The 115,343-nt window shown below is 43.8% G+C and carries 81 protein-coding genes (2 of these 81 only partly in view); 16 read left to right on the plus strand and 65 right to left on the minus strand.

All coding sequences use genetic code 11. The annotated features are described in order from the left end of the window. From L6I86_RS01200 to L6I86_RS01240, 9 genes are all read right to left on the minus strand, one after another. Positions 1 to 1,248, minus strand: partial view of an extracellular solute-binding protein gene (locus tag L6I86_RS01200; protein ID WP_236284087.1) — the 5' portion only. The gene continues 366 nt to the left of window position 1, outside the view; only the first 1,248 of its 1,614 coding nucleotides appear in the window; the start codon lies at positions 1,246 to 1,248; its stop codon lies off the left edge, out of view. Between the two features lie 758 nt (positions 1,249 to 2,006). Continuing rightward, complete coding sequence (locus L6I86_RS01205) at positions 2,007 to 2,783, minus strand: Cof-type HAD-IIB family hydrolase (RefSeq protein ID WP_236284088.1); 777 nt, start codon at positions 2,781 to 2,783, stop codon at positions 2,007 to 2,009. 172 nt (positions 2,784 to 2,955) lie between these two features. Beyond that, entirely contained in the window at positions 2,956 to 3,300 is a 345-nt protein-coding gene (locus tag L6I86_RS01210) for a dihydrofolate reductase family protein (protein ID WP_338113348.1), read from the minus strand. 149 nt (positions 3,301 to 3,449) lie between these two features. Further along, entirely contained in the window at positions 3,450 to 4,454 is a 1,005-nt protein-coding gene (locus L6I86_RS01215; protein ID WP_236284090.1) for an asparaginase, read from the minus strand. A gap of 18 nt (positions 4,455 to 4,472) precedes the next feature. After that, positions 4,473 to 5,345, minus strand: coding sequence for a sugar phosphate isomerase/epimerase family protein (locus tag L6I86_RS01220; protein ID WP_236284091.1), 873 nt, complete (start codon positions 5,343 to 5,345; stop codon positions 4,473 to 4,475). A gap of 20 nt (positions 5,346 to 5,365) precedes the next feature. Continuing rightward, positions 5,366 to 6,640, minus strand: coding sequence for an alpha-L-fucosidase (locus L6I86_RS01225; protein ID WP_236284092.1), 1,275 nt, complete (start codon positions 6,638 to 6,640; stop codon positions 5,366 to 5,368). Positions 6,641 to 6,675: 35 nt separating this feature from the next. Next, positions 6,676 to 8,376 carry an ABC transporter substrate-binding protein gene (locus tag L6I86_RS01230; protein WP_236284093.1) on the minus strand — a complete coding sequence of 567 codons (1,701 nt, stop codon included), beginning with the start codon at positions 8,374 to 8,376 and terminating at the stop codon, positions 6,676 to 6,678. 97 nt (positions 8,377 to 8,473) lie between these two features. Beyond that, positions 8,474 to 9,409 carry a carbohydrate ABC transporter permease gene (locus tag L6I86_RS01235; protein ID WP_056619567.1) on the minus strand — a complete coding sequence of 312 codons (936 nt, stop codon included), beginning with the start codon at positions 9,407 to 9,409 and terminating at the stop codon, positions 8,474 to 8,476. A 12-nt stretch (positions 9,410 to 9,421) separates the two neighbouring features. Then, on the minus strand, positions 9,422 to 10,327 hold the full coding sequence (locus L6I86_RS01240) for an ABC transporter permease (RefSeq protein WP_236284094.1): 906 nt from the start codon (positions 10,325 to 10,327) through the stop codon (positions 9,422 to 9,424). A gap of 133 nt (positions 10,328 to 10,460) precedes the next feature. On the opposite strand from L6I86_RS01240, the gene L6I86_RS01245 reads away from it, so the two are divergent. Together L6I86_RS01245 and L6I86_RS01250 are read left to right on the plus strand one after the other, a co-directional pair. Continuing rightward, positions 10,461 to 12,239 carry a sensor histidine kinase gene (locus L6I86_RS01245; protein ID WP_236284095.1) on the plus strand — a complete coding sequence of 593 codons (1,779 nt, stop codon included), beginning with the start codon at positions 10,461 to 10,463 and terminating at the stop codon, positions 12,237 to 12,239. Next, on the plus strand, positions 12,236 to 13,756 hold the full coding sequence (locus L6I86_RS01250) for a response regulator (RefSeq protein ID WP_236284096.1): 1,521 nt from the start codon (positions 12,236 to 12,238) through the stop codon (positions 13,754 to 13,756). The genes L6I86_RS01245 and L6I86_RS01250 overlap by 4 nt, the downstream gene beginning before the upstream one ends. Before the next feature lie 85 nt (positions 13,757 to 13,841). Here the strand turns inward: L6I86_RS01250 and L6I86_RS01255 are convergent, their stop codons facing one another. The 13 genes from L6I86_RS01255 to L6I86_RS01315 all read right to left on the minus strand — a co-directional run bounded on the left by L6I86_RS01255 (position 13,842) and on the right by L6I86_RS01315 (position 27,344). Beyond that, a complete protein-coding gene (locus L6I86_RS01255; RefSeq protein WP_236284097.1) occupies positions 13,842 to 14,327 on the minus strand; it encodes a DinB family protein in 486 nt (161 codons plus the stop codon). A 74-nt stretch (positions 14,328 to 14,401) separates the two neighbouring features. Then, positions 14,402 to 14,722 carry a ribosomal maturation YjgA family protein gene (locus L6I86_RS01260; RefSeq protein WP_236284098.1) on the minus strand — a complete coding sequence of 107 codons (321 nt, stop codon included), beginning with the start codon at positions 14,720 to 14,722 and terminating at the stop codon, positions 14,402 to 14,404. A gap of 367 nt (positions 14,723 to 15,089) precedes the next feature. After that, positions 15,090 to 15,683, minus strand: a complete 594-nt coding sequence (locus L6I86_RS01265) for a DUF1349 domain-containing protein (RefSeq protein ID WP_236284099.1) — start codon at positions 15,681 to 15,683, stop codon at positions 15,090 to 15,092. A 16-nt stretch (positions 15,684 to 15,699) separates the two neighbouring features. Beyond that, positions 15,700 to 17,196 (minus strand): FGGY-family carbohydrate kinase, encoded by a 1,497-nt coding sequence (locus L6I86_RS01270; protein ID WP_276574784.1) that lies wholly within the window; start codon positions 17,194 to 17,196, stop codon positions 15,700 to 15,702. Positions 17,197 to 17,274: 78 nt separating this feature from the next. After that, positions 17,275 to 18,051, minus strand: a complete 777-nt coding sequence (locus L6I86_RS01275; RefSeq protein ID WP_236284100.1) for an SDR family oxidoreductase — start codon at positions 18,049 to 18,051, stop codon at positions 17,275 to 17,277. A gap of 33 nt (positions 18,052 to 18,084) precedes the next feature. Beyond that, the gene (locus L6I86_RS01280) at positions 18,085 to 18,582 is read right to left on the minus strand and encodes a secondary thiamine-phosphate synthase enzyme YjbQ (RefSeq protein WP_236284101.1); all 498 of its coding nucleotides are present in this window, start codon (positions 18,580 to 18,582) and stop codon (positions 18,085 to 18,087) included. 13 nt (positions 18,583 to 18,595) lie between these two features. Next, complete coding sequence (locus L6I86_RS01285; protein ID WP_236284102.1) at positions 18,596 to 19,312, minus strand: triose-phosphate isomerase; 717 nt, start codon at positions 19,310 to 19,312, stop codon at positions 18,596 to 18,598. Positions 19,313 to 19,316: 4 nt separating this feature from the next. After that, positions 19,317 to 20,123: a sugar phosphate isomerase/epimerase family protein gene (locus tag L6I86_RS01290; protein ID WP_236284103.1), complete on the minus strand. Its 807-nt coding sequence runs from the start codon at positions 20,121 to 20,123 to the stop codon at positions 19,317 to 19,319. A 214-nt stretch (positions 20,124 to 20,337) separates the two neighbouring features. Further along, entirely contained in the window at positions 20,338 to 21,693 is a 1,356-nt protein-coding gene (locus L6I86_RS01295; protein WP_236284104.1) for an extracellular solute-binding protein, read from the minus strand. A 45-nt stretch (positions 21,694 to 21,738) separates the two neighbouring features. Continuing rightward, complete coding sequence (locus L6I86_RS01300) at positions 21,739 to 22,353, minus strand: carbohydrate ABC transporter permease (RefSeq protein ID WP_236284105.1); 615 nt, start codon at positions 22,351 to 22,353, stop codon at positions 21,739 to 21,741. A gap of 227 nt (positions 22,354 to 22,580) precedes the next feature. Further along, positions 22,581 to 23,447 (minus strand): carbohydrate ABC transporter permease, encoded by an 867-nt coding sequence (locus tag L6I86_RS01305; RefSeq protein WP_236284106.1) that lies wholly within the window; start codon positions 23,445 to 23,447, stop codon positions 22,581 to 22,583. A gap of 472 nt (positions 23,448 to 23,919) precedes the next feature. Then, a complete protein-coding gene (locus L6I86_RS01310) occupies positions 23,920 to 25,725 on the minus strand; it encodes a sensor histidine kinase (protein WP_236284107.1) in 1,806 nt (601 codons plus the stop codon). 23 nt (positions 25,726 to 25,748) lie between these two features. Continuing rightward, positions 25,749 to 27,344, minus strand: coding sequence for a response regulator (locus L6I86_RS01315; RefSeq protein ID WP_236284362.1), 1,596 nt, complete (start codon positions 27,342 to 27,344; stop codon positions 25,749 to 25,751). A 574-nt stretch (positions 27,345 to 27,918) separates the two neighbouring features. Between L6I86_RS01315 and L6I86_RS01320 the strand changes: the two genes are divergently transcribed. Beyond that, the gene (locus tag L6I86_RS01320) at positions 27,919 to 28,533 is read left to right on the plus strand and encodes a 50S ribosomal protein L25 (protein WP_236284108.1); all 615 of its coding nucleotides are present in this window, start codon (positions 27,919 to 27,921) and stop codon (positions 28,531 to 28,533) included. Positions 28,534 to 28,745: 212 nt separating this feature from the next. Here the strand turns inward: L6I86_RS01320 and L6I86_RS01325 are convergent, their stop codons facing one another. Then, a complete protein-coding gene (locus tag L6I86_RS01325) occupies positions 28,746 to 29,216 on the minus strand; it encodes a pentapeptide repeat-containing protein (protein ID WP_236284109.1) in 471 nt (156 codons plus the stop codon). A 166-nt stretch (positions 29,217 to 29,382) separates the two neighbouring features. After that, the gene (locus L6I86_RS01330) at positions 29,383 to 29,946 is read right to left on the minus strand and encodes an SF0329 family protein (protein ID WP_236284110.1); all 564 of its coding nucleotides are present in this window, start codon (positions 29,944 to 29,946) and stop codon (positions 29,383 to 29,385) included. 546 nt (positions 29,947 to 30,492) lie between these two features. Between L6I86_RS01330 and L6I86_RS01335 the strand changes: the two genes are divergently transcribed. Further along, on the plus strand, positions 30,493 to 32,157 hold the full coding sequence (locus L6I86_RS01335) for a P-loop domain-containing protein (RefSeq protein ID WP_236284111.1): 1,665 nt from the start codon (positions 30,493 to 30,495) through the stop codon (positions 32,155 to 32,157). Between the two features lie 374 nt (positions 32,158 to 32,531). After that, a complete protein-coding gene (locus L6I86_RS01340; RefSeq protein WP_236284112.1) occupies positions 32,532 to 33,335 on the plus strand; it encodes an HAD family hydrolase in 804 nt (267 codons plus the stop codon). Positions 33,336 to 33,468: 133 nt separating this feature from the next. Here L6I86_RS01340 and L6I86_RS01345 read toward each other — a convergent pair whose 3' ends face one another. From L6I86_RS01345 to L6I86_RS01380, 8 genes are all read right to left on the minus strand, one after another. Then, the gene (locus L6I86_RS01345; protein WP_236284113.1) at positions 33,469 to 35,721 is read right to left on the minus strand and encodes a family 43 glycosylhydrolase; all 2,253 of its coding nucleotides are present in this window, start codon (positions 35,719 to 35,721) and stop codon (positions 33,469 to 33,471) included. Between the two features lie 112 nt (positions 35,722 to 35,833). Next, a complete protein-coding gene (locus L6I86_RS01350; protein WP_236284114.1) occupies positions 35,834 to 37,855 on the minus strand; it encodes an alpha-L-arabinofuranosidase C-terminal domain-containing protein in 2,022 nt (673 codons plus the stop codon). A gap of 24 nt (positions 37,856 to 37,879) precedes the next feature. Continuing rightward, the gene (locus tag L6I86_RS01355) at positions 37,880 to 38,773 is read right to left on the minus strand and encodes a carbohydrate ABC transporter permease (protein WP_236284115.1); all 894 of its coding nucleotides are present in this window, start codon (positions 38,771 to 38,773) and stop codon (positions 37,880 to 37,882) included. Between the two features lie 13 nt (positions 38,774 to 38,786). After that, positions 38,787 to 39,743 (minus strand): ABC transporter permease, encoded by a 957-nt coding sequence (locus tag L6I86_RS01360; RefSeq protein WP_236284116.1) that lies wholly within the window; start codon positions 39,741 to 39,743, stop codon positions 38,787 to 38,789. Between the two features lie 27 nt (positions 39,744 to 39,770). Continuing rightward, positions 39,771 to 41,354 (minus strand): extracellular solute-binding protein, encoded by a 1,584-nt coding sequence (locus tag L6I86_RS01365; RefSeq protein ID WP_236284117.1) that lies wholly within the window; start codon positions 41,352 to 41,354, stop codon positions 39,771 to 39,773. Positions 41,355 to 41,472: 118 nt separating this feature from the next. Further along, entirely contained in the window at positions 41,473 to 43,065 is a 1,593-nt protein-coding gene (locus tag L6I86_RS01370; RefSeq protein ID WP_236284118.1) for a response regulator transcription factor, read from the minus strand. 3 nt (positions 43,066 to 43,068) lie between these two features. After that, on the minus strand, positions 43,069 to 44,874 hold the full coding sequence (locus L6I86_RS01375) for a cache domain-containing sensor histidine kinase (RefSeq protein WP_236284119.1): 1,806 nt from the start codon (positions 44,872 to 44,874) through the stop codon (positions 43,069 to 43,071). A 57-nt stretch (positions 44,875 to 44,931) separates the two neighbouring features. Then, positions 44,932 to 46,719 carry a family 43 glycosylhydrolase gene (locus L6I86_RS01380; RefSeq protein WP_236284120.1) on the minus strand — a complete coding sequence of 596 codons (1,788 nt, stop codon included), beginning with the start codon at positions 46,717 to 46,719 and terminating at the stop codon, positions 44,932 to 44,934. A 224-nt stretch (positions 46,720 to 46,943) separates the two neighbouring features. Here L6I86_RS01380 and L6I86_RS01385 point away from each other — a divergent pair, with 224 nt between their 5' ends. Beyond that, on the plus strand, positions 46,944 to 47,783 hold the full coding sequence (locus tag L6I86_RS01385) for a helix-turn-helix domain-containing protein (RefSeq protein ID WP_236284121.1): 840 nt from the start codon (positions 46,944 to 46,946) through the stop codon (positions 47,781 to 47,783). Here the strand turns inward: L6I86_RS01385 and L6I86_RS01390 are convergent. The 5 genes from L6I86_RS01390 to L6I86_RS01410 form a co-directional block, all read right to left on the minus strand. After that, a complete protein-coding gene (locus L6I86_RS01390) occupies positions 47,767 to 48,630 on the minus strand; it encodes a TatD family hydrolase (RefSeq protein WP_236284122.1) in 864 nt (287 codons plus the stop codon). The genes L6I86_RS01385 and L6I86_RS01390 overlap by 17 nt on opposite strands. A gap of 44 nt (positions 48,631 to 48,674) precedes the next feature. Continuing rightward, positions 48,675 to 49,961: an AAA family ATPase gene (locus tag L6I86_RS01395; protein WP_236284123.1), complete on the minus strand. Its 1,287-nt coding sequence runs from the start codon at positions 49,959 to 49,961 to the stop codon at positions 48,675 to 48,677. A gap of 20 nt (positions 49,962 to 49,981) precedes the next feature. Next, on the minus strand, positions 49,982 to 51,403 hold the full coding sequence (locus L6I86_RS01400; RefSeq protein ID WP_236284124.1) for an RtcB family protein: 1,422 nt from the start codon (positions 51,401 to 51,403) through the stop codon (positions 49,982 to 49,984). Positions 51,404 to 51,714: 311 nt separating this feature from the next. Then, complete coding sequence (locus L6I86_RS01405) at positions 51,715 to 52,830, minus strand: slipin family protein (protein ID WP_236284125.1); 1,116 nt, start codon at positions 52,828 to 52,830, stop codon at positions 51,715 to 51,717. Positions 52,831 to 53,390: 560 nt separating this feature from the next. Further along, on the minus strand, positions 53,391 to 55,457 hold the full coding sequence (locus L6I86_RS01410) for a beta-galactosidase (RefSeq protein WP_236284126.1): 2,067 nt from the start codon (positions 55,455 to 55,457) through the stop codon (positions 53,391 to 53,393). A gap of 164 nt (positions 55,458 to 55,621) precedes the next feature. On the opposite strand from L6I86_RS01410, the gene L6I86_RS01415 reads away from it, so the two are divergent. After that, complete coding sequence (locus L6I86_RS01415) at positions 55,622 to 56,428, plus strand: AraC family transcriptional regulator (RefSeq protein ID WP_236284363.1); 807 nt, start codon at positions 55,622 to 55,624, stop codon at positions 56,426 to 56,428. 268 nt (positions 56,429 to 56,696) lie between these two features. On the opposite strand, the gene L6I86_RS01420 is transcribed toward L6I86_RS01415, so the two are convergent. Next, positions 56,697 to 57,545, minus strand: coding sequence for a helix-turn-helix domain-containing protein (locus tag L6I86_RS01420; protein ID WP_236284127.1), 849 nt, complete (start codon positions 57,543 to 57,545; stop codon positions 56,697 to 56,699). Positions 57,546 to 57,726: 181 nt separating this feature from the next. On the opposite strand from L6I86_RS01420, the gene L6I86_RS01425 reads away from it, so the two are divergent. After that, positions 57,727 to 58,794 (plus strand): Gfo/Idh/MocA family protein, encoded by a 1,068-nt coding sequence (locus L6I86_RS01425; protein WP_236284128.1) that lies wholly within the window; start codon positions 57,727 to 57,729, stop codon positions 58,792 to 58,794. A gap of 58 nt (positions 58,795 to 58,852) precedes the next feature. Here L6I86_RS01425 and L6I86_RS01430 read toward each other — a convergent pair whose 3' ends face one another. From L6I86_RS01430 to L6I86_RS01445, 4 genes are all read right to left on the minus strand, one after another. Then, a complete protein-coding gene (locus tag L6I86_RS01430) occupies positions 58,853 to 63,466 on the minus strand; it encodes a 3-keto-alpha-glucoside-1,2-lyase-like domain-containing protein (RefSeq protein ID WP_236284129.1) in 4,614 nt (1,537 codons plus the stop codon). A gap of 213 nt (positions 63,467 to 63,679) precedes the next feature. Then, positions 63,680 to 65,302: an extracellular solute-binding protein gene (locus tag L6I86_RS01435; RefSeq protein ID WP_236284130.1), complete on the minus strand. Its 1,623-nt coding sequence runs from the start codon at positions 65,300 to 65,302 to the stop codon at positions 63,680 to 63,682. 28 nt (positions 65,303 to 65,330) lie between these two features. Then, positions 65,331 to 66,221, minus strand: coding sequence for a carbohydrate ABC transporter permease (locus L6I86_RS01440; RefSeq protein WP_056619464.1), 891 nt, complete (start codon positions 66,219 to 66,221; stop codon positions 65,331 to 65,333). Positions 66,222 to 66,252: 31 nt separating this feature from the next. After that, entirely contained in the window at positions 66,253 to 67,215 is a 963-nt protein-coding gene (locus L6I86_RS01445; protein ID WP_236284131.1) for an ABC transporter permease, read from the minus strand. Positions 67,216 to 67,466: 251 nt separating this feature from the next. Here L6I86_RS01445 and L6I86_RS01450 point away from each other — a divergent pair, with 251 nt between their 5' ends. Together L6I86_RS01450 and L6I86_RS01455 are read left to right on the plus strand one after the other, a co-directional pair. Further along, positions 67,467 to 69,170 (plus strand): sensor histidine kinase, encoded by a 1,704-nt coding sequence (locus tag L6I86_RS01450; protein ID WP_236284132.1) that lies wholly within the window; start codon positions 67,467 to 67,469, stop codon positions 69,168 to 69,170. Continuing rightward, a complete protein-coding gene (locus L6I86_RS01455; RefSeq protein ID WP_236284133.1) occupies positions 69,148 to 70,710 on the plus strand; it encodes a helix-turn-helix domain-containing protein in 1,563 nt (520 codons plus the stop codon). Before L6I86_RS01450 ends, L6I86_RS01455 begins: the two co-directional genes overlap by 23 nt. A 54-nt stretch (positions 70,711 to 70,764) precedes the next feature. Here the strand turns inward: L6I86_RS01455 and L6I86_RS01460 are convergent, their stop codons facing one another. The 12 genes from L6I86_RS01460 to L6I86_RS01515 form a co-directional block, all read right to left on the minus strand. Further along, positions 70,765 to 73,104, minus strand: a complete 2,340-nt coding sequence (locus tag L6I86_RS01460; protein ID WP_236284134.1) for an FAD-dependent oxidoreductase — start codon at positions 73,102 to 73,104, stop codon at positions 70,765 to 70,767. Between the two features lie 142 nt (positions 73,105 to 73,246). Further along, complete coding sequence (locus L6I86_RS01465) at positions 73,247 to 75,139, minus strand: golvesin C-terminal-like domain-containing protein (protein ID WP_236284135.1); 1,893 nt, start codon at positions 75,137 to 75,139, stop codon at positions 73,247 to 73,249. A gap of 333 nt (positions 75,140 to 75,472) precedes the next feature. After that, on the minus strand, positions 75,473 to 77,137 hold the full coding sequence (locus L6I86_RS01470) for a glycoside hydrolase family 3 protein (RefSeq protein WP_236284136.1): 1,665 nt from the start codon (positions 77,135 to 77,137) through the stop codon (positions 75,473 to 75,475). Between the two features lie 18 nt (positions 77,138 to 77,155). Next, entirely contained in the window at positions 77,156 to 78,700 is a 1,545-nt protein-coding gene (locus L6I86_RS01475; RefSeq protein ID WP_236284137.1) for an alpha-L-rhamnosidase-related protein, read from the minus strand. A 36-nt stretch (positions 78,701 to 78,736) separates the two neighbouring features. Next, positions 78,737 to 81,634, minus strand: a complete 2,898-nt coding sequence (locus L6I86_RS01480) for an alpha-L-rhamnosidase (protein WP_236284138.1) — start codon at positions 81,632 to 81,634, stop codon at positions 78,737 to 78,739. 29 nt (positions 81,635 to 81,663) lie between these two features. Beyond that, positions 81,664 to 82,494: a carbohydrate ABC transporter permease gene (locus L6I86_RS01485; protein ID WP_236284139.1), complete on the minus strand. Its 831-nt coding sequence runs from the start codon at positions 82,492 to 82,494 to the stop codon at positions 81,664 to 81,666. Beyond that, positions 82,491 to 83,357 (minus strand): carbohydrate ABC transporter permease, encoded by an 867-nt coding sequence (locus L6I86_RS01490; RefSeq protein WP_236284140.1) that lies wholly within the window; start codon positions 83,355 to 83,357, stop codon positions 82,491 to 82,493. The genes L6I86_RS01485 and L6I86_RS01490 overlap by 4 nt, the downstream gene beginning before the upstream one ends. An 83-nt stretch (positions 83,358 to 83,440) precedes the next feature. Beyond that, positions 83,441 to 84,790: an ABC transporter substrate-binding protein gene (locus tag L6I86_RS01495; RefSeq protein WP_236284141.1), complete on the minus strand. Its 1,350-nt coding sequence runs from the start codon at positions 84,788 to 84,790 to the stop codon at positions 83,441 to 83,443. A 142-nt stretch (positions 84,791 to 84,932) separates the two neighbouring features. Continuing rightward, positions 84,933 to 85,457 carry a helix-turn-helix transcriptional regulator gene (locus L6I86_RS01500; protein WP_236284142.1) on the minus strand — a complete coding sequence of 175 codons (525 nt, stop codon included), beginning with the start codon at positions 85,455 to 85,457 and terminating at the stop codon, positions 84,933 to 84,935. Between the two features lies 1 nt (position 85,458). Beyond that, the gene (locus L6I86_RS01505) at positions 85,459 to 86,433 is read right to left on the minus strand and encodes a response regulator (protein WP_236284143.1); all 975 of its coding nucleotides are present in this window, start codon (positions 86,431 to 86,433) and stop codon (positions 85,459 to 85,461) included. Continuing rightward, positions 86,426 to 88,195 (minus strand): cache domain-containing sensor histidine kinase, encoded by a 1,770-nt coding sequence (locus L6I86_RS01510; protein ID WP_236284144.1) that lies wholly within the window; start codon positions 88,193 to 88,195, stop codon positions 86,426 to 86,428. Before L6I86_RS01510 ends, L6I86_RS01505 begins: the two co-directional genes overlap by 8 nt. A 372-nt stretch (positions 88,196 to 88,567) precedes the next feature. Continuing rightward, the gene (locus L6I86_RS01515; RefSeq protein ID WP_236284145.1) at positions 88,568 to 88,699 is read right to left on the minus strand and encodes an S-layer homology domain-containing protein; all 132 of its coding nucleotides are present in this window, start codon (positions 88,697 to 88,699) and stop codon (positions 88,568 to 88,570) included. A 333-nt stretch (positions 88,700 to 89,032) separates the two neighbouring features. Here L6I86_RS01515 and L6I86_RS01520 point away from each other — a divergent pair, with 333 nt between their 5' ends. The 4 genes from L6I86_RS01520 (at position 89,033) to L6I86_RS01535 (ending at position 93,745) form a co-directional block, all read left to right on the plus strand. Continuing rightward, positions 89,033 to 89,731, plus strand: a complete 699-nt coding sequence (locus L6I86_RS01520) for a GntR family transcriptional regulator (RefSeq protein ID WP_236284146.1) — start codon at positions 89,033 to 89,035, stop codon at positions 89,729 to 89,731. 332 nt (positions 89,732 to 90,063) lie between these two features. Beyond that, positions 90,064 to 91,542: a spore germination protein gene (locus L6I86_RS01525; RefSeq protein WP_236284147.1), complete on the plus strand. Its 1,479-nt coding sequence runs from the start codon at positions 90,064 to 90,066 to the stop codon at positions 91,540 to 91,542. Then, positions 91,539 to 92,624: a GerAB/ArcD/ProY family transporter gene (locus L6I86_RS01530; RefSeq protein WP_236284148.1), complete on the plus strand. Its 1,086-nt coding sequence runs from the start codon at positions 91,539 to 91,541 to the stop codon at positions 92,622 to 92,624. The genes L6I86_RS01525 and L6I86_RS01530 overlap by 4 nt, the downstream gene beginning before the upstream one ends. Further along, the gene (locus L6I86_RS01535) at positions 92,621 to 93,745 is read left to right on the plus strand and encodes a Ger(x)C family spore germination protein (RefSeq protein WP_236284149.1); all 1,125 of its coding nucleotides are present in this window, start codon (positions 92,621 to 92,623) and stop codon (positions 93,743 to 93,745) included. Before L6I86_RS01530 ends, L6I86_RS01535 begins: the two co-directional genes overlap by 4 nt. Before the next feature lie 59 nt (positions 93,746 to 93,804). On the opposite strand, the gene L6I86_RS01540 is transcribed toward L6I86_RS01535, so the two are convergent. The 6 genes from L6I86_RS01540 to L6I86_RS01565 form a co-directional block, all read right to left on the minus strand. After that, positions 93,805 to 95,865, minus strand: coding sequence for a hypothetical protein (locus tag L6I86_RS01540; protein WP_236284150.1), 2,061 nt, complete (start codon positions 95,863 to 95,865; stop codon positions 93,805 to 93,807). A gap of 152 nt (positions 95,866 to 96,017) precedes the next feature. Then, positions 96,018 to 98,876, minus strand: a complete 2,859-nt coding sequence (locus tag L6I86_RS01545; protein ID WP_236284151.1) for a carbohydrate binding domain-containing protein — start codon at positions 98,874 to 98,876, stop codon at positions 96,018 to 96,020. A gap of 181 nt (positions 98,877 to 99,057) precedes the next feature. Next, complete coding sequence (locus tag L6I86_RS01550) at positions 99,058 to 100,908, minus strand: heparinase II/III family protein (RefSeq protein WP_236284152.1); 1,851 nt, start codon at positions 100,906 to 100,908, stop codon at positions 99,058 to 99,060. 79 nt (positions 100,909 to 100,987) lie between these two features. Beyond that, positions 100,988 to 102,469 carry an ABC transporter substrate-binding protein gene (locus L6I86_RS01555; protein WP_236284153.1) on the minus strand — a complete coding sequence of 494 codons (1,482 nt, stop codon included), beginning with the start codon at positions 102,467 to 102,469 and terminating at the stop codon, positions 100,988 to 100,990. Between the two features lie 75 nt (positions 102,470 to 102,544). After that, a complete protein-coding gene (locus L6I86_RS01560) occupies positions 102,545 to 103,438 on the minus strand; it encodes a carbohydrate ABC transporter permease (RefSeq protein WP_236284154.1) in 894 nt (297 codons plus the stop codon). A gap of 25 nt (positions 103,439 to 103,463) precedes the next feature. Next, positions 103,464 to 104,384 (minus strand): ABC transporter permease, encoded by a 921-nt coding sequence (locus tag L6I86_RS01565; protein WP_236284155.1) that lies wholly within the window; start codon positions 104,382 to 104,384, stop codon positions 103,464 to 103,466. 200 nt (positions 104,385 to 104,584) lie between these two features. Here L6I86_RS01565 and L6I86_RS01570 point away from each other — a divergent pair, with 200 nt between their 5' ends. Beyond that, positions 104,585 to 106,966 carry an AraC family transcriptional regulator gene (locus L6I86_RS01570; RefSeq protein ID WP_236284156.1) on the plus strand — a complete coding sequence of 794 codons (2,382 nt, stop codon included), beginning with the start codon at positions 104,585 to 104,587 and terminating at the stop codon, positions 106,964 to 106,966. Positions 106,967 to 107,019: 53 nt separating this feature from the next. Here L6I86_RS01570 and L6I86_RS01575 read toward each other — a convergent pair whose 3' ends face one another. Together L6I86_RS01575 and L6I86_RS01580 are read right to left on the minus strand one after the other, a co-directional pair. Next, positions 107,020 to 108,165, minus strand: a complete 1,146-nt coding sequence (locus L6I86_RS01575) for a glycoside hydrolase family 88 protein (RefSeq protein ID WP_236284157.1) — start codon at positions 108,163 to 108,165, stop codon at positions 107,020 to 107,022. A gap of 18 nt (positions 108,166 to 108,183) precedes the next feature. Then, the gene (locus L6I86_RS01580) at positions 108,184 to 109,089 is read right to left on the minus strand and encodes an aldo/keto reductase (RefSeq protein ID WP_236284158.1); all 906 of its coding nucleotides are present in this window, start codon (positions 109,087 to 109,089) and stop codon (positions 108,184 to 108,186) included. A 179-nt stretch (positions 109,090 to 109,268) separates the two neighbouring features. On the opposite strand from L6I86_RS01580, the gene L6I86_RS01585 reads away from it, so the two are divergent. Continuing rightward, a complete protein-coding gene (locus L6I86_RS01585) occupies positions 109,269 to 110,141 on the plus strand; it encodes a helix-turn-helix transcriptional regulator (RefSeq protein ID WP_236284159.1) in 873 nt (290 codons plus the stop codon). Positions 110,142 to 110,201: 60 nt separating this feature from the next. Here L6I86_RS01585 and L6I86_RS01590 read toward each other — a convergent pair whose 3' ends face one another. The 3 genes in view from L6I86_RS01590 to L6I86_RS01600 are tightly spaced (at most 29 nt apart) and all read right to left on the minus strand, a layout consistent with a single transcriptional unit that may run on beyond the window. Next, positions 110,202 to 112,763, minus strand: a complete 2,562-nt coding sequence (locus tag L6I86_RS01590) for a glycoside hydrolase family 2 protein (protein WP_236284160.1) — start codon at positions 112,761 to 112,763, stop codon at positions 110,202 to 110,204. Between the two features lie 29 nt (positions 112,764 to 112,792). Further along, positions 112,793 to 114,262, minus strand: coding sequence for a sucrose phosphorylase (gene gtfA / locus L6I86_RS01595; protein ID WP_236284161.1), 1,470 nt, complete (start codon positions 114,260 to 114,262; stop codon positions 112,793 to 112,795). 16 nt (positions 114,263 to 114,278) lie between these two features. Beyond that, positions 114,279 to 115,343, minus strand: the 3' portion of a protein-coding gene (locus L6I86_RS01600; protein ID WP_236284162.1) for an FGGY-family carbohydrate kinase. 456 nt of this gene lie beyond the right edge of the window; the window shows 1,065 of its 1,521 coding nt (coding positions 457–1,521); its start codon lies beyond the right edge, outside the window — the gene reads right to left on this strand; the stop codon is at positions 114,279 to 114,281.

A 115,343-nucleotide genomic window follows, 5' to 3' on the forward strand; every position in this document is an offset into this window, starting at 1 on the left:
ATCCACGAGCGGCAGATCCTTTAATTCCGGGTACACAGGAATGCCGTCTTTGCCCCATTCGAAGTTAACCCCTTCCACACCCACCGTCATCAATTCACTGCCGGAAGGGCTGGTCAAATAATCCAGCAGCTTCAAAGCCACTTCTTTGTTCTTGTTATTCGCCACTGTCACGCTGAAATCGGATACCTTCGGCAGCGTTCTGACGTTGCCCGTCGGTCCAATCGGATTCGCATACCGCAGATTGTAGTCAGCATTCTTCGATTTAATTTGGTTATAGAACAAATCCAATCTGCCGATCCAATCCCATGTCACGAACGATTTGTCCGTTGTCATCTTCGTTGTCCAAGAATCCTGCGTATCCGTCAGAAATTCAGGATCGATCAGCCCTTCATTGTAAAGCTTCTTCATGAAATCGAGCATTTCTTTATGTTCTGGTTGAATGCTGGCGTACTTCCAGGTTTTATCCTTCTCATCGTAGTAAGCCGGATAGCTCTCGCTGCCGAGCCCCCAACCATAGGACCAATCTTTAAAAATATTGACAAGTCCTTTAGACGCGTAAGGGTACGAGTTCGGATACGCTTCCTTTAGTTTTTTGAGCGCTTGATAAAACTCATCTGTATTCGTCCACTCTTTTACACCGAGCTTGTCGAAAATATCCTTTCGATACATAAAACCATGATTGACGTCCCGGTTCAAATTATAGATGGGCCATGTGTAGAGCTTTCCGTTTTCATCGCCGTAGGATTTCACAACCCAGCTGTTTTCTTCCAGGTACAGCTTTTTGAAATTCGGCAGCATATCTGCATAATCGTTAATCGCGACTACCCCTTTTTGCTTCCCGATCTTCTTTAACTCTGCCGGTTTCAACCCGTCGAAAATGTCCGGCAGCTTTCCTGACGCAACGATGACTTTCAGCTTATCCTGATACGTTTGAGGTGAATATGTCTGAAATTCTACTTTGATGCCTGTTCGTTTTAAAATTTCCTGGACAACCAACTTATCTTCTTTAATATTGGTGGAATTACTCGGCAGCATCCAGGTTACCGTAGTTGGTTCATTGACGAGGGGTAACTTCAAACCTCCCGTATCGCCATACTGCTTGGTTGCCGCAGCTGGTGTGCCTGTTGGTGTGCTCGATGCCTGGGTTGGACTTGTCTCATTCTTGACGCCTGCATTCCCGCTGCAGGCAGCCAGAACGGAAGTCATCATGGCGATTCCCGCTACTGCGCTGATCAGCTTCTTTGTCATTTTCGTTCCTCCCTTTATAGCTTGCGTGTTCCATTTTTATAATAAAAGCGCTTTCTACATCCGTAAATAACATGATTTCCATACACTTGTTTTTTTCACTTACGCACGTAAAAAATACCGAGAAACCTTGTCAGATCAAGGCTTCTCAGCATGTAGATAATGCTAAAGGAGTAGAAAATCGTAAAAATGCAATGACAGAAATAATAATGTTCCCGGCTGTATAAATAATTATAAACGGCAGTAACATGCACTTTTTGTGGTGAAATTATATCTTTAGGCAAATCACTTAACACTATTGTTAAAATGTGCTAATATTGTTAATAAGGCGGTGGTTAATAAAGTGCAACAAATCTCTGATTATCTTTTTATGAGTTCTATAATTTTGCTTATATTAACTTTACTTTTTAAAGGCGTAGGCTCTAAGGGTTCTTCTAATTCAATTGGAAATATAGATTTAGCCATGCATGAAAACCATGGTAATGATTTAAAAAGTCAGGACTCGATTTTCAAAAGTATATTTAAATCAGTTTTCGTATGGATTTCAATTTTAGGAATACTTGTTTCAATTCTCTTGTCGAAATTATAAATCCCTACCTAAAAACGACAAAAAAGGCGCTGGTAACAGAAGCGTCTTTTTGTTCGTTAATTAGTTTATTTGTAATAGTATTATAAAACTATATACTCCTTTTATAATAATTTTTCAAAAACCGTATTGAGCTATCGCTCTTAGTTAGCATATTGATATCGTTCGTTCAGAATCAAATAACGCCAAATTTAGTTAGGGCATGGTATATGCCATCTTCACTTGCTCTTTTGGTAACGAAATCTGCCTTTTGTTTTAGACGTTCCTCACCATTGCCCATGGCAATACCGAGGCCAACGAACTCTAACATATCTAAATCATTACCACCATCACCGAAAGCGATAGAATTGCTAACGGCAATGTTGTAATAATCTAGTACTTTTTTGATTGCTTCCGATTTAGATACCACTTGTTTTTCAAGAATGTTTATTACATAACTATGGAAACGTACAAACCGCAGTTGCGGGAAATTATCAATAAATTTCTGAGCTTCACTCTCATCAGCGTACAAACACATACAGTAAATCTCTTCTGAAAGTGCGTCTAACTTTTGGGGATAATGCCTAAGACCAAGGGTCTCTAGTAGTGCACTTCTAACACGATTTTCTTCTACTCCAATTCCGTTCATTGAAATCAAATCTGTAAAATACGAAAGACAATGTCCATTAAGCTCGGCAAAACTTGATAGTTCACGAATAGTTTTTACAGAAATCCCTGACTTATAAATAACATTATTTTTTTCTTTAATAAGTGCTCCATTTGCTGATATTAAAGTATCAATGCCGAGTGCAATTAGTTCTTCGCACAAACTGTGTGGTCTCCCCGTTGCAACAACGACCTTAATACCTTTTTCACAAAGCCTTGTTATAGCCAATTTTGTGCTTTCAGGTATGCTTCTATCCACTTCACTTAATATGGTCCCGTCAACATCAAAAAACACTATCTCATACATGGCTAAAATCCCCCTATATTAAAAACATCTAACTCTAATATACGTTAGTAACCCATAGAGTTCCATGCTTAACTGACTTATCTTGCCCGCAAGTAAAGTCAGGCTGCCTATTGCTGCCGGCAGCCTCCTCTAATATCTATTGAGCTTTAGTAGAACACCTTGTACGGCACGGCTATTTCTCCAACTCATAGCGGGCCGCGATAATGCCCGACTTGAGCGTTCGGCTGGACAGCAGCTTGAGCCTGATTTTCTCACCATCGCCGTGGAATGCCGATTTTCCGCCGCCCAAGATGACCGGACAAATCGTCAGTTGGAATTCGTCGATCAGGCCGAGCTCAAGCAACGTCTTCGCCGCCCCCGGACTACCGAAGATAACGAGATTTTTGCCAGGCTGCTCCTTGAGCCGTTGTACGGAATCCAATCGAGTCCTCCGTTCGAATCCGACGCATACCCGTCCATCGACACATGCATGAACAATACGAGTTTTCTCATGTTTGCTTCTCCTCCGATTTCGAATTTAGTTGTTCGATTTTATGGCATTAAGCCCGTATTTCGTTTTGCTCTTAGGTTCACTATAAATCATTACGTTACATAAGGGGCAAGTGGAAGTTTAGTAGTAAAAAAAGAGACCCGCAGCATGGGCTGGGGGTCTAAGGTTTATTTGTTTTATTCCAGTTGAAATCCGATTCGATGCTGACCAACTTCAGCCCCTAAGCTATTGCGAATTTCATCTGGACACAACTTACGGAGACGCGCAATTGTAGTCTCATCCTGATAGCCAATTTGAGTAAGAATGGCGGCCACGACATACGCCCACTTATCTTCACTTCCATCTGCAACCTTTATAGCAAAAGCCAATCTCTCTCGTTTCAGAGCAAAACAATAGATGCCTTTGGCTCCGCCTTTCGCAACAATATTAGCGTCATTCAACAACGCTGGACAGATGAGCCCTGTTCCAGATACCCAATCCGGACAGCCATTCATTGCTGCGGTCAAGTCCCGCACAGCAGCGGATGTGGCTGTATCCTTAATCAGCTCGGGATGTGCGAGCTTCAGAAACGCTTGCGCCGCATGGTACAAGGGCATCGCATAGACAGGAAGTCCGCAGCCGTCTATACCAAGCTGTATGCGATCGTCCTGAAGGCCTGCCATTTCGCCTATGATCGCTCGAATCTCCTGCTGCAGCGGATGGTCATCCTTTTCATATCCATGAAGCGCGTATTCTTCTGCCTGACATACGGCAAGCATGCCTATGTGCTTCCCTGAACAGTTATGATAGAGCTTCCTTTCCAGATGACCATCATGAAGCATTCGATAATGGCTTGCCGTATGCAGGGGAAAGGATGCCCCGCAAACCAATAGCCCTTCATGCAAACCAAGCTTAACGAGCAACTTTTCTAAAGTATTCACATGAAACGACTGACCTCGATGCGAGGCTGTTAGAATAGCCTGTTCCTCCAAGGTTAGATCATATTTCGTATGAAGCTGTCTGCGAAAAAAGGGAATCGCCTGGAAAGGCTTTGCAGCCGATCGTAAATACGTGACATGATGGGGATCGCCTACCTGATATCGGATAATACCCTGCAGGTCGATCCCAACCACATGTCCCCAAAATTCGCATTCCACTAATTGTCCACGCCATTCTTCCACAAGCAATGCTGCATTCGTCATAAGTAGTTTCGTACCTCTCTATGCCTCATGCCATAACCGCCTTGCATTGTCCATCGCGATCTTCGAAGCTGCCCTGCATTCCTCCATACCTTCAAATTCAATGGTAAGAGAACCGTTGTATCCCGAATCCTTAATGAGCTTCATGATTCGACGCATGTCGATATCTCCTTGACCGACGATCGCGCCTCTTAAATAGTTGCCATTCGCGGTTGTAAACCAAGCACCTTCGCCGGGATGCTCATCGTACGGTCTGAAGTAAAAATCCTTTACATGGATCAGTGAAGCATAGGGCAAATTTTTACGCACACCGATAAGCGGCTGTTCATCTACACACATGAAATTGCCGATATCGAGTGTCGTCTTAAAGTTAGGGCGATTAACCTCCGTTAGAACACGTTGTACACGATCACTTGCCTGTACGCTGAAGCCGTGGTTTTCAATGGTCGTGGTGATCCCGTACTGCGCCGCATAATCGGCAATGAGACGACTTCCTCTTACCATCGCGTGTAAATTCGCTTCGAACCATTGAATCGTCATCTTGTCAGTCGGTAAGGTAAAAGCTGTTACATCATGCCGCATATGTGTCATACCTAGCATATTCACCAAATCAACATGTTGCTTGACTCTTACTATCTCTGCTTCGAAAGCCTCTTCCGACTCCTGGACAAAGTTAGCCGGCATCGAATAATTGGATAGTTCAATGCCAACTTCCTTAGCTTTAGATCGGACTGCGGCTGCTAGCTCGGGCTGGTCAATCAGTGTAAAACCGTAGGGGACGATTTCCATATGTTCGCCGCCTTGATCTGAAATCCACTGAATGACGTCTAGGACTGTCATTTCCCCTGTTTTTAATGCACCCAGTAAGCTATATGTGCTAAGACCGATTTTCAACGCTTATTCACCTCTGCCTCTTATTCGATTTCCAGCGCGATCACCGTATCCATATCGTCTGGTAGTTCGGCGCCGGTCAAATGAATGAAAGCCCCGCTTTCAGTATCCGAATAATGTTCTGCCATCCATGGTGTGGAAACCTTTAGTTCTGAGCCGTCTGCGAGGAGCCTCGCCTTCTTGATTTTCCCTTTAAGCCCCTGGAAATAAATCGGTCCGATGCCTCGATCAAATACGTGGGCATATAGCATATTCCCGTTCTGTGTATAGCGTCCCCATTCAGGCTTCGGTAGTGAAGAAGCTCCACAGCCATAAATACTTTCCCCATTACGCCGCATCCATTCACCAACCGAGGACAAAATTCGAGTGGACTCCGCTGGAATTTCTCCTCTTGCATCTGGTCCGACATTTAGAAGCATATTGCCATTCTTACTGACGCATTCGACTAAAGCACGAACGACCTGTTTCGGTGATTTGTAGGCATAATCCTTCGCATGATAGCCCCAATTGTCGTTGAGTGTAATACAGGCCTCCCAGGGTACATGTAATCCGTTTTCGTCAACAATCCCGCCGGGAGGAACGATTTGCTCAGGAGAATAAAAGTCGCCGGCGTAAACTTCCGGTTCCGACTTTTTAATATCTCCACCGAGCCGATTATCAATAATAATGTCTGGTTGCAGCGAGCGAATCAGGTTTACCAGCTCCGTTGCCCTCCACTTCTCACCTGTCATATCATCGTAGGAGAAGTCAAACCACATTATATCTATTTTACCATAATTTGTTATTAACTCTTTCACTTGTGCATGTAAATAATCCACATAACGCTCGAATTGGATGGACCGGTTTGCATAAGCTTCATTGTCTCTCATCGGATGAATGCGATCCCCATAGGCGGGATAATCATCGTGATGCCAATCAATCAGTGAATAATAAAAGCCGACCTTCAATCCTTCATCGCGAAAGGCTTCTACATATTCCTTGATCAAATCTCGCTGCGCAGGTGTGTTCGTCGCTTTGTAGTCCGTAAACTCGCTGTCAAATAAACAGAAGCCATCATGATGCTTCGTCGTTAGGACAGCATATTGCTGCCCTGCCGCTTTCGCTGCCCTGGCCCAAGCCCGCGGGTCATAGCGGTCCGGTCGAAACTCTCGGAAGTACGGTTCGTACGCCTCATTACTCAGTTTCTCGACACTTCGGACCCACTCCCCCCTAGCGGGGATTGCATACAATCCCCAGTGAATAAACATGCCGAACCTTGCTTCTCGGAACCAATCTGTTCGTTCCCAACGCTTGTTCATGTTTTCCCTCCATTTTGGCGAATCGATATCTGCCATCACTTTTTATACACTTTATCGTAAGCATCCTGATAGATTTTGATAAATTGATCCATGCCGGAATCTTTAAGACCTTTCACATAAGCATCCCAATCTTTGTCAATGCTTTTGGCTCCCATGATGAACTGCAGCATAGACTGTTTGACGTAATCGGTAATAATTGGCTTCAATTGCTTCACTTGATTAGCCTGATCGTTCGTTAAGAAAATATCCGTCGGGAACTCTTCTTTCGGTTGGTGTCCCTCATATAATTCTTTGGTAGCCTTGTACAGACGGGTTTCCAAACCATCCATCGTATAGATGTCTTGGCTTGCTGCATAGGCAGTTTCTCGATATTCGGAGGAACGAAGTCCTGGTCCCATTTGATTCCAATGGTCGTTCTGCACCTGACCTACACCATAAGTCGTTTCTTTCACCTTGAACTTAGCAGCGGTTCCGCGTGTGTTCTTATCATTCGCATCCGCTTTCACCCAGTTGCGGCCTTCTTCCCCGAAGTTGGACAATGTCGTGCCCTCATCCGAGTAGAGATAATCCGCTAGACGAATTGCGGCTTCCGGATTTTTATTTTTATTCGTCACGGCAAACACCGAGTTTCCAATGCCAATGTAGTGAGCCGCGAACGATGCACCATCTGGACCCGTAAGTGGCGCAATTGGATCATAGTCTTTGTGGCGCGTTGCCGTTGGTGAGGCATCTGTGAATTCGCCGAACCAGCCTGCAGGAATCGCACCAGCTATCGCAACACCAGGACTATTCCCTTTTTGGGAAAGCGCATCCGATTTCTGCGTAAAGGCTTCCTTATCAATCAAACCTTCCGCATACAGTTTGTTTAAGAATTGCAGACCTTTTTTGAAGCCTGGTTGGTCGACCGAAGTTGCCAACTTGCCGCTATTAATCATGAAATAATTGTTGTCCGCATTGAAATACACGAACGCATTCATGACGAAAGACTCAATATCCGTATGCCAACCCGTTGGTGAGCCCGTGAACGCAATTTCGTCTGCTTTACCATTCCCATTCGGATCCTTTTCCTTAAACGCTTTTAACATGTTATAGAAATCGTCGGTCGTCTTCGGTGCGCTAAGGCCCAGTTTTTGCAACCATTTCGTATTCACCCACATTTTTCCAGAAAACTGACAGTGGTAGCACTCATTCACGGAAGGTATCGCATAAATGTTGCCATCCGGCGCTGTAATCGCCTTCTGTAAGTACGGAATATCTGTGAACGCTTTCTTAATATTCGGCGCGTATTGATCAATCAACTTGTTTAAAGGGAGAAGGACGCCTTGTTGACCGTATAACAACTGCTCCTCTTTCGTTAAATTACCTTGCATGAAAATATCGGGATAGTCGCCACTTGCTAACAACAACTGCTTTTTCTCATTCAATGCCGCTGTTTCTCCAGGCACTAGCTGCCAGTTCAAATGAATATTCGTCTTACCTTCCAAATATTTGGTGAACCAATTCGTATTCAAATCGGCAATATTCGCAGATTGGGGCGCGAAGGCACTCATAGTAATTTTATTTTTAGCAATCGGAAAGCCAGTTGTGCTAACGTCTTTTCCGCCATCGGAGCTTGCAGTCCCTGTTGGACTAGCACTACCTTGTGGATCATCAGACGTGCAGCCCACTACAGGCAAAGTTATAAATAAAATCAGGACCGCCGATAACCAAGTTTTTCTGGTTCCTTTTTTTACCATGCGTAAACCCTCCTTGTTTTTCCTAGCTATTCAAATTCCATGTGGACACAACCTTAACCAGTCTCCCGGCATCCCTCCCCTCATTATGTACCTGATTTCAACCTTTCAGTGAACCAATCAAAAGTCCTTTCACAAAATGCTTTTGTACAAACGGATATAACATGAGAACAGGCGCGCTCGCCACGACGATCAGTGAATATTTAAGCAGTTCTTTTAACCCTTGCCGATCCGCAAGTTCTTTGACATCCTTAATCATCGTTGGATCAATGGAATTCAAGATCAGAATATTTCGTAAAATAAGCTGCAACGGATACAATTTAGCCGATTTCAAGAAAATTAATGCTTCAAAATAAGAGTTCCAATAACCAATGGCATACATAAGCACGAGAACGGCAATGATCGGTTTAGACAACGGAATGACAATGCGGAGTAGAAACTTAAAATCGCTGCATCCATCTAAATGTGCTGCCTCCGTTAATTCCGAAGGAATTGAGGTTTGAAAAAACGTCCTAGCAAGAATGACCTGCCATACCGAAATGGCGCCTGGAATAATCATTGCCCATCTCGTGTCGAGCAACCCCATTCCTTTAACAGTTAAATAGTAGGGAATTAATCCTCCGTTGAACAGCATTGTAAAAATAAACAGTGCGGTGATGACGTTGCGTCCATAAAAATTTTTGCGCGAAAGCGGGTAAGCCGCTGTTATCGTCAACATCACGCTAAGCAGTGTCCCGAAGAATAGATAGAACAAAGAATTCCCGTAGCCCGTCAGGATTTGCGGATTCTGAAATACGGCTTTGTACCCTCGAAGGGTTGGCTCGACTGGGAACAACCACACCTTGCCTGAGATCACAGCTGACGAGGAGCTGAACGATGAACTAACGATATAAATGAGCGGGTATGCCACAATGATTAAGCAAATAATCAGAAATATATAGACAAAGAACAAATACATTCTGTCGACACTATTTTCGAGAATACGTGTAGGTGCCTTTCTCGCTTTGAGCAGCACGGTTTGCTCGGAATTCACCATCTCATTTACCTCCTACCACAAGCTTGTCTCCGAATTTTTCCTTGCCACATAGTTGACCACAATGAGCAGTAATAAATTGACAACCGAATTAAAAAGTCCGACAGCTGCTGAGAAACTGAAGTTCGCTCCAACCAAGCCCATTTTGTAAACATACGTAGATATGACCTCAGACGCTCCAACATTAATTGCATTTTGCATCAAGTACACCTTTTCGAATCCAACGTTCATGATTTGGCCAGCATTCAGAATAAGTAAGATAACCGCCGTTGGCATGAGGCTGGGTAAGTCGATATTTATCATCCGTTGAAACCGTGATGCACCGTCTACTTTCGCCGCCTCATACAAATGCGGGTCTACCCCTGCCAGAGCGGCAATGTAAATGACCGAGGCATATCCTGTAAACTGCCAGACATCGGAAAGAACATAAACGGTTTTGAAATAAGCCGGCTTTGACATGATATTTTCCGCTGGAAATCCGAATTTATCCGCTAATAGATGAACGAAGCCTAACTGAGGAGAAAGGAACAGCATAATGATCGAAACCATGATAACCGTAGAAATAAAATAAGGAGCGAATGTGACTAACTGTACCGTCCTTTTAAAAATCCCGTTTTTTAGTTCATTCAATGCAAGTGCAAGTATGATCGGTGCCGGAAAGCCAACAAGTAGTGAGTAAAGGCTGAGGAGCGCCGTATTTTTGATTACCCTCCAAAAAATGGGTAGATGGAAAAAGTCCACAAAGTGCTTGAAACCAATCCAATCACTACCCCATATGCCTTTCGTGACCATAAAGTTTTTAAACGCGATTTGAACGCCAACCATCGGTATGTATTTAAAAATGATCAAATAAATAAGCGACGGCAGAATAATCAGATAGAGTTGCCAGTTTTTCTTTACCATTTTAAGTGCTATACTCATGGTACTCCCCCTCGATGCAATGACTATCCGCTTGAAATTAAGCGCTTACAAATTCAATAATAACGGAGCACGGCTCAAAATTATAGTGATCATTTTTAAGCAGGTAGTGTCCGTTTATAAGGTGGTGTGATCCGTGAAATTGAAGCCTGCTTTCAGCTATCAGAACTTGTCGATTGTAAAAAAAATGGCAATAGGCTACATCTTCATCATCTTTATTCCGATTATTTCATTCGGTCTGTTCCTTTATAACCAGAACTACAATAGCTTTCTCGAAGAATACGCGCAAGGCAGACAAAAAATTGTCAATCAAGTCCTTAATAACGTCAATGTAAGTACGGTACAGATCGAATCTGCGTATCAGTTATTTCAAAATAATTCGAACACGATTGCCTATTTAAGCGGGAACTACCGGAGCGATTTTGAACAAGTTTCCAATTTTTTAACTTACATCAGACCTTTGTTTTCTTATATTTTGTCATCTAATCAAATGATTGATGGGATGACGATCTACATGGAGCAGCAAAACGGTATGATTTTCCGACCCGAAATGGCAAGGATGGACGAGTTCAAGTTGGATGAGAGCATTAAGAAGCTTCCGCTAGGTATAGGTAAATGGATAACGTTTACGAGTGACTCCAATCAAGACATCAATCTTCATTATTTTCATAAAATTGGAAATCGGAATTTTGAGCAAGACATCGGACTTCTCGATATCAAGGTGACTTCTAATTTCATAAAACCATTATTGGAATCGCTTAATTTAAACAGCAAAAGTAATCTTTATGTACTTGATCAGGATAATCAGATTATTTCTCATATTCAAAAAATTCCCTTATCCAAAGATTCAGAGATGGCCTTATTGGACCAAGCTTTCCAACCTAATGCCAAATACGCGTATCACACGTTTAATGGAAATAAAATGCTGATTGAATCCTTCTATTCTAACAGCTTGAAACTGCAGTTTGTAATGATGGAGCAAGTAGACACCGTCTTTATTGGGATCAAAAAAAATAAGTATATTCTCGTATTGATTGTCGCTCTCCTATTACTGCTTCTTTCCGGTATCTACTATCTGATCGCCAGTTCGATAACGAAGCGCATTTTGAAGCTTTCCAAGCATATGCGGCAAGTTGACGAAAACCATTTCCCTATCTATCGCGGGGAAATTAATAAAGACGAAGTCGGACATCTGACTTCCTCTTATAATGCGATGATCAGGCGCATGGATGAGTTGGTTAATACCGTCCATCGTTCGGAAATGCTGCGAAAGGAATCGGCCTATCTCATGATGCAGGCACAAATCAAGCCTCATTTTCTATACAATACACTGGAATCGATTCGCATGATCGCAGAAGCCAACGATGACCCTGAAGCAGCTGAGATGTCTTATACGCTTGGTAAGCTATTCCGCTACAGTCTATCTGGAACAAAAAATGAGACTTCGCTCCGAGAAGAAGTGGACAATGTCAAAGACTATATTAAAATTCAGCAAATTAGATTGGCTAACCGCCTCAAAGTAACGTTTGAGATCGAAGCTGTTATCGATAATTTTCAATGTCCCCACTATATGCTTCAGCCGATCATTGAAAATAGTATTGTTCACGGGATTGCGAATGTAAGAAAACAAGGATCACTTTCGATCCGGATTTGGGAAGATTCTACTTTCATGTTCATTAGCGTTGTTGATACGGGCATTGGGATTGAGGAAGAACGCCTTATACTCCTCCAAGGCGTGTTAAACGGCACCATGGATGTCCATCGTTTGCAGAAAAGTGGCGGAGGTCTCGGAATTATGAATGTAAACGAACGTGTGAAAATGTTTTTTGGGGATCGTTCCGGTATTCAACTAGAGAGTAAGCTTCATGAAGGGACGGTATGTTTACTTAAGTTAGCTAAGGGGGCAACATCATGAAGCTGATGGTAGTCGATGATGAACCAATCATCTTAAATGGTATTATCCGTATGATTGAGAAAGCGCATACACCATTTATCGAGATCATCGGCGCTAATGACGGCGTTGATGCCATGCATAAACTAGCGACTTTTCAACCTGATTTGATTCTTACGGATATTCATATGCCTGAAATGGATGGACTCACTCTGATAAAGGAAATACTATCTTTGAACCTTTGCAATAAGTTCGTTATCTTAACTGGCTATGGAGATTTTGCTTATGCCAGACAAGCGCTTCGCTATCAAGTCATCGACTATTTGTTGAAACCGATTAATAAGGAAGAACTCATGAACGTACTTGAGCGAATCGGGAGAACCATTCAGAATGAACAAAAGCAAATCATCGAGCATGACCTACTTCTGCTCAAAGAACATATCCTTTTCAATACGCAATTTGATGACTTGCCGTTTAAACCTGAACAGTTGCAATCTCTGATTCCTCATCCTTATACTACGATAATTGTGATCCAAGCAACCGATCATATACCGCTTTTGACAACCGAAAGCCTCTCAAGTATGGGTACCCATCTAGCACGTATTTTCCAGAAATTGTACACATTCCAATCTCGCTTCTTGCAGCAAATTATCATACTTACGAATAGTGTGCACCTCCCCACCAATGAAGATCTACAGCTTGCATGTGGCGAGTTGTTCGCTACCGAGAAAAAGCAAGGCAGCGGATTATGCATTGGGGTTAGCATACGGAAGAATGATAATGAGCGTATACGTGATCTGTATATTGAGGCTATGGCTGCGATGTTATTCAATCGATACTTCTCCTCCAGCACCATAACCCTCTATAAACCGGAGTCGGCATACATACATCAAAACTTTGATAAACTTGTACAATACATTGAACGTTCAATTGACGAACAGCTTACAATAGAGCAGATTGAGAAGGATGTACAATCCATACTTCCTCATTTCCCAGGCAATACTGAAAGTAATAACAAGCTTCGCGAGCAGTTTCTTATCTGTGTTAGTGTTTACTTGCAAAGTGTTGGCTTAACGCCTGAAGCCATCTGGGGTGAACATGCAGCATCCAAGCTTTTTTTATCGAACAACACGTTACATGCAGATATCCATATCTCGGAGATCATTGCACAGCTTATTCAATATATTCGCACCTCAAACCACCACCAACCGAACATTCATACAATTGATAAAATCGTCGCTTTCGTGGAACAAAATTACAAACTGGATTTATCGCTCGATGCGGTTGCCGATCATGTGCAAATGCACCCTAATTACATCAGCATGTTATTCCGGAAAGAGATGGGACTGACCTTCCTTCATTACTTGCATACCTATCGAATTACCAAAGCAAAACAAATTATGCATGAGAATCCCGATTGGCCGATCAACACGATTGCAGAGCAAGCTGGTTATGAAAACCCACGGCAATTTTTCAAAGTATTTAAAAAATTCGAGAACATTACCCCTGGACAATTCAGACTGGAAAATTCCTCTTTTTGAAGTTCCACACAACGGGACAGATCACTAATGGATCTATCCCGTTCTTATCATCCAATTAAACTATTTATTATTCAAGATAATTTTCTTAGTTCGCATCTGCTTTCCAGTTCTTTTGTAGCTTACGAATATAACAGATTTGACCAATGTGATAGGCATTATGAGTTGAGACGTTTCCGATTATTTCCCACCACTTGGCAGCCACTGGGAAACCTAATACATCACTTTCGACTTTTTCTTCAGTAAGTAGATCTTGCCATTTTAAAAGCACATCTAATAGTCGTTCTTTTAAATCTGTGAATTTTTGATCTTCGGGAATCATAAAACTTCTATTATTATTTCCTATGGAAGGCACAGCATTGACATGAGATTTTTGGTACCTGGTTTGCCAAGTCTCATTCCAATACAGTAAATGCTGCACAATTTCAGCGATACTATTACTATCCTCACTAGGTTTCCAAAACGCTACTTCCTCTGACAAATTATCAACTGCATCAGAAAAAGGTAGGTACCAACTAGGGTCATTAGCATTTGCTAACAACTGATTAGATAAAATATCTTTTACATGAAACATACTTTTCACACTCCTTATGAAAGTTAAGCGGCAGCCGGTACTTTTTCAAGCATTAGCGTTTACTCACCGTGCCCTTAGGGCTGTTCTGTCTCTTTAAGCAGACGGTCCAATGCGTAAGCCGCTATAGCCCCTACAATATATCGGGCCAAATCTGCATATAGGAATCCTTTTCCAAGTATTAGCCCGCCAAATAGAGTGTCTCGTAAGTTGATTATCCATTGTGCTTGGTACAATTGGCTGCATTCGATTACAAAGCAGAACCCAAGACTAATCAGCAGGGCTTTCATAGTTAGCATTCGGATGAATAGTGCACGAACGCCGAAATAAATCATAGCCGCCCAGAGAGCATCACCGAAATGTTTCACCACAAAATCGGGCAGCGCGGAAGTATTCATCCTCGAACCGATCCCAAGCATTATGCATACCAATACGGCTAGAAGGTACTTCACTCTTGTTCTCACAAATTCCCTTCCAATTCAAAAGATTTTTATACAACTCTAAAATGACATGTTTAATTGAAGTTACTGTCTCCAAAAAACAACAAGATATATTAGTAATACCATCATACACCAATCAATTTTCTCTTTGTACCACTCCGTACGAGAGCTGCCATTGTAGTGGCCCATGCCATGCTAAGAATCGCTTATTATTTGCTCAAGAACATGATCATATAAAATAAAAAAGCCGCGTTTTTCGCGACTTTTAATGAGATAATGTTCTTGTCACCCGACATCTGACTAAATGCAACCCATAATCAATTATTTATTGGGTATTGTCGCCTATAGTAATCTGACTGATTCGACATTCAAAGCTACTAGTAAGCGGACTGCAAGCATATACACCCACACTCAACACCTTAGCATCCATATGAAGATGCGCCATTCTCATTTGTAACCAATGCTGCCCATCGAAGGAGTACTCAATTAGAAAATCTTTTCCTTTTTTGTTTATCCGATAATACATCACTGTATTGCTGGAAGAAATATCGGTCGACGCCCAATCCGAATATCCCATGTTGGTAACGACCGAACCCAACCTGCTAAAATCCGAGTTCTCGAACTCGGTGGACACCTTGATCCAATTCTCTTCATTCAACCTTACTAGAAGACCACACTGATCATAGGTGCTTTTTGGAGTAAACTCAAAATAGGCAGTCAATGAAAAATCATTTTCCACTTTCGTCAGAAAGCTGTGTCCGTTATCCTTTTGAAACGCATAGGCGGTTCTTTGCCAAAAATCGGTATTGGGTTTCGTTTGAATCGTTAAGGTTTTATCGGAATCGTACGTGTACGATTGAGGTTCATTCAACCAATAAAACGGATGTAAGTTCGTACTACCTTTATGAATATTTCGCATCATCCTTCTCCGGTTTTCAAAGTATCACATTCTCCGAATCATAGTCATAAACAGGGATGATCTGATCAAACAAGCGATTAAATAACTCATGTTTCTTTTGGAATTTGTCATTGTTCTTAGGCATGAATTTGTGTTTAATGGCAACACATTGATCAACAGCTTTTTCATAACTTGGGAACAATCCATCCGAAACAGCGCCAATCATCGCAGCACCGAGGCAGGCAGCTTCTTCATTTTCAGGAATGGCAACTATATATTCGGTAATATCCGATTTCATTTGCGACCACAACTCCGAACGGGCTCCCCCACCAGTAGATATGATCATGTCTGCCTTAACTCCTACTTGTTCCAAACACTTCATATTTTTCTTTAAAAGATGAACGACACCCTCCATAATAGCCAGGGTAAAATCTAACTTATCATGCTTCAGTTTAATACCATAAAAAACTCCACTCGCATTTGCATTAAAATCCGGTGCATTGACCCCCGTAATATACGGAAGAAAAATAAGCTCGTTCGGGATTTTTTTCTTCTGGAGTTCCACATTCATTTCGCTAAAGGTGCAATCCTCAAGAAAGTTTCCCTTAAACCATTCCAAGCTTATTCCGCCGCTTTCACATACTGGAAGCAAGACATAAGTATCTTTAAAAGGTCCATAGTGATATGGAATCCGCAAATTTCCGAATACCGGTGAATGAACCATTGTTGCTATGGAAAGAACAGTCCCTGTAGATTCGCTAATGATTCCCTCTCGAATGTTGCCTGTTCCAATCATACCAGCAAAATGGTCAAGCGTTCCGACATTGACAGTCGTTTGTGGGTGCAGTCCGAGATCATCGGCCACTGCGCCGGTTATGGCGCCAATGTTCGTACAAGGCTCAATAAGCTGTGGCAGTTGGTCTACAGAAACACCACAGTATGTAATTATTTCCTCCCAATACTGCTTCTTACGGATATCGAAATAATGAGTAAAGTTATATATGGAATATTCACCATATAGCTTTCCAGTAAGACGGAATTGAATATAGTCCTTAAGCATTAAATACTTGGCAACCTGCGAAAAAATATGCGGTTCATGTTTACGAATCCAAAGCATCTTGGTAATGGGCCAAGTAGGAATAATTGCAGGCTGTCCCGTGATCTGAAAGCATGTTTCTTCATTAAAAGCGGCCGTCAGCTCTTCACATTCTTCTTTAGAACGCGTATCAAGCCATGAAATTCCTTTTCGAAGTGGCTTTCCTTCTATATCTACCATAATCAAAGACTCCGCTTGACCTGTTAGGACAATCTGATCTATATGATCGGCACCACTGTAGCTTCTTTCGCAGCATCTTCTAATGGCCGATGAAACCATCTCAAAATACTGCTCCGCATCGAACTCTACCCGATCCCCGTCACTCAGATATTTAACATTCTCCGTTTCAATAAAAAGCAGCTGAAGGCTTTTATTATAAGCAGCCACCTTAATATTAGTTGTCCCAAGATCAATGGAAATGATCCCCAATACACACACCTACTTTACATGATATTCAACATGTCCCATGCAGCCGTCGTTACCTCATGACTTCCAGAGAACTCTAAACTCTTTACATTAAAAACAAGTGTAACCTCCATCGATGCGGAAATCCGCCCCTGTTGTATAAGAACTCATATCTCCTGCAAGATAAACTGCAATTGCTTCCAACTCTTCCGGTTTTCCCATTCTATGTACCGGAATCAATTCTTCCCACTGACTAATCAATGGCGCTAATCCCGGATCATTCAGTGTCATCTCCGTCGCCATATATCCCGGACTGATCGTATTTACACGCACATTTTTATCCGCCCACTCAACAGCCATATTTCTTGACATTGCAATCACACCTGCTTTTGAAGCCGCATAAGAACATTCTTTCTGAGGAACATTTGTAATATGGGCTGACATAGAGGCTGTATTGATAATCGTACCTCCTCCTTGTTTTATCATAACTCTTCCGGCTGCCTGCGCTGTTAAGAAAGTTCCATTTAAGTTTACGTTGATTACCCTGGTCCAATCCTCCAGCGTATCATCTTCTACCGGTACCCCGTGTCCTATCCCTGCATTACAAAATGCTGCATCCAGTCTGCCGAATTCTTTTAGAATCGTCTCAATCATCTCATTTACTTCGTCAGGACTGGTAATATTTGTTTTAATTGCAATCGTTTTATTATTATTTGCCTGTGCAATTTCCTTTGCCGTTTTCTGTGCCTCTTCTAAATCAACATCAACAATAGCAACATCTGCCCCTGCTTCGGAAAGTGCAAATGCAATGCGTTTTCCAATTCCCCTTGCTCCGCCTGTTACAAATGTTTTCTTCCCGTCCAATCTCATTTTTTCTAAAATCCCCATTTTCTTTCCTCCTCTTATTTTGAAATTATCAACTTATTCGCCAATTATTTGCACACGTACCATGCGTGTACGCCCTCTCGTCTGATCCATATCCGAAAAATAGATTCTTCCGAACTCACCTAAAGTCATTTCACCTTCCAAGAGCGGAATTGTCTCTGACCGCCCAACCAAAACAGAACGTAAATGTCCGTCTGTGTTCAGCATCCATTCTGCTTTTTCATCCCTTAATTCCATTGCATTTTTTGTATGTATCGGACCCGGATGCAAGTATTGCCCCTCATACTGACATGTCGGAATAATTTTCTCCAATACATTTATCATATCCTGAAGGATCAACGGAGTGTTCCAATAAGTAACATCCTCTGAATCCTCCTGCAGAAATACACTGCAGCTTGTGTGCTGTGAAAAAACATTAACAAGCCCGTTTTTAATTCCTGATTTTTTTGCACATTCCTGTACTTGTTCTGTAATGTCATCAAAACTTACTCTTCTGTCTGTTTCAATATGTAATACTTCATGAAATACTGCCATACGATTACCTCTCCTATTCTTTTTTTCTTATCTTCCATGCTTCTGCAACAGATGCAATCATTTTTTCCATCATTTCTAATGGCTTCTCTGCCTTAATGATTCCGCTCGTTGAACCCGTGGCATCAGCTCCTGCTCTAATTATTTCGTAAACATCTTTTTCATCAGATATTCCCGCCCCATGCAAAATCAGCATATTAGGATTCACCTGGTGTATGGCATGATTAATTCTTTCTATCTCTTCCATATCCTGAGGGCCGCGTGCGCCCTTTCCTATTAGTGCAGGTGATTCAGCTAAAATAATATCCGGGTTCAGAGATGCTATTGCGGCACCTTCTCCACTGCTTCCAGCACATACTAGAGTTGCCAGACCAACTTCATCTGCTCGTTTTATACTTTGCGTCAGTGCCTCCATTGTTAATGGTTTCTCTGAGTGATTCAGAAGAACACCAACCGCCCCAGCTGCTTTTAACGCTTCAGGTAAAACCGCTCCCACTCCCCTTCCTGGATAAATGGGGTCCATGTGCTGTGCAAATATTTTAATGTATTTGGTTGCCCTTGAGATCGGCTCTATATCTGTATACTGAGCAGAAAAAATGATATCTACTTTATATTTTTCACAGAGTTTGTCAGCCTCTACTGCTAGTTCTACCGCTTCTTTTCCATATAGATATGTCTTAGGCCCAATCTCAAAAAATGGCTTTCTTATTTTAAAATCATTCTTCATTTTCATAACATCACCTATTTATGATCTTCTTTAAAAACTCTGCGGTCTCGGGCAATGTCTTAGATGGATCTCCGCAGGTGCTGCATTCTAAATTGAGAAAGCCATTGTAACCAACCTCTTTCAATGCATCAAAACACGCTTTCCAATCAATTGCTCCGTAGCCCGGAAGTAGACGGTTATTGTCACCTAAATGAACATGTTTAATAGAGTCTTCTGCGTATCTAATGCTTTCAACCATATCCGCCTCTTCTATTGACATATGGAAAAAATCAGCTAAAATTCCGGAGTTATCTATATTTAATTTATCAATTACATCCTTGCAGTCTTTTATGCTGTTTAAATATGGACTTTCATATCTATTAATCCCTTCTAGTAGCATCCTTCCCTTGGTCCCCTTTAGGGGTTTGGCAACTGCTTTGTACATTTCTAGAAACCCCTGCTCTTCCGTTTGTGTCATTTTTGGATAAGGATGAAACAATGGCAGCGGATCCTGCGCACCGTATGCGAATTCAAGCTCTGTGACTGCTCCAATTTCACCACTGATTTCTGCCGCCAGCTTATACATTTCCCTGCTCTTTTTTCTGAGTTCCAAATTGTCATCCATTAAATGACCGTAAATCTTATCTCCAAAGGCAAACTCACACGGGATAATTCCTGTTCTTTCGTGTAATGTAAGTATTTCCTGGTGCAGCTCTTCATTCCATTCACTATAGCTCACAAATATCGCGACGCCATCGTAACCATATTTATATAGTTGTGCGGCCTGCTCAGTCAGATTATTTCCGGGCAGCATTAAATTCGTACATGATATCTTCATTTTGAACCTCCATTTACTACGTTATATTTTTTTACAAAAAAGTGTACGGTACGCCTAGGTTTTTGGCCACTGTCATCAATTCATCGCTGCGTATCACTTGAATGCGGTGGATTTGCGACGTAATTAATGGCAAAAGGCGAACGGCTTCGACGATATTGCTGTTTCAAGTTCGCCTTTTGTCACCAACATAGTCGCACCTTCCAATCCCAGACTGCTATTTTATTATACGCTCAAACTCCGCTTGTAAATTGTCCAGTGTATCCTTAGGGCTAATTTGCTTCGTTACAGCCTTATGAAGCTCTTCCGACATGGCCGAATCCATTTCTCCCCATTCCGAGATTCTAGGGCGTAAATCGCTTATTTTCAGAGCTTCAAGCGTCATTGGCATGTATTCAATCTTGCTGATTTCTGGATCTTTAAAGACAGATTCTCTAGCTGGAATCCCTCCGAGCAACGCCCATTTTTTCTGCGTCTCCTTGGATAAGGCCCATTCGAAGAACTGATAGGCCTCCTTCGGATGTTTGGATTGGGCAGGAATCATGTAAGTCCATGCGCCATAATTGGCTGTTGGACGATCCTTCTCTGGTTGTAGAGCATATCCTATTTTTCCAGCTACTTTGGACTTGGATCCATCGAGCAGGTTAGGAATTTGATCGTTATAGTTAATGGCAGCGAAAGTCAAATCTTGCTGCATCGCTGTCGCCACTTCATCCCATGTGTAATCCACACTGCCTGGTACGGCATAATCAAATAGAGACACATAAAATTTAAGCGCTTCAAGGTTTTTATCGGAATTCATCACAATTTTTCCGTTGTCATAGCCTTTATCGAATATACCGCCACCGTATGCCCATGCCCAACTGAGCCAATCCGCTGATAGTGCCGAGTTCCTTTTGGCCATAATCGACATCCCGTAAAAATTGTGCTCAAGTACCTTGCCCGCCAAAGTTTCACCTTTTTTGCGGGTAAAAAATTGAGCCATATCCTTCATTTGCTGTGGCGTCTTAGGCACACTTAATTCATATCCGAAGCGTTTGAGAAAAGCTTCTTTCTCGGACGAGTTCTCCAACAAGTCTTTACGGAACCACATGAACGTAATTGTAGGATTAGATGGAAACCCGTACATCTTGCCCTTCCAGTTAGCACTTCCATTCCACATTGCAGGAATAATGTCATTCACATCAAAAGCATCTGGTGTTAAAGTCTTGTCATTCAAATAATCATCAATTGACTTGACATAGCCCTTTTCGACCAGCCGACCCAAAAATTCGTAGGGTAAAGATACGGCATCGTAGGACTTCGTGCCGGATGTAAAGTCTAGCATCGTTTTCTGCACAACCATATCGTATGGAGCCTTTTCAAACTCTACCTTAATGCCAGTTTTTTGAGTAAACTCGGGCACCAGACTCTCTAATGCGTCCGTTAATCCTGAGGCCTCAGCAATAAACCGGATCGTCACATTGGCCGCGTCTTTCTGATTCTCCGTTTGTTGTTGCTGATTACAACCGACAGCCGTGATCGTAAACATGGACAACAGGACAACTGCAAGTAATTTTCTTCTAGGCTTCATCTAATTTCCTCCTTGATCGGATTAGTTGTAATGACAGTTGATTAGCTATTTCACAGAACCCGCAGTCATTCCTTTTACCAAATGGCGTTGAACGGCGAGCATAAATATCGCGATCGGTAGTGAAACTACTGTTCCGACAGCACATATCTCCCCCCATAACGTACCATTCGAGCTTATCAGTCCGGGAATGGCGACTGGCAATGTGGCCGTACTTTTTCCTGTTAAAACACTGGCTAGCAAATATTCATTCCAGGAGGTAATAATGCACAGGATGGAGGCAGCGCTAAGTCCTCCGAGCACAAGCGGCATCACGATTCTAAAAAAAACCGCTAAGTTTGAGCACCCGTCTACTACGGCCGCTTCTTCAATTTCTTTGGGAACTGTGTCAAAGAAACTTTTCATCATCCATACCATCAGTGGAATAGTCAAAATAGAGTGGGCAAGCACAGCACCCGTCATTGTATTCATTAAATTCATCTTTACCATTAACACATAGAAAGGAATCGCGATTACGACAGGGGGAAACATTCGGGTAAGCAATGCCATCATAAGTAACAGCCCGTCCCCCCTTGCCTTGGAACGTGATAAAGCATAAGCTCCTGGCACACCTATTACGATCGCTATCCCCGTGGAAGTGGCAGCCAGTTTCACACTGTTCATCAAGTTTTTTAGGAAGGACTTGTGAACAAACGCTTCCGTATAGTTGACAGTCGTAGGGCTAAATACGATTTTTGGGGGAATGGAGAATAGGTCCAGCCTGCCCTTCAACGAGCCGAGTAGCATCCATAAAAAGGGGAACAACGCCAAAATTGATAAAACACATAGTACAATATAGGTCATAAACACTTCTCTCGTTCGGATTCGCCGCATTTCGTAAAATCCCTCCGCTAGGTCTCTTTACTTGTTACTTTCAGAGCTAATAAGCTCATAAGCAACACCATAATCAAAGTAATTACGCCGATGCTGGCGCCGTACCCCATATCCCAATTATGGAAATTTACTTTATAGGTAAACATTTCGACTGACTCCGTACTAGAACCAGGCCCTCCCCCCGTAAGCACCAATAATTCATCGAATATACGGAACAAATCAATTGAACGAAACAGCACAGCGGTAATTAAAATCGGTCTTAATAAAGGCAAGGTAACGTACCATACAGTTTGCAATTTGGAGGCACCTTCCAATTCAATCGCTTCATACGGCTCCACTGGAAGCGCCTGCAAACCAGCTAACAGCAGCAAAACCATATATGGCGTCCAATGCCAAATATCCAATATAATAATAGAGGCAAGAGCAGGTATACGCTGTCCTAGAATAGAACTTCCCAGATCGATACCTATATACTCCAAATACCATGAGACCAAACCGAATCTATCAACCAGCAGCAATCTCCCAATTAGTCCGACTACTATGGGTGCAATGGTCATGGGAAGAAAAATAAACGTTGAAAATATTTTGGTACCTCGCAAATTTTTGGCAAGCAGCCCAGCTATCAAAAAGCCGGCAACCAACTGTGTGGGAATGACGAACAGGATGATCACACATGTAACGCCAAGTGAGCTCCAAAAGTGGGAATCAAGCAATGCCCTTGTATAATTACCCAATCCAATAAACTGGCCATCATATCCCGGTAAAGCGAAGCTGAACTTGCGAAAGCTCAAATTAACGGTATACAGAATTGGAAAACCTGCTACAAGTAGCATAAAGACCCAAACCGGGATTCGAAAATAAAAATTGACTGATTTCTTTATCATTGCATTCTCCTCGCTATCAATTATGCCATTGATTCCTTAGGGCTGTAACTGAGACCGTGAGCTTCCGCAACTGCTGAGTATACGATAATATTGTCTTCATACATATTCACTCCAATAACCCGTGCAGTGAGCGGTTCTCGCTGATCGCATTTTCATAACCCTTATTAACCAGCTGCAGAGCATAAGAACGTGTAGCGTTCATCAACACAAAGGATGAGGTTCTGGTTGCGCCCTCTGCTCAATTTCTCTTTTGGAAAGCCACCCGCCCATCAAATAATCATAATGTTTTTCTTGCTTTTTCATCTGCATGCCTCCCCCTGCCCAATTGGCTCCACCCTATGTTTCCCCCAGTTAAGTCTTAAAGGTTTGTCCTGCGGGATATTTCTATTGTATGAAGTTTTGGTTAAGCGTGAGGTAGGTAATTGGATGGTTAAGGTGTCTTATCTTACTTTATTTCTACTACAAGAGAAGATTAGGAATCTTTGTTGATCACGGATGGAAAAAACAGCTCCACACAGGTACCTTTCTCAGGTTCACTGTCAATTTTCATGCCATATTCTTCTCCGTAATAAAGCTTGATTCGCTGCGTTATGTTTTTTAATCCGTAGCCACCACTATGATTGTCAGCTTCAATAAGCCCCGCTTCCAATTTAGTGACCGTCTCTCGGTCCATACCAGCGCCATCGTCTATAATGCGTATCTTAATGATTTGATCATCCTTAATCCCAATAATGCGGATTACACCCTTCTGGTCGGGCTTTTTTTGAATACCATGAAATATTGCATTTTCAACGATAGGCTGTAGTAAAAGTTTGATCGTACTGTATCTGTAAAGCTCCGGACAAATATCAAAATACGCTTCTATGTCGTCCTCGAATCTGTTTTTCTGAATATCGATGTACGTTTTGATATGCTCGATTTCGTCCTCGATATTGACGACATCCCTTCCCTCATTGAGGGATAACCGGTAAAACCTACTGAGCAACTGAGTCATATGCATAATATCTCGCGCCTTATATTTGAGAGCCATCCAATTGATAGTATCCATCGTATTATACAGAAAATGAGGATTAATCTGCGCCTGAAGCGCCCTCATTTCCGCTTCCTTCTTACTTATCTTCTCCTTGTACACTTCCTTGATCAACGTTCGGTTCCGAGCCACCATGTTATTAAAGGAAATCATCAGACTGCTGATTTCGTCATTATGCTTCACCTTGAGCAGACTATTATCACCCTCTATATCGACCCTTCTCACATACTCAATCAATTGAAATACCCGGCCTGTAACATTTTTGGATAACAGCACGGCCAACAGTATGGACACAAGAAAAATGAAAACAAACGACTGAAGCAGAAACGACATAATGATTCTGTTTTTCTCAACAACACTTTCCATAGAAATGGCCGAAACAATCTTCATATCAGACGATTCAATACTTTTCACGATAACTAAGGAGTTTATGCCCTTAACAACAGAGCGAACAGACTTCTTTTCATCCAAAATCAAATGCTCAAAGCCCTTTATTTCGTTTATAGATTTACCGATTAACGCGCTATCCTGGTTAGAGAGAATAGTACCACCTGTATTAACAATAAACAGTTTTCCGTTCAGCACTTCCTCTGTAGCTTCAATCACCTTATAAATATCACTTTCTTTTAGATCGATACTGACATATCCAAGCCGACGGTCCAACTGCTCGAAATCATTGAGGACTCGAACACAGGAGATGATATTTTCCTGCCATTCAGGATAAAACTTGTACGGGTACGTGTTAGTCCAAACAATTTTGCCATGCTGTTCATTAACATCCCGATACCATGGAGCATCAGCCACATGCTCCATACTAAGAAGATTAACTTTATTTTTCGAATATACGATCGGGTTATTAAAAAAAATGCGTATTTTAAAAATTTCCTGATTGTAGGGAAAAGACTGAATAATATTAGTGATTGTCATAAAATCTTCCATTCGCTGTTGAAAATCATCTTCCGTAACAGGCCGCTTTAAATACTGTCTAATATCCGGGTTCGCACTGATCGAATCAGAAACCTGTCTAATCCTATCTGTAAGGTTCAACAGGTCTATCGCTACTCTAGACAGTGTGCTTTGCGTATTTTTGACTGCTTCCTCCTGCATGATCTGGGTCGATTTCCAATAATAAATCAGACCTAAGCTTGACGTAACAATAATGTTGATAATAAGAAAGTAAATAATAATCTTCGTTCTCAGACTATAGTTGCCATATTTGAATTTATATAATGATAGCCCAATTTTCATTTTTTTAAATTTCTCCATTAATGTCATTTATACTCCGACGGGTTGACGCCAGTAACTTTCTTGAACAGCTTGCTGAAATACTTAGGGTCCGAATAACCGACATCTAGACAGATTTCATATAATTTGCTTGTGCCTTGTCGCAGCAGCTCTTTAGCTTTTTCAATTCGGATGCGCGTCAAAAAGCCGTTAATCGTTTCCCCCGTCTCTTGTTTAAATAGCAGACAGACATAAGAGGTGGAGAGATACACTTCCTTAGCTATCAGCTCAATGGTTAAATTGTCGGCGTACCTTTGCTCGATCATACTCTTAATAAATTCAATGATTCTATGGGAATGGTGGTCTTGCCCAGCGATGACATAACTGCATACTTTCTTACAGTTAGTCAAAACAAACTGCTTCATATCTTCTATGGTTTCGAGTTTAAACAATTGATTTGTATGATCGTATTCATCCAATAATTGAGCTTCCTGCCTATTGTCCGCATACTCGGCACATATACGTTGAATAACCGCTGTAAACTGCAGACAGACGCTCTGAATATAATTTAGCGAGTACGAACGAGTTAAATGATCGAATACTTCGTCGATCCGGACCTGAGCTTTATCAATATCGCCCGCTTTTAAAGCCTCATAAGCCTGTTCATAAATTTTATACCCGAAGGTTGTCCCCATCTCATTGAGAGCCGAAACCTTGTCGGCATATATAATTTGATTTTTGCCCCTATACAGCTTCTGGTTTACCGCATGCATGGCTCTATAATAAGAAAAGCTTATTTTCTCAACGTCGTTCACCCATTCCCCGATACCGATGGTAACGCTGAGGCCAAGCTCACTGTTCAGGCTGTTCTGGATCGTTTGTGCCAATACACCGGTCCCCTCTGCTACACTCACCCCTTGCGCAGTAGGGGAGGGTATAATGCCAGCTAACTCACACTCTGTTAGTTGAAAAATAATCCCCTTATCATCCATCGCTTTCCGGACAACGTCTAGCATTTCTTTAGAGAGAAGCTTTAATTCAAATGGCTGCTTTTCCGAGCATATCGCTGTATAATCATCAATATTGACAACCAAAACAAGATAATTGGATTCATCGAGAGGCAAATTAATAGATAGATATTTCATCCTTTCGACGATCAAATCCCTTCCACCGACCTCACCCAAAACTAACATAGAAAGAAAATTCCCATGTAACAAAGGGATGCTTTCGCGCACCTTGGCTTCCAATTCTAAGCGGTTCCGTTCGTTTTTTTTCTCCATTTCGCACAGATCTACAGTCTTCTTGATCACACATTCCAACTCGTCTATATCAACAGGCTTTAGGATATAGTCAAAAACGCCTTCCTTAAAGGCGGACTTCATATACTCCATGTCAGAATAGCCTGTAATAAAAATGATTTTTGTTTCGGAGAGGAGCTGTCTCAGCTCCTTGGATAATTCGATACCGTTCATAATAGGCATCCGGATATCTGTCAGAACAATATCAGGTTGTACTTGAAGAGCTAACTCCAGTCCGTCCCTTCCATTCCTTGCTTGACCTGAAATTACGATCCCGTAATCAGCCCAATTGAGACATTCCTTAATGCCCTCAACCGTTTTTCTCTCGTCATCAATAATTATCATTTTTAACAAATGAATCCTCTCCGCTTCGCATGCAATATTAATAAAACTATTTTGCTACAAATGCATTTTTCACAAGTAAATTAGAACTACCCAAATAACCAAAGAGCATAAGTTATATAACATTTAATGTTATACTTTCACAATAAAGTAACCCTAAACTTTCGTCATCTTAAAAAAACACTTATTTTATGTAAACTAATATAACATAATAAATGTTTTTGTACCTATTGATTCTCCTTATTAACTTCATAATTTTGAAATCTACTAGTTGCCGGAGGAGACCGACGATAATCAACTGTGAAGCACCCAAGGAGCTATTATACGGAATCCGGTTCAAAGACTTGAAGCCTTAGGCTATAACGTTCATGGTAGTTAATAGCACAAAGAGACCCACAGCAACGGGCTGAGGGTCGGAGTTTTATATTAAAAAGGGGCGTTTAGAACTTACTTTTTTATTGGACTTCATCGTACGGTAAGCCAATGAAAATTGATGTAATGTTTGAGCTTCCTCTAGATCGGGTATGTAATAATAGGGCTATTAGCTGCTTTTGCAATCATTCAGGAGGTGTTCGAAATGAGTAATTCTATTCAACTATTAGACCGTACCTGTAAATTAAAACAGATGAGAAAGCAAGGGCAGATTCCGGCAGTCGTATACAGCAGCAGAATGAAAAGCGAGCATGTAGCTGTTGAGGATAAAGTAATCCGCGCCGCACTTAAAAGCAATGCGCACGCGATTCTGGAAGTCGTCCTTCCTTCTAAGAAAAAGCATCCCGTGATGATTCATCAAGTTCAAAAGGACAGTTTAAGCGGACAATTGATACATATCGATTTTCTGCAAATCAATATGAAAGAGAAGCTTGATACTGCTGTGGCCGTTCATTTCAGCGGAGAGCCCATCGGCACCAAAGAAGGCGGCATGCTGCAGATTGAGATGCATGAGGTCCTAATTCGCTGTATGCCAAATAAGCTACCAAGTTCATTGGATGTGGATATCAGCAAGCTGAGCATAGGCGACAAATTGCATGTTTCCGACTTGGATGCGGGCAATGATGTAGAAATCTTAACAGATCCTGAAGCAATTCTCGTAACCATTCTGGCTGCTCAGAAGCTAGATGAAACACTTGAGCCTGCAGCCGAAGAATCTCAAGCAGATTCAGATGCCGCTGAAGCGAAAAGCGCAAGGTAGAAGTTTAATCGAAAAATCTATGGTACGCAAGGAGCTTGGCTTATATGCCGGGCTCTTTGTACTTGAACAGCGGAATTACGGCACCTTTTAATCGTTCAGATAACATCTCAGGTATTTGATAATTATGTGTACTTACATAACGTTAATCCCGACTTAAAATGATTCAATTATCCAATCTTGTCATTGTTAGCGATATAATCGCTGATGATGCATTATTTATTTTTTATTAATTCTTCTACTAACACCCCGTTAATCTTCAATCCAGATATATTACAATCGCGTATATCCAAATTTGCTAAATTACAGTTTGTCAGTTGACCATTAGATAAGTCACAATTCACAAAGCTAGTTGGTTTGTAATCGCCATTTGGATTGTAATTACCATCACCCTCCATAGGGAGAACAACATTACGAAATTCAGTGCCAATTAAATGAACATGGTCAAGAACAGCATGACTGAAATTGGCATTTTTGATTTCGGTGCCAGTGAGATTAGCATTTGAAATTCTAAAATCAGACATATTCACATCATTTAGTGCCATGCCTCTCATATTTGCATTATTAATTTGTGTCTTTGTCAAATTAACATTGTCAAAATATAATTCCTCAGCTTTAACCTTTTGAAACCTAGACCCCGAGAGATCAGCCATTTCAAAATCTAAACGTTCAACCTTTAATTCCATCTTAACAAACCTCCAATATTAGTATTAACCAATTGTTCGAAACTTCACTTTTTAATTCCTTTATTTCCCATTTAAACGCGGCGGTCATACAGCAGCCCCGCGGGGTTGATCTTAACGTTAGTCACATAAAAAACCTCCCATTTGGAGGTGAATGAGTTATTTATTTTCATAACGTACTAAGTCGTAGTTCAAAAAAATACTGTACAATTGGATGCTTTAATCTCATCTTCTCGGTCATGTTTAGAATACGTTTTTTTCCAACTCGTCTGTCAACCAAAGCTAGAATATTTAATAAGATATCATTGCTCTCTATGCTTTCCTCTATAGAAATGGATAAAAACTTGTTAGCTATGACGATAAAATTTGATTTACTTAATGATGATTGTGCTGACAAAAGCTCCTTTGCATATTCCGAAATTTTTCTACTTCTTGCTATTACTTTTAAACGTTCCTCAGGAACACTCCCGTTAGTATCTTTTCTGACCGCTTCAATTTCATCAATGCTGATCGGAATCTGGATATCTGAATCATTCTTAATTTCCAACTCTGTCTGATACCATCTGATTAAGGTATCATTCATATTAAGTACTTTCTTTTTATCTACTGCAATATAGCAAAGTCCTGCTTTATCTGGTAAATAGCGGTAGCTGGTTGAAAGGTATTCGACCCTTCCATATAGCGCAGGACTGAGAAAACTCTCCAGTTGTTGTTTCATTTTGCTCCAGGCCATTTCATCCTCCTATATTCTATATTGTAAAAAAAGCCGTTAAAGCTCTCGTTCTATTATCCATAATACAATAACCACCACATCAATCAAAACAACCTTAAACCAATCCTCCCCCTCTATGTCCAGTGATTTCATTCTATGTAGGCATCCATTACCTATTTTAGGGTTTGAGTTAATTATAATTAATCTTTCCCTATTTTGTGGATGATCTTACTGTTATGATACTGTTGCTGCAAAAATAAATCATAACGAGGTGAGGACAATGATAACAAAAAAATATACGTCTTATCCTCATGTTGCTTTTTAGTTATTCTTTTACGAATACATTAGTCCCTGAGGGTAGGATTCACTCTCAGGGCTTTTATATTTAGACAGAAGGAACGTTAAATCTTTCTTGCCGTCTATGACAGCCACTTACGGAGTGGCTGTTATTTTTTTAGGCATTGTTCCCCCGTTATTCACCGCTTCCCAAATATGAAAGGATGATGCTTTATTAAAAGACTCGCTCAATATTTTCGTTCATTACAATCCACTCAATCATCTTACAGTATGATTTATGAAGGTTCGTACTATGAAGATGGAGGGACGATATCTGACCCAACCTATTGGAATAATGACGTTGCCTATTACATTGAACGGACACATAAACTCACACTGGATAAACCATGTATCACCATAAAAATACCTTTTGACCGTCTCAGCTTAGATGAAAATATCGATCAGGTTGTTCTCTCCGATTTTGCACTAAGAGAATGGGTTGATCATATTGAGGCATTAAATAAATTGATTTATAACCGGTCACGTTCTGATAAAGAAAATGGTGCCTTTTATTGTTTTCGTCCAACCAATGTGGTGTTGCAACGTAATGCATCCTTTGTCGAAGTCATCTCGGATAAATGGTATCTATGCTTAATGATTACAGTTCAACTTCCATTCAAGAATAATGATAAAGCTATGCGCATGCTCTGCAAAATGCTTCCAAAAGAAGTGGAGGAGTTAATTGCCAAGTGGGATCACATCAAATTAAATGCTGCCTATGAATTGGTAAAAAAACAAAATAGGATTCGCGAATGGCTGAAATCTAGTAGATATTGTGCGTTTATTGCGAATGGCAGCATATTGCCAAGAAATAATGACAACAGCGGGCCTCTGGTGGGTGCTTTGCCTTTTACAGCCCCGGAAGATATTGAAATTGACATTTGTGGTTTGCGAGGAATGGGAATAAAACATGGCGTAACGGTCATCACTGGCGGTGGTTATTCGGGTAAGAGCACAATGCTGGATGCACTAAATTCGGGGATCTACAATCACTGCATAGGCGACGGACGAGAATTTGTGATTACAGATCAAAGCGCAATGGAAATATCTGCAGAGGAAGGCCGCTCCATAAAAAATATCAATATTACGCCTTTCATCAAATGGATACCCAGTGGTTCGGCTGAACAGTTTTCGACTCACTACGCCTCAGGTTCCACATCTCAAGCCGCAAATATTATGGAGGCCATCAACGTCGGGTGTAAGCTTCTTCTTATTGATGAAGATAGAAGTGCGACGAATTTTATGATTCAAGACATCAAAATGCGTTCCTTAATCAAGCGTGAACCCATTACACCTTTTACGGAACGTGTCAGGGAGCTTTATGAAGCAGTTGGCGTCTCTTCCGTTCTTGTTATTGGAGGTAGCGGTGAATTTTTATCCGTTGCCGATCAAATCATCCTGATGGACAATTTTGTGCCCATAAACGTAACTCAAGAAGCAAAAAAATTATGTGAACACGACAAACCTCGCGAACGTATCTCCCTTACAAAATGGGAGATAGAAAGAAAAATAACCTCCGATCAATTTTCGAGCTATCCACAGGGCAGTGGTACAGAAAAGCTGATGGTATCAACCATGGGATACATCATGATAGGGGATGAACAAGTTGATATCCGAGGGCTATACAATATCACATCTCACGCCCAGCTTGCAGCTATTGCCTTCTTAATTCGAAAAATGGCTGTAAGTAATCAGGACCGCCTCATTTTTCTTCAAGAAAAGTTCGAAAAAGCTCTCGAAGATATGGAGAGAGAAGGCGTGGACATTGTATTTTCTTCCTTTTTTCCTGGTTTTGAAAGATGGCTTGAATTACCAAGAATTAATGAAGTATTATCTGTTATGAACCGAATGAAACATTTGAATTTTATTCAGCTTGAGCCCTCTGAACACTTCTAAATATGACATAACTTTATTTTATCGGATAAAGAGCCGTATATCTCGTGATATACGGCTCTTTACTTTACTATCCACTTATTTGATGATCATGACTGGACTTTGGCTAATGATCCTGATACACGGGATTGCAAGTTTGATTTAAAGAAAAAAACTCCTAATGGGATTCCCCCAATAAGCACCTTATATATTGTTTAATATTGTTGTTTGTTGTTGTTTGTTGTTGCATCTTGTTTAATCGAATGAAAAATCAATTGATAATGCACAATTTATAAGGTAATATCAACTTAAACCTCAGTAAAACAACAACATTCCAGAAAACATACAGATACTATGTTCCTGCATTAGAGATCCAAAACAAGGAGGATTTCACATCTATGTATAAGAAGCAAGCCCTAATTTTCGACTTAGATAACACCTTATTATGGGATGAGAAGAGCATTAACGAGTCGTTTCAGGCTACATGTCGTCAAGCGGCGAGTCAATTCGCTGTAGATGCTGGGAAACTTGAACATGCCGTACGTGAATCGGCAAGTCAGCTGTTTAAAACTTTGGAATTATATGATTGGTTGCATATGATTGATGTGACCGATTTAGAAGCATTATGGGGAGATTTTCACCAAGGGGAACATCCGAATTTTGGCAGAATGCAAGAGTTAGCCCCCCAATACAGACGTGAGGTATGGAGTCAAGGGCTGAACGTACTAGGCATTGATAATCCATCATTAGCTGTCCAACTGGCTCATCAATTCATGGAGGAAAGAAGAAATCGTCCTTATGTTTACGATGACACCTTCAACGTACTTGAGGAATTACGCAAAGACTATAAACTATTGCTAATGACCAATGGCGCACCTGATATTCAACAAGAGAAAATTGATAGTATACCGGGACTTGCTGATTATTTTGATCATATTGTGATTTCTGGCACCTACGGTGTCGGCAAACCGAATCCTGCCATTTATCGCCATGCGCTGGATCTGCTTAGTCTCTCTCCGAGTGAAACGGTAATGATTGGAGATACGCTTATAACAGATATACAAGGGGCGCAGTCCGCCGGTATCACTAACATTTGGATTAACCGCCATCATGTTCCCCCAACACTTCCCATTCAACCAACCTTTGAGGTTCACAGCCTAAGCGAAATCCCACAGCTTTTACTTTCGATTCAACGACAATAGATGACAATCCAATATTAACGATTTGACATGGAAAAACTCAAAGAAAAAACAAACCGGAACCCCTTGTTTGGAGTTCCGGTCTTATACATGTTAAACAACTTCATTCAATCGCACTCAAATCTTCTAAAATATACTACTTCTTGTTAGTTATCGTCAGTGGTGAAATCGTCCAAGCTGTCGATACGCCACGCAGGCCGACACGACCTAGTAGAAACGCATTCGGATCCTTCCACGTCAAGATAGGTTTATGACTATCTTCTGAGAAAACTTCTATGGATGTTCCTTTCAGGTTCACAGAAATGTGGCGGGTTTGTCCAGGTTTAAAAGAAAGAGCGCCCGTTGTCGCTTCCACCGAATTCTCGTAGCTTACTCGCCTTAGCACAACTTTGTCATTCAGCAAAGCAAGCGTGTAGCCCATGAAAGCATCCTTCACCTGATCCTTGAAATCAGATTCGTTCGTAGTCCGCAGCAGGACGCCTACTTCGTCCGACGTTGTTGCTTTGAGTGTTACATCGAAGCTTACGGTATAATCCGTCCAACCGGGGTCCCCGCCAAATCGATTAACTAGGCCGACAGAAGTCGGTCTAATGACCGTCTGCTCTGGCACAGTAACAGTTCGACTCGCTTCCACGTATCGAAGCGTGACTTCTCCCTTCGCTCCATGAAGCGACAGCCATTGTGTTCCTGCTTTCAGCGTGAACTCGCCAAGCGGTACCTTTGTCCACGCTGCATCGTCTGCGAATAAAGACGCATCCAGCTTGATAGACTTGGTGTTTCCGTCGCTTTCAATCGCCAACGTTGAACCTGCCGAACTCTTGGCTGCATTAACGGAAAGCAGATAGCTGCCATCCTCACGAACGTTAATCGGAAAACTGAGGCTATCTTCCTTCTTCGAAAGGACGACAGCATCACTGCCATCCGGCGTTAAGCCAGATTGGATAACTGGACTGCCCGCAACATCAGCATGAACAGCTTCCAATGTACCGGGCAGCGGTTTGATCACATGCCTATCACTACTGCCGTTCGCTTCATCCGAAAAGGCTGTGTAATGCAGCTCAGGCTTCGCCCCTTGCGGCCACCCATAGCCAATTCGGCCAGCTTTCCCAGCCATTGCAGTTTGCTCGATCTTCAGCAGTCCGTCCCAATAAATGATTGTACCCGAGCTGCTTGACTCGATCCGGATCGTATGGACCTTCGCTAGATCCGTCCCTTTCGGCAGCGACTTCGACGCAACAACTGTTTCGGCGCCATTCACACGGTCGATCAGGGAAAGTTCCATTGTCGCTCCATTCACACGCGTTAAACGGTAATTGTCCGCATCCCCATATGCGAATATGGCATCCAGCGAAGAATTCAGCCCGCCACTTTTCGAATCATTCCATCTAAAATTGTATTCAGTAGTGTACAAGTTACCTGTAGCTGCTCTTGTGAGCAAAATCTCCGTACTATCTGCTTGATTCACCTGCTCCCATTTGTCAGCAGATGGAGCACCGCCTGGAACGTCGTGAAACGCCGGCAATCTTGGCGCTTCCTGCAGTGAACCGTGTGTCGGACCGAGAACAGACATCTTGTCACCGTTGAACACGAGCCTGTCCAGGTTCAGTTTGCGAACAGGCGGTCCTTCTGCAGACCGTCCGACTAGGTTATGATAGACCATGTAATACGAATCTAGATCAGGACCCATGACTGTCGCACTGTGGCCAAGACCGTTGAAGTCATTGGCTGTGGAAATCAGAATCGGATTGTTCTCAGGGATTTTATAGGTACCTATCGGAGATTCATGATTGACCCCGTAATTAACACGGTAGCCTTTGCTAAATACGTGATTTCCCGTGTAAGTGATGAAATAGCGCCCGTTACGCTTGATGATCATGGAACCTTCTGTCCAATGTCCGAGCGTAGCGTTCAACTGCTTACCCGGTTCAATTGTATAGGGATCCGTCATCAAGCTTGCCATGATACCGTTCAATTTGGCATGTGTGAAATACCATTGCTCATCATCGTCAATAAACACAGAACCATCGATTGTGAAGCCGAGATTGTCCGTCTTATTCACGAAAGGTCCTGTCGGCTTATCACTTTGCAGAACGTAGTGACCCTTGCCCGCCGGTGACGTATACATATAGAATGCGCCGTTCCAGTAAACGACCTCGGGTGCATACGCACCTTCACTGATCGCCTCCTCGGTTACCAAGCCTTCATAGCGCCAGTTCACAAGATCGTCAGAGCTCCACGCTTTCACACCAACTCTCCGATCCTTCGTGCTGCAATACAAATAATATTTGCCGTCAAACCGGAGAACATACGGATCCCCAATGCCGTAATCTTCCCATTCCTGCTCCAGCCCGAACGGATTCTGGTACGTCTGGCTTAAAGATATCGCCATCCTATCGGTCCCTTTCTTTCCCCAGAGCCGGGGCGTAATCGTCACAATTGCCGAAAGAAGTACACAAGCAACTACCATCCAAATCCATGCCTTTTTAACTTGTCGCATCCAATTATCCTTTATAGCGAGTGATTTCCAGTACATAGACAGACGATGCCTTTAGCTCACAGCTTACTTGGGCGTTCACAACTGGAACGTCAAATACTTCGCAAACTACTGCCTCCGGGTGATGCACATTATTGAAGGCATCCGCATCTTCACCCGTTAATGCTAACAAACGAGCAGTACCCTTCGTAACGAATCCATCCAACAGCACTTCGGTTACGACATTCTCTAAACTCCGATTCACCATGAAGATCGTGAGTGTATCTCCGTCAACACTTTGGCAAGCCACAACGTCCAAATTCGGCAAATCCGTTAACTTTGGAGCAGTAGGTACAAGGGAATTAACACTAAAGTTGCCACATTCGGTATGACTCTGAACGACATAGCCTAAGTCTCTGTTAGCATACATGTTCATGACATAATAGGTTGGTGTGCCATATACGGTTAAGGCGTTCTCCGTTCTGCCCGAGGATTTACCTCGAAACTGATCCGCAAAGAAATCCCCTACTCGAATACATCCCCCAAGCCAGCCATTGACTAAATCGGAGAAGCTGCCGATCTCGATTAGATCACTATTTCGAATAAATTCATTCAAATTCGCTGCATTTGCAGCTGCTGCTTCAAGGGTATGTTCATTGGGAAGTCCCTTGCGAATCGTATTCGGATAGTACATCGTGTTATATTCCGTGATCGCCAATTTCAGATGGGTGTAGCGCGAATCGGAGTTGATCAATTCTCTTACTTTACGAACAGATTCCCGTGTCCATTCTGGATAAGAAAGGATTGCCTTATACCGCTCTTCTTTTGGCGTGCGATCATTCATCCCAAATCGATTGTAGCCGTGATACAAATGCAACGTTACATAATCCATATGCTCTGCAGCTCGCTCCAACAGGATTCGGTTCCAATCCTGCTTATCATCGCCACAAGCAAGCAGCTTAATCTCAGGATCAATGCCCTTCATCGATTGAGCGAATCGCACGTAACGATCTGCGAATTGCTCTGCGCTGCAATGTCCGACCTGCCAAGGTCCCCAGACTTCGTTGCCAATCTCCCAGTACTTCACACCATACGGCTCAACGTGTCCATTCGCAGCCCGTAGTTTCCCCATTGGCGTGTCCAAACCGCCATTACAATACTCAACCCATTCGGCTGCTTCTTCCGGCGTGCCCGAACCATCGTTCACACAAATCAGCGGCTCCACCTGCAAGTCACGGCAAAACTCGATAAACTCATCCGTGCCAAAATACTTGTTGGTCCAGCCTCCCCATGCTTCGTTAATCACACAAGGGCGCTTATTCACAGGGCCAATCGCCTGCTGCCAGTGATAAGCACTAATATAATTTCCTGCAAGCCGCATCATGCCGGCGTTCAAGTCCTTCGTCATATCGACAACTTCCTTGCGAACAAGTCCAACATGGTCAGACGGAAGCAGTGAAATATGATCCAGCCAGAGCATTCCTGTAGAGACATTATCTCTCCAGCGTTCATGCTCCGCAGGAACATATAATCTGAACTCCGCTTGCTCACAAAGTCGACTGACCTTGATACGAGATGCATATTGTTTCCAGTTATGACTCTCGATCTCGATGCGGGTAGCCCCCAGCACTTCTCCACTTGCTGTGTCCACGATCTCTGCTGTAAGGAACTTAATTTCAATAGAAGCTCTAGCATAGAGAGCTAATTCGTAGCCAAGCTGATCTTCTTTTACAGCAATTGCTTGACGAATTCCTGCATAGGCCTCGTCATCGCTATATATACGGATCAGTTGGCTATGCCCGGAGTGATACGTAGCAGCGGGTTCGAGCGCGAACACCGTACTTTTCCCATTCGTAAATGGACGCCAGCTTCCAGACAGCCCTCTATACGTTACATCGTTACTTTCAAAATCCATATCCGATAGCGGATACGCCAACATCGCATCCATATGATCACGAATATCTTCCACAAAATGACCGAATAGATACGGATTAATTTTGTCCTTACCGACTTGATTCGTATTCACTTGAATCTTAGCTTTTGCTTGCATGAACATAACGCTTCCTTCCATTCTTTATCCTTTTAATGAACCAATCATAACGCCTTTCACAAAATGCTTTTGTACAAAAGGGTACATCAGTAATACAGGTAAGCTGGAAATAATAATGACGACATATTTGATGCTTTCAGCCAATAGGATTTTGGATTCAAGTCCTACACTGCTGTCCACCACGTCGGCTTGACTGACCATCAGTACTTCACGCAAGACCAGTTGTAACGGGTATAAATCTTTGCTGCGAATATAAATCAAGGCATTAAAGAAGGAATTCCAGTGTCCTACCGCATAAAATAAGACCATCACCGCCATAATCGGCTTCGATAACGGCAAGATGACATGGGTTAATAACTTCCAGTTGGAACATCCGTCCATATGGGCCGCTTCTTGAATCTCCCAAGGGATGTTGGATTGAAAATAGGTTCTCATCACGATCAAATTATACGTGGCAATTGCGCCTGGAATGACTAATGCCCACATCGTATCCACCATGCCTAAATTTTTTACAAGGAGATAAGACGGGATAAGTCCTCCGCTGAAAAACATGGTTAGCGTGATGATTACCATGAAAATTCCCCGCCCAGGCAAGTCTGGTCTCGACAGCGGGTAGGCCGCTAAAGTCGTCATAATCAAGTTGATAATCGTTCCTACTGCCGTGTACAAAATGGTATTTGCGTATCCGTTCCATATTTGCTCGTTTTGAAAGACGTTCCGATAGGCCTCTAAGGTGATCTGTTTAGGCAGCAAAATCACTTCCCCATTCAAGACCAACGCAGGATCACTGAAGGAGGCACTCACGATAAATAGGAGCGGGTACAGGACCACCACGACGATAAGGAATGCTAGTCCGTTTACCACGGCATCGAATACTTTCTCATCCGACTTCCTTGTCTTGCGTATTTGTTCCTGCATCACAGGTCCCTCCTCACCAAAGACTAGTCTCCGCCTTTTTACGGGCAAAGCGATTCACGAGTAATAATAATGCTAGGTTAATGACAGAGTTAAACAAGCCAATAGCTGCTGTATAGCTGTATTCGCCTTTTAAAATACCTGTCGAGTACACGAAAGTGGAAATCACATCACTGGAATCTAAGTTCAAATTATTTTGCATAAGTAAAATTTTCTCGAAACCGACATTCATGAAATGTCCTACATCTAGAATAAGCAAAATGACGATAACCGGAAGTATGCCTGGGATGGATACGTGCCAAATGCGCCGCATTCGGCTGGCGCCATCCATCTTGGCCGCTTCATACAGCTGCGGATTAACTCCGGCGAGCGCTGCTATATAGATAATCGATTGCCATCCCATATTTTGCCATATATTCGAACTTATGAAGATCGGCTTGAACCACGCTGCCGAATCGAGGAATCGAACCGGATCTCCGCCCAACGCCTCAATAATGGCATTCAAAGGACCGCCACGCGGAGATAAGAACAACATCAGCATCCCTACCATGACGACGATGGAGATGAAATGCGGGATATACGTAATGTTTTGCACAATTTTACTGAATGATTTATTGCGGATTTCGGTAACGATTAGGGCAAGTAGAATAGGGATTGGAAACGCAAACAACAAAGAGAATAAGTTAATCGAGATCGTGTTCCATAACAACCGCCAGAAATAGTAGGATTCTACGAATCGCTGGAAATGATCAAGACCCACCCATGCGCTGCCGCTAATCCCTTTCGCAGGACTGAAGTTTTTAAACGCAATTTGCAAACCATATAAGGGGCCATAATGGAACACAAGGTAGTATACAATGGGAATGAGCAGCATCATGTAGAGATCATAGCGACTACTCAATGTTTTAAAGAGGCTGGAGCGCCTCGATTTGGTTCGAGACGCAACGCCTGCTGTCTTTGCTGTATTGTTCATCTGTAGCCCTCCAGCCGTCAATCCTGCTTATTTTTGCTGTTTGAGGTTATCATAGGCGACCTGATACAGCTTCTGCAGTTCATCCATTTTCATTTTCTTCAACGTATTCTGGAACTCTCCCCATTTATCAAAGCTCAGGGCGCCAGCAATAAATTTCGTGCTTTGCTCTTCGTAATATTTATCAATATCGTTACGAAGTATATTGATCTGTTGCGCTGTTTGCTCATCAAACATAGGCGCTGCATAGCGAATCTTCGGCATGAATGGATCAAGCTTCTTCTGTGCTTCTTGAACTTGCGGTGGATTAATGAAGGAAGCAACCTTATCACTGATCAAATGCGGTGCCCCGCCTCCAGCGTAAGGGGTGATTTTGGATTGATTGCCAGTAGCCAAGAAAGCATCCGTGTAATAAGGAATCCCATTTTTCAACTCATAATTCTCACCCTGACGTCCGAATCGCAGCATGGTGGATCCTTCGTCACCATAGAAATAATCAACCCAACGCATCGTTGCTTCCGGATTCTTATTTACCGATGTGATCGCAAATGCGCCAAAATCTCTCGGTACCGGAGCGGCTAATTGCAGTCTATCGCCATGCGGTCCTTTAAGCGGTGCGATACCGATATATTGATCTTGAACCTTCCCATCCAACATCGGATTGTTCGTCTGATCGAAGAAGAAGCCCGTATTTCCCGTCCCTTGCTTCGTCAGATATTGCGCTTCCTTTTGCGTAAATAGCTCTGTATCCAACAGTTTTTCCGCATAAAGCTTATTCAGATACATCAATAATTCTTTATTCCGGTCGCTACCCATCCAGAGATTAACCTTATCATTCTCTAGGTTAATGTTATAACCTAATTGGAAGTCTAGGCCGAAAGAGCCAGCCATGATCGGTACAATACTGAGGCCATTACGCGCCGTCATTGGAAGTTCGTCCTGTTTACCGTTGCCATTAGGATCTTTATCCCGGAAAGCTTTCAACACCTCGTACAACTCATCCGTCGTCTCTGGTTCCTTCAGATTCAACTTCTTCAACCATGCTTGATTTATCCATTTTTTATCGGTTCTGGCCGAGTTGACACTCACAATACCTGGTAGCGCATAAATATGACCTTCGGGTGTTGTAATAGCGGAACGAATCTCTGGATACGTTTCCATTAATTTTTTTAAGTTAGGTGCGTAAGCTTCTATCAGCTTCTCCAGTGGGATTAATTGACCACCAGAACCATAACGAGTTGCCTCTAAAGGTGTAAGGGCCGAGCGATACATAACATCAGGAAGCTCATTCGAGGCAAACAAAAGGTTCTTCTTTTCAGGGAAACCATCTGTTGGCGCTTCAATAAATTCAACTTGGATATTGCTCATTTTTTCATAGTCCTGGAACACTGGCATATCTTTAAAAGGTCCATTGGACGGCGCGATTCGTGTAAACATTTTTAGCTTCAGCGGCTCTTTAACGATAGGAAAACCTGCTGTAGCAACACCTTTTGGCTCATTCGCCGGGGTTTTACCCTCATTTTCTTTACTAGATGTGTCCGAACTACAAGCGGAAAGTGTCAAACTGGAAATAACTAACGTTGAGAAAAGTACTGTCCCCCAATTTCTTTTCATGCTTTTGTTCCTCCGATCAAGTTGTTTTCTTGCCCTATTTAGAAAGCGTTTTCTAAGGGTTGCTCTCAGTATAAGGAATTATCACTTTCCAGCGATTCAACATTTATGACTTTCCATTCTACTTTTTTGACTGTTTCAGTTGATCCATATACACCTGAGGCGTCATCTCTGTAATACTTTTAAAAACTTTGAAAAAGTAAGTGTAACTTACAAACCCGACCTCACTGCTGATCTGTTTTAACGCATACGTGCCTGACTGCATGAGCATGCAGCTTGTTTGAATACGAACCCGGTTCAAATACTCAGTAAATGTCATTTGCATTTCCTCTTTGAACAGTCTGCTTAAATATGATGCATTCAGATTAAGTGAACTCGCCGTCATGTCCAAGGAAATATTAGAAGCATAGTTGTCAGCTATATATTGCAGTGCTTTCGTTATATGGCGCGAATATGAGCCTCCTACACGCTGTTTCTTGATAGCCTCTACAAGGCGTGCATAGTAGTTTACCATCCAAAGCTCAAGCTCAGAGACACTTCCCATACGTCCAAGTTCTGCCCTTGTGGGGATATGCTCGGTATCTTCTAAAGCAGTCTGCGGATTATGCCGTTTCCATGCCATTTCAACGAGATGAAACAGTTCACTGACTATGATTTGTACGGTCAACCCATACACAGGCTGCCTGCGCAGTTCAGCAAATATCGCTGTAATGAATTGGCTAGCTCGTTCGCCATCCAATTGCTCCAGATAAAGCAGTAGCTGTTTCTGTTCTTTCATGCTTAGAGAAGCTTTCAATATGGATGCGTTTAGATCCTGATCGTGTTGGACGTTCAACTCTTGATTCGCTTTGATGTAGCTTGGACCAACCAGTCGCAAGTTTCCACAAATCGGCCCTATCGCGTAAACGCATTTTAAGTTAAGGAATTTCTCTAAGGAATGCAAGAGCGCACTCATGGCTTGATTCATTTGCGTCGTAACCGCATGTTCACTTCGCTCCTCTGAGGAAAACAAGACGATAAAACGTCCCTCCCCTACATAGCCTACCGTCCGTTTCTGAACATCGCCAATCGCCATCTGCATGACTTCGATTGCTTGAAGCACCAAACGACTCTTTTGTACATCGGTTAAAGACTCCGTCATCAACAGAAAAGGAACGATTTGTACGGCAGCAGATCCATAATTAATTGATTTCCCAAAGAGCTGATTGTCACGTGCATAAACCTGCAGCGCTTCACTAGCATCAACAGTATCTCTTGCCAAATTAGCTACATGCTCGCGAAGAATAACCGGACTTAGGTGTTCAATCATTTTACTTTGCGCGTCTCGAGCTTCTTCACTCTGCAGCTCTTGGACCGCTTTATCGAGAAGTGTCAGCAGAGCTGACGCTTGTAATCTATGTTTGAGCAAGTAATCAATAGCCCCATTCATCAGACAAGTACGAACATAATCATAGTCGTCAAAGCTGCTCAGCATAATCATTTTAACCTTTGGAAATCTTTCCTTGATCTCCCGGCTTAGCTCTACCCCATTCATGATCGGCATGCTCACATCCAAGATCGCGATATGCGGTGTCATTTGTTCCATCATGTCAAGTGCCATAGATCCGTTATACGCCTCACCACATATCGTGAACCCGTGCTTTTCCCAATCCAACATACTCTTCACGTCATGACGCGCCAACGCCTCATCATCGACTAATAATACTTGAAACATCCTTCATCCCTCCTGAGGCAAGTGATTCTTAACCGGCAGTAATGGAAATCTAATCTGCACAGTCGTATGCGTATCGGGTTCACTATAAACAAACACGCCGTATGGTTCCCCAAACAATCGTACAATGCGTTCATGGACATTTTGAACACCCATTCCACTAAACCGTGTATTCGTCTGGACTTTATTCCTTTCAAACAGCGCCTCGATCTGTTCCTGGGACATCCCTTTGCCGTTATCTCTTACTTCGATTCGCAGCTCTTTGTTCTCCTCATAAATCCGAATTAACACCACACCCTCATACCCCGATGCCGATAGTCCATGAAGAATGGCATTTTCCACAAGAGGCTGCAGCATTAACTTCAGAACGCTATGTTGTAACAGCTCTTCATTGTCGACATCAATATTCAGTTGCAGTGGCTCTACATATTTGTATTTTTCAATGGTCACGTAACTGCGGACGTACTGCAATTCTTCTTGCAGCGTAAGAAATTCATTTGTATTCCCAAGAACGCCGCGCATCAGCTCTATTAAAGATTCTGATACCTCTACGATATTCGGCACCCCGTTAATCTTGGCCAAATACTTGACCGTATTCAGTGTGTTATAGAGGAAATGCGGACGTATTTGAGCTTGTAAAACGGCCAATTCCGCTTCACGCTTCTCTTTCTCGGTTGTTACGATCCCTTCAAGTAAACGCTTTAATTCCTCAACCATGCTTTTAAAAACGTGATATAACTGCCCTATTTCATCCTTGGTATGAATCTCGACGGTTGGCAGGGTCAGATTGCCTTCGATGACATGCATCATCATCGAACGCAATCTGCGAATATTTCTTGTTATTCTGGAGGAAACTTGCAGTGTTCCTATGACGATAATTACAAATACAATGATAGCTACTGTGGCTAGTACATTACGAATATGGGTTGTTTCCGTCAAGAGAGACTTCATCGGAACGATTGCCACCGTGGACCATCCTGTATACTCCGATTTCCGAGTGACGACTAGGTAAGATTGCTGGTCAATAATTCTTTCAACCGAACCGTCTGTGCCTGCCAGCTTCTGATTCATTTGAATGATTGTCTCTTTGTCAATTGCACTGTTTTGAGGTTGGTAGATGAACTCGTTTTTTCTGTCTACCACGTACAGCATACTGTCCGATGTTGGTTTGACGTCAAAGATTTTCTTAATGAAATCGTCATTGAGATCGAACATCACCATGCCGATTAAATTCCGGTTATAACGAAGCTCGCGTCCGGTAACGATGGAGTTATTGAAGCCTGTTTGATGAAAATAGGCATGCCCTGAGCCATTTTGAAGTAAAGCATCCATCATTGGTGAGAACAACACATTCTTGTCAAGCCAAGGAGATCCGACGAAAAACACCTTTTGGTTCAACCCTATAACGGCCACACGTGAAATGTAGGATTTATACGCAATCAATGCGGATAAAAATTCCTCGATCCGCTTCTGCTCTTGAAACCACTCGTAGCTTGGTTCCTCGGTTTTACTAAGCAGCGTATCCAGAACTGTTTTATTCGTAGCAACGACCGTATTTAATCGACTAACCTCCTCCAAGCGGAGATTTAATGATTCATCAGCCTGTCGTATACTTTCGGTAACGGAAGTAATTGCATTATTCTTCACGGTTTCTCGCATGTATAAATAAACAATACTTGTCACAGCAACGATGCCAATTAACGTAACCAGACTGAATGCGACAAAGATTTTCCCCTGAATGCTTACCGTAGGCGAAATCAGCTTTTTGATAGAGAACAACTTCATGAACGAGTAGCTCCTTTTCCATGTCATCTAACAAAGAAAAAACATGAATCCAGCCCAATCCAGAGCTTGATTCATGTTTTTATATTACTCACTATAAGGCACGATGCATAGCCCCTCTTCATCATCTTCGACAATAAGAGGGACAATTCCTGGACGCGTCCGGAATGGCGCAGTACGGTCATTGCCAAAAAATGTAGACATCAGTCTGCCGTCATGATCAATAAACATCGTTCCGTGGCCGCCATGTGGAACTGCTAATCGTCTTGGGGTATACGGGCCGTACAGCTCATCCGCTACCGCATACATCAAATCGTAGGTACCATCGACGCGTTTATCACCATTCCATTCTGCCGCACCCAGAATGTACTTACCTTTATATTTCACGATGAAGGCACCCTCGTAGCCTACGCGCTGCCCATCCGAGCATAACAACTTGCGAGGGTCTTCCGCAAAGCCGGTCATATTCGACTTCATCCTGGCAATTTTACCATCCTGCCAAACAAAATACACGTGACCATCCTCGTCTTGGAACAAACTGGAGTCAATATCCGTATTCGTCATTCGGCCCATATCGATATAGGGTCCCTCTGCAAGTCCGGTTATGCTTTTAATCATCCCCGTACCGCCGCCTTGAAGTGAATATGTGATCCAGAATGTATCGTACAGATAGATCATCTCTGGTGCCCACAGACAAGGGTTCTCATAAATGTTGTTCTCCCAAGTGCCATTTTCGGACAAATCCCATACCTTTGCTACATGCTTCCATTCCTTCAAATCTGCCGAGCTCCATACGTGGAGCTGGTTATTTCGATCCCAAAAATTGTGATGCGGCTTATCCGATGTTCCCGTCAAATAATAGGTGCCATCTGGCCCCGTGCTAATATGCGGATCACGAATCGGGAAGTCAGCGATGGGCTTAAGTGTTCCTACCCCACCTTTTTCAAGCCATATGTCCTCACTTGGTCTTATAAATCCTGGACATACCAGGGACATTGGTACCACAGAAGGATAATGCTCGACCAGAGAGTAGCTGCCACATCCCGAAAAAGAGGCATACAACTGATTGTCTATATCCGTAAATAATGAGATTTGACCGCCATGAGGAAGTGCCAAATACCGCCGACTGTAGGGACCATAGATCGATTCACTCACCGCGACAAAGGTATCCACAGCATCGCTCCCCATCCTAGCAAGAGCATCTGCGCAAAACATGTAATAATACCCGTCCCTTTTGTATAAAAAAGCCCCATACGATCCTACCTGCAAATGCTGACTAAACGAGGGATGATCTTCCCTCCCCGCAACCTTCCAAGGCTGTACTTCTACCATTCGAGGTAATTCCACGAGACCTGTCAGGTCCTGCGTCATTCGGGCGATGTTGCCGTTTCCGTAAACCCAATAAACCGCACCGTCATCATCTTCGAACAGCGAAGCATCCTGCCCGTCATCCGTTATTTTCCCCAGATCCCGAAATGGGCCCTGGACAGATGCTGATAAGCTCTGGAGCAATCCCGTGCCGCCTTCTTTTAACCCATAGGTAATCCAGAACGTTCCTTTCACATAGTGGATTTCCGGCGAACAAATACCGTTAGAACCACTACTCGCCTTCTGCCATGTGCCGTCTTGCTCCAAGCTCCATATGTTTGTTGGACCGCTCCATGATGTTAAGTCGGAGGATGTCCACACTTGTATATTTGAGCCATCCGTCGTTCCGGTCAAATAGTATCTATGATCCGGTCCCTTACAAATACTCGCATCACTTAACGAGATATCCAAAATTCGTTCTATGGTTAGGGCTGATTCCGAATAGCCTGTACACGCGGACCATTCCGTCTCAGGATGCGGAGGCTGCATGAGAAAATCACTTTTCATTTCGATGATTCCTTTCATCTACCTAGTTGTGTTTGTACGATAAGTATAGCGTGCTTTGTACAAACGCTTAATAGAGAAAATGGTGTGTAAGGTGAGGAAAAGGGACATCTGACATCAAATAAAGCTGTTGTGCATCATCATGGGTTCTTGGTAAAATTACCGGAAGAAGAAACTACGACAAGACTACTTACCAATGATGAAAGAAGGAACCCCATATACAAGTAATGCTGAATAAACCTGGTAAGTCTGGGCCTATCTATCACCTGCCATTAGTAGGAGAACCTCCTCCTCTAAGTGTGCAGTTCTTGGGAATTAATTATTGTGAAAAGGAATACAGGAATATTCGAACGCTTGCCACGATTACCGTTTTCGGTTTCGTATTGTCAGGCCAAGGCGTTGTTAGGGTTGGTACCCAATCCCATACAGCTTGTGAGGGCGACATATTTATCCTGCCAGCAGGTTGCTACCATGAGGTTACCTCGGACATCCATCATGAGGAGCAATGGAGCTACATCTGGCTGAATATAAGCGGAAACTGGATCCTAAAGATGCTCGAAGCTTATCAATTGCTTCCACATATCGTGACTCGGGACAGCGGGTTAGCGCATTTGTTTCAAGAGGCTATTGAAGCTGCACAGCAGAAATCTGTCGAGGACATGCAAACCGAGCTTCAAATCATACTTATGCGAATGATCGTGGGCCTCTCTGAAATGTTGCGCAAAAGAGGCAATGCCTTAACATCAACCGTACAGGCTATCAAGCAATATCTGGATAACAGCATCCTTCATCCCTTCGACTCGCGAGGGCTCTCCTCCCATATTGGCCTTTCCATGAAGCAAATGAATCGCTTATTTAAACGAGAAGTCGGAACAACCATCTATAATTATGTGATTACGAAGAAAATAGAATCCGCTAAGCTGATGCTGCTCGACACGAGATTAACTATTAGCGATATTGGTTATAAGCTGGGATATGATGATCCGCATTATTTTTCGAACCTATTCCATAGTAAAACCAGTGTGAGACCAAGCGACTTTCGTCGGATATTTAGTCAGAGCGGATAGGTGAGGAGAAGGAGGATCTCCCCTGAAGCTTCAATCCAAAAAAATCCTTTGTTGTTTGTGCTGTTGAATCCGCAACTTCCCGGGCAGTTTTACCAAGGCATGCTGCAACTGTCGCTGCGATGTGCGGAAGAAAAGCGGGCTCATTCCGGCCATCCTGCGGCTTTACGGGCAAATCTCGCGGTGTGAGAAATGGAGCATCTGTTTCAAGCATTAAACGATCTAGCGGTACTTGCTTCACAAGTTCACGCAGATGCTTGCCTCTACGTTCATCGCAGATCCAGCCTGTGATTCCAATGTAAAATCCTAGTTGCAGATATACGTGAAGCTCTTGCAGAGATCCCGTAAAACAATGGACAACGGCCTTATTGATTGAACCGACATACGGCTTCATGATACGAACGAAATCGTAATGAGCTTCTCTCTCATGTAGGAAAAGCGGCATTTGCAGCTCACAGGCCAGCTGAATCTGTTCCTCAAACCATTTCCGCTGTACATCACGAGGTGAAAAATCGCGGTTATAGTCCAGTCCGCATTCTCCAATGGCAACCACTTGAGGCAGTTTCGCCAACTTGCGCAGTTTATCCATCGTGTGATCCTTGCAATTGCGCGTGTCGTGCGGATGGATCCCTGCCGTGGCAAATAATTTCCCAGGAAATTCACCTGCGTATCTGGACGCTTCAGCGCTGCTTCTTAAGCTTGTGCCAGTCAAGAGAAGTGGCGTCACTCCCGCCACAAGCGCTCTTGCAACCACATCTTCGCGGTCTTGATCAAAAGAGCGATGCATTAAATTAACACCAATGTCGATGAGTTGATTAGTCAATTTTGTCTCTATGTTATCCTCTAACATCTCAATCACTTCCTAAATTATAATCATATTTGTTATCACATTTCTCAACTAACCAAAAAGCCAACCCTCACATCCGCATCCTCTTTCATCCATGACAACGTCTGCCCTTTATGCAGATCTGACTTCATCGATTTCACTATCTTCTCGATATCCACGTTTTGCTCATAATGCCATTGAAGTGCAGCGGATACATACAATTCATTTAACTGGGCAAAAGTAAACCCTTCTGTTTGCTTCGCCGTCAAGAGTATCGAGGCTTCACTCACAAGCTTCCCTATCCCCTTTTGTTCCAAATAGATCTGTCTCAGCTCTAGGTCTGGGAGCTTGATTTCGTAAGCACGGTCGAATCTCCCTGCCCGGTTCATCAGTGCCGGATCAATTTGCTCGGGATAATTTGTTGTGCCAATGAGGAATATCCCTTCTTTGGAAGTCGCACCATCCAAAATGTTTAAAAAGTACGACCTTGCACGCTGCGGCATCGCATCGATATCTTCAATCACTAGAATCATCGGCGCCATTTTAGCCGCAGCTTGGAACGCATCTTGAATAGATTCACTGCCCGTGTTCTCCGTTATTTGCCAATAAGCAACAGGAGCCTTCACGCTGCCGGCAATCGATTTGACGAGCGTCGTTTTTCCATTCCCAGGCTTCCCATAGAGAAGAATTCCTCTTTTGTAAGGAAGATCATACTCTTTGAAAAAAGCGCGATCCTCCGTAAAAAACTGATCGATAGCGCGATAAATATCTGTTTTCACTTCGCTCCTCATGATGACCTCTGAACGATCAACCATACGTGTTATTGGCGTCAGTTCTTTTTCCATACCATGAGGTCCATCCGTAAAAACGGTCACTTGTCGACGGTCTAAATCCCTGCGCCGCTGCCGAGCGTGTTCTAGAAAACGTAGTAAACTCGCATCATCGACAGCAAAAACAAAATCCTCTTCTCCGACGCCATTCATCCGAAAGATAGGTACTCTAGCTAAAGCGATTCCCCAGGACGGGTAAGCAAAAACGTTGTTCCGCAGGGTAGGATACGTTCGATATGCCGCTGCATCATTTTCCCCATCGATTCCGAATGCACGTGACTCCATATGATCGAATATCCTAGTGACTAACTGCACATCACTTGACCCTGTCTTCACATCTTGTTCAAGCAGCTCCCAATACTCTTCTTTCCTATCATCACTCAAATAGGGTTCAAAGTCGTGACCATACTTCTTCCCCAACACGTTTTGAATCCGTTCTAATACATAGGCATAGTCCCCATAGGCTTTAAGCGAGTCGCCTTTAGTTCTATTCGGAGCTGTTACTGCCGGTGATTCTTCGTTCATTTCTATGCTCTGTACATGTCTCATTTAGCACCTTTTACTGTCGCCATAGGCTTACATTTAGCTACTACTTCAGCCAAACCCGCTCCGACGACACTTTCAATAATTTGATCAACATCTTTGTAAGCTTGTGGCGATTCATCTAGAATCGACTCTAACGACCTATGATTTACGACAATTTCATCTTCCGTACCCACTCTCATGGAAGAGGCAAATTCATTCAGCGTTATCAATCTTTTCGTCGCACTGCGTGAGCGAATTCGCCCTGCTCCATGACATATGGAGTGAAAGTTGGCTCTGCCACCCGGTGCTCCAACCATAATATAGGAAGCTGTCCCCATTGAACCCGGAATCAGCGCAGGATGACCTGTTGTGAGATAAGGATGTGGGTTATCCGGATGACCTGCCGGAAGCGACCTTGTCGCCCCTTTGCGATGGACAAAATAGGACTTCCCTTCCTGCTTTTCCTCCCATGCATAGTTATGCATAAGATCGTACAACGTGGTCATTTCAAATTTGGAACCAAACACATCTTTACCAGCCTCACGAATGGCATAAGCAATCAGATGGCGATTTACTACCGCATAATTGAGCGCAGAATACATTAGATTTACATAAGTCTGCGCTTCCCGATGTTCCAAAGGTGCAAATAACAGCTTAGGATCGGCCGTTCCTAATCCGTTCATCCGCATCACCTTCAACATATCACTGCTGCAAGTTTGGCTCACAGAGCCACCCCAGGCACGCGAACCCGAGTGAATCATGATGACCACTTGACCATCAAATAGTCCCCAGGCTTCAGCAACCTCTCGGTTCTCTTCCGCAATTTCTATTGACTGAATCTCCGCAAAATGATTCCCATTCCCAAGTGTCCCAAGCTGACGATGTGACCGATGCCAAACATTGCTTGGAAATCGATTCAATGCATTTTCATCCAAGGTAAATTTACTGCTTTCAACATGCGTAAGCGATGTTGCCTTTCGAGGCGTATAACCATCAGGAATATACTTCTTCGGTAGACCATGCAGCCCTTTGGTAACAATGTGTTCCAATCGGATGTCCGAGAAATGGCCGCGTGCGTGATCCTCCACGGGTAAATACTTCTCGATCGTCTTCACCAGCTTGCGGCGCAGCTTCACATCTTTCAGCTCATCCTTATGCAAATTCGTCATATGCACGCGCATGCCACAGCCAATATCACTGCCAACAATAGACGGTGATACATATCCGTTAGCCGTATTCCATACCGCTGTCGTACCTATACAAGTACCAACACCGACATGCACATCAGGCGTATAGCTCATATACACTTGATTTGGAATCTGCAAATTGTTGTTGGCCATCTGAAATACTTGATAATCTAACGCTTTAAATAACTCAGGTCCTGCGTATACATGGACGACTCCCGCTGGGAGCTGGACCTGTTGATAATAATTTTCTTTCATTCGTTTTGTTCCTCTTTTCTTGTTATCTGGACGCAAAAAAGCCATAGACCAACATCGTCTACGGCTTTTTCATGTCAAATTTAAACTAGGCTTACTCCAAGAGTACCTACGTATTCGTCACAAGTCCGGTTGAGACCGATGGTATGAAGTGCTTTTCAGTTGTCAGGTTATTCATAGAAATTTGATTGCGAATCATATCGTCGGCCTCCTTTCCATTCATTTACAAACATCATACGAGTCAAAGCCAAGAACTGTCAATCCATCAGCGCGGAAAGATTAATTATAGTGATCATGCCTATTAATAAAACTTATCAGTTCTTAGAATGGTTTCTATCTCCAACAAAAGAGTTCAACTGCTCTAATAAGTTGCCTCCACCATGAAAAGAAATCGTCCCGATTTTCTCACAGATCTTCTCCAAGAATTCAAGCTCCTTCAGCCGGAACAGGGTTTGGTTCTCATCCATAAGCTTAGCCGTATTCAACAAGCTTCTCGTAGAAGCCGTCTCCTCGCGCCGCGTAATGAGATTGGCTTGCGCTTTTTTCTCAGCCAACAGAACCGTATTCAGGATATCCTTCATCTCACCTGGCAAAATAATATCCTTCACACCCGCAGACAAGAATTGCACGCCATAATCTAGACTTTTCTCATTTAGGCGTGACAACACGTAGGTAGTAACTTCCTGTTTCATTTTCAGCAAATCATCTAACTTCAAAGTACCGACATACTCACGTAATACAAGCTGCAGCCTAATGTACATTTGCTCTTCAAACGACTTGATTTCAAGCGCTCGAAGTGCGTTCAAAATGCGATATTGGCACACAAAGTTAAGTCGCAGAGTGACCTTATCCTCCGTCATCATTTCTTGCCCTGTCATATCCATTTGCTGTTGACGAAGGTCGACAGTTTTCACAGAGACTCCGATTGGTCCCTTCCAGAAATAATATTTGCCGGGAGCAAGTTCCTTTTGCATGACATGGTTATAATACAATGCTCCACTTTCGTGACTAGCCACATCAAAGGTTTGATAGTAACCAATGAGCTTAGGAATGATAGCTGGATCAATCTCATTGGGCAGTTCAGGATTATGAATGTCTGCCCGAAGATAGGTGTGCTCTTTCAATACATTCCAAAAAGCATATCTTCCAGCTGTCAACAAGCCAACGAATTTGCCATCTTCATAATGCATAACATATTCATTATCTTGAACCTGTATCATATCCAGCTCTTTGATGAGTATGTCGTCATGCATAAACAACTGAAGATCTTTCCCCTTTACATGAAAAGCGTTCATGATATTTAAAATCTCAACATGATCATCCGAAAATGGTGACAGCCGATAAGTGCCAGGTTGTAAGCTTTTATAGTAGCTGCCTTTACGAAAGAGCAGTCCTCGTTCGTCATTGTGTATCGTTACTTTTTTAAACATGTTAAACCTCCTTGAGTGTTAGATCACGTAGTTGGAGTCCTCCTGCGATTAGGGCGGAATTCTGCTTAAGAATACAAGGAATGAAGAATGCCTTTTGAAATGAGTTGGAGATATTGGGTTCTCACTTGTAAACCCTCTATCTTCCCGTTAGTAACAAAAGGTTTTAATCATTCTTGCCATCGGTATCTGCAGATTACAAAGCCGTAGCGCAGTGTGCGATGTCAAAGCCACAGAAGACTCCAATACACGATCAATTAAGAATAATTTTATGCTCGATTAAAAGTCGAGTGCTCTACCACTGAGCTAATCGTTCCACACGATAGGGGATTCGAACCCCTGCACCTGGAGAATGTAAGTCGAAATGAACATTACAGTATACCTACACATAGAGATGTGTGAGCACTGCTGGACGTTTTGAAATCCTAACCAAGGTAAAGTCATCCGTACTTACATCCAAATTTATCTTCGCTTATTTCCCTAAGAACGAACACGGTGAAAGTATGGCGACTGGTAAAATAATGAGAAAAACCGGAACCCCTAGTTTGGAGTTCCGGTCTTATTCACACTTCCTTTGCTGGGCGTTTTAGTAGCACAATCCCATTTACCGGTAGATCGATTACACCATTTACCGTTTCATTCGACTCCAATAACGTGTAATCTCTGTCGTCAAGCGAAATATGTTGAGTTTGTCCACTGAAATTCATGATAAATACATATTCCGTTGAAGTATCTGTTCGCACCTGAACGGTTACACCCTGAGGGAGATACGAATTCATCACTCTAGCAACGCCCGTTTGCTCAATAAGTTTCGAGTAAAAGGCCTGAAGAAAATCCGCCTTCAAACGCGTAGCCATGTGATAAGCTTTACCTTTTCCAAAACGATTAACCGTAAGCGCGGGTTGCCCTGCATAGAAGCTGTCCGTATAGACACCCAGCACCTCAGCGCCTTCGGTATGGATCAGTTCACAGATCTCATGCGACTCGAAAGTGCCCGTTAGTCCCAGTTGATTATCTATTGACATCGATAGGCCATTACGATCGTGATCATATAAGCCTTCAATCTCTTCCGCCCAAATGCCAAGCGTTTTCCGAAGTGGTCCTGGGAAACCACCTAGATGACACAAATCGTGCTCGTTGACAATACCAGACCAATAGGTTGTTACCAACGTTCCGCCTTGCTCTACGAACCTTTCGAGCTTGCGCCCCGTTTCTTCACGACATAGATACAACATAGGCGCAACGATTAGCTTGTATGAAGATAGGTCATCCTCCGAACCAATAACATCGACCGGCACACCTTGTTCCCAGAATGCTTGGTGATGGGCAAGTATGGTTTCCTCATAATGAATGCCCATATTACGCGGTCCTTGTGCGTCTTTCACTGCCCAGCGGTTATCCCAATCGAACAGAATCGCTGTATCCGAAGGCGTCGTAGTGCCTATTACTTCGGAAATATTGGATAAGGTCGCTCCCAACTCTGCTACATCTTTAAACACACGTGTATATTCATGTCCGCAATGGTCAACGACGGCTCCATGGAATTTCTCACTGGATCCTCTGCTTTTACGCCATTGGAAATATTGTACGGAATCCGAGCCATGCGCTACTGCTTGAAGGGAGGACAATCTGTGCATGCCGGGTTGCTTCAGCTTGCTGACCGACTGCCAGTTCGTAAGGCTAGGTGTGCTTTCCATCAGCAGAAACGGCTTCTTCTTCAGCGAGCGGAACAGATCATGGTAGAAAGCAATGGAAGCACCTAATTGACTGTCATTCTGCCCTTCATGCCAAGTTGGATAGGCATCCCAAGAAATTACGTCCAATATTTCAGCAAACTTTCGATAGTCCAGGCCTTCAATTAAATGCATATTTGTTGTAACGGGAAGAGCAGGATTAGATCCCCGAACCACATCAATCTCATGCTTGCAGAAATTTACTGTTTGGTCCGTAACGAATCGCCGCCAATCCAGATTATGCCCATGTACCATATACTCACCATGTGGTGCTGGAGATTCGACCTGTGACCAATCCGTGATCGTATGTGCCCAGAATGAGGTCCACCAAGCCGCATTTAACGCTTCCAGCGAACCGTATTTCTGTTGCAGCCACTCTCGGAAAGCATCCTGACAATACGCACAATGGCAATCTCCACCAAATTCATTCGAAATGTGCCAGCCAATGACCGCTGGATGATTGCCATACCGTTCAGCAAGCTTGGTGTTGATTATCGCGGTCTTTTCCCGATAAATGGGACTGGTAAAGCAATGATTGTGCCTAATGCCATGCAAATTACGTACGCGGTTCGCCTCTACCCTTCTAACTTCTGGATAGCGTTCTGACATCCACGCAGGACGTGCTCCACTAGGTGTTGAAAGCCATGCATAGATGCCATTCTCAGCAAACGTATTCAAAATCCGATCCATCCACTCGAAAGTAAAGGTTCCCTCCGCAGGCTCTAATGCAGCCCAAGCAAAAATACCAATAGCCATCACGTTGCAGCCAGCCAGCTTCATCAGACGAATATCTTCTTCCAACACCTGTGGATTGTGAAGCCATTGGTCTGGATTATAATCAGCGCCGTGCATCAAGACGGGTAGCTTAGGGCTAATTGGATGAAATTTGTGAGTCATTTTCAAATCATCTCTCCTCTATGTTTATCCTCGTATTCTCTTATATATTTTGATTATAGGATAAATAGCTGATAAAATAGTAGAACTTATGAATTAATAAATCGTACAATATGAACATTGGTGGTGAAAATAGGTTGATGCCTTTCCTTTTTGCTGAATTTGCTATGCTCGATAACAAATTGCCCCTCTACGTTTATTGTGTAGGCAGTCATGAGCAAAAGCATCTTCTAAGACCTAATGGGTATCCAGCTCATCAACTTTTCTTAAGCCGACGCGGGAAGGGAATATTTCGTATACAGGGTAGTCGGGATATGGTAATGACGCCTGGAACCATGCTAATCCTTCCCGCTGGTGTACATCATGAATATTTTCCTGATCAAAGTGAGGAAGCTTGGGAACTAGGTTTTGTGGCTTTCAGCGGCTCCATTGCTAGTTCCATTCTCGAGCATCTTGGCAACCACAATCCCACGCTATTAAAGAATAACCAGTTTCAGGAGTATTGGAATAAGCTTGAATCCTTATGGCAGCTTATCAACTTGAATAGCGAAAGTGGTTATTGGGAAGCGTCTAGAAAAATGTATGATTTCCTATTGTCTGTCATTGAAGGACAGTCCGATCAAGAAATAAATCAGCGAATTAAACCAATCGGACATTCCAATGCAGCTTTGCAAGAAGCGATTAAGCTTATTCATGATCACTATAATGAACGCTTGCATTTATCCAACTTGGCAAGAGCAGTCGGATATTCTGTTCAACATTTTCATCGTCTGTTCGTAAGTATTTACGGTATGTCACCCATGCTATATATCCAACAGATCCGAATGCGCCGTTCTATTCAACTATTTGAAGAGAACCCTTCCATTACTGTTGAAAAGGTGGCACAGCAACTGGGTATGGAGACCAGCTATTTTATACGAATTTTTAAACGGACTTATGGCAAGACGCCTAAACAATTTATTAAATATGAATAAAGTTCCGTTCCTTTGAAATTCAAATTTAACAATAGCCCGACCATAGACGAAAATGGCCGGGCTATGGCCAGCAGAGCCGTCCCTGCACAAAACGCGATGATCGCTATACCCCTTAATTTTGCAAGATATATCAAAGTTACACAGACGAGATCCGCGAGTAATTCTTGGTCCATCGCTGAGTTAAATCTGTACCAATAGAAAGCAAAAGGTCAGTCTGCTGAGCAGACTGACCTTTTGTTTCGTAACCAGCCAGCTATAACATCTGATTTCATAAATCGTTGCCGATGGACCTCCCTTCGTCGACTTGCCAGTGTTGCGTCCGATATTCACTAGGACTTTGCCCATATTTAGTACGAAACGCGCGGCAGAAGTAAGGATAGCTGCGGAAACCGGATGCTTCAGCAGCATCCTCAAGCCGCATGTCACTGTACAGAATACGTTCGCTGGCAATGACTAGACGAACCTCAACGGCATATCGCATAGGCGGCATACCAAAAGCTAGCTTAAACATATGGGAGGCGGTTGATGTACTGACGCCATTGCGCGCGGCCAGCTCCTCCAACGTGAGCGCTTCCGTCGCATGCTTTTCAATATATTGCTTAAGCTTATTCGCAATGAAATGTTCCTTGCGGCCGACGCCGGCCAACATTTTAACGACGGACCGCTCAAGCGTCAAGCAAAGCAACTTCGCGCAGCAGGCAATTATTTCTGTGTTGTTCTCATGCAAATTCCGTTTCTCATAAATTAACCTCCGCCACAGACTAAGCAAATCATCATTGACCTCAATGTGAGCGACATCGGTTAAGGTCTGACTGGAGAGCCATTGGTCAACCCATTCCCCCCCACATACCACATAGTAATCCGCACTATCAACAAGGCACTGTTCATCCAGCCCCCTCTCTTCGCCTATGAATAACTGATAGGTGCTTCCTGGTCTGGAAATAATCAAATCGCCGGTACGAATGTGATGTGAAATTCCATTGAGTTCAACACGGCAAGTCCCATTCACTTGCAGCCTCATCAGCACGCCGTCGTTTCTACGATCCAACTGGTTGCGGTGTGGTGCACGATGGTGGGAATAACCCACATGTATATAACGAAATCCGTAATTTTCCATGGTCGCCTCCCTTATTCACTTTCAACTCTTATATTTTAATAAAATGCAAAATAAGTCAACTGATACAAGATCGGACATTCCTCCTGATAAATGCATTTCTTATAATAAATTTGCATGAACGAAATTTGCAAAAAAATTAAATTGGATACGCATGTGTGAGCACATGGAGGAGGATTGAACAATGAGATCAACATATCGAATTGGCATCGCTGGAGCTGGCGGCATTTTCAAAGAGTCGCATTTGAAGGCCTGGCAGGAAAATCAAGAGTGCGAGATCGTCGCCATCTGCGATGTGAATGAAGCACGTGCACACGAAATGGCTGAGTTGTCGGCTGCAAAACTCGTTTACACCGATTATAAGCAAATGATCGCTGATGCGAAATTGGATGCGATTGATATTTGTACGCCAAACCTGTATCACTCGGAAATTGCGATTGCAGCTTTACAAGCGGGGATCCATGTCATCTGCGAGAAGCCGGATGCGGTCTCTCCCGTCGAAGCGCAGAAGATGGCTGATGCTGCAGCCCAAAGCGACAAGCTGCTCATGACGATTCGCAATAATCGATTCCATCCGAACGCCCAATTCCTACAGCAGTATGCAAAAGAAGGCGGTCTTGGTGAGATCTATACCGGACGCTGCGGCTGGATTCGGCGCAGGGGAATCCCCGGCAAGGGCGGTTGGTTTACGACGAAGGAATTATCTGGCGGTGGTCCTTTAATTGATTTAGGCGTTCATTTTATCGATATCGCAGTGTGGGTCATGGGCAATCCCAAGCCGGTCGCCGTCAGCGGAGCCACCTATCGGAAATTTGCCGACAACGATGTATCGGACTCGAAGCATAGCAGCTTTGGCGAGAAGCAGACGGGTGGAACGTTCGATGTGGAAGATTTGGCTGTAGGTTTTATCCGCTTTGACAACGGCGCTACGCTGCAAATCGAGTTCAGCTGGGCTTCCAATATAGAAGAAGAGACTTATTTCGTTGAGCTTCGCGGGACGAAGGCAGGCGCAACTTACCGAAATTTCGAGTTAGGTCTATTTTCAGAAATGAACGGCCAATTAGTGGATACCAAGTCTTCCCGTACCCAAGGGAGACCAGTTAAGATGCATCATGCCAATATTAATCACTTTATCGATTGCTTGGCAGGTCGAGCAGAGCCAATTATTCGGCCGGAACATGGCGTGGAAATGATCCAAATCTTAACCGCAATTTATGAATCAGCAGAAACAGGCCGAGAGGTTCGCCTCTAGGGCCAGGAATGAGAAATGGCGGAACGCATGAACTGCGTTACCGCCATTTTTGTATGAATTATGGAGCTAATCTCACCTCAACATCATCAAAATAAACTTTGAGCAAATGCGTGTACACACCGATCTTCCCTGCCGAGAATGTGCTGTCTGTAGCGGTAAGAATTGGGTTCCCATTCACATAAGCCTGCAGGGTATTTCCTATCGCAGTGAATCGCAGCGTATGGTAGGTGCCTGTGGTAAGCGGCGTGATCGCAGCTGAAATCGCTAAGTCAGTTTGAACGCCATTTTGCAACTTACTGATATAGACTTTCTTTGTAAAGGTGTCATAAGACATACTGTAATAGTTGTTATAGTCAATGAATCTCGCTACTAACCCCATTCTGCCGTTACCTGTCTCCATTTTCCCCTTAGCTTCTACGCTATAGTTGGTCCATGTTGATGTTCCTGCGACTGACTTCGTTCCTCCTTTATCTGCATTATCAGATAAGTAAGCTTTGGAGCCGTATACGTCTGATACTACGGAGTAATTCCCCCAGGAAGAAACGACCGACCACCCAAGCGCGTTACCTGACTCGAAATTATTGGTCAGAAGCGTGCTGTTCGTCGTTACGACGGTTTCACTGCTTGCTTCGGACTGATTGTTTGCCGCATCTAACGCCTTGACCGTGTAGTGATACGTCGTAGCCCGGTTCAACCCCGTATCTTTGTACGTATTCACCGCACCATTAACGGTACCTATTAATTGCTGGTCCCGATAAATAGCATAGCTAGTTACCCCTGTATCATCGGATGATTGTGACCATGACAACGCTACTTCTGTGGATGATAAAGCAGCGGCCGTCAGTCCTGTTGGTGAGGTTGGCGGCGTCAAGTCAGGATGCGGAACGAGATTCACCACAATGTCGTCAAAATAACCTTTTAACAGGTGCGTATATACACCGATCTTCCCAGCTGGAAAAGCATTATCCGTTGCTATGGCAAGCAGTTGCCCATTTACATAACCCTGCAAGGTATTTCCCGACATGGTGAATCTCAACGTATGGTACGTGCCAGCCGCAAGCGGTGTAATCGCAGCTGAAACGGCTAAGTCGGTAATATTACCGTTTTGCACCTTACTAAGGTAAACTTTCTGGGTGTAGCTTTCATAAGTCATACTATAGTAGTTGTTATAGTCAACGAATCTAGCTACAAGTCCAATTCTACCTTTCGTCTGGTCCATTTTAGCCTTGGCTTCTATACGATAGTCGGTCCATGATGATTGCCCTGCAACAGACTTCGTAGCCCCTTTGTCCGTATTGTCGGACAGATAGGCTTTCGTACTGCCGTCCGTTACCACGGCGAACGTTCCCCATGAAGATACGACAGACCACCCATTCGCGCTTCCAGTCTCAAAATTATCTTCTAGCAGCGAGCTTTTTGTCGTTGCGAGTACATTACTAGTTACATTAGAATGATTATTCGCTGGGTCAAATGCTTTCATTGTGTACGCGTAGGTAGTACCAAGACTTAAACCCGTATCAACATAACTCGTGCTCATCCCATTGACTGACGCAATTTCTTGCCCATCTCGATAAATGATATAACCAGCCACACGTTCATTATCTGTAGACGGGGTCCAAGAGAGTGATATTTCATATGAGGAGAGTGGAGTCGCCGTCACATTGGAAGGTATGGAAGGTGCTGTCAAATCTCGGTACGCAACGAGGAAGTTATCATAAGAAACTGGCCCCATAACCCGCTTTACGATTTCTAGTAATTTTGTTAAAAAAGAACCGTTTGAACTTGTGACCCCTTCATTCAAATATCCCTTAATCGCGCTTCCTAGCGTTGCTAACCATTGTTGACTAGCCGCACCAAATGGGAATCCTGCTGGCAGTACAAGATCCTTGGTTAGTATACCTGCGGATCCATTTGCAATCGTGCTATCCGTTGCTGTAACGACTAATTGACCATTGATATAGCCATTCAAGTGATTGCCCGCTACGTCAAACCTAAGTTTGTTCATGACATCTAGCGGCATTGCCAATCCAGAGGTTGATTGGAGAACGATTGTTTGATCATTGTTCTGTCTCTCGATGGATGCCTTGCCAAGAAGTGCATCATAGGTGAAGCTATAATACTTGCCTTGATTCACGTATCTCGCAAGGAGCCCTATCGTATCCTTAAAACTTGTGATGCGAACATCAGATTCGACGAAATAGTCTGTTCCGTAGGTTTGTGAAACAACGGATGTTGATTGTTTTGTCGTCCGGTACACATGGTTGCCATTGCTCTCCGTTTGAATCCCGAAGTTCCCTTTGACCGTCGTCCATTCCGCTGCACCTGACTCGAAATCCGTGGAATACAACGGATCGTATACGAGCTCAAAGGCTAATCCTTCATCCGTGTCCAAGGTAACAGACACTACCTGACCATTCACGGTCACAGGTATTTCCTGAAGACGCGCACCGTTCAGCGCAAGTTTATAAGCTTTAAATCCGCCAGCAGGTTTATTCGTTGTTAACGTGAACTTAGCCCTTTGCTGCTTCACTAAGGTTGGCAGTGTACCTTTGTAGTATTTGATTTCACCAGAAGGCAGCGAAACATACTGTTCCCCTGTAGCTGCTACATCCGTTGTATAGACAAGCAACATACGGTCGCTATCCTTCAGCGCATTCCCGTCCAAGGAGGATGCGAAAAAGGTACCCTTGTCGACATCGCCTGTCACTGTCGTTTGCCCCAGTGCGAACGTATGATTATTCATTGTTCCCGCTGCCGCGATGACTTTCGGCGTATTCACGAAGTAGGTGTCCAGATTGAGATCAAATGTAAGCTCACCGGTATCTGATAGCAGCTTATTCTGACTCAATGCAGCTAACATTTCAGCTTTCTTGTTCGCATCATCCAACGAATGAATGAACAATTCGGCCATCTGTCTATTCGACATCGAAGACGAAATTGGCAGTTTGTTGGCTTCTGGCAGATTGCCGCTAGCAATCTGTTCTGGTGTGTTGTCAGGCGTGATTTTGTACACAGTTAACGGTACATTCGGTTTATCCCCATACACAGACACGGTCTTGAACAGATGCGGAATGTACATCATGTTCGTCAGATACGCGTCGCCTTCTGAGGCTGCTGCCTTATCGCGCGACCACGTGCGATCCCATACGAACACGAATTTCGGACTTGCGGCTTGAATGGCCCCAGTTCGGAATAAAAGCGCCGCTTCTGCCTCCGACATAATAGCAAGCGGATCACCTACAATAGAGAACTCTTCAGGAGCACCTAACTTCATATTTTTATAAGCATCCCCTATATTGACGCCGAAGGAGTATCGGTTCATCATGTCCCAGCCTTGGTAAGCCCCAACTGCGCCATTGAAGATGCCGATGTCTTCACGCCCTTTGACGGGTTGCGTATCCTGAAACTCCGTAAGCACAAATGGTTTGGCATATGGCTGCCTTAATGATAGGGCTGGGTAGTAAGATCCAAAATTCGTATCCGTCGGCCAATCCTTCGGATAATTGGCAATTGTAGTGCTATTGAACGCCATGCTTAGACGAGGCTCCTTGAGCGGATTGTACTGATAGCCACTCCCATTACTGTCCGTAAATCTATTGTTTGAGAATTGGTAATAGGCATGTGTTTCATACACATCCGACGCTTGATCGCGCCAATAGTTCACATTCGGGCTATAAATGTAATTTAATCCGCCAATAGGCGCTTTAACGCCAAGATCCTCTTTCAAATAAGCTCTCATTGCATTTGAGACATGAATGGTTTTATTGGAATAATACGCACTAAGCTGATCCTTAACGTCCCCTGCTGCATCCCAATAATTGCCTGGGAAACTATAGATTTGTGGCTTGTCTATCGATTCCAGATACTGGTTGAAATCCTGCAGCATATAATCGCGCAAAGGCACCTTCATGCCGCTAAGACTCATATTTAGAAGCAAGGACTCATTCCACGGGCTAACACCGATTAGAACGGGATCATGCTTCAAAGGGAGACCCGTATAGGGGTTAACATGGGATAGCCACGTGTCAGCAATCGCTTTCCACATGTCGAGCGCTTGGGGGAGAAGGGGAAGCAAATAAGGTGATTTCGTCCCATCTGCGTATTCGCCAAGTCCCGGTATATTTTTGAAATCATACAGGTGGAAAATGTCAATTGTTACGTAAATCCCCTTAGACTTCAACTTTGCAATAAAATACTCTAATCGATCCAATCGATCCACATGAAGTTGTGGCGTTGTCGATCCATTTTGGATGAAAATGCCTTGTACCCAATCGGCCATTGCATCCTGTGCATGTATTCTAACGGCGTTATAACCTAAACGTGCCAAGCGATCCGCAGTTTGATCCGCATCATCATGTGAGCCGTAGAACATATTCCACGTTATATTGGCTCCGTACAACTTCACCTTTTTTTGCGGGGCTTGCTCAAACGTGTACTCGCCGTCAGCCCCCTGTTGGATGAAGCCATATTTACCTGCTGGTGCATCATTCAATCCTGATAAATCCACGGCACTGCCAGGAACCGTCATCGGCTCTGTATCCATAGGCTTCCATACATCAGCTGCCTGAGCTGTCGGTGCATAGCCTAAGATACCACCACTGCCAATAACAGAGAGTACCATGGTAAAAATAAGCAAAACGGTTAGACGTCTACGGATCGATTTGTACGTCATTATTTAGCTCCTTTAATAGAGATTACAGTCGATCCCTCCATGTTTCCAATGGCACAGTACTAGACTTAAGTCGTCTGTGCTTTATATTTGCGTTGTTTCCCCTATCCCCCCTCTCCATAAAAGTCCGCAAAAAGGCATATGCAAGCGTGTGAAGAAAGCTATCCACTCACGAACGTTGCATATGCCATTGTGCTAGCTTATACCATCAAAGCTTTATTTCTTGATATTCGTCGGCCAAACGAACTGTACACCTAAAGCTTTCTTGGCTTCTTGGAATTTTTTGTTTTGATAGTCCAGCAGCTTTTGAGAGCCAAGTTTTTCTTCTTGATCAATGCCATCTTTGTAGAGTTTCTCTACATCCTCTGGTGCTTTAGCCAGAATCATTTTTGCTCTTGTTTTGACACGAACTTCTTCACGTTTCGCATTGATGCCCGCTTCTTCTGTTCCGCCAAGCGGTGAAGTGGATTCAAAAGCAAGCATGTCGTACGTATATTTACTGAAATAAATATTCGATTTGGTTCTTTCCGTTTCTTGTACACCGTTCACTGGCAATGTGCGTTGAACAGGGACATAGTTAATCAGCCAATCTAACGTGCCATTTCCGTATTTCAATTTCGTTTTCGCTGCATCTTCGCTTCTAGCCTTAATAAACTCATCTGATAATTTAACCTTACCATTCGCATCATAATCCCACGTAATGCCTTTAGGACCATAAGTCACATTCAAACTCATTTCATCGGACGAGAGATAATGCATGAGCTTAATAATGCGATCCTGATTTTTGGCTTTACTGCTAACCATCGTCAGTGTCCAACCTGAGGCTTGAACTGGATCAATAACAGGCTGCTTGCCTTTATCACCGAGAACCGGTCCAACTGAAACGAAGATCGCCTTCGGATCCTTGGCATATAAGGCGTCCCATTTAATCGCCTTGTTTGTAAGCGCAAAGACTGCGCCATTATTCACTTTCTCGGTAAGCTGTGACTGATTCAACGTTTGACTATCTTCTGGCAACAAACCTTCCCGATATAAACGGTTGAGGAACTGATAGGCTTCCAATGTCTCCGGAGTTCTTTCACGATCAACAAGATTTCCTTGTGCATCTTCACGTGGAGCGCCGAAGAAACTGGAGATGACCCAGCTCTCGAAATACGCTGGCACGACGTCGAAGCCATTATATTTCGTCTTAGAATCCTTTACTTTACGCAGCGCTGCAACCAAGCCTTCCTTGGTATTGAAGTCCTCAGGTTTGATGCCAAGCTGATCCATAATATCTTTACGCGCATATAAGCCTTGATTGCTGTAGATGGTATCTCCTGGCTTAAACGTTTCTTTGGCCCAGAAATAGTTGGCATACCCATAGAAATGGCCATCTGGATTACGGAACCAATCCTGCATGGATTTCGCTACATTAAACGATGGATCATGTTTCTTAATCAACTCATCTAGCGGAGCAACCAAGCCGGATTTCTCAAGCACACCTCGCTGCGGTGCACCTTTATCCACGGTAATCATATCCGGGATATCTCCTGATGCGATAAGAGCACTTAATTTATCATCATTTCCTGATGTAAATTCAATGGAAACGCCCGTATCCTCTGTAATTTTCTTATCCAGTAAGTTATTAATTGGATCCCAGTTCTTTTTGTAGGATTCTTGATCGACGAACCAAGTTATCTTGATTGGAGATTTATCATCAGGTTTTGCTGACGCTGCAGCCCCTTCGGATGCCTTAGGCGAAGCAGCCACTTCAGCTCCCTTATCTGCAGAACACCCTACAAGCAAAGTTCCAACTAGCGTTGTGATAAGCCCTATACTAACTAAACTTTTTTTCATTTGCTTTGCCCCCTTTGATATGCGTGAACTAACCTTTCACAGAACCAATAAGCACACCTTTAACAAAATATTTCTGTAAGAATGGATAAATGGCGACGATTGGCGCTGTTGTTGCAACCATCATGGCTAGCTTCAACGTAGCCGAACTAACATGCTTCGCTTCTTCTGGCATAAAGCTCATGGCTTGCTGACTAAATGATTCCCCGTACGAAGCATCTGTCACCATCCGCATGAGTACAAGTTGAACAGGCTCTAAGGATGATTTCGTCGTAAACATCAACGCATCCATATAAGAGTTCCAATGATATACCCCATTAAACAAAGCAATAGCGGCTAAGACAGGCTTCGTCAACGGCAGCACCAACTGCAGCAAAATTCGGTATTCACCGGCCCCATCCATCTTAGCCGACTCGATAATTTGTTCAGGGATCGTTCGAAAGAAGGACATGATAATAATCATATCCCAAACACTGAACAAGGTGGGAATAATATAAACCATAAAATTGTTTAACAGGCCAATTTCTTTATACAGCAAGTAAGTCGGAATAAGTCCACCATAGAAGAACATGGTCGTGAGCATAATCACGAGATATATGTTGCGTCCACTAAGTCCTTTACGAGACATACCGTAGGCAACGAGAGCTGTAAAAGCGATATGCGTGGACATACCGAGCAGCGTTCTGCTAATCGTAATGAAAAATGCATGATAAATGGTCGTATCTGAGAATACAGCTTTATAATTCGCAAGCGTAAACTCCCGAGGCCATAAGTACACGCTTCCTCGCAAGTAATCCAACCCGTCGTTAAAAGAACCAACCAAAGCAAACCAGAACGGAGCCAGCGTTACGAATACAACTGCAGACATAAAAATGATATTACCGATGTCAAACCATTTGTCCCTTCTAGAACGGATATTCATTATGTGTTCCTCCTTACACGCAGGCATCCTCTTAGAACAAGCTATTGTCTGTCACTTTACGAGATACATAATTAGCAGCAAATAACAGAATCAGGGCAACCACTGATTTTGCTAAGCCTACCGCAGTCGAATAGGAATACCTCATTTGCCTCAGGCCTACCTTATAGACATACGTATCGATGGTTTCACTTACATCCAGATTTAGCGGATTCTGCATGACCATAATCTGCTCGAAGCCCGTGTTCAAGATAGAGCTTATCGCAAAAATGAGCATAATCACGACTGTCCCCATAATGGCTGGCAGCGTCACATACCACATCCGCTGAAATCTGCTTGCACCGTCAATCTTGGCTGCATCATACATTTCTTGGTCCACACCGGCTATCGCTGCGATATAAATAATCGCTCCCCAGCCAATCCCTTTCAATATTTCAGCGCTAACCATAATCATCCAGAACAGATGCGGTTTCGCAATGAAATTAATCGGTTCATCAATAATATGCAAACTCGTAAGTAAGAGATTGAGAATCCCATTCGAAGGCGATAGCACTGTCAGCACTAACCCTCCAAAAATAACCCACGAAACAAAATGAGGGAGATAAGAAATCGTTTGTACAAAACTTTTGAATCGTTTCTTATTCAGCTCATTAAGAAAGAGTGCAAACACGATGGGTGCAGGAAACCCAAGAACCAACCCCATAAGATTCATCGCTAGCGTGTTACGCAGTACATTCAAGAAATTCGGATCATTCAGAAATTCCTGGAAATGTGTAAACCCAATCCACGGTGAATTCATCACACCCAAGAAAAGATCGTACTCCTTAAATGCAATTAGAATGCCATACATCGGAATGTACGAGAACACAAGCAGAAACAAAATCCCCGGCCATACCATGCTTTGCAGCGCGAACTGACTCTTGAAACGCAGCCATCTGCCCGTCACTGATAATCGTGGCGACCGAACACGTTGTTTTGCATTTACGGCTCCATCCACTTGACTTACCTCCCCGATTTACTGCCCCTAGTCGTGATAACGAGATGACAGCGTTCTCTATAATGCTAATTCTACTTCTGCTATAGCAAAGCAACTTCGGAAGCATATTCTCACTATACATTTTGAAAGCGCTTATAAAAATATCACCATTTTAGTTTTGATACCTTCATTTGGGCTCTGCCTAGTTAACGAAAGGTATAGCATGCCTTTTGTCGAATACCTCCCTACAAACATCTTTGGAGAAAGAAGGAGTGACGTTGCAACGTGCCTTTAATGCCATGAGTATCAAAAGTAAAGTGACGCTAGCCTTTATTTTTTTCATACTAATCCCCTTCAGTGTGCTTGGACTCTACACGTACAATCAATCACAGCGCTACATGCAAGATCAACTGCTTGCCAATTCACAGACAACCGTTAAACAGATTAAGTATACAATCGAGAATAAAATTGATCTTATTGAAAGCGTTAGCAATAACATTACGTTTAACTACCGCTTGCAACAATTTCTCGGAGAACCGTATTCGTCCGACTCCAATTCTTTAGATACGTATTTCAATTTCGCTGCTCCACTTGTTAACTATGCGATGTTATTCCAGAAAATCAACATCCAGAAAATTTCTATCTATACAAACAATGTTTCGATTCCAGAAGGTTTTGGTTCCTTTTTCTCCGACCAGAAAATTAAAAAAGAGGCATGGTACGATGCCTTTATGTCTTCGGATCAGAAATCTCTCTGGGTGCTGGATACGAAACAGGAAGACGGAAGTGATATTTTCCGCTTTATCCAGAAAATGATCTCTATTGAAGGCTATTATCTAGGAATTACGATGGTTGACGTGCGCTCAGTTGATCTACTTGAACCCGCAGAGGGCCCCAATGTTGTCAATCAGCCTGTCTATATATTGGATGAAAATCAAGGCTACGCCAAGGAATCCGGCTTTTTATACGTCGCTGACTCGTTAAAAGAAGTCCAGCAAGTCATTGTTATGGCGATTCCGCTCCCACCTCTGCTCGGTTCCTTGCAGGTTGTGGCTAACCTAGCTTTTATTCTTACCCTCATTGTTCTATTGTTCGCTTTCTACTTCGTCCTCAAGATGACGCTGAGTAAAATGAAAACGAGCATTAAACAGATGGATCTCGCCATTGAGACAGGGTTTCAGCCCATTCCTATTGTACGGAAGGACGAGTTCGGTGTCATCACCGAGAAATTCAACATTTTGCTGAATAAAATTACCCTGCTGTTAGCCGATATGATCAAAAAAGAGACCATGCACAAGGATGCACAGCTCATCGCACTGCAATCGCAGATTAATCCGCATTTTATCTATAATACGCTCGATATTTTTAGTGCCAAAATGGAAATCGCCGGCCAGTATGATGTGTCCGATGCCATGGCCGACTTTGGTAAAATGATGCGCTATAATATGGACGGTCACGCTAAATTCGCAACGCTCCAAGATGAACTTCGTTATCTCGGGCAGTATATGACGCTTCAGAAGGTGAAATACGGAGACAGTATTCATTTCCGCGTTCATGTACCTAATGAGCTGCTTTCTATTCAGGTCTTAAAGTTTATCCTACAACCGATTGTCGAGAATAGCGTGAAGCATGGCTTCGCTAAGCAGGACACACTCGATATTGATATTTATGCCAGCCAAGAAAGTGATTTATCTATCCGTTTATGTGTTAAAGATAATGGCATTGGCATCGAAGCAGCTCGATTAGAAGAAATCAACGAACAATTCCGTACTTCCGTCTATATGGCCAAAGGTGAGAAAGACCGAGAAAGCATCGGTTTAGGCAACATTAATGAACGATTGAAATTATTCTACGGTGAAAGTTATCCCTTACAAATCAACAGTATCCAAGGCCAATTCGCAGAAACGATACTAACCCTTCCTTATGATGCAAGAAGAAGCGAGGAGAATGACGATGTATACCGTATTAATTATTGATGACGAAGAATTAATTGGAAGCGGTGTGAAAGCCAAATTGGAAAGGGCCAATGTCGCTGGTATACGGGATATTTATGTCGCGAACGGTGGTCTACAGGGACTTACTATGGCTAAAACCTTACAACCCAACATCATTATCACGGACATTCGTATGCCCGAGCTAGATGGCATTCAATTGATTAGAGAGCTAACCCCGCTCCTAACACGCACCAAATTCATTATGTTAAGCGGCTATGGTGATTATCCCTATGTCCGTGAAGCCTTTAAATACGGCGCACAAGACTACTTATTGAAGCCAGCAGCCTCTGATGAGCTCGGCAGGCAAGTACAGTCCGCCATTGTGAGTATTGAGAAAGATACCCTTAACGACAAGCTCGTCGAAAGAAACCAAACGGATGCACGGGCGCTGCTTACTGCTCGATTACCCTTAGTAATCCACGGGTCGAACGTTACTGTGAGCAGTAAAGATTCCGAGTCACAGCAATCACTCGAAGCTTACTTTTTTCATCCGAGGTTCGCCGTTTCCATGCTATCCTTTGATGATATTACCTTTAGCGAAGAACATTTGGATAGGGCAAGTGAATGTTTGGAACGATGTGTTCAGGACGAACATTTAGCCACACATCTACGCTTCCTACCGTTTCATGACGTGCAAGGCTGTGTGTCCCTTGTGTTTAATTATGCTGCATCTGTTTCCTTTGAATCCATTCAAGGTATACTTGGCAATGCCGTTAACCTGCTTAGGAAAGGCAATCTGCGAACGCCTACGGCCTCGATTAGTCAATCTGGGCAAGGCTTGGATGATTTATCACGACTTTACAAACAAGCGCATCACGCGATGTCGGAGCGGATTTTGCGAGAACCAAGCGAGGTTTTCGAGACACTTGAACCAATGGATAGGTCGGATGCTTGGCTGCCTGTCAAAAAGGAAATGGAGGAGTTCAAACAAGCTGCCGAAACCCTGCATGTGGAACGTATCGGCCTCTGGGTTGACCGCCATCTAAGTGATTCTTTACGTACCCAGATGTCTTTGGAGCAGCTCAAGTCCATTTATGACCTGGTGCTTTCTGAAATCCATCGGCATGTCCATGAGCGCTTTCTTTTTGAAGAGACCGAACGCGCAACAGCTTTCGACACCTTTCACACGTTAGGAGAGCTCCGGCATTATTTAAAAAGCTACGCCACAGATACGAAACAGCTGATCTCGGAGCAGGCTAATTTGGGCGAAACCGTTATTACTGTAGCGGAGTCCATCGTACGTGAGCATTACAGCCGCGATCTGCAGCTAGCCGAAGTGGCTAATCGGGTATCGATGAATTACTCGTACTTCAGCAAGCTTTTTAAGGAACGAACCGGCTTAACTTTCACTGCCTATTTAACCAAAGTCCGCATGGAAGAAGCCCAGAAGCTGCTCAAAAACCCCACCTTACGGATCAATGAGATCTCAGAAAAGGTAGGGTATGGCAATCTCTATCACTTCTCGCGTGCTTTCAAAAACTATTTCGGCGTTTCCCCGAAGGAACATCGGAAAACGATGTAAAAGAAACAGCCCCAGTTCCCTGCATAAGGGCACTGGGGCTGTTTTACTAATGATTTAATAACAACGCACTTCATAAATGGCGGCAGATGGATCTCCATTGGTGGCATCGATGACGACACGCAGTCTTTGCGTTTGGACAGGTTGAGCTAGCGTATAACGGCAATGGCGCTGATAATTCTCCTTCACTTGGAGGAGTTCCTGCCACCCACCGTCCATATACGCTTCGATCCGATAATCCTTCGGACATTGCGGGTCACGATAAAACGGCGCATAACCATGATATTCCCATAGAAGACTACCCGGGAATGTGAGCTCAATCTGTCGAATGGATTGTTGATGATCCCATTTCAATTCCAGCCATTGCGGAAGCTCCTCTCTCGCATCCGAACGCCACAGGTTCGTAAAGCGATAAGGCCGCGTTACGCCGCTAAGCACATGCTCAGGGCTGTACGCATGCTGAGGAGGATCCACGCGGAAGCTGCGCGTCGGACCATTCCAATCCCGGCGCATCTTGCCCTCACCCATTTCATACGCACATGTTTGTCCTGGCACAATCCCATCCCCGCAATGCCACGCAATGTGGGGATTTGCTAGTAAATCCAACCGTACATAGGTCCCTGACTTCAAGCCATCCGCCTCGCTCAACTGCACATCCCAATCGATCCATTGATAGGTCCCCGGCTTGATTTGCAGTTCCGTTGTGGCCAGCGCTGGGTTTGCTTCGCAGCGGTAATCCCAGATATGATCCACCGGAATGAGTTTCGCTTCCACGATTTGAGGGGTGTCGCTCGTATTCGTCACACAGACGGATACTCGGTTCAACACTCCCTCCGAAATGGCAATCCATTGTCCTTTACGCTGACGGAGTAGCTCTTCTTGATGACCCAACTTGCCAGATGCTTGTAGCTCCGCCTTCACTTCCGAACCTCTGCACACAGCTTGGCTGCTAGCCGTAACGCGCGCCTTAAGTGCCAGATCCAGCTCATCCTCGTTCGTCGTGTTTAGGAGGAAACAGCCGTCACGCAGCAGCGTTTGCTTCACTTCTTGTATAGCCTGCCCTGGTACGTCCGCGAGTGCTAATCCATGCCTCAATGCAATTGCAGCCGACGTCCCCACGGCCTGCCCTACCAACGCGGTTGTTGCCATTACACGCACCGTACCTAATGCGGCATGCGTCACAGAGATATTCCGACCAGCCATCATCAAATTATCGACATCCTTGGCAATCGTTGACCGCAATGGAATACCATAAGGGCCACAATAGCTTTTCACCATATAGGAGGAGGTTTCATCATAGCCTTCTGAGCTGGCATGCTCACTGGTAGGCGCAAGAAGTCCCCCCGGTGTATGCAGATCAAGAAACCAACCGCCGTACGCAATTTCATCCTCAAATACCGTTCTATTCAGCGGGTCATGTTCCGTCATCAGATATTGACCCATAATTCTGCGGCTTTCTCGTTTGCCTGGCACTTGACCGATCCAATCAATGGCATGATTAGCTGCCAGCTCTTTCGTGAGTGGATCCTTATTCTTAATCCAATCCCAGATGCCTAACACATACCGTGTCAGCTCATGACGAATATCTTCACTTTCATAGATGGTGTGCCAAGGCATGCCGATCTCGATCCACCAATAACCACCGCGCATATCATTCGGGTTTCGACCCTGTTTATAGAAAAAGTCGGGATTATCGAGCTTCGCAGCCCAATCAGGTGCCGTGAACGGAGCCGGGGATCCAAGGTCTTTCGTTTTAAAAAGTAGCGAGCTCCCCATCACATCACCGCTAGCCTGCAGTGGTGCATGCGGTTCGGCGTATTCCTCGCGTCCTTCGGAGCCCATGCGCCATTCACAACCTGCTCGGTCGGCAACAATGCCGTCGCCTGTGCAATCAACGAATACATCCGCAAGGAGCTCGATCTCCATCTCAGCGTTCGCTACATAACCTACGACCGACGCAATCTTGCGCTCACCCGCCATCCGAACATCCAGAATGGACGTATTCAGATAAAAGGTCAAATTCTCTGTTCGCTGCGCCATATCATACATCGTCATATCCCATACGCTATTGGTCCAGCCATTCTCAAAGATGGGCTCATGATTTCGTGCGCGTTCCTCAATCAATAACTCCGATATGATTCCGGTTTCCTTCGCGTAAACATGAAAGGCAGCCGCGCCATGAGGCGTTACTCTGACCTCGGACGAACTGTTTCCTCCGAAGACAGGGCGATCCTGTACCAAACATGTTTTGGCCCCATGTCTAGCCGAAGCTACAGCCGCACAGAAACCCGCCAGTCCACCCCCGCAAACGACAACATCGTACTTCTCCGTTTTTTGCCCATTTCTTCTCATTGAATGACTGCCCTCCGTACGCGAATTCGTGAAGTTATTAACCATTTCTCTTAGTCTCCCTTTATGCAGCCACACCTACTACTCCATAGATGACAGCGTTTTCTTAACCTCCTTTACACTTTATCCTGAATAAGAACGCAATAAAATATCACCGTTTTTGATTTGATGCCTTCATTTTGGCATCACATTATCTAGGCACAAATTTGACAGCATCCGCAATAACAAATCCAGCTGTCCCCGTATTGCTGATGACCACATTTCCTGATGTCCCGGCATTAAATGCGTATCGCCCTATGAAGTTCCATATCCCACCATTGGCCTGCTGATTGACTATTATACTGTCTGGTCCACCAGCATGATTTATAGTGACGGGTACATTATTTGCTCGATTCGTATCCGCATTCCACCACATGTAGACATCATAAGAGCCTGCAGATGCGATATAAGGTGCATACTTAACGCTCTTGGATCCCTTCGCTGTATCCCCGTCATGCAGATAGTCCGCACCCACTCTTTGGCTGCTGTAGGTACTGACCGTCCAAGTCCCCGTCTGAGTTATTCCTGTTGGATGACTGTTATCCATAAGGATTATAGGTTCGTAGGCGCCAATGCTTGGCGGATTACTCCTAACGTTCCTGAAGTAATCCGCTGCTACATCGGTTAAATTATTCTTACCTTTAGCAATACACGGAGAAGTGCCCTGCAGTTTGAAATAGTCGGGTCCAAATGTGCCGCCTACAAGCAATGGATTGCCAATGACATCATTCACATTCGAAGCAACACCAGTAACAGCACTGGACCAGCAATTATTCGAAAAAATTAATCCTGCACTCTGATCAACGTTTTGTAAAGAAACCGTATTCGACTTGAATATATTGTTTTCTATCCTTGTGTTTACATGGCTTGCACCGCCGGTAATGGATATATTCGTACTTGTTGAATCAATAAAAGTGTTACCTGCAATCATGTCATTATCCAAGCGAGTTCCTGTTGCTAATCCCGTGTTCCAATACGCAAAATTCTTGCTATTCCCTTTTAGAAAATTATTTATAATCTTCCTATTGTATCCCGCTGTAAAACTTTGAAAAGGCTCATCCGCTATGGCAATCCCCATACTTGGACTTCCCCCTCTAAAATAAATGGCATTTCCCGTGTTGTATATAAAATTTCGCTGTATGATTACGTCGTGAGCCTTGTCTACATACACTTCCAAAGCATAATTATCATAAATAACGTTATCCTCCAACACCACATCATGCGTGTTATACCATAAGCCAACCCCTTCACCCCAGTTGTGGTAAATGGTGCTGTTCTTAATTGTTCCATAGGCACTGCCTCTGATCATGACAATTAAAGGCCAGTTCATTTCACTTGATAATCTGCTAAAACGTCCAAAATTGGCATTCTCCCACACCCTATTGCCGTCCAAAGTAAAATAATCCACATTCTCTAACTGCACGGCCTCACCACGGTTCTCATGAATATTCGAATTTCGAATGATGATATCATGATATCTGGTTGCCCCCGAGTTACCGGCATAAATTCCAGCACCGTAGGATTGTGTCAATTCAAGACCGTCAATGGTAATATAATTGGCCGTAATACTCATCAGCGGATTCCAGGAAAGCGTGAATTGCTGTCCATTCGTATAGGTCACTCCGTCATTGGTAACGGTAGGTCCCGTATACGTAACAGTTTGAAGACTGAGATTGTGATTCGGGTACGTATTCTGACCAGAAATGACTGGCGTCTCCCCTGAATATGCCTTAATCGTAATTGGGTTACCACTGGTTCCTGAAGTAGTAATACTGATCGTTGATGTAATATTGTACGTTCCGCCTCTCACAATAACCGTGGAACCAGGGCCGGCAACCCCTGCCATATTTACAGCTTGTTGGATCGTAGCAACGGGTTGGCTCAGCGTACCAGGATTACTGTTGTTTCCTGTGTTAGACACATAGTAGGTTGTTGCAGCAGCGCTGACTTCTGTCTGAAGGCAGATTCCCAAGGCAACCAGTATAAGGGACATCACCAAAATCACGATTAACAAGGATCCTTTTCCCATGCTTCTTGTTAACATCATCTAATCTCCTTTTTTGGTCGAAGTAAATTTGAGCGTCTAATGTAACCGTTTACAACATTTCATTTAACTTCCGTTTTTGGCAGTTCTATCACCTCTTTCCTTTGCTGCTTTTATGTAGATGGTTCGGCGTGCCGCCAATTTACCATAATTACGCTTATTTAAAAATACCTTTATTTAACATTGGATACCCTTATTTTAGGTAAATACATGAACTTGAAGACAATCAAAATAATAGGCTCCGCTGTCCTCTGAGGACATGCGTTTATGGTGAAATATAGCCACTAATCATAAAAAAACATCCATCGGAAGCAATCCGAGGATGTCTATTTTTTAAAGCCTAGCCAACGCTGATCCGCAAAACGCATCTACGGGCGAGGTGCCTATGAAGGGCTGTTTGCCTAGCAAACAATTTAGAATCTCCCTTTGAACAATAGCCGAGGCATTATAGCCATTAATCATAGTTGGCATCGTTGGCATCTCATATGAGGTGTACGGGTTACCAAGTGAAATGAATAAGGTTGGTACGTAGGTAGGATACCAAGTAAAGATACCTCCCGCCTCCTCAGGTGACATACGCAGGGAATTCTGCATAAAGCTCGGCGATTTCTGCGTCACATAAATGACCAGATCAATGTCATTCTCTACTTGTTTGAGGTGGTAATCTCTAACCACTTCAAATCCTTCCTTCACCAGCATCTGCTCAAAGCCGCTGCCTCCTGCACCATTCTCTGTGAATAATGAGCCTTCACTCCCAGATGCAATGAGCAGAACTCTCTTATGCTTTTCAGGTGAAATGGGCAGTACGTTTTGCGTGTCCTTCACTAGCGTCACCGAGGTTCGAGCTAATTCTTGGGCTAAATTCACATGCTCCTCTGACCCTACACAAGCTAAATCTTGCAGCGCTGGTCTTTCATGATGCAGCCCCAACGAAGCTTTCAGTGCAAGTACTCTCGTAACCGCTTCATTCAGACGTTCCTCTGTAATAATGCCATCGTTGACTCCTTGAATCATGGCTTCAAAGTCGTATTTGAGATCCGCTGTGAATAGAAACATATCCACACCAGAGGCAATACACTGGGGAACGATTTCATGTCGCGGCCCCCAGCTCGTCATGCCCACCATCGCTGACGCGTCGGAAATGATTAACCCGTTAAAGCCCAGCTCTTCTCTTAGCAGTTTCACATTGAGTTCATAGGAAAGCGACCCTGGCGTATGCTGCTTTCTAACATCATGAATGCCAAGCTCCTCATAGTAAGCGGGAAGCGCAATATGCGCACTCATCACACTTTTTACACCCGCATCAAAAGCGGAACGATACACTCGCCCATAAGTTTCACGCCACTGTTGCATCGGCATGGCGTTTACGGTCAGTACCTTATGCTGATCGCGGTCATCCATGCCATCACCTGGCCAATGTTTCACACAGGCAGCCATTCGACCGGTTTCCTGTACGCCCTCTACAACTGGGATTGCGTACGTTTCTACTACTTCAGGTGTGTCTCCAAAGGCACGCGTATTAACAATCGGATTTTGATAATTATAGTTAATATCCAGCACAGGCCCGAATACCCAGTTAAAGCCGATTGCCGAGCCTTCTACTTCAATGCCTTTACCAAAAGCCTGCGCCAGCTCAGGCTTCCCCGTAGCCGCTACCTGCATGTTCATGCCAAGATTCGTGCCGTCAACGGCTCCGCCAAATCCGCCGGATTCCAAATCTCCGGTCACCAACAACGGCAACTTACTGCGGCTTTGCATATCCGCTATTTTCGCCTGTTGATTAACCTTCGTAGCATCGGGACTAAAAGCGAAGAGATGCACCCCACCGGGTTTAATACTCAATAGATCCTCCGACTCCGGTGAAAATGGCTTCTGAACTACAACAAACAGCTGCCCGACTTTCTCTTCCAAGCTGAGTCCATCTCGCGTTTCCTTCACCCAAGAGACGTCAGACTCTGATAAATAAAATGGTTTTTGACGAAGTTGATCATCTTTCATTTCGTGTACGACCTCCCGTTACAGTAAATACTTTCGAATAAAATACGTAGGTGTACAGCTCCATGCATGGCAATAGCTATTAATTAAATTACTGCCATAGGGCGATAGCTTTTTATCATTGGGGTTGTAGATTTCCCAGAAGCAATCCGCTCCGTCTTTGACCATTTCTCCCCAATACGCTCTCATTTGCTCCAAAGCTTTCTCGGGTCTGCCGCTTTCAAATAAAGCTTCAATTAAATGATGATACATATAGGGTGTTGTCATCCCAATTTCTGGCGGGGATTCGAATAGCCGATCCATTAATTGACCATTTTCCTCCTCGTTCAACACACCTGCCAAAGCCATCCACACCTGAGATGCCCACGAAACCTGCTTAGTTACTCCACTTACAAAAAAGCCTGTTTTCTCATCCCATAAATGCTGAAGCGCGCTGCTTGTCACACGATCAATTTGTTCTGAAATGAATGTTGCTTCTTGATCTTTTTCCAGCTCTTTCGCCAGTCCAAGGCCCCTTTTGAGACAATATAACAAAATGGCTTGAGCGGATGCTTGTTTATTAAGCTCTGGATGCCAATCCGTGAAGCACCACCAGGTTTCATCATCACGCACCAATCCGTATTCATCTAGTCGTTCTAATCCGATCTGTATTTGTTCTAGGGCAACTGGCCATAGTTCTACTAGCGCTTCTCTATCCTTGGACGCCTCATAATAATCGAATAGAATCGCTACGAAAAATAGTGAATAATCATAAAGTCGCGTATCATCGACTAACGGATTAGGCTTTTCAAATACACAAGCTCCAACTGCTCCGTCATCAAGCGTCATACCGCCAAACAAATATAAGCATCGCTTCACCAGATCATGATGATGGAAGGTCTGATAGTTCGCCAAAGCTTGTAGTCTTAAATCGCCAATCCACAGCCTGCGATCCCGCTTCGGTCCATCCTCGAACACCGTTTGCATACAGTCCTGAAGCGTCTTGATGCTGATGGCATCGATGGCTTGTAAGTCTGCTGGAATATTAGCGGGCAGCGGCGTTAATTCCCTCACATCAGCGGAGGTAACCGCCGTACAATGAATATCGGTAAAAGAAACCGTAAACTTACGGGATGTATCGATAATCATCATTTTTACATACCGGAAACAATATCTACGAGGCAGCTTTAGGACTGCAGGAAGCACATCAACATATATCGTCTCTTCCTGCAGCCAGGATTTGCTTAACCAACCATCATAGCTGTCAAAAGGTTCCGCTACCTCACATGGCATCTCACCGAAGATTAGCTTCAGCCCAAGCGGGGCATCTTGTGGACTACCTACTGACTTGATCGAAAGAGAGATATAACCAACTTGATGATCGCCAAAATCCAGAATGAAACTTTCATCCTTACCGAAGGATTTGGATTGTAACGCGGAGATACTCCCCGTTTCTTGCGTTCTCCACCCTTGAAACGCTTCTTCATCCGCTACAACCTCAATGACTGATTTAGGCAAAACAATAGATTCATGCAAGTCGGGAGTGAGCTTTTCCGCCAATTCCACAAACTTTTGATGCATTCCCATAACTCTTCAACACTCCTATCTGATTTTGCGGATACCTTATATGAGAACTAATTCCGCAAGCATCGCATCTATTTGTTTCCGTGTTATGCCTGTCATCGTGTTCTCCCCCAACTGCTTAATCGTCGATTTTCGAACGAAATTAAGAAAGGGACCTTCGAATAAGGATGACATATGTTTTTTGAAAATTACCGTTGCCGCTTCATGATCCAGCACATCATTGATTCTCGAATGTTCATTAAACGTTACGCGGAATAGATCGTTATTCGAATACGTGAATGTGTAATCACCTGATCCTAGAAGGACACGCACGCCTTGCTCGGCTTCACTTATATTTTGAATACCAGGGATCGAGATGTCGAGGGGAAGTCCCCCTTCTTGCACGCTGCCAATTGCTGCTCCTGTCAAAATAACTTCTGCGGTTGTATTAGCGGGAATACGAACTCTCATTTGAATTTGCCCCTGATCCACTTGCCATCCGGATTCGATGCGTCCATATAGGGAGTTATGTGCTGTTTTGGCATAAGCAAGACGATTCCCTCCAAACAACGGCTCGATATGAATGCGTTTGAAGGCCGGCAGAGTAATGTCCATATCCAAGCCAGCTATTTTGCGATACATCCAGTCTCCGATGGCTCCATAAGCGTAATGGTTAAAAGAGTTCATATCATCGCTCCAGAAGGAGCCGTCTGATTTAATGCTGTCCCAATGCTCCCAGATGGTTGTCGCACCCTTCGAGACGGAATACAGCCACCCCGGATAGCTTTCTTGCAGCAGCAGCTTAACCGCTGTTTCGTGATAACCGTTATTCGAAAGCGCGAAGCACAAGTAAGGTGTGCCTACGAAGCCCGTTGATAAATGATAATCATTATCCAGAATCAGTTCATTGAGATCCTTCGCGACTCTTGCACGCACCTCATCTTCGACGAGATTGAAGACGAGCGCAAGGATATGCGCAGTTTGAGTTGGGGCAGCAACGCGTCCATTTTTCGTTATAAATTCATCTCGGAATGCTTGAATTACGCCTTGGTAAAGCTCATCAAAAGCTTGCGCCTCTTCCTCATGTCCTAGCGCTCTTGCGGCATCACGAACAATACGTGTCGAATACGCATAATAAGCCGTTGCAACTAGCGCAACCGGTGTCGCACCGATGTAGCTGTTTTCCTTAGCATCCAACGCAAGCCAATCTCCAAAATGGAAGCCTGTATTCCATAAATATTCCTGATCACCTTGAGATCGGATGTAAGAAATCCATCCTTTCATGCTTTCATATTGTTCAGCAAGGAGACGCTTATCTCCATAATATTGATAAACCGTCCAAGGGCAGATCACCGCAGCGTCTCCCCAAGCAGCTGAATTCTCGCCGCCTACAACATCAGGGACAACAAAGGGAATGCCACCATTAGGTCTTTGTTCCGCTTTCATATCATGCAGCCATTTCGTGAAGAAGGGACCGCCTTGGTAATTAAATAGCGCCGTAGAGATGAAAACCTGAGCATCCCCCGTCCATCCTAAGCGTTCGTCACGCTGTGGACAATCCGTCGGCACGTCAAGGAAATTACCTCGTTGGCCCCAACGAATGTTGCTTTGCAGCTGGTTCACTCGAGCATCCGAGCATTCGAACTCACCTGTTGGCTCCATATCGGTATGCATGACTTCACCGACAAAAGCATCCAGAGGCAGACCATTTTCTTGGCCTGGAAAGCCCTCAACCTTCACATAACGAAACCCCATGAAGCTGAAATAAGGCGCATAGGATTCAGGGCCATTCCCTTTGGCGATATAGGTCACGACCTGCTTCGCTGGACGCAGGTTGCCGAAATAGATATTGCCTTCTTTATCTAAGACTTCAGCATGCTTTAGCTCGATTTGCGTACCCGCAGGTGCAGTTACAGTAAAGCGTACGCGGCCAACCATATTTTGTCCCATATCCAATACATGGTCGCCGGCAGGCGTTACGAAATATGCGATAGGACGTATGATTTCCGTTACACGTGTCGGAGCGTTTTCTTGAGGCACTAGCACATCAAGGCTAACATCCGAACATATCTGTGTAGACGCCCACTCGTCATCTCGGAAATTCACTGAGCTCCAGCCCGCTTGCTCCAAACGCGCGTCATACGTTTCACCATGGTAGATTGTCGAATATTGAATCGCTCCTGTTGAAGCCTTCCACGTGGTATCTGTGACTACAACAGCTTCTGTGCCGTCTTGATATCGAATATGCAGCTGTGCTAGGGCAGCCCGGCGTTCGCCGTATTTAAAGTTTTTATTCTCAAAGCCCATCCCGCTTTTGTACCAGCCATCACCAAGCAGAATGCCAATCCCATTACCATCACGTTGGAGCAGATCCGTTACGTCATAGGTTTGAACCTGCATCCGAGTTGGATAACTCGTCCAGCCTGGCGCCAGCAGCTCATCGGAAACACGAGTGCCATTCACATACAACTCATAGACGCCTGCAGCCGTCGCATATATACGTGCAGACAGGACGTCTCCTCCCACCTCAAACTGCTTGCGAAGCAGAAATGCAGGCTCGGACTGCGGATCCATCTCACTTTCGTGAGGTGTGATCCACTCGGCTTGCCATTTCCCTTGATCTAACAAGCCCATTTCCCACCAAGCAATATCACTCCATGCGGATTCACAGCCCATGTTATCCCATACTTTAACTTTATAGAGGTAACGAGCTCTTGATTGCAGCTCCGGCCCCCCATAAATTATTTGAATCGACTGATCGGATTCTGTATAACCTGTATCCCACACTGGATTCGTAAAATCGCCATCATCATTCGCTACGACGATTTGATACCCTCGCTGCAGCGTGCCGCGGCGATCGGATTCAATTTGCCAACTTAACTGAGGATTCCTCGCTCCAATACCAAGCGGATTCGTTCTATATTCACATTTCAATGCCGTAACCTGTAAATTCCCCATTGTAATCCTCCTCATCAACAGTCCCATGATTAGCCTTTAACTGAGCCTGCTGTCATACCTGCTACAATTTTTTTGTTAAAGAAAATGAATAAGACGAGAGGCGGTAGCGTGATCAGTAAAATATTCATGAATAGCAAATTCCATTGCGTGACAAATTGACTTTGGAAGTTATACAAAGTTAGTTGTACAGTCGCATTCTTGGCTCCCGGAAAGAAATACAGAGGGTTCGTAAAGTCGTTAAAAATCCCGACAGATGACGTGACAATAATCGTTGCCGTTACGGGCTGCAGAAGAGGCAGAATGATTCTATAGAACAGTCCAAATCCGCTGCTTCCATCCACCACAGCAGCTTCATCGACTTCACGCGGAATGCCTGACATAAACCCTTTGTACAACAAGACTCCGAAAGGAAATCCGAGTGCCACCTCTACTAGAACGAGACCTGGCAGCGTTTTGAACAAACCAATACCATTTAAGACCCAGATCGTCGGTACGATGGCTGGCGGTATAATTAATCCTGACAGAACAAGGAAGTTAAGCCATGGCGTCGCGCGATCATTTCTACGCTGCATCACAAAGCCTGCCATCGCACACACAAGAATCAACACGGTAATGGATATGACGGTCAGCAAAGTACTGTTGTAAAATGCCCGCAATAGCATGTAATCCCTGGCGGTGATCACTTCCTTCAGATTATCCCAAAGATGAATTGTGGAAGGCCACGCTAAGTTTAATAAGGAAGATTCTTTCTTGTCTTTCAGTGCATTGACTACGACAAAGTAGAAAGGAATCCAAAAGATAAGAATGGTCAGAAGAATGGCAATGACTTCAATACCTAAGCCTTTTATTTTTCTGCTCATAGTTCCGCCTCTTTTCTGTTCAGGTAGGAATACAGCGGAAGGGCAAGCGCCGTTACCACAATAAATAAGATCACGTTTCCTGCTGTAGCCAGCCCATAATAACCCCCTTGATACTGCTTATAAATAATGGACGCGATAAGGTCAGTCGTAAATCCTGGCCCCCCTTTGGTCATCGCCCAAACAAGGTCGAAGGAGCGCAAGCCACCGATAAAGGAGAGAATGATGACAGAATTCGTTGCCGGTCGGCTTAAAGGTAGAATAATATTCCAGAACTTATGGAATGCGCCTCCGCCATCCATTTCTAGAGCTTCATAATACTCTTGAGGAATAGAGAGAATTCCTGCGATATAGATAACCGTAGCGAAGCCCACACCTTTCCAAACATCCACAAGCGCAACAGACAACAGCGCAATGCGTGTATCGCCTAACCAGTCCGGACCAACAATGCCGATTGCCGCTAAAGCTGTATTGATTAAGCCTTGTGTTGGATGCATCATCATGCTGAATGTGATTCCGACTGCAATGGTACTTAGCAAAGTTGGGAAAAATATGACAGACCGCAGATAGCCCTTGGCTCTTATTTTTGAAGTTAGAAATACGCCTAGCAACAAGCCCAAAACAACTTTTAACACACAAGTTACTACCGCATAAATAAGGGTATTCTTAAATCCGATCAGCAGCGAAGCTTCTTGGAAAAACATTGTAAAGTTATCCAAACCGATAAACGTCCAGCTTGTTAAATTCCATCTTGTTAAACTAAAGAAAAAAGACATAATAGTCGGAAAGATGAAAATCAATAAGTAAATAATGGCTGCAGGAATAAGAAAAGCATATGAGTACGTACGTTTGAATACCTTGGCCACCGAGATCACCCCTAAGTTTAAGAAAAGAGCCGGTCCTGCATGAATTTCGCATCGCCGACTCCCTTCTGATTATTCTTTAATTATTACCAGCCTTGCAAACCTAATTGCTTGGCTTGTTTTTCAACATCTTTATCATAAACTTCTGCGCCTTGTTTACCCGTTTTGATAGCTGCGCCGACTTCCGTTGTAATTTGCGGCAAGCTGGATCCTTTAATTGGGGAAACGAATTCCAAAGCTGGTGCTGTTTTGTTACCGTCAAAATATGGCGTCATATCTTTAACCGCTTGTGCAACGTTATCTGGCAGCTTTGAACCTTTAATCGCATAAGGACCTGATGGCGTGGAAGCAGCCGATTGAGCGGCAACACCATCCATGGATGCGATGAAATCAACGAATTTTTTCGCTTGCTCCGCGTGCTTAGTCGCTTTGTAAATGTAAGCACCGCTTGGCATCCACACCGTCAACCCATTCGTTGCTGCACTATCCCCCGGCTGTGCAAAGAAGCCGATATCCTTCATTTTGTCTGGGAAATTCTGTGCAAGCGCTGGTGTTGCAAAGGATAGCATCGGATATTGAGCACCTTTACCCTCCGCAAGCATCTTCAAGCCCGCATCATATGTCGTTGCTAAGAAATCTTTGTTCATGTACCCTTTTTTCGCAATTTCCTCCAGCTTTTCGAAACTTTTAAGTGCCGCTGGATCCGTCGCATATTTCGCTTTATTCGCTGTATAATCATCCGCAAACTTCGGATTGGCAGCTTGCACATTGTAATAATCCGCTAACACGACCAGTTGTGATGTCCAATCATCTTTGTATGAACCGATGACAGGCGTGATCCCAGCTGCTTTAATTTTCTCACTGTTAGCCATCAATTCTGCCCATGTTTTCGGCACGGAGAGACCGAGGTCAGCATAAATCTTTTTGTTGTAGAACCAACCGCCGGCCATCGTGGAGCCAATCGGGCCCGCATAGACTTTACCTTTCGAAGAGACAGTTGGTTTAAAGGAATCAATCACATTCGCTTGAAAAGGTTCATTTGTTAGGTCAAGTAGATTTTGTTCTGGATTAAGCGCTTGCATAAGTGAACCGCTGTTATAGAAAAACACGTCAGTCATATCTCCAGTAGCTAGACGAGTTTTGACAATGTTATCGCCTTCACCACCGCCTGGGCGTGTTTCTTGTTCAACATGAATGTTCGGATACTTTTTTTCAAATGCCGCGACAATCCCTTTTGCAACATTGACAGAATCCTGTGTATTATCGATTAGAAGTGAGATGGTTACCTTCTCATCTGTTTTTTTGGTACCCGTATCTGTTGCATTCCCTTTTGAATCTTCGGATGATGTGGATGTCGTTCCACAGCCTGCTACCACACTAGCTAATAATACCGAAGTGGACATTGCGGCAACCCATTTTGTTGTCTTTGTACTCATTTTCAAATCCCCCTTAGTCATCTTGGTTAGGATGAATCGATTCCTATGATCAGGCGCGAGTTCGTTTTCCCCGTGCTTTAATCTTAATCGCTTTTCCTAACCCCAGGCAGTGCGTCATTCTTCTGATTGATGTCCGTATTTTTCAGATTCCCGAGGGGTTGGTTAACTGCTCTTTATATTGTCCAGGAGTATATCCCGTGTATTTTTTAAATACTTCAGAGAAGTGTCTATACGTATGGTACCCAACTTTCTCACTCACATCATTCACTTTCAAACCGCGGCTAAGCAGCGTCTTAGCAAGCTCCATGCGAATGCGTGTCACATATTTAATATACGACTCGCCCACTTCCTCCTTAAATAACACGCTGAAATAGGTGGGATTCATGCCAACATGCTCGGCTACCTCCTGCAGCGTGACATCTCGCGTATAGTTTTGCTCCATATAATTACGAGCACGTGTGACGGAGGCATGTCTTGAATGCTCACGAGCATCGATCGTATTTCCAACAATCATTTCAAGTTGACTGCGAAACCATTCCGTCGTTTTCCCTCTTGCTGCCATTTCCCGAAATTCCACATGTGGACGGTAATCTTCAGGAATGTGACTTGCTTTGTCCCCACCTGACTTTCTCGCTTCTTCGAGAGCCAAATAAAGCAGCTTAAGCATCTCATTCGACTTCGCTATCCAATTTTTCCATTTGTATCCATGCAATAAAACGATCAATCTGCTCAAGCATGCCCGCCTTATTACCAGAACGCAAACTCAGAATTATAGCTTCCTCTCGTTCGTTTAAGCCCTCTGGCCGGGTAATCAAATCACCTAAATCTTCAAAACGTACAATCCCTTTTCCCCCCAGAAAATGAGCGGAACGCAGCGCACGAAGCGCTTCTTTAAAGCTATGTGCGGCATCTTTCAGCTCTGCATAAGTCCGACCGCCCCCAACAGAGACGTTAGCTTGCTCGGACTCCAATTGCAGCTGCTCCCAGAACTCAGGGGTTGGCTGCTGGGCATGCACGCATACAAGTAATCTCTCTTGGCCATGACGCAGCGGAATCACCGTACATCCCGTATGCTCAGGAATCTGCAGCCGATCTGATTCTGTCGCCAGAACGGTCACTCCAACAAGGGGATCCGCCCCTGCACCATAAATGTCTCGCCATTTCACTTCCGCTTCTTCGCCGATAAATAGTAAATCGAATGTCGCCTTCTCCAAAAGCTCGCGATGACTGCTGCTTATTTTTGTTTTAAGATCCAGCACTTCTTGCTCCTGGCTGATCTTGTCCATAACCTTGCGAATCGCTTTCTCAATCATTGGAATTGTAATTGGCTTCTCCAAATAATCAGCAACCCCTAGATTGATAGCTCTTTTCACATATTCAAATTCATTAAACCCGCTAAACACAATACATAGTGTCTCCGGTGCTTCCTGCATAATTTCTTCAATCAGCTGGAGTCCATCCATTCCTGGCATCCGAATATCAGTAAAAATAAGCTTGGGCCGATGCTCGCGAAATACTTCGAATGCAGACAGACCGTTGTCAGCCGTTCCAATGAGTTCAATACCAAAGCTTGACCAGTCTATCATTTCACGAAGGCCTTGGAGCACAATATATTCATCATCAAACACTGCGGCCTTAAGCATCTGTATCCCTCTTTTCACCGAATAGTTGAAAACGAATCTGGATCTGAGTGCCTTGATTGACTACACTCGAAATCGTTAATGAACTGGTCGTTCCGTAGCACAAGGTCAATCGTTCACGTACATTTTTCAAACCATATCCTTGTTCCGTCGCATTTAAATCAGCTATTCCTACGCCGTTATCTTCCACAGTAAAAACAAGATATCCATCATCTCTTTTTCCGGTAAGTCGAATCGTACCTTCTCCTACCTTAGGTTCTAAACCATGATAAATGGCATTCTCAACAAGAGGTTGAAGCAGGAGCTTCATAATCTCCATACCCATTATGGCAGGCTCTACTTCTTCCATATATTGAAAGCGATTATGATAGCGAATATTTTGGATCGTCATGTAATGCTCAATATGCTTTAATTCCTTATAAACGGAAATGGTATCTTTCCCTTTATTCAGGCTCAATTTAAAACTTTCCGATAAGGAAATCGCCATCTGAGCGACATCATGATTCTTTTGCAAAGTCGCCATCCAATAGATCGAATCTAACGTGTTATATAAAAAATGCGGCTTAATTTGCGCCTGCAGCGCCCGAAGCTCCGCCTCTCGCTCCTTTAACTGGGAATGAATCAGCCGCTCATTTAATGCTTTATTTTCAGAGACAACGCGTTTAAAGGTTTCCCCAATCGTCCCTACCTCGTCCTGTTCGAACGTCTCTTCGAATTCTCGATCACCTTTGGTCCAATCTACCATCATTTTTTTGATCTGTAGAAGCGGACGAGTAATACTGCCGGATATAAAAATGGAATACAATAGCGCAATAACCCCCATAGAAACAGCAATGAGTGTTGTTATTGTCCTAATTTGATTCGATTGCTTAAGCAGTTCATTCACTTTAATCAGATGAATAAATGTCCAATCGGTCGTTTGGTTCTGGTATTGGCTAATGAGATACCCCTTTTGCTCCAATTGGCGAATAAGAGATGCATTGTCTCCTTCTTTGAGTTCGGCATCGTCGGTTAGACCGTTATTAAACACGACTTTACTTCTTTCAGGAGTATTATCCAGCGCCATGAAACCACCGGCATTACTGTTTTCATTGAAAATATTGGTGAAAATATCCGTTGATATATTCACAACTAATAGACCCATCGTTTGTCCGTTTGGACTTGATGCATCGCGAAATAATTTGACTGTGGAAAATGAATTCTTCGAATGATCGAGTACATCATAGCCAAGAAAAACAACTTTACCCTGATCTTGTAAAGCACTCTGATACCAATCGGTTTGCCGGATGAGCTTAATTTTGTCTGGCTGTTCATAAACCCCTGCATCATCAGAGCGTCCAGCACAGAATGTCTTGAATTCCAAATTAAATACACAGATGGAGTTTACAAATTTGGTATCAAATTGATTGTTATTAATCGCTTTTTGCAGCTTATTGGAGGTCCATTCACTTGTCGATTCAGGTTCAGTGCTATTCGCAGTGTTGCTGCTCGACAAAACCTCCCGCACCTCATTGTTCACCACGATCGAACGATTCATATTAATAATGCTACGAAATAATAAATCCGCCACTTCACTTGACGTTTCTAAATGATTTTCATAGGTTTGCGCATTCGTTTCCATCAGTGTGTTCTTGGCAATATCGAAAGACATATATCCTACAATCATAATTGGAGGCAAAGAGATAACGATCATTGCAACGAGAAACCGACTTCGAAGCCGCTGTAAACGGAATTTCGATACGAGATACCGCAATCTGTTTTTCATATTGTGCATCCCCCATCCCTTGTTGTATGTATCATGAAATAACCTGAGAGCTATACAGGTATTATAACTAGATCAACCCTAATTACATAATGTGCTTATTTTTTGGGTGAGTGTCCGTTTTTTTTGGAAAGGGTATCGAGACGCCTTGCTTCGAATGACAAAAAGAAGTTTTCAGTTAATTTCCCCCACTTCCTTATGTGGATTGTCCCTCTCTCTCGATCAAAGCCGAGAATGTAAAGATTCTATCTCTCAGGGATAGTTATGTGTATTTTAAAGGATAACAACCAGAAGACATATTTTTTGAAACAACTACGTAAATGCACAATAAAATAAGCCCGTGCACTCACTAAAGTGCACAGGCTTATTTCTATATCACGCCTTTTTGGTTAGTTGCAAGAAACGCTCCAGCATGGTCGCCGCTTGCGCGCGCGTAGCCGGCACCGCTGGAGACAGTAATTCGCCATCGAGACCGTTTACTAATCCGCTTTGCAGCGCTGCGGCCATCTCTGGTCGCGCCCATACGATGCTGCTGCTGTCTTTGAACTTCGCAAGAAGTCTTCTGTCTCCTGTTAAGTCATTGTCTCGATGCTTCAGGTATTAGATTAGGGCTGTATAGTTATGGGAATATTCGACTTATGTAAACGAACTGTTAATCTTAACTTCACGTGCTGCTGCGAAATCGCCAAATCCCCCGTTATAGCGGGGCGAAACCTAGGAAAATAGCGTTCGCAGCAGGCGAGTAATTTCAATTTTTCTTCATCCACTTTATATTCAGCTTACATACATCATGCATAATAGACATTATCGACTCTACTTGAAAAGGCGGCTTGTAATGAAATGACTTCACTTGTACCCGATGCACGGAACACATCGAACCAATTAGGCTCAGCTAAGTCTTCCCTTGAAAAATTAGCCTATCAACAAATTCGCGAGAATATAATCAATGGTCATTTCCTGCCAAGCACACTGCTTTCGGAAAATGAGCTGGCTGAGCAACTCGGCATGAGCCGCACGCCAATTCGAGCAGCGATTTCCCTCTTAGAGACAGAGGGATTCGTCGAATCGATTCGAGGACGCGGAGTCTTCGTAAAGGAGATCTCGTTTCGGGAGTTTCACGACATGTTCGAATTCCTGGCCTCGATGCAGCTGTACAGCCTCGAAATCGCTGCGTTCAGGAAGCTCAGCTTTAATCTGCCTGAGCTGGAATACCTTCTCGCAAGACAGCTGAGTGCTTCGGAAGCGGACGACTACCGCACCTATTACGAATGCGGCCTTCTCTTTATTGAAACCATGCTGCTACCTCTAAAGAATGCGAACATGCTGCATGTTCTCGAGCAAATTAAAGGGAAATATATGTTCAAAATTATTTCCTACCGCAAGCTGCATGTCCACACGTTGCCGAAACCGCAGCAATCGGTAGAATTCAATCAACGCATCTATGATGCGCTTGCAGCAGGAGATTTGGACGAAGCGAAGAGAATCATTCTAGAGCTCATCGAACAGACACGTCAGCAATTTCAGTCTTTTGGGATTTAATACAGGTCAAGGGTAACGAAAAGCCTGTGCGTACCGAATCTCGGTCTCGCACAGGCTTTTCAATCGTAAATATAACGATTCCATCAAGATGGCCTCGAATCTGTCATAAAGACGATCAACATCTTCCTTGTGACATTTACTATGATGTCGCGAGCGACCCTAGAATTGGAAATCATCAAGCATTTTTCTAGTAAAAAAGAGCTCCGATACCTGCAGTTATTCAAATGAAATATTAGGAAATAATTATGAGATCATTTGCTAATAATAGATAAAGTTACTAACCGCGGGGTGTTAATGATATGAATCAGAATAGGAAAATAAACCAGACGCTCATGAAACCTGATGCCCCTTCACTTTTCCTAGAACCAGGAGATCTCGAATTTTTAATAACGCAGATTCAAGTACACTTATCCTATACAGAAGACCTTAATGTTCATCAACTCGTATTTAACAATCAACAGTGTGCTTTGGTTTATTTGGAATCGCTTGTCAACCAAGAGTTTATTCAAACCAGTATTATTAATCCCCTCTTGGCCTCAAATACGAATGATGCCGATGTCGAACAAATCGTAACTACCATGGAAATCACCAAATCTTCCGATGTGATCATAATTGGCAAGGGTTTACTACATGGATCCTGCATCATGGTCATGGAGAATGAGTCCATAGCAAACCTGATGTTCGTCGGACAAACTCAGGGTCGATCCATTCAAGAACCAAAATCAGAACAAATCATTCAGGGATCACATGAAGGCTTCATTGAGCGTATCAGTACAAATATTAATTTGCTTCGAAATCGTATCAAGAGCCCTAAGTTAACGGTAAAGTACTTTACCATAGGTCATCTCACCAATACGAAAGTAGCCCTGATCTTCATGGATCAGGTTGCTGATCCAGCCATTGTAGCCGAATGTGAAAGGCGGATACGATCCATCGATCTGGATTATCTGTATTCCGTTTCTGCTATAGACGAGTCGATCGAGGAGCATCCGTTTTCGCCATTTCCGCAGTCCATGCAGACCGAGAGACCGGACCGCGCGGTTTCGTACTTAATGGAGGGGAGAATAACGATTATCGTTGACGGGAGTCCCAGTGTTTTGGTGCTTCCTATCACGTTTTTCGCTTTCTATCAGTCCCCTGACGATTACAACAATCGCTGGATTACAGGAACTTTTTTCCGCTTCATTCGATTAATAAGCTTTATATTGGCCATCTCTTTACCCGCCATTTATATTGCTACCGTGTCGTTCAACTCTGAAGTGCTGCCTATTGGCATCCTCTATTCCGTTAAGGTCTCGTTAACTTATGTACCATTACCACCCATTTTGGAAGCGATCATGATGCAACTCATACTTGAACTGCTGAAAGAAGCTTCCATTCGATTACCCACGCCGATTGCTCAAACCATTGGTATTGTCGGGGGGTTAGTTATCGGTACAGCTGTAGTCGAAGCGCATTTGGTTTCACATACCATGATCGTTGTCATTGGATTGACGGCAATTGCCTCTTTCGCTACGCCGATTAATGAGCTGGGAACTAGCTTGCGGATTTTAGGCTTTCCAACCATGCTTGCCGCTTCCTTGTTTGGCTTTTTCGGCATTTCCATCATGATGATGGTCATCTTTATTCACCTTTGTAAATTAGAGACATTAGGTGTCCCTTATTTCGAACCGTTCGGACCTTACCTCGGCAAGAAACGCCTAAAAGACATTTTTATCAGTCTCCCTAGCTGGAAATTGAATAAAATCCCAAAAAATAAAGAACCAGGAACGGTCAAACATTCATTCTTCGTGAGGTGGAAGCGTCCTTGAATGCAACAATCAGTAGATCCCATTTGTTTTTTTTGATCATCAAGACGCAAATCGGGATCGGCCTCCTGTCCTTGCCTTCGAAGATTCAAAGCACGGCGAAAGGGGATGCCTGGATCTCCGTTCTTATTGCCGGCCTGGCTATACAGTTCATACTTCTCGTATACTGGCGTCTGCTCGTGAAGTTTCCCAATCAAACGCTAAGGGACATTACAATTCGAGTGTTAGGCCGCTATTTAGGGAAAGCTCTTAACTTCATCTACTTTGTTTTCTTTATAGCCATCGCGGGTTACGCGAGTGCGCTCTATACACAATTGATCAAAACATGGATGCTTTCGCTTACACCAAGTTGGGTCATCCTTCTGCTTATTATAGGCACCAGTGTTTATTTAGCCCTAGAAAGCTTAAGCATCATTGCCAGATTTTTCATCTTAACGGCTGTCCTTTTTATCTTTTTGTTTCTGATCAGTTTGTTGAATTTTACGAATGATGTGCAGCTTTCAAACATTTTACCCGTAGGTCAATCAGGTGTGAAACATATTTTACTGGGAAGTGAAAAGACGTTCTTCTCCATGCTTGGCTTTGAAGTGGTCCTCTTTTTCTCCGCCCATGTTCAGCAAACACCAAAAGGATTGTTACGCGTATACACGATAACCAATTGCTTCGTCACCCTGTTTTATACGTACTTCGTTTTCCTTTGTCTAGTCGGGTTTAGCCCAAAGGCGCTAGAACAAGTAAATGAACCCGTTTTGTTTATTTTCAAAGGATTAACGTATCAATTGTTTGACCGATTGGATCTGATTTTTCTAACGGTATGGATTGTCCCTATGACGGCCACGATCGTTTCTTATCTGTGCATCGCTGGCAAAAGTCTAACGACCACACAATCCTCATACCGAATGATGGTGGGTAGCAGCGGTCTACTTATCTTTTTGTTAGCTTGGTATTTAACAACGCTAGAGAATTTCGATGCATTCAGCAAATGGTTAGAATATAGTTACTTCATTATGATTACACTGATTCCAATTGTGTTGTGGTTGTTGTCCTTTCTTCTAAAACACACAAAAAAGGTCGGGGCCATATGAGAAAAAAACGAGCGCTTTTCTTCTGTTTCATCCTGATACTGCTGACCACGACAGGCTGCTGGGACACTCAACTTTTGACGACTAAAAAAATTGTCAATGGAGTAAGCCTCGATGTTGCCAAAGATAACCAAATTTCAGGGACGGTTAGAGCGATCATTCTAGAAAGCAAAGGCGGTGGACAATTCGATGTCAAGGATGAACTCATGCAAGCAACTGGGAAAACCGTCTTCGAATTGGGACTTTCCATCGATAGTATGCTCCCTGGAACGGTTGAAGCAACCAAGACACATGTTATCATCCTCGGTGAGGAACTAGCCAAAAAAGGAATAATGACACCTTTAGAGTTTTTTTACCGTATTCCGAGAAGCTATCTGATAACAAATGTTCTAATAAGTACTGGTTTAGCTTCTGACGTTCTATCCTTTGATAAAATTGAAACGAATCCAACTGCTTTTGGCATCAAGCAAATGCTTGACGGAGCCGTGAGAGCCACGGTTGTACATGAGCAATCACTCTATTCCATTTGGACTCAGATCTTTGACCCTGGCGTGGACACCGTGATACCTATGATCAGTAAAGTCAAAAACAAAGCCTTAATTATTGACAGTTCTGGATTAATGGACGGAGATAAATTCACAGGAGTGACTTTGCCTCGCGATGATAGTACCTTATTATTGCTTTTACAAGATAAGTTAGACAAACATGCCTTCATGGACATCCCTATCCAACAGGATTCTGGGCAGGAAACGACCAAGCTCTCGTTAGACGTACGCAAATTAAAAAGAGCATTCGATGTCTCTGTTGATCCAATTACGAGAGAAATCGAATGCTCTATTCAACTTGACCTCTATGGCATGATTTCGAGTTACCCGGCAAATATGGGACATAAAATCGATCGTGAGAAGCTAAGCAAGACATTATCAGAAACATTAAACAAACAAGCCGTACGAGTCACCCATACATTACTGGAAGCGAACTGTGATGCGCTTGGTATCGGCAGACAGTTAAGAGTGCATCACAATAAGCTATGGAATAATATGATCTGGAAGGACGAATATAAGAACGTAAAGTTTAAAACGAATGTTCAAATCCATATCACGAGTACAGGAATTATTAACTGAGTCCCATGTCGCGGTACAGCTAAAAACTAGTTCCTCTCCATCTTGCTGTTTGTGGGAACTTAATTTTGTTCTATAGCGAAATGAAGGGTTATTGGTTTACTTGCATCCTTGCTAATCCACTGTGCTAAGCGATAATTGCCATTACGATTCGGCATTAGCGAAGGAAGAACTTCAAGTTCAATGTCTTCGGATTCTGAATGTGGTTGGATTGCATATACAGCATTCGAATAATGGACGAACAGCTTATTGCCTTCGACACGGATGATCGATTCATCCGTTCCGTTGGACACTAACACCGGTACGGTTACACCGACACCGGTTAGTTCCGCAGCCTCTGCCGCTTCTACCAACCATGACGTTGTTACTCCCTCGTTAGCGACCCGATATAATTCTGTGATCGCTGCTACGCCTTCGATGCCTGGCCTTGGCAGCATATCCGCGATGGCACGCAAGAGGACTGGATGCATAGTTGGATCTGGGTCACGCAAATCCATATCATTCAGCTGTTGAAGTCCTGTAGATGCATAGCGAATTTGGAAGGACAGCACATCACCAGCTTCATCTTTATTTTCAACTGACGCATGCCAATGCATCTTCTCATCCTTGGTCGGCGTCCCGTCCTCATTCAACGATGCAAAGGTTTCGTGATTTCTTCGGCCATAGTTGGCTAATCTGTGCCAAGTACCGTACCCATCTCGCCATGTCAGACCAATAGCTGCCGGCGTGTGCGGGCGTGGTATGTTCTGTTTGGCCACTAAATAATTCATGTGAAGATTACCGCTGAGCCCAGCTATCCCCATGGAGAGCGCGGTTTCTTCTTTCACCTCCGCTTTATGCAGCCTCACCCAGCCGGTTGCATCATGCCCCATTTGCGCAGCTGTATCCATCACGAGATGATAGGCGCCTTGCCGTGGTCCAGTCGTGGCATAGATGCGATTAAAGGATTCAATTGGAACAACATATCCCCCCATATCCGCAGGCGTTGGCTTCTCGGGGATGCTTTCGTCCGCACATTCATAGCAAGAAGCCGCAATTTGCGCAGCATATAAGCTGTAGGTCGAGTAATACGCATAGAACTCCCAACCGTTACGCAGTTCACTGCTGAACCGATTCTTCAACAATCGGAACTCGGCAGGATCCTCGATCCAGCGCTGAATGGATCCAAGTGCTTTTCGAGCAGCTCGCTTAAAGGTACCTGCCCATGCTAGATCTCCCGCTTGCGCATATCGCGTAGCTTCCCGTTCACAGAGATTGGCAAAGGTCAACTCATTCCAAATAATCTGGTTACTTCTGCCGCCGCAGCTCGTGCCCCCCGTGCTAGATTGCATAAATAGCATGGTTTGAGCACCTTTGCGAAGCTGAGATTCAAGAAATAGCTTCCATTCACCGTTATATCCGGCGTCTAGTAAGCCACTAAGCTGCTGCCGCGCAGCCATGTCATAAACCGCCGGAAGATTAGGATCACGGTATAGCCCTTCTGGCGTGAACCGCGTCATTTGCGGTTGTAAATATGTCTCGATAAAAGCGTCTGACTTCGTCAAACCCTCGCTGAACCGCATCATTTCGCCATGCATCGCATAAGTAGCCCAGTTACGGATCGTACGAATGTCGGGGAAATTGCGGATCGTTTGGCTATACGTTAACTCAGGCTCAATTTGCGACAAATGCTTCTGCCATCTGTCACTACGCTCACGTCCTGCCATTTCCACAAGAAGCTGATATGCTCTAACCAGCATATGAGAAGTGAAATCAGCATGATCATCTGGGACTTTATTCTCGCCTAAACATTGGCTAGCCCAATCCATCGCTAGCATAATCTGATCTTGCAGATCCCTACAACGGCCGTTTGCTACTAAAATAGCCCCGGCTTTCACAAATGCAGCCGTGGCAAATTCGTGCTCTTTCCCATCCTTAGGCTCCAAAACCCCTCCGTATTCACTTAGATAAGGAACAAATTGACGAACACGCGCTTCGGCAAAGTCCAAATATCGATCACGAGATAGCCCAGTTTCTGTGATCTCATTGTTTTTGCTGTTTTCTTTGAAGGCGTCGATATGTGATTGTATAGGATTAGACCCAAATAATCGTTCGATATATGCTAATTCTTGTGTTGAAAACATACACTACCTCCAAAACGATGACTGTATTCTTACGAAATTCGAAATTCCCACAGAAATATAATAAATGTATATTAATGTAAATTGATCTGTTTGCCAGTTCGAACTAAAGACAGGACTGGAGCGTTCCCCGCTCCAAGTCCACTCTTACCGTTCTACTGAATACTTATATCATCAAAATACGATGTATTCGTATTACCAGACCATAAATCTCCGATCGATATTCTTTTGAAGTTCGTTAAACCCGTCGGCGATGAAACCAATACGCCATCGATATACATATCTACTTTTGTACCAGACGTATAGTCCCACTTGAACTCATGCCAGCCTGTTGTTCTGGTTACAGTCGTTGCAGAATGTGTACCGCCTAACCGTACGGCATATTTTGTAGTTGAAGTTGGAGTATTGACCTCAATTCCCCGAATCGTTACATTGTCATCGACAAAACCTGCTACTTGCATGTTCGTTACGCTGGCATTGTCATAGAACCACATCGTAACCACTTTATTGTAGCTAGAGCTAAAATTTTGCTGAATAGCGTCCATATCCTCATTGACGATGTAGCTATTACTCCCAGAATGTTTCATGGTTGTACTCGTCGTTGGCGTCCCTTTCCCAGGTACAACTACCCAGTTGCCCAGTCCGCCTTCAAAACCGTCAAATGCGTACATGGATTGGTAAACGGTTGAATCGGGGATAAGTCCTGCATCATCCGCATAAGCCTCTCCCGAGCCTGATGTTTTCTTAAAATAAATCGTGGCACTCGTATTCGCTGCCCCTGTCGTAAACGTGACCTTCACAAAGGTCCAAGTGGCACTGTTGGATGGCGTCGATACATCGGATCCACCATAGTTTTTAACACCTAAAGCAGCCGTTTCACCCCCCGGTGTTCTCAGCCAGCCCCCAGCAACATAACTCGTATTCGGTTGCAATCCTGTGATCGTTTGTTCAACTCCATCTACGCCACCGCTCAACTTGACGCCAAATAATTGAGATCGCGAATGTCCTGCGTTAGCTGCGAGTCCCCAATGATTTTCGTTGTATGCAACAGCGTTGCCAGCATCCGTAGCCACCCAACCCGAGAGGTTCCCCAGCTCAAATCCTGCGTTGGACACCCTATTCATGGTTGGTGTACTTGGCGTCGCATACGTCGGACTAGGCGGAGTCGCAAAATTATGACCAGCTGTCCAATTAGTGCCGCCGTACTCATACGCACCAATATCCGGGGCACTGCCTACATAGCCATCCGTAATGCCAGGTATGATCATACCCGCATCTCTGGCTGCTGAAGTCGAAAGCAACTGATAGTCACGAGCTGCCTCATTCACAAATCCCGGCGTCGTTGTCAGATTGCTTCCAATGGTCGTATAGGCTGTTGTTTCAGCATCATAGCCCTTTACAATGTTATTAAAGATTCGGTCCCCATACATATCCGTGGTAAAAATATTCCCCCAAGCTTGAACCGTCCCTGCATTCGTCCATGAGGTATTATTGTAGACGAGGTTATATTCCGATGGGATATTCAACTGCAAACCGGCGTTATTCCAAGTCACATTATGATGAATAATGAAATTGTTCGTGTAATTATCTAGGTAGATCCCCATGCCTAAGCTAGCTGACTTAGCATCATGCACCCAATTGTGATGAATCTCCGTATTCCCTCCATCTGTATTCGGTCCATAGAGCATCCCAAGGTCATTGGTCAGCCAGCCGGCATTATAGACGTTGTTATATTGAATGTCATTTGCGCTCATACCCGCATAGAAGTAGATGGTAACCCTGCCTGAATCACTTACCGTATTGTGGCTAATCAAGCTATTTAACCCTTTCAGGTTCACAAGTCCTTCCCAATCAGGTACATAACCCCCATCATGGATGTAGCTGTTAATCACGTGGTTCGAGGTGCCCTTTACCGTAACAAGACTGCCTGAGCTATAGGCAAGCTCACTGTCTCTAATCACATTATTGGTTCCGTCTAAAATGATGCCTAGATTCGTTTGCTCATTCGCAAGCGTATTGAGCTTATTGTGTGAAATATATTTGCTTACGAGTCCTTGCAGCAAACAGTTATTCGTCGAACCATCCATTTGGATGGTCGAGGCAATCGTTTGAATGCCTTTAATATCTACGAAACCTTTACCAGATAGGTCGAAGGCAGTTGTTCTTTTTTTCGCTTCGACGGTTTGACTGGATGGACTTCCACCACCTGGTGCCCATAAGTAGAGCATGGCGTTTGCCGAATCGTACCACCATTCCTTCTCTACATCGAGTGCACCTTTAATCCCAGACAAATAATATTTGTTGCCTGATGCTGGCACATACGACGCTCCTGTCGACTTTAACGCACCAAAAGTCAGTTTCTTCGTAGTAGCATCAAAAGCAGTGATCGTTGATGTCATGGCAATCCATCCGCTTCCACTTGTCGTCCATAGGGTTGCTCCATTCCAGAACCCCGTGGTCCCAGGAAGATTCGTGTCGACGATGTGCGTCAAATCCGATCCAGACTGCATAGACGCACGGGTCGGCTGAAGCAAGGTACCCGCTTGGTTAGGCCAACGTGCTTCATCCATCATCACACCATTAACGAACACTTGGTTACCTGCTCCTAGGGTCCAATTCATTGGAGCTTTATATATATTCCCAGTATCCACCGTCCAACCCGATACAACATCATTTCCACTCACGATGACGGTTTCACCCGAATAGTTCTGATAGGTAATCTTGTTTCCTGTTGTCCCTGAATTAGCTGGCGTAACGGTTTCTCGATACGTCCCTCCCCGAATATTGACGATATCACCAGCTTGCGCTGTGAGTGCAGCCTTCTGAATCGTAAGGAATGGCGTGCTTAACGATGTCCCATTATTGGAATCGCTTCCATTCGTAGCTACATAATAGGTCGTTCCTGCCGCATGTACCTCAGAAATAGGGACTGCCGTGACCATTGGAGAGATCAATAAGGCACTTAATACGCATTTTAATAATCGATTCTTCCATCTGCTCTGGATTGAATTCATGTACACATGCTCCTTTTTGATCATTTTGAGTGTTCCATTGGTTTGAGACACAATCAAAATCTTCTTGAGACTGAGCAGCGATGACGATCCCTAACTGTATCCTCCCTTCGTTACAACCGATTGCGATATATGAAATGGGCAGCCTGTTCAACCATGTAAACAGGCTTACCTGTACCGCCGACTATTCACCAATTTCAAAACAAAACTCAGAAAGCATCTCTAGCTCCATCCTCGTACGATTCAATACGATTCGGTAGAATGGCGTTCCTATTTTATAGTGAGAATCCACTTTCATTTCTTCCATGTCCAATTCCCACTGCTCTGAATTGTAAAGCAATGCCACCTTATTCATCTGTATCCGGCCTGCACCGATGACTCTAGGTTGTATACAACTTATGAAAATCTCTTGGAATGACTCCGGCTTTGTATGACAAATGACGCGATCCCTGACGATCAACTGCGGGGCTTTATGCACCGAATGATCCCACAGAAATTCTCGAGTGAAAATATCCAATGAAACGCAATCATAGGCTTTCGTCAAATCCATAACGACATGAACTTGATCATCTGAAATTTGACTGTGAACAATTTCAGAGCGATACGACTTCCCAAATCCCTGTCTGCAGCCATCCACAATCGGAACAGAATGTCCGTGAGAACCCGCATTGATCATCTCGTACCGATAGCTAGGTTGGAAATATTGTTTGGTATATACGCCAAGCCCCAGATCAGCCAACACATTGTCACCATCGACATGTAAAATAAAATGCCCAAGATCATTATGATTGTGAGGCTCTTCATTATGTCCGCCTTTGGCAGCAAAAGCTGTCATCCCACCTTCAGCATCCTTAACTTTCGAGATCACCCATTGATTACCGGTAAATACCTGCTCTTGAACCCTCTCTCCGTCACTAGCAGAAATTGATGGTTCAGAGTCTAATGACCAAAGCATCAACCTTGTAACATCCAGCCAATTCCCTATAACTGGCCTCATACGATAGTGGTCGGTCGGAAGCTCCAGTGTTGGTACATATTGTTGCAATCGTTGAATGAGACCTGGATTCAAAGTGACTTCTTCCGGAGAATCGGAGAAATTGACAACCTTCCCACCCGATAACATACAGAATTGCGGAAATTGTGAGATGGCTTCGACCTTAGCGTCTGTGAGGAGTGCAATGCGTCCCTGTGTTCGCTCTTTCAACAATTCCGCGAAATACACAAAGTGTGAAAATCCAAATTGCCAATAAGCAGGACCCTCTGGTGTTGCGCCTTGCTCGTCAAAGCCTGAGAAGTAATTCCGCAGCACCCCAATCACACGCCAGAGCATACCTGCCAGCTTCTCACTATCTTCGATCATATAGATCGCCGTTGCCCCGATACTTGAGGAGCAAACTGCCGGCCAGTTGTTCGTCTTCAGTTCCCAATTTTGCGGTGTAGGGTCATTGAAATAGACGTGAAATATGCGCTTATGGATTTCTTCGTTCACACGATGAATGATCCACGGATGCAACCTGTCTTTCAGCAAATGAACGGTCTCCGCTAACGTAAATGCGGTCATTCCTGCATACAGATCTACCGTTTCTCGTGGCGGAAGAGGCTGATCCCAGATCCCATTCGGATAATCATTATGGTAAAGTCCAACATGCGCTGGTGAAACCCAGGTATATTGGTTACATATTTGCCAAATTGCGTTCTCTAATCCGGTCTTCCACTCCTCCTTATCCTCTATCAGGGCAAGCATGCTATACATAGGGATGCCAACGAACAAGTCATCTTGCTGTTTCTGATAGATCGCCCTGTCACCTGTATCCCCGAACAAAGTGAACTCTGAAAATAATGGTGCACGTACGGGATTTTCAAGTACATGTGTCGCTTTCTCTTCCAATGTATGCCAGAATTCTGCGTAATTCACATCTTCTCTTATGCGTTTCCATTTCTCAGAGGAATGAGCTTCTGAATAAAGTGTACGTGGTTGGTGCTGTGTTTCTTCCAGTGCATTCTTAAGCTGACGAAATGTTATTTGCTCTAGCATCATTTTCATCCCTTCTCTTAACAAGTAAAGGGGGAACCACGAATTACTGGATCCCCCGCTATACGTCAATCATTACGTCTTATTTCTGAGTCTTTCTCCACGCATCGACTTGCTTTTGAATTTCTGCCAACACTTTATCCTGACCTGCTGCTTTTCGTTTATCGGTGTAAAGCTTCATCATTTTGTCCGGATCATCAAGTCCGTTGATAAGAATTGGCTTAAATTCCGTTGTTACAGCTGTCAACTGAGCAAGTTCATTTTCCACATTCGTACGGTCAAATGTAAATCCAATTGCAGGATCAACCACAGAGGTATCATTCAGTTTCTTCGTTTGATCCCAAACATCATCCGGCTGTCCAGGTACAACAAAGCTATTGAATTCGTTTCCGAATAACCAGCCAGGTACAGAATAAGCATTTGCTTTCGGTTCAATGCGGTTAGCAGAAACCTTGGTATAATCCTGTCCCTCAAGTCCAAACTTCAGCAAATTGAACAGCTCTTTATTGGTATCGATCAAATTGATCAACATCATGGCGCGATCTGGGTTTTTCGAGGTCGTGCTAATGGCATTTAGCGTACTCGTTACTGCAGATTTACTAATGACAGAAGGGCCGGTTGTGAAATTAACAACGTCAAATCCATACGAAGCTTTTAGTTCGGCGTCGACACCTGGCTTTTGACGACTGTATCGGCTGAATACTTTGCCAGCTTTGATTAAAGATAACTCATCCTTCAGAGTAGCAACGTCTTGCGGGAAGAATCCTTTTTGATACCAGTCTCTCATCAGCTTAAATTGAGGGGCCATCTGTTCATATTGGTTAGTTACTTTCCATGTCTTCGTATCCACTACAAATGTGTCCACAACTAATGAAACAACATCATTGTAAGCCACATTAATGCCGTTACCATCCCTAAGGGCAGAAATGCCTGGTTCACCGTCTTTAATGGTTTGTAGAACGGGTGTCAAATCATTTAACGACTTCACTTTGGTCAAGTCAATTTTGTACTTATCTGCAAGATCCTTCTTCAACCAAAATCCTGGCTGGTCACCCATGATTTGGTTATTCGGAACGCCATACGTTTTCCCATTAACCTTAACGGCATCCCAAATTTCCTTTTTAAACATGTTTGTCAAATCAGGATATTTTGCCAACAGATCGTCTAACGGAATATACGCTCCTTTACTGACGTTATTCACATAGTTATTAACCCAGCTTGCAGTGAAAGCGATGTCATATTCTTCGCCAGAAGACATAACGAGCTGCATCTTTTTATCATAATCGGCTGGAGCGACATACTTGAATTCAACGGTTGCCTTGATTTTCTCATTGATAATTTCGTTCGCCTTTTGCATGACAGCTGCCCCGTTTTTAGGCTCTGCGCTTCGCAAGTACCAAACTAACTTTACTGGCTTTAATTCTTCCGGCTTTTGAGATACTGATGCTTGTGCCGTGCTGGTACTACTCGGCTTATCCGTATTTGTTGAACAACCTGCTAGAAGAGCCCCAATTGTTAGAATCGAAGTTAACGCTACAGTCATCTTTCTTTTTCTGTTTACCATGAACAACCCTCCATTATTATATGCTTATCTTAAACCTAGAATTTAAGGAATTCTAGTCTTAATTCATGCTTAGGGCTAGCCTTTGACAGCGCCCACCGTTAAACCTTTGGCGAAATACTTTTGAAAGAATGGGAATATGAACAGCATGGGTGCAATCGCTAACATGCACATGGCCATTCTGGCTGATTCACTCGGTAATTTGTTTAAAGCTGCCGTATCCACGATTCCGCCATCTTGCATATTTTTCAATATTTCTTGGATGTTACTCAACATAACCTGCAGCAAGTATTGGAGTGGGTACATGGATTGTTTGGTAATAAATAGAAGCGATGCAAACCAAGAGTTCCAGTAAACAAGTAATGTCAACAACCCTACAGTGGCTAAAACAGGAGTTGAGAGTGGAACGATGATTGTTAAGTAAATTCGCATCTCGCTTGCGCCATCGATTTTAGCCGATTCGACTAAGGAATCCGGCAGCGCCTTGAAGAAAGTACGCATTAAAAACATGTTCCAAATGTTTCCTAATAAAGGGAGAATCAATGCCCAATACGTATTTTGCACATGGAAAACCTTCGTCATTAGAATATAGTAAGGAACAATGCCCCCACTGAATAACGTTGTGAAGAACAAATAAAAAGTGATGAACCTGCCATACGTAAAATCCGATCTAGATAGCGCATAGGCACACATGGAAATGATAAGTACGGATACAAATGTACCTACAAAGGCCATAATAATCGTAACTTTATACGCATTAATAATGGTCATCGGATATTCCAAAATATAACGGTAAGCGTCAAAATCAACATGTAAGGGAATTAACTGGTAGCCAAACTTCGATAGATCTACTTCATTCGAGAGTGAGATTGACACGATTGCCAATAGTGGGATGATGAACATGGCAGAAATAGCGATAAAGAATAGATGAATCGGCAACATGGATAACTGGTATTTCTTGAAACTTGCCATTGCCTCTCTTCCTCCTCCATTCTTTTTAAAATAACGAATTATCTGAGTTTATTTTTCGCACCAACGCGTTCGTACTGACAACAAGCAGCAAACCCAGAACCGATTTCGTTAATCCTGCTGCGCTTGACATGCCAACATTACCTGAATCCGTTAACGCTCTGAAAATATAAGTGTCAATCACATCCGTCGAGCTGTATACGGTAGGCGAATTCATTGGAAGCTGGTAGAACAAGCCGAAATCAGCCGTAAAAATATGCCCAATGGCTAAAATCGTAAGAATGGTCATGAGTGGATACAGAAAAGGTACAGAGATTTTGATCAGAATCTGCCACTTGCTCGCTCCATCCATCTTGGCCGCCTCATAATAGGTAGGGTCAATACCTAGAAGCCCCGCATAATAAATGATGGCGCCGATCCCGATCTCTTTCCACATATTCGCTATTGGCATGATGTAGATCCAAGGGCCTGACTTATTGTACCAGTCTACGGATCCTAAACCAATATCTGTTAACCACTGATTTAACATCCCCGATCTTGGGTTTAGAAAAGAATAGGCCATATAGGCAACCACTACCCATGATAAAAAATGAGGGTAGAACATGATCGACTGATACGTTTTGAGCAGCTTCTTATTCGTAATTTCATATAGCAACAAAGCTACAAAGACAGATCCTACTAAATTAAGAACGATAAACGCTGAATTGTATCCCAATGTGTTACGAACAATTCGCCAGAGATCCGGAGAGCCGAATAAAAACCTGAAATTACTTAAACCCACCCACTCACTACCCAAAATACCTTTGTTAAACTGGTACCTTTTGAAAGCAACCATTGCTCCAAACATCGGTACATAACTGAAAATAGTTACATACATCACGAGAGGTAATGTTAGAGCAAGCAATACTTTGTTCTTCCGAAAATCTTTCCATATTTGTCTTAGCTGCATGATGTGATGACCTCCTTCTGGCATTTATCGTAACAGATGATTTGCCAAGTGAGATAGGCACAAAATTGAAGAATCGGTTTAAAATCAGGGTTCAAATTATGTGAATGAGTTCAATTCGAGGCAAATGAATTCCATAATCTCGCCCTTTCAACTATAATAAATGGAGACAACACATGATTCTAACGTAAAGGGGGAGTCGTATGAGGGTGAAATTTTTTCGTACGGGTCAGATCTATTTTTATAGCATGTTTACCAAAATCACATTCTTACTTACCTTAATCATGCTTGCGCTTTTGTTGTTTCTACATTTCAACTTTACAAACTACAGCATTGGGCTGCTCAATTCATCTAATCAGAAATTAATGAACCAGATCTATCAGAATGCACTGCAAATAAACAACTCGGTGCGCACCTACTCTAGTGCGATTTTTAATAACCCCAATACAACAAAATTAATGTATAGCGATGACATATCGGTTTTGGATCAGCTTAACAGCATTAATACGATTGAAACCTCGTTAGGAAGTGCGCCATTCATCTATTCCGCTTATGTGTATAACGGGAAGACGAACACTTATTATGCCATTGGAGCGAATACAGTCACTCGGAAAGATCAGTTTTATGACACGGAATTGGTTCAAATGTTTAAAGATCCCAAGCTATTACTGTCGCATACACCTATTCCAAGAAAAATTCCAGTATCAGAATTAGATCCTACGAAATTCGAGAATGTATTTTCCTACATCCTGCCTGAGTATTTTCCTGATAAACGGTTGAAAAATGCACTCGTTATCAATGTCCGAATGAATTGGATTTTCAATTCTCTTGCGTCCTATCAGGAATCTGATTCATTAACAGGTAATAATATCTTGATTATGGATCACAACGGGAACGTCATAGCCAATTCGGATCAAGAAAAAGACTTATTTCTAAGCAGTTTGTCCAACGAGCCTTTCGTTGCTCACGTATTAAAATCCACAAACCAATCTGGTGTTTTTACAGCTGACTTCAGAGGGACCTCCTCGATCATTACTTATACGTCATATGAGACATCGCCATGGATCTTGGTCAACATCACGCCTTACAAATATATTGCTGGAACCGTGAGTAAGGTGAAAGCGATTACAGTGACGATAGGACTTGTGATGCTCATCATCTGTCTCATTACAGGATTTTTACTCTCCAAGAATTTATATGATCCTGTGCGAAATTTAAGAAAAACAATTGGACGTCTGAACCAAGCACAGGAGCCAAAAGAGGACCATCACAATGAATTTCAGTACATCACTGATTCCATTGAGTCCACTCACTATCAACTTAACTCCCTTGAAGATTTCCGTAAGACCAATCTGTTCACGTTGAAACAGACGTATTTGAAGGATCTTCTCTTGAGTAAACATGTAAAAGAGGTCGATTACGAAGCGTTTTTTAAGCAGCATAATGTTCATTTTGATCCAAGAAGCTCCATTGCCCTTATTCTCTTTAAAACAGATCATTATGCGGCTTTTCATGCGAACTATAGCTCGAGGGATCAATCCTTATTACGATACTCGCTTCTTAATATAGCAAATGAAATCGTGCATCCTTCCTATCCATGCGAGTCCATCGATGCGGGTAGGGATCATGTAGTTACCTTATTAAATATGGAAGTATTCAGTGATCATGAACCTGGCTCCACAGATCACATCGAGCGTTTGAAGAGCTTGGCACAAGAGATTCAGCAAGTGTACGCCAAGTACTGTTCGATTAGCGTTTCAGCCTTTATTAGCGAACCTGTAACTTCCATTAAGGATGTCCGGGCCCTGTATGAGAGAACATTAGAGCTTTCCCATTATCGGATTAAATATGGCCATGGTTGCCTGCTCACCCAACAAACGATAAATAAGGTCAATTGGTCCGATTTCAATATCAATACGGCTTCTGTGCAGCAATTCCTTGACTGTATTCAGAAAGCCAAATTAGAAGAAGCCAAAACAGCCTACTGGAATTTGATACAAGAATTAACAGATTGCAGCTTCAATATCATCATGTTTACCTTATCGTATTTGTCCTCCAGCATCTTCAATCTGGTTAATCTCATGGAGCGAAATGGGACGATCTCCTTTGGTCTAGACTTCGTTTCTTTTGACAATACAATGAAATCAATGGAAGTATTCGACGAGATCAATTACGAGTTCATTACCCTTATATCCGCGATTGTTGGGAAAATCGAACAAAACCGAAGCGAGAAATCAGATATCGTGGTTTCCAACGCAATCCGCTTCATCGACTCCCATTATATGGACACAACCCTAACTTCCAATCGAGTAGCAGATCAGTTTAAATTAACGCCGGCTTATTTAGGCAAGCTCTTCCGTGAACATTCTTCACGATCGATCGCTGACTACATATCTGAAACTCGACTAGTGAAAGCATCTGAATTGCTTAAGGACTCGCCATTTAACGTAGATGAAATTATAGAAAAAATCGGTTGGGAAAATAAAAAGCATTTCTTCACCTTATTTAAAAAGCGGTTTGGCACTACCCCCACCGAATATCGGCTTAAATCCAGAGTGAGTGATATTCAGGAGATCTCACCGTAAATAAAAGCGGCCATTCTCAACTTGGAGAATGGCCGCTTTTATTTAAATTCCTCCTACCAGAAGGTGTCGTGCATGCCGCGCAGTTTGCAAACTGCCTCTGCGAAGAAGAAGTCACCATAGATCATCGGTACATTCACATGGGTATTCCGAGGTCGATTAGCGGTTCCCAATCTTAGAATGGCTTCTTCGTTTGGATCATCCCATGTCGTATATTTTTCGTTCAATTTAAAAATTAATTGCTCAGCCGCACGGCGATAGAACTCAGCTTCCCGCTCAGGTACCAGCAAACTCAATTCCAACATGCCCGTAGCTGCGCAAGCTGCTGAGCTCGAGTCCATTGCCATTCCTTCTTCCCATGGTGCTCGAAAGTCAAAGGGAGGTAACCCATCTTCAGGTACATTCGCTAGGAAGAAATGTGCTGCACGTTTAGCTGCATCGATATAGCGTTGATCTCCTGTATAGCGTGCGCTTAGGGCCATGCCATATAAAGACCATGCCGTGCCTCGCGCCCAAGCAGAATCAGGCGCATACCCTTGCCCGCCAAGGGCCTCTATTCTCTCTCCCGTTTCGGGGTCGAAACACACGATATGGTAAGTCGATCCATCTGGGCGAAGAAACTCACGCAACGTTGTATCCGCATGTAAAACGGCCACATGCTTGAAACGAGGATCTCCTGTTTCTTGGCTAGCCCAATAAAGCAGCGGTAAATTCATCATGCAGTCTATAATCGCCCAACCAACTCGCTCAGGCTGGTTCCAAGCACGAATGAAACCGCCTTTCACATTCAAACGACCAACGAGATGACTAGCTACCGTCAATGCCCTCCGTTTCGAATCTTCATTGCCGATCAGCTTGTATTGGGCCACGGAAGAGGGGCTCCACATAAAGCCAACATCATGGTGCAGTGGATAAAAGTCGGTGATCACCGTGTCCATTTTACCTTCAATCTGAGCAGCTGTTTCTTTGAGGCTTTCATTCTTGGTTTCACGATATACCATCCACAGAAGACCTGGCCAGAAGCCATTCGTCCACCAATCAGCCGCTTCTCTGTTGTACTTGCCATTCTCCGAAATGTAGGGAAATTCAGCGCCAATAGACGCATTCATGTGCTCAACTTTGTTTACAATTTGATTCCAAACCCTATCCAACCATCGTACATGCACGGTATCCGCTTTCATATTTGCTTCTAACTTAGACATGGGCTTTTCATTCTCCTTTTACCACTGTAGTGGCTGACCTGGGAATAAAGACAGCAAGCGATCTAATTCATGTTGCGGGATACCTACGCCATCGCAAAAACTGGCATTTAGTCCTAGCGATCGTAAGGACGTAGTTCCAGTTAACGTTACCGTAATGTCAGGGCTAGCAAGGCTGAAACGCATCGCAGGCTCAATTAATCCTTTGGGCTCTGACTTACGAAGGAAAGCTAACTGATCGATTCGTTGCTGTGCTTCGTTATATAAAGGCGAATCTGTCTTGATGAATGGCGCTGGCGCTTCTGCCAAAAGACCCATGCCGAGCACGCTGCCGTTAATAACGGCGACATTATGCTGTTTCGCCGTCGGTAGAAGCTCATCCATAGCCGTATAGTCAATCAACATATAACGGCAGAAGGTTTGCACGGAATCGATGTGGCCAGATCGAATGAATGGCAGCAACAGCGACGGATTGAAAGCGTTAACTCCGATAGCCCGCACTTTGCCCTGCTCCTTCAACTTCAGAAAAGCCGGGATCGTTTCGTTCATCCCCATTTCTGCATTCAACTCTGAAAGCTCGTGCATCTGAATAAGATCGACATAATCCGTCCCTAATCGTTTCAGACTATCTTCCACTGACTGAATCGTATTCTCGTATGTATAAGGAGTACCTCGCATAACCGCCTTCGTAGCAAGAAAAATTTGTTCTCTCTTGCTCTGAATCGCCTTCCCAATTCGTCTTTCACTTTCACCTGCACCATATAAAGGCGCTGTATCGATGAAATTGATTCCTAATTCCAAAGCCCGATCAATCACTTCAATGACTTGTTCATCCGTAACCGGACCGAAATCCCCACCAAGCGGAGCACCTCCAAGTCCAAGCTTTGAAACTCGCATTCCTGTTCTGCCAAATGACGTGTATTCCAAAATTATCGCATCCTTTTTTCATGATTGTTCGAACTTACAATGTCTCCATTATATGAAATCCGTCCGTATTAAAGTTATTCTCATTCGCATAAAATTGTTGTTTTCTTGTCATGTTTTCATAGATCATGTTACACTAAGCTCGCTGGACAATTCTATGCAATGATGGGGGGAAACATAGAATGAAATTATTGGAAGATATTGAATTACATGATATTCCCTTTCGCTTTAGTTATCGTAAATTTACAACTGATTTATATAAAGGATTCCACCATTGTCATCAAGGAATGGAGCTATTATTCGTTCATCAAGGCACCGGTCAAATCGTAGTGAATCGCCAAGTATATCCGATTAAATCGGGTACGCTCCTCTACCTGCAACCCTATCAACTGCATAACATACAGGTTCATGTACAACCAGACTCACCATTTGAGCGCACGATTGTCACATTAGAGCCCTCGATATTTGAACACTATTTCTCTTCATTCCCCCACTTAGAGCGTTATTTTCAGCATCTGTGGAAACATGAAGTCCAAGAACAGGTTCTCCAAAACGTTGACCAAACGCGGTTTATCTGCGAGTTATTCCTACATTACAATGCTAATTTCGCCTATTATCAGGATCATGAAAAACAACATAACTTCGCTTTAATGCTTCTGCAAATATTTCAATTTCTCTATACTAGAGGTTTTGGTAATCCCGTTGAAAATAGCTTACATCCGCAAAGGCAGCTTCGCTATTCAGAAAAAGTAATGAATTGGTTGGAAGGACATTATTCCGATGAACTATCCCTTGATACCTTAGCAGAGCATTTGCATATATCCAAGTATTATGTGTCCCGCATTTTCAAACAAGAAACCGGCTCAAGTCTAATGGCCTATATCCTTGCAAGGCGAATACGGCAAGCTTGTCTACTCTTACATATTACCAACAAAGGGGTAGAACAGATCAGTATTGAAGTGGGCATGAATAATTTTCCTTACTTTTGTCAAGCTTTCAAAAAACTTGTGGGTACAACGCCGATGAAATATAGAACAAAACAGCAACAAAATTGACATAAAATAATAAAACCGGTACTGGTAATATCCCAGTCCGGTTTTGTGTATATGCCATTGCTATCCCACTGTCCGCTTATCCGCATTGAGGGCCTGGACGGACAGCATGCTGTCATTCCCCGCATCTTTCCAGACAGCTGTAACCGTGCGACTTTCCCCCGGCAGCAGATGGAACCCGCTGTGGCTGATATAGACCGATCCTTCGGCATCCAAGGATCTTTCATCATCGATTCGTACAAGCAGGGCGGCATACTCCCCACTGTTTGTAACGCTGACGCTCCAGTTCTGTCCATTGCACTCCGAATGGATTTCCAGTGTTGTGCGAGGAAGTTCCAGCATAGGTTGAAGATTTTCCGCCGTGGAGAACAGATAACGATTGGAGGCAATTATGACACCCGACGTCATCTTGAGCTGAAGTGTAAGAAAAAATAGCTTTCCAGTGATCTCAGGTAATTGAGAGCCGATATCTCCGAAATTTTCCGCTTTATTAGCGCCCACGTTTATCGTACGTTGCCCGCTTGCAAAGGTATGGCCGGAAGCTCCCGCCATCGACCAGTGAAGGTCCACCTCCGTGTAATCCTGGGTATCGCCGTTTGTTACCCATAGTTCCGCTTCAAAATCCAGTTCGTCCGCCCACACCTGTTTTGCGAATTTTGCCGTTACAGAAACTGTGCTGTACGCTTGTGCTGAGGCATAATACAGATGCTTCGGGCGACCGAAGTAATCAACGGCCGATGTGCACGCAGCCATAGGATAAGGTTCGTTGAACATCCATGGCAGGGCGCCGCTGTTGCGGAATTTCCGAGCACGATTCCGTTCGATAGCGTATCGCACACCCTCTGCCTGTAAGAACTGGGTCGCCTCAATGGCCGTTTCAAGATTGGGCAGCTCACCGAAAATGCCTTGCCATTGCTTTTCCTGCACCCACCAGGAACCCAAGTGATACCACACTGGATTTTGCAGTGTAACCGGCCAGCGATTTTCCGGCTTCAGCGTCGCCTCCAGCGCTTTCAGGTTTGTGAGGCCGTCCGCGCCGAATTCGCTGTGTAATAAATTAGCTCCAGCATTGAAAAGCGTATATTGTGCCGTCAAGCCCTCATGATGCCAAGGACCATGTACATCGTGCAGGTCGTCAGGTCGGTTCCGACTCATATTAATACCGTTAAACGGCAGTGGACCGGAAGGTGAGCACGGCAGCCATAAGCGGTCAGGATCGAGTCGCTTGACTGTCGCTTGGAGCGCTGCAAGTACGGGTTCTTCACCGTTTAATGGAAGCTTGTCCAACGACTCCAGTTCATTTCCCCCACACCACAGCACGAGTGACGGATGATTTCGTTTTAGGGGTATAAAGCTCTCCGCTTCCTTTACAACTCGGCTGATGAACGACTCCTCCTCTTTCGGCTTACTGTTAAAGGCGGAGCTTGTCAGGTTGAACTCTTGCCAGACCATAATACCCAACCGGTTGCAAAGGTCGTAGAATGCATCCGTTTCAATTAAACCCACACCATTGACCCGAATTAGATTCACATTGGCTTCCTTCGCGAGGGTGAGAAGATGTTCGAGCTTTTCTTGGCGCTCTACACCGTAAAGGACATCGATCGGCACCCAATTATATCCTTTGACATATACTTTGCGGCCATTCAAGGTGAGCGTGTACGACAGTGCGCTCGGATGAGATGTTTCGTTTGGCGAAAACTCCAATTGTCTTATGCCGAATTTAGTCACTCTGTGAGAGGATATTTCTTCTGAGCCTGTCTCCTTTACGGTAACGGTCAGCTCATAGAGAGGCTGCGCACCTTCCCCATTCGGCCACCAAAGCTCAGGTTTTTCAATAGGCAGCATGACCTCAAGCTTAGTTAGTCCCTTTGTCAACGTCTGTGTGGAGTAGATTTTGCTGGCGACTTCGCTCCCGTTATGATCAATCGTCAGATCGATATCTGCCGAGATCTCTTGTCTGGAGGATACCTCGATGCTTACAGAAACCTCCGCACGGGAATAATCCGCGTTCAGTTGCGGCCGGACGTAAACATCCTCAACCGTTACTGGCCCGGAAAACGCTATGTATACCTCCTGCCAAATACCTAAATGAACCATACGAGGTGTAAAATCCCACCAATAATTCATTCTCGTTTTCGTATGCCCGACTTTGGACGTTCGCCCCATCTGGGACTCGGAAGGAGGAGCTGGGTCAAGGACCACGGTCAACCAGTTATCCGCCCCGTATCGGAGATGAGAAGCGACATCATACTCGGCAGGTGTAAACATCGCTTCATGAGTGCCGAGCAAAGTGCCGTTCAGATAAATATGCGCACTGTAATCGATGCCTCGGAGGTGAAGTCTTGCGCATCTTCCCTCGTCCTCTGCATCAACATGAAATGTCTTGCGGTATACCCAAGAGCGCTGCGGAATCCACTCCAGCATCAGGCTGTTTTGTTCAAAATAAGGATCAGGCACTGTCCCATTGTCCCAAAGGTCCTGGTGAATGCTGCCTGGAACCGTTGCCGTAATCCATGGTCGCGGATCCGATGGCTTGTCGCTTTCGACCTGTTTTGTCCGCCATGCTTCGTCAATGAAATCCAACACCTTCCAATTATCACCATTTAAACATAGTTTGCTGCTCATGTCTGATCCCTCCATACTGATGACGTTATTTATACGAAATATTGATTCATTTCACCGTTATTTCCTAAATAATCGATGACTGTTCGCTTCGTTTTCAAATCAATAAACAACGTACAGGAGTAGCTATCCTTATGCCAGGTAAGTCTTACTTCATCCGTAGCCGATTCCAGCACATTGAAATCCCCATTAAAGGCGGGATACTCATTTCTGAATCGGATAAGCTTTAACAATCGTTGGACAACGTTCTTTTGCAAAGAAGCTTCAATTTCATGCATCGTGTAGTTGTGACGGTTCATGGCACGATTTTCCCCCGTCACTTTGACAGCTTCATCATCATTTTCTCCTGCCAATAATCCAACATAATAAACCTGTGGGATACCTGGAGCAAAGAATTGAATCGCCCTGGAAGCAATATAGGCGTCATCATCATGACCCAATACCGAATAATAGGTGCCGCCTATTTGGTGAACATCAAAGCCGCCATCGCCTTTGTGCTCATCGGATACGATCAGACTAAGCGTTGAACCTCTTTCTACACATAGATCGACTACTTTTCTTGCAGCCTTCGTATCGACGACATCCGCCAAATCAGGCAATACAGGAATACCATCATGGCAATCCAACATGGTAAATTGCTTGCTCGGACGTACTTTCAAATAGTCACAAAGCTTCTCGCTAGAGTTGTTCAACATCGTCTCGAGAATCGTATATGGCAAAATAAAATCATAAATCCAGTAACCGCGCTCAGCTAGCTTATTTTGGATTTGGAAATGCGCATGCACTTCAGGCAGCAGCTGAATTCCTTGGGAATCCGCCATTTCCTTCATCCAATCAAGAAATTTGTAGATGTCCGGCTCTACGAAGAAACAGCTTGTTCCCAACTTCTTGATAACAAAACCGACTGCATCCAGTCTCACCGTCTTCACATTATTTCTGGAGAAATTCGCAAAGAATTCCGTTAAAAGCTGTTTAACCTTCTCTGACTTGATATCCAGGTCAATCTGCTCGGAAGGATCTTCCTTGCCGAATGTTGTCCATACCGTTTCCTCGGCACCCGTTTCTTCAATGTGAAAAGTAGAATACGGTCTCGGTCTTCGTAAGAAAATCTTATCGACATCTTCCTGAACAGGCTTCCCGTCATCCCAGATCTTGTCCAACGTAATAAACAGATCCGCATATTCGGACTTGCGTCCATGCTTCAAGAAGTCCTGAAAATACGTTGATTTTCTGGAAATATGGTTAACCATTAAATCCACAAGCACGTCATAATGTTGACCTATCGCCTTTATATCCTCCCAAGTACCAAACGTCGGCTCAATTTCCAAATAAGTGAGTGGCGCAAATCCCCTATCCCCCGACGAAGGAAATGGAGGCAATATATGAATGCCACCTTTGAAAATATCTGAGAAATACGTTAACAGCACCTGATTAAGTGACTTTAAATCGCCACCAAGTGAGTCTGGGTACGTAATGAGCTGAACTTGATTCTTCTGCGGCATCGTAGTCCTCCTAAGTTTAGCGTTCTTTTGTAAACTGTTGCATATACCATAAATCGTAAGCTAGAAGCATCGGACGAAGGTGAGCAAAGCCATTCTCGAAGATTGACCGGTACTGATCATGTTTAGCGAGATCTGGCCTATAGATTTGCAAACTGCCTGCTGGAACAGCACGCATCGCCTCTTCAAAAGAACGATACACACCCGAACCGACCCCAGCCGTCAACGCTGCGCCGAGTAACGTCGCCTCTGGCAAATCAGGATGATGCAGATCGATGCCGGACATATCTGCTTTAATTTGCAGCCAGTGTTTATTTTTGGCTCCGCCACCTACAACAACCAATTTGTTGATGGATTCTTTGCCAATTTTCTCAGCTTCCAATCGCAGCCATTCCATCTGATACGCATTTCCTTCCAGGACAGCCTTGAACATGTCACCGCGATGATGACGCGAAGTCAGACCAATCCAAGCCGCCTTAGCCATTGCATTCGCAGAAGGTGCACCGCAACCGGACAAATAGGGGTAGTACAAAATACCAGTCGGTCCAGGTGCAACCTGATCAAGCATGCTCAATATATCAGAGTATGACAAATCTCCTGTATCCAAGAGGCCTCTTAGCCATTCGACCGAACCGCCAGAAGCCGAGTGTCCCCCCATCCAAAACATTTGATTGGCCAGAGGATGCCGTCCAAAAGCGAGTCCCGACTGATAATCGTCCTCATCAAGCATCCTAGCACCAAAGTTCCCAACTAACGTTTCAGCTGTGCCCATCGAATTATAGACAATGCCACGTTCTGGTTGACCAATGGTAAGCGATGCACACACATGATCATGTCCTGCGAGACAAACCGCAACGCCAGTCCCTAGTCCAAGCCCGAGGCTAACATTCGGAAGAACTTCCCCCACGCTAGTACCCGTTGCAACCACCGTGGGGAAATGGCTTTCTGACAATCCGAAATGTCGAATCAATGGCAAATTCCATTCCCTCTGATCCATTCGGTATACGAATGTTCGTGCAGCAAGTGTTTCTTCTTCCGCGAACTTCCCAGTAAGTAAAAAGGCCACATAAGAGGAAACAGACAG

Source organism: Paenibacillus allorhizoplanae (genome assembly GCF_927798215.1).
Classification (GTDB): Bacteria; Bacillota; Bacilli; order Paenibacillales; family NBRC-103111; genus Paenibacillus_E; species Paenibacillus_E allorhizoplanae.

What these genes read in the sequence shown, in the direction of transcription:
- L6I86_RS01205 (WP_236284088.1), bottom strand. Translation starts at nt 2,783, where the DNA reads ATGTATGAGATAGTGTTTTTTGATGTTGACGGGACCATATTAAGTGAA.
- L6I86_RS01215 (WP_236284090.1), bottom strand. Translation starts at nt 4,454, where the DNA reads ATGACGAATGCAGCATTGCTTGTGGAAGAATGGCGTGGACAATTAGTG.
- L6I86_RS01225 (WP_236284092.1), bottom strand. Translation starts at nt 6,640, where the DNA reads ATGAACAAGCGTTGGGAACGAACAGATTGGTTCCGAGAAGCAAGGTTC.
- L6I86_RS01230 (WP_236284093.1), bottom strand. Translation starts at nt 8,376, where the DNA reads ATGGTAAAAAAAGGAACCAGAAAAACTTGGTTATCGGCGGTCCTGATT.
- L6I86_RS01235 (WP_056619567.1), bottom strand. Translation starts at nt 9,409, where the DNA reads ATGGTGAATTCCGAGCAAACCGTGCTGCTCAAAGCGAGAAAGGCACCT.
- L6I86_RS01240 (WP_236284094.1), bottom strand. Translation starts at nt 10,327, where the DNA reads ATGAGTATAGCACTTAAAATGGTAAAGAAAAACTGGCAACTCTATCTG.
- L6I86_RS01250 (WP_236284096.1), top strand. Translation starts at nt 12,236, where the DNA reads ATGAAGCTGATGGTAGTCGATGATGAACCAATCATCTTAAATGGTATT.
- L6I86_RS01255 (WP_236284097.1), bottom strand. Translation starts at nt 14,327, where the DNA reads ATGTTTCATGTAAAAGATATTTTATCTAATCAGTTGTTAGCAAATGCT.
- L6I86_RS01260 (WP_236284098.1), bottom strand. Translation starts at nt 14,722, where the DNA reads ATGAATACTTCCGCGCTGCCCGATTTTGTGGTGAAACATTTCGGTGAT.
- L6I86_RS01265 (WP_236284099.1), bottom strand. Translation starts at nt 15,683, where the DNA reads ATGCGAAATATTCATAAAGGTAGTACGAACTTACATCCGTTTTATTGG.
- L6I86_RS01275 (WP_236284100.1), bottom strand. Translation starts at nt 18,051, where the DNA reads ATGGGGATTTTAGAAAAAATGAGATTGGACGGGAAGAAAACATTTGTA.
- L6I86_RS01280 (WP_236284101.1), bottom strand. Translation starts at nt 18,582, where the DNA reads ATGGCAGTATTTCATGAAGTATTACATATTGAAACAGACAGAAGAGTA.
- L6I86_RS01285 (WP_236284102.1), bottom strand. Translation starts at nt 19,312, where the DNA reads ATGAAAATGAAGAATGATTTTAAAATAAGAAAGCCATTTTTTGAGATT.
- L6I86_RS01290 (WP_236284103.1), bottom strand. Translation starts at nt 20,123, where the DNA reads ATGAAGATATCATGTACGAATTTAATGCTGCCCGGAAATAATCTGACT.
- L6I86_RS01295 (WP_236284104.1), bottom strand. Translation starts at nt 21,693, where the DNA reads ATGAAGCCTAGAAGAAAATTACTTGCAGTTGTCCTGTTGTCCATGTTT.
- L6I86_RS01300 (WP_236284105.1), bottom strand. Translation starts at nt 22,353, where the DNA reads ATGAACAGTGTGAAACTGGCTGCCACTTCCACGGGGATAGCGATCGTA.
- L6I86_RS01305 (WP_236284106.1), bottom strand. Translation starts at nt 23,447, where the DNA reads ATGATAAAGAAATCAGTCAATTTTTATTTTCGAATCCCGGTTTGGGTC.
- L6I86_RS01310 (WP_236284107.1), bottom strand. Translation starts at nt 25,725, where the DNA reads ATGAAAATTGGGCTATCATTATATAAATTCAAATATGGCAACTATAGT.
- L6I86_RS01315 (WP_236284362.1), bottom strand. Translation starts at nt 27,344, where the DNA reads ATGATAATTATTGATGACGAGAGAAAAACGGTTGAGGGCATTAAGGAA.
- L6I86_RS01320 (WP_236284108.1), top strand. Translation starts at nt 27,919, where the DNA reads ATGAGTAATTCTATTCAACTATTAGACCGTACCTGTAAATTAAAACAG.
- L6I86_RS01325 (WP_236284109.1), bottom strand. Translation starts at nt 29,216, where the DNA reads ATGGAATTAAAGGTTGAACGTTTAGATTTTGAAATGGCTGATCTCTCG.
- L6I86_RS01330 (WP_236284110.1), bottom strand. Translation starts at nt 29,946, where the DNA reads ATGGCCTGGAGCAAAATGAAACAACAACTGGAGAGTTTTCTCAGTCCT.
- L6I86_RS01335 (WP_236284111.1), top strand. Translation starts at nt 30,493, where the DNA reads ATGATTTATGAAGGTTCGTACTATGAAGATGGAGGGACGATATCTGAC.
- L6I86_RS01340 (WP_236284112.1), top strand. Translation starts at nt 32,532, where the DNA reads ATGTATAAGAAGCAAGCCCTAATTTTCGACTTAGATAACACCTTATTA.
- L6I86_RS01345 (WP_236284113.1), bottom strand. Translation starts at nt 35,721, where the DNA reads ATGGCGATATCTTTAAGCCAGACGTACCAGAATCCGTTCGGGCTGGAG.
- L6I86_RS01350 (WP_236284114.1), bottom strand. Translation starts at nt 37,855, where the DNA reads ATGCAAGCAAAAGCTAAGATTCAAGTGAATACGAATCAAGTCGGTAAG.
- L6I86_RS01355 (WP_236284115.1), bottom strand. Translation starts at nt 38,773, where the DNA reads ATGCAGGAACAAATACGCAAGACAAGGAAGTCGGATGAGAAAGTATTC.
- L6I86_RS01360 (WP_236284116.1), bottom strand. Translation starts at nt 39,743, where the DNA reads ATGAACAATACAGCAAAGACAGCAGGCGTTGCGTCTCGAACCAAATCG.
- L6I86_RS01365 (WP_236284117.1), bottom strand. Translation starts at nt 41,354, where the DNA reads ATGAAAAGAAATTGGGGGACAGTACTTTTCTCAACGTTAGTTATTTCC.
- L6I86_RS01370 (WP_236284118.1), bottom strand. Translation starts at nt 43,065, where the DNA reads ATGTTTCAAGTATTATTAGTCGATGATGAGGCGTTGGCGCGTCATGAC.
- L6I86_RS01375 (WP_236284119.1), bottom strand. Translation starts at nt 44,874, where the DNA reads ATGACATGGAAAAGGAGCTACTCGTTCATGAAGTTGTTCTCTATCAAA.
- L6I86_RS01380 (WP_236284120.1), bottom strand. Translation starts at nt 46,719, where the DNA reads ATGAAAAGTGATTTTCTCATGCAGCCTCCGCATCCTGAGACGGAATGG.
- L6I86_RS01385 (WP_236284121.1), top strand. Translation starts at nt 46,944, where the DNA reads ATGCTGAATAAACCTGGTAAGTCTGGGCCTATCTATCACCTGCCATTA.
- L6I86_RS01390 (WP_236284122.1), bottom strand. Translation starts at nt 48,630, where the DNA reads ATGTTAGAGGATAACATAGAGACAAAATTGACTAATCAACTCATCGAC.
- L6I86_RS01395 (WP_236284123.1), bottom strand. Translation starts at nt 49,961, where the DNA reads ATGAACGAAGAATCACCGGCAGTAACAGCTCCGAATAGAACTAAAGGC.
- L6I86_RS01400 (WP_236284124.1), bottom strand. Translation starts at nt 51,403, where the DNA reads ATGAAAGAAAATTATTATCAACAGGTCCAGCTCCCAGCGGGAGTCGTC.
- L6I86_RS01405 (WP_236284125.1), bottom strand. Translation starts at nt 52,830, where the DNA reads ATGTTTAAAAAAGTAACGATACACAATGACGAACGAGGACTGCTCTTT.
- L6I86_RS01410 (WP_236284126.1), bottom strand. Translation starts at nt 55,457, where the DNA reads ATGACTCACAAATTTCATCCAATTAGCCCTAAGCTACCCGTCTTGATG.
- L6I86_RS01415 (WP_236284363.1), top strand. Translation starts at nt 55,622, where the DNA reads ATGCTCGATAACAAATTGCCCCTCTACGTTTATTGTGTAGGCAGTCAT.
- L6I86_RS01420 (WP_236284127.1), bottom strand. Translation starts at nt 57,545, where the DNA reads ATGGAAAATTACGGATTTCGTTATATACATGTGGGTTATTCCCACCAT.
- L6I86_RS01425 (WP_236284128.1), top strand. Translation starts at nt 57,727, where the DNA reads ATGAGATCAACATATCGAATTGGCATCGCTGGAGCTGGCGGCATTTTC.
- L6I86_RS01430 (WP_236284129.1), bottom strand. Translation starts at nt 63,466, where the DNA reads ATGACGTACAAATCGATCCGTAGACGTCTAACCGTTTTGCTTATTTTT.
- L6I86_RS01435 (WP_236284130.1), bottom strand. Translation starts at nt 65,302, where the DNA reads ATGAAAAAAAGTTTAGTTAGTATAGGGCTTATCACAACGCTAGTTGGA.
- L6I86_RS01440 (WP_056619464.1), bottom strand. Translation starts at nt 66,221, where the DNA reads ATGAATATCCGTTCTAGAAGGGACAAATGGTTTGACATCGGTAATATC.
- L6I86_RS01455 (WP_236284133.1), top strand. Translation starts at nt 69,148, where the DNA reads ATGTATACCGTATTAATTATTGATGACGAAGAATTAATTGGAAGCGGT.
- L6I86_RS01460 (WP_236284134.1), bottom strand. Translation starts at nt 73,104, where the DNA reads ATGGTTAATAACTTCACGAATTCGCGTACGGAGGGCAGTCATTCAATG.
- L6I86_RS01465 (WP_236284135.1), bottom strand. Translation starts at nt 75,139, where the DNA reads ATGTTAACAAGAAGCATGGGAAAAGGATCCTTGTTAATCGTGATTTTG.
- L6I86_RS01470 (WP_236284136.1), bottom strand. Translation starts at nt 77,137, where the DNA reads ATGAAAGATGATCAACTTCGTCAAAAACCATTTTATTTATCAGAGTCT.
- L6I86_RS01475 (WP_236284137.1), bottom strand. Translation starts at nt 78,700, where the DNA reads ATGGGAATGCATCAAAAGTTTGTGGAATTGGCGGAAAAGCTCACTCCC.
- L6I86_RS01480 (WP_236284138.1), bottom strand. Translation starts at nt 81,634, where the DNA reads ATGGGGAATTTACAGGTTACGGCATTGAAATGTGAATATAGAACGAAT.
- L6I86_RS01485 (WP_236284139.1), bottom strand. Translation starts at nt 82,494, where the DNA reads ATGAGCAGAAAAATAAAAGGCTTAGGTATTGAAGTCATTGCCATTCTT.
- L6I86_RS01495 (WP_236284141.1), bottom strand. Translation starts at nt 84,790, where the DNA reads ATGAGTACAAAGACAACAAAATGGGTTGCCGCAATGTCCACTTCGGTA.
- L6I86_RS01500 (WP_236284142.1), bottom strand. Translation starts at nt 85,457, where the DNA reads ATGCTTAAGCTGCTTTATTTGGCTCTCGAAGAAGCGAGAAAGTCAGGT.
- L6I86_RS01505 (WP_236284143.1), bottom strand. Translation starts at nt 86,433, where the DNA reads ATGCTTAAGGCCGCAGTGTTTGATGATGAATATATTGTGCTCCAAGGC.
- L6I86_RS01510 (WP_236284144.1), bottom strand. Translation starts at nt 88,195, where the DNA reads ATGAAAAACAGATTGCGGTATCTCGTATCGAAATTCCGTTTACAGCGG.
- L6I86_RS01515 (WP_236284145.1), bottom strand. Translation starts at nt 88,699, where the DNA reads ATGGCCGCAGCGCTGCAAAGCGGATTAGTAAACGGTCTCGATGGCGAA.
- L6I86_RS01520 (WP_236284146.1), top strand. Translation starts at nt 89,033, where the DNA reads ATGACTTCACTTGTACCCGATGCACGGAACACATCGAACCAATTAGGC.
- L6I86_RS01525 (WP_236284147.1), top strand. Translation starts at nt 90,064, where the DNA reads ATGAAACCTGATGCCCCTTCACTTTTCCTAGAACCAGGAGATCTCGAA.
- L6I86_RS01535 (WP_236284149.1), top strand. Translation starts at nt 92,621, where the DNA reads ATGAGAAAAAAACGAGCGCTTTTCTTCTGTTTCATCCTGATACTGCTG.
- L6I86_RS01540 (WP_236284150.1), bottom strand. Translation starts at nt 95,865, where the DNA reads ATGTTTTCAACACAAGAATTAGCATATATCGAACGATTATTTGGGTCT.
- L6I86_RS01545 (WP_236284151.1), bottom strand. Translation starts at nt 98,876, where the DNA reads ATGAATTCAATCCAGAGCAGATGGAAGAATCGATTATTAAAATGCGTA.
- L6I86_RS01550 (WP_236284152.1), bottom strand. Translation starts at nt 100,908, where the DNA reads ATGCTAGAGCAAATAACATTTCGTCAGCTTAAGAATGCACTGGAAGAA.
- L6I86_RS01555 (WP_236284153.1), bottom strand. Translation starts at nt 102,469, where the DNA reads ATGGTAAACAGAAAAAGAAAGATGACTGTAGCGTTAACTTCGATTCTA.
- L6I86_RS01560 (WP_236284154.1), bottom strand. Translation starts at nt 103,438, where the DNA reads ATGGCAAGTTTCAAGAAATACCAGTTATCCATGTTGCCGATTCATCTA.
- L6I86_RS01565 (WP_236284155.1), bottom strand. Translation starts at nt 104,384, where the DNA reads ATGCAGCTAAGACAAATATGGAAAGATTTTCGGAAGAACAAAGTATTG.
- L6I86_RS01570 (WP_236284156.1), top strand. Translation starts at nt 104,585, where the DNA reads ATGAGGGTGAAATTTTTTCGTACGGGTCAGATCTATTTTTATAGCATG.
- L6I86_RS01575 (WP_236284157.1), bottom strand. Translation starts at nt 108,165, where the DNA reads ATGTCTAAGTTAGAAGCAAATATGAAAGCGGATACCGTGCATGTACGA.
- L6I86_RS01585 (WP_236284159.1), top strand. Translation starts at nt 109,269, where the DNA reads ATGAAATTATTGGAAGATATTGAATTACATGATATTCCCTTTCGCTTT.
- L6I86_RS01590 (WP_236284160.1), bottom strand. Translation starts at nt 112,763, where the DNA reads ATGAGCAGCAAACTATGTTTAAATGGTGATAATTGGAAGGTGTTGGAT.
- gtfA (WP_236284161.1), bottom strand. Translation starts at nt 114,262, where the DNA reads ATGCCGCAGAAGAATCAAGTTCAGCTCATTACGTACCCAGACTCACTT.